Below are 111491 nucleotides of genomic sequence, written 5' to 3'. Positions count from 1 at the left end.
GAAACCCGCAGTCAGTTTCTCCGGCAAGCTTTTCGACGGCACGGCGGTGTCATCGGACAGCTTTGCCGGCAAGGTCACCGTGCTGAACTTTTGGTACGCCGCCTGTGCCCCCTGTCGGGCGGAAGCCCCGGATCTGGAGAGCCTTTACCGGTCGCTCGGGCCGCAAGGTGCGGGCTTCTACGGGGTCAATATCCGCGATGAGGCAGCCACGGCCGATGCGTTCAACCGGAACTTCTCACTGAGCTACCCGAGCTTCAATGACCGCGACGGCGGGGTACTGCTGGCCTTGACCGGATTCGTCCCGCCGGCAGCCGTGCCCACCACGCTCGTGCTGGACAAAAAGGGAAGGGTCTCGTCCCGGATTCTCGGCCTCGCGGACAAGAGCACGCTGAAAACCCTGATTAGCGCAGCGCTGGCTGAGAGCCCGTGAATAACCCCTTTGCCGAAACGGTACTGAGCGGTTCGATGCTGCTCGCCATGCCGGTAGCGCTGCTGGCCGGTCTGGTCTCCTTCTTGTCCCCGTGCGTGCTCCCGCTGGTCCCCGGCTACCTCGGATATGTTACCGGGCTGACCGGCGTTGACCTCCAGAAGCAGCGGCGCGGGCGGATGTTTGCCGGCATCGGGCTTTTTGTGCTCGGTTTTTCCGCCGTCTTTATGCTGATCGGCGCCGTCTTCGGGCAGCTGGGCGCGTGGCTCAAGGGCCCTGACGCGGCGTGGGTGACGCAGCTGTTGGGCGTGCTCGTGATCGTGCTGGGCGTGATTTTCCTTGGCGGCATGAGCTGGTTTCAGCGGGAGGCGAAAATCCACCGCAAAACGCCGGCAGGTCTGTGGGGAGCACCCGTCCTCGGGATCACCTTCGGGCTGGGCTGGGCGCCCTGTACGGGGCCGACCCTCGGCGCGGTGCAGGCTCTTGCATTTTCCGACGGCTCCAGCGCGGTCAGAGGCGCCGTGCTGACGTTCGTCTACTGCATCGGACTGGGCCTGCCGTTCCTGCTGATCGCACTCGGATTGCGGCGGGGCCTGGGCGCGCTTGCCTACTTCCGGGCGCACCGCAGAATCCTGCAGTGGTTCGGCGGCGGGATGTTGATTGTCCTGGGGCTGCTGATGGCAGCCGGCCTGTGGGGAACGTGGATTAACGAGCTGCAGTTCTGGTTTGCCAACGAAGTGAGATTGCCGATCTGATGAACGACTCCGATCCGTTGAAGGACGCCAATTCCTTGAAAGACGCAGATTCCTTGAAAGCGACAGCGCACAAGAGACAGAATCCCGCGACCGGCGCAGCCCCGGACGGCGCAGCCCCGGACGACGCAGCCCCGACCAGAACAGCCCCCGGCGCTGCCCCGGACAATGCTGCCCCGGACAATGCTGCCGTGGTCCCGCCGCAGCTGGGCTTCTTCGGAACCCTGCGCTGGGCGTGGCGGCAGCTGACCAGCATGCGAACGGCGCTTTTCCTGTTGCTGCTGCTCGCCGTGGGCGCGGTTCCCGGCTCGCTCTTCCCGCAGCGTCCGGCAGACCCGGCTGTGGTGACGAAGTACCTGCAGGACCATCCGGATACGGGGCCGGTGCTGGACTGGTTCAAACTCTTTGACGTCTATTCCTCACCCTGGTTCTCCGCCATCTACATTCTGCTGTTCATTTCGCTGATCGGCTGCGTCGTGCCGCGGGCCATCGCGCATTACAAGGCCATGCGGTCGCAGCCGCCGCGGACGCCCCACCGGTTGTCCCGACTCCCCGAGTACGGCACCCTGGAGATTCCGGCGGCCCGCGGCATCCCGGCCGGTGAGGCCATCCGGGATGCCGCTGCGGCGTTGAAGTCCCGCGGCTATCGGCTGGAAATACGCGATGCCGACGGCGATCGGCCGTCAGTAGGAGCGGAGCGCGGCTTCACCAAGGAGGTGGGCAACCTGCTCTTCCATACCGCGCTGATCGGTGTGCTGGTATCCGTCGCGCTCGGGGGACTCTTCGGCTACAGCGGGCAGCGCGTCCTGGTCGAAGGAGACACCTTCGTCAACACGCTGGTCGGCTATGACACATTCACCCCGGGCAGCAATTTCGACGCCGCGCAGTTGGAGCCATATTCCATTCAACTGGATAAATTCGAGGTTAAGTTTGACCGCGAATCGAAGTCCCATTACGGCCAGCCGTTGGATTTCAAGGCAACGCTGACCACTAAGTCCTCGCCGTCGTCGTCCGCTCAACAGCAGGCCCTCAAGGTCAATTCGCCGGTCAACCTTGGCGGCACCAGCATCTATCTGGTCGGCAACGGCTACGCGCCCGTCGTGACCGTGAAGGACGGCGACGGCAAGGTGGCGTTCCAGGGGCCGGTGGTTTCCGTTCCCAGCGACGGCGCGTACACCTCGCTGCTGGTCATCAAGGCACCGGATGCCAAGCCCAGCCAACTCGGATTTGTGGGGTTCTTCCTGCCCACCGCCCTCATCAACGACAAGGGTGTGGCGGTCGCCTCCGATCCGGACCCGTTCAACCCACAGCTGAACCTCAACTCGTACTTCGGGGACCTGGGACTCGACGCCGGGCAGCCAAAGAACGTCTTCACGCTGGACACGTCCAAGCTCACGCAGCTCAACGGCCGGGACTTGAAAGCCGGCGGCATTGTGCTGAGCCCGGGGGCTTCCTATACGCTGCCGGAGGGTAAGGGGAGCGTCAGCTTCGATGGCATCAAGCGGTACGTTGCTTTGGACATCCACCACAACCCGGGACAGGGTTGGGCGCTGATTTTCGGCGTCACCGCCTTGCTGGGGCTGGTGGGATCACTGTTCCTGAACCGCAGGCGGGTGTGGATCCGCACCGGAAACCATGCCGACGGGCGCACGATGGTGGAGTACGGGCTGCTGGCCAGGGGCGAAGACCACCGGCTGGCCGCGGAGGCAACCGCCATCCGGGCCCTGCTGGAGAAACGCTGGTTGGCACCCGGTGCTGAACAGGCGGAAGATAGCAACGGGGCGCAATCATCAACAGGCCGGACCAGTACCGGTTCTGCGACGGTAAGTAAGGACCAGTAATGCCACAAATCAACGAAACTTTCGCCCTGTACAGCGAGCGGTTCATGCTGCTGGCGGCCATTGCTTATGCCATCGCCTTCATCGCTTTTGCCTGGGATCTGGTGCAGAACAGCAAGACCACGAAGGCTGTGCTGGCGCAGAGCGAGCACGCGGCCGCGGCGAAGTCCAGGACCCGCGTCGGCGTTATGGCCGGATCCGTGGTCGCCGGATCCAACGGATCTTTGGACAGTGAGATCGAGGGGCCCGAGGGTCGCGTCCAGCGGCCGACCTTCCATGCGGACGCCTCCGCCCGGGACACTGGCATCACGGCAGATGACTCGATGCGCTACGGGTCCGAACGCCGGGTGCCGGCACGAGTGGCCGTCGCCCTGACCCTGATCGCCGCTGTGATCCACGGGGCGGGTGTTCTCTCCCGAGGTCTTGCCGCCGGCCGGGTTCCCTGGGGCAATATGTACGAGTTCTGCACTACCGGCGGCTTCGTTGTCGCCGCCGTGTTCCTGATCGTCCTGACCCGACGCGATCTGCGGTTCCTGGGCACCTTCGTGATCGGTCTGGTGCTCGTGATGCTGACGGCGGCCTCGGTGGCGTTCTGGACGCCGGCCGGACATCTGGTACCGGCACTGCAGAGCTACTGGCTGGTCATTCACGTCTCCATCGCGGTCATGTCCTCCGCGCTGTTCACCCTGACATTCGCGATGTCCGTCCTGCAGCTGGTGCAGTCCCGACGCGAGGGTGCACTCGAGCAGGGCCGGCCGGACAGAGCCCCGTTCATGCGGCTGGTACCCTCGGCACTGAGCCTGGAAAACATGGCGTACCGGATCAATGCCATCGCCTTTGTGGGGTGGACCTTGACGCTGATGTTCGGCTCCATCTGGGCCGAGGCAGCCTGGGGTCGGTTCTGGGGCTGGGACACCAAGGAAGTCTGGACGTTCGTCATCTGGGTGGTTTACGCAGGATACCTGCACGCCCGGGCCACCCGCGGCTGGACCGGAACCCGCGCAGCATGGCTGTCCATCGTGGGGTATCTCTGCGTGGTCTTCAACTTCACCATCGTCAACGTCTACTTCGCCGGACTGCACTCCTACGCAGGAGTCGGATAAGCACCCAGGTGTTCTCCGCCGGACGAAAACCGGATTCCGGCGTAAGGGTCAATAAGGGTCCGGGTGCCGAGTCAGCTCATCTGGCTGGCGGTCGGCTCCGAGGTCGCTAAACGTGAAGGCATCATCCCGCCCGGCCCGCCGGCGTCACCGTCCGGACGCCCAACGTGGCGGAGCAGGGCAGCAAACGCGCCCTGCTCCGTGCGTACATGGAGACTACTTTGGGAGACGGGGCGCTTTGTCCCGAAACCCCGCCGGAACGAATCGCCGGAAGATCACCCGGTAGCGTTCGTTATCGACGAGCCTCCGTATTCCCTGGCGAAATCGGTGCGGACTTACGACGGGATGGCCGGCGACGGACAGCCACCTAAGCAACATTGTGACAACTTAGGATCATCGGTTGCCCGGTATTCGGCTAACGCGCAAGACCTTTAATCACATTCTTCGGCCGCTGCATTTCACCGTGCTTCGCACCTAGAACAATGACCCAACCAGCGAAAACCGGAATGGCCCACTGCAGAATCTTCAACTGCTTCTGAGCAGATTTCAGCTCACTTGACGCGCCGGCTTTGGGCTCCGTGGCGCCTTCAGCGCCTTCAGCGGCAAGCTCGTCAACCTTCTTCCCCACCAGTCCGGCGTACAAGGTTACTGCCGCACCGGTCAGGGTGACTACAGTTTTATAAACGGAAAGGCGGGTAACGCCGTGCTGCTTGGCAAAGCGGTCCTTGTTTTCCCAGGTCACAGCGAGACCGGCAACAATATGGGCGGCAAATGCCGCTGTCTGTACAGGGGCCCACTTCTTCCACCCCAAGCTGGACAGATGTGTGCGCTCGGTTGGATCTTTTGCTTCCGCGGCTGCCCCGTTGAGGCCGATGGCTCCCATGAGGGAACCTCCAAACCAGGCCGCTGCAGTCAGGTCGTGCACGGATCGGGCGATAAGATTTCCGGCCATGATGTTCTTCTTCCGTGATTAAGTGGAGATGGCGAGGTTGATCATCAATCGGGCTCCGACCAAAAAACGAGTCCAAGTATGCAGTTCTGCCTTCTGACCCAAGTTATGGCTCTCACCTTGCCCTCGAGCCTAACCTGAATTTATCTAACCTAGCTAGCTTTTAGGCGATAATATTGACCCATGACCGCCGAAGAGAACAGCAAGGCGCCGAACAGTTACTGGTACGCCGGTGCCTCGGCCGGCTCGGCTGTGGAGGTGCTCCAGGCCTTGCGCCGCTTCCATGCTGCCGACGCTGGCATGCGGCGGCGACTCAAGGCCGACATGGACATGAATGAAACCGACCTAAGTGCCCTTCGGCACCTGATCGCGGCCGAACCCAGCGGACACGCGATCGGCCCGACGGATTTGACCCGCAAACTTGGAATTTCGTCGGCAGCGACTGCGAAGCTGCTGGGGCGAATGGCCCGGACCGGGCACGTCCGGCGCGAACCTAACCCGCTCGACCGTCGGGCGCAACTGCTGTATGCCACAACGAAGGCACACCACGAAGTACACAAATCTCTGGGTTCCATGCACGAGCGGATGTTCGTGGTTGCTGCTGGTCTGCCGGCCGATCAGCAGCAAGCTGTCATCCGCTTCCTGGATCTGTTGAGCGCCGCCGTCGACGCTCCCGGTGGCAGTGCCTAATGAACGGCCTCTCGGCACGCCAACCGGCGGCGACTCCGGGCACCTTGCTGCCCTCCGCGGCTGAATGGGACGGCTGAAACAATATGCGGCTCTGGTCCCTTCACCCGCGGTATTTCGACCGCCAAGCGCTCACCGCGTGCTGGCGGGAGGCGTTGCTGGCGCAATCAGTGCTCGCGAACCCAGGCCGCGGTTACCGTAACCATCCGCAACTTGAACGATTCATGGCTCAGTCCGACCCGATCGGGGCGATCGGGATCTATCTCAGCGCCATTGCAGAGGAAGCGGATGCGCGCGGCTACCGCTTTAACACCGGAAAAATCAGCGCACGGCCGGAGTTGGATGCGCTGATTCCCGTCACATCCGGCCAGTTGGCCTACGAATGGTTGCACCTGTTGACGAAGCTTGGCACGCGAAGTCCGCAAGTAGCGAGGCGCTGGGCCGACGAGGTCGCCCCGGAGGCGCATCCGCTCTTCAGCGTAACTCAAGGCCCTATAGCTTCCTGGGAACGGGTGCGGGCCTGAATTGCCGCGCAATGATCACTTGACGGTGATGATGGGAGTAGGCCGTGGGCCGCAATTGCTCGCAGGTATTCAAGGGGAGGTGAACGCTCTCGCTGTTTCGTCTAGGACGTCGAGCCCGGCTTGTCCTGACGGTTCGTGCCGTCCTGCGCGGCGTCGTCGTCGCCCGGTTTTTTGTCCGGCAGCTTTGCCTGGCGGGCTTCCAGTTCCTCTTTGAGCTTGCGCAGGCGCTCTGCCTCGGCCCTGTGCCGGCGGGCCGTCTCGAGGTTACGCAGAAAATCCGGGTCGTCGTCCGGGGCCATGGACTGTCTGGGGTAGGCGCTGGGCTGCGGGGTGTAGCTGGGGCGTCCAAAGATAAGCCACATTGCCACCCCGATGAGCGGCAGCAGCACAATCACCAGCACCCAGGCGGCTTTGGGGAGGCTGCGCACATCGGCGGAATCGCTTCGGATACAGTCGATCAGCCCATAGATGAGGAAGGCCAGAGGAAGAATGACCAAAAGTAGCCGGACCATGATTCATTCTAACGTCTGGCGGCGTCCTAAGGCTCCCGGCGAAATGTCCAGCTTGAGCGTCTAAACTCGGAGTGTGGCTTTTTTCAAGTACTTCCTGATTCGTGCGGGCGTTTTTGTGCCGCTGTTCGTGTTGTTCCTGCTGCTGGGCATGGCCCCGATCTTGGCCGGGATATTCGCGGTGCTGATCGCGTTCTGCATCAGCTACCTCTTGTTCCGTCGGCAGCGCGAGGCCGCCGCGGAGCAATTGCGCACGCGTTTTTCCGGCAACGCCAAACCGATCCGCAGCGCCACGGAGCTGATGGATGCCAATGCCGAGGATGCCCTGGTCGATGCCCACCCCGATGTCACGATTGAGTCTGACGACCGCAGGAACGTCGGGGCCGAGGGGCCGACAAGGAAGACCGGCGCCGGGGGTCCGACCAGGAACGAAGGGGCCGGTCCCATCGCGGCGAAGAGCAGCCCGGCGCCAGGTACACCCGGGGAGATCCCGCGCGAGTTTCTGGGGCCCTGAGCAGTCCGGGCGTTACCAGCCCTTGGACAGCACCAGACCGGCGGCGAACAGAATGCTGTAGCCCAGATTGATTAGTCCGGTTTGTTTGAGTACCGGGATCAGGCTCTTGCGTTTCTTGCCCTTGAGCATCAGCCAGCTGGGCATCAGGCAGGCGGGAATCAGCAGCAGCACCAGCAGGATCCAGGGTTTCTGCGGAACGATGACCAGGCCCAGCAGCAGCGCCACGGCCAGCATCAGCACGTAGCTCCACCGGGCGTTACGGTCCCCAAGACGCACGGCCAGGGTCCGTTTACCGACCTGGGCGTCGGTGGGGATGTCCCGGACGTTGTTGGCCATCAGTAGCGCGACGGCGATCAGCCCGGTTCCGACGGCTCCGACGACGGCGGCAGGACTGAGGGCGCCGGCCTGCGTGTACGTGGTGCCCAGAGTCGCGACGAGGCCGAAGAAGACAAACACGAAGACGTCTCCCAGTCCCAGATAGCCGTAGGGATTCTTCCCGCCGGTGTAGCCCCACGCGGCCAGCACGCAGCCCGCGCCGATCAGCAGCAGCCACCAGGTCTGCGACAGGATGACTAGCGCCAGCCCGGCCAGCATGGCCAGCCCGAAGGCAGCAAAGGCTGCCGCTTTTACCTGGGCCGGCGTCGCGGCCCCCGAACCAACCAGCCGCAGCGGCCCCACCCGGACATCGTCCGTCCCGCGGATGCCGTCGGAATAATCGTTGGCAAAGTTCACGCCGATCTGCAGCAGCAGCGCCACGCACGCCGCCAGCACCGCGTTCACCGGGCGCAAGGCGCCCAGATCGTAGGCGGCGGCCGTGCCGATAATCACCGGCGCAATGGCCATCGGCAACGTGCGCAGCCGGGCCCCTTCGATCCATTGACCGGCAGTGGCCACGATGGTACTCCTCATTCTCGGTGAAATGTTTGGTGTTGTTCCCGGTGCGTTGCCCGGCCGGATGACCGGCCCGGTGTTGCTCCCGGTGTCCCTTGGGACGCTACTTATGCGCTGCATCTTCCGTCCGGGCCTATTGTGGCGGAAGCCGCGGGGCCGTCGAACCGTGGCCGGTTCCACCCGCTGCAAGCCGTGTGATCAGCTCCTGCCGGTCGGGTTTTCCGGTGGCCAGCATCGGCAGCTCGGCGATCAACAGTACGGTTTTCGGCACAGCGTAGGGTTCCAGCACGGCGGCGGCGCCGGCCTGCAGTTCCTCCACGGTACAGGTCCCGACGACGGCGGCGCCGACACGCTGCCCCCAGTCGTGATCGGGGAGGCCGGCAACAAAGACGTCCCGGACGCCGGGCAGGAGGCGGAGCCGCTCCGCCACCAAATGCGCGGACACCTTGATGCCGCCGGTGATGATGACGTCGTCGACGCGCCCGCGCACCAGCAGCCTTCCGTCCGCGGTCAATTCACCCTCGTCGTCGGTGCGGTACCACCGAAGGGCCGGCGCATCGCCCGCGGCAGGCGGCGCCTCTGCCCCCGGCTCGCTGCCCGGCCTCCCCGTGTGGAAACTCTGCCCGGTCAGCCCGGGAGCGTCCAGGTAGCCGGAGGCAACGACGTCGCCGCCCAGCCAGATCCGACCGTCCCGGACGGCCACCTGCACGCCCTCCAGCGGGGCGCCGTCGTACACGCAGCCACCGCAGGTTTCACTCATGCCGTACGTCGTGACCACTTTGATGCCGGCGTCGCGCGAGGACTGCAGCAGGTCCGCCGTGACGGGGGAGCCGCCGAGCAGGATCGCATCGAAACGGCGTAGGACCGTCAACGTTTCCGGCGCCGGGTCAGTCAGCAGCCGGTGCAGCTGGGTCGGGACCAGCGAGGTGTAGCGGTTACGGTCCGTCATTTCCTGCGCCGCCGCGGTGAAGGCCTCGGCGCTGAACCCGCCGGAGAGATCCATGACCCAGGGCCGGGTGCCGGCGAAGAGCGAGCGGACCAGCACCTGGATCCCGGCGACGTAGTGGACCGGGAGGGCCAGCAGCCACTGACCCTCCCCTCCCAGCGCAACGGCCGTTCCCATCGAGGACGCGGCCAGTGCATGCACGCCGAGCATCGTACGCTTGGGCCGGCCAGTGGAGCCGGAGGTGGAAACCACGACGGCGATCCCGTCGTCGTCGCCGAAGGCGGACCGCGCGTCCGGCAGGAGATTAATGATCGGAAGCCACTGGGGAAAGGCAGCGGGCTGCAGCTGCACGGCAGGTCCTTCACCGGATAGGGCCGCCGCCAGCGCGCTGAGAACGGGATCGATATCCATGCTGCAGTGCCTTAGAAGTAGTAGGGAAAACGTGACCAGTCCGGCTCGCGCTTCGCCAGGAAGGCTTCCTTGCCTTCCACGGCCTCATCGGTCATATAGGCCAACCGGGTCGCCTCGCCGGCGAAGACCTGCTGCCCGGCCAGCCCGTCGTCGGCCAGATTGAAGGCAAACTTCAGCATCCGGAGGGCCTGCGGCGACTGCCGGGCGATGTCCGCGGCATATTCCAGCGCCACCTGCTCCAGCCGCTCGTGCTCAACAACCTCGTTGACCGCGCCCATCCTGTACATATCTTCTGCGGAATATTCGCGGGCCAGGAAAAAGATCTCCCGGGCGGCTTTCTGGCCGATCTGCCGGGCGAGCAGCGCCGAGCCGTAACCGGCGTCGAAGCTGCCCACGGTCGCATCCGTCTGCTTGAATTTGCCGTGCTCGCGGGAGGCGATGGACAGATCCGCCACCACGTGCAGCGAGTGGCCGCCGCCCGCCGCCCAGCCGTTGACGACGGCCATGATCACCTTGGGCATGGTGCGCATCAGCCGCTGGACCTCCAGAATATGGAGCCGGCCTGCCCGGGCGGGGTCGATGGTTTCCTGGGTCTGGCCCTCCGCATAGCGGTAGCCGTCCCGGCCCCGGATGCGCTGATCGCCGCCGGAACAAAATGAATGGCCGCCGTCCTTGGGGGAGGGGCCGTTGCCGGTCAGCAGCACCGTGGCCACGTCGGGGGTCATCCGCGCGTGGTCGAGCGCACGGTAGAGATCGTCCACGGTTGAAGGCCGGAAGGCATTGCGCACCTCCGGACGGTTGAACGCGATCCGGACGGTGGGTAAGTCACGCGCGGGCGCGCCGGCACCCGCGTCCGGGCCGGCCGCCCGTTTCACCTGTCGGTGGTAGGTCACATCCGCTAGGCCTTCAAAGCCGGCGACCAGGCGCCATTGCTGCGGGTCGAAAATGTCGGAGACTTTTGCGGGCAATTCCAGGGCGGGATCTACTGTACTCACGGATCGAGTTTAGGCCGGATTCTCCCGCACCCCGGTCTTTTCCACGGCCGGCGCCCTGAGACTCGGGCCGCAGCGCGTGCGGCGGGTGCAACCGGCGAGGCAATGATCACGAGATGCAGAACTCGTTGCCCTCCGGATCGGCCATGGTGTGCCAGGCATAGGGACCCTGACTGGCCGTCCAAAGGTGTACGGCGCCGCGGGCCTCAAGCCCCGCGCGGACCTCATCCTTATCCGCCCCAGCCAGATTGATGTCCCAGTGCACCCTGTTTTTGCCGGTTTTATCCTCCGGCCGGGCTGGAACAAAATGCGGCGCCCGCCGGTGAGCCCCAGTTCCCCCCGCCGGGCAGACCGCCGCGCCGGCCCGCCGGACCAGGGCGCCGTGTGGATCATGGTGTCCTCTTCGCATGCGTGTCCCTGGTCGATCATCGAGCGGATGAAGGCTTCGTCCGAGGGCTCCACAGTCCAGCCCAGGGTCTCTGCCCACCAATCTGCCTGCGCGTGCGCGTCGATGGCGTCCCGATCTTGACGCGCAGTGACCCTGTGCCGCACGCTTGAAACATGAAGAAGTAACGCGATTTCATGCCCGTGCCGGTGATGCGCCGTCCCGCGAGTGTTTTAGGCACCCTGCGGCGAGCGGTTTCCAGCGGCAGACATTGGCGAAACCGCAAGGACTTCAGATGACCCACCCCTTTGATCAACAGCCCGGTAACGTCACGCTGTGGGACGTCTCGCACGGTTATGGAGACAAACTCCTGCTGGCCCACGTTGACCTGATCATCGACGACGGCGCGCACATCGGAATTGTCGGCGAGAACGGCGCCGGTAAATCAACGCTGCTGCGGCTGATTGCGGGCCTGGAGAAGCCCGACGGGGGAAACGTCACCGTTGGTGCGGAGGTCGGCTACCTGGCGCAGACCCTACCCGTCGTCGCCGGATCCACGGTGGCCGGCGCCATCGACAAGGCGCTGTCCGGGCTTCGGGCGATGGAGGCACGGCTTCGAGGCCTCGAAAATGCCATGGCGGTGGCCTGCACCGAAGAACTCGACAGTTACGGCGCTTTACTGGGGCAGTTCGAGCTGCGCGGCGGATACCAAGCGGACGCCCGGGTGGACTCCGCCATGAATCACCTCGGCCTGGCTGGAATCGGCAGGGACCGGCTGCTGGAGTCATTGTCCGGCGGCGAGCAGGAACGGCTGGCACTGGCCTGCCTGCTGGCGGACCCGCCGCCTATTCTGCTCCTGGACGAACCCACCAACCATTTGGATACCGAAGCCGTCGAATGGCTGGAGGCGCAGCTGGCGGGGCACCGTGGAACCGTGATCGCGGTGTCCCATGACCGGACGTTCCTGACCCGGGTTGCCGCCACGGTGATCGAGGTGGACGGCGACAGGCGCGAGGTACGCCGCTACGGCAACGGGTACGTGGGCTACGTGGCGGAAAAGGCCGCGGAGCGGCGGCGCTGGGAGCAGGAATACCAGCAGTGGATTGATGCCATGACCGCCGAGCGGCTGCAGGCCGACACGGTTGCACAGAAGATGGGTTACGGCCGGCGCCGCGACGGGGACAAAATGGGGTTCGACTTTAAGGCCGGCACTTGGCAGCAGGCTGCGGCCAGCAAGGTCCGCAATGCCCAGGAACGGCTTCGCCGGCTCGAAGAGAACGCCGTAGCGCGGCCACCGGAGCCGTTAACGCTGGCGGCGGGCCTCGGCGGCGGTCACGATCCTGTGGGTGAGGTCCTGACCGCCGTTGGCATCGCCGTGCCGGGCCGCCTCGATGTGAGCCGGTTCACCGCCCAGGCGGGGGAAAAGCTGCTCATCACCGGTCCCGATGGTGCCGGGAAGACCACATTGCTTGACGTGCTCGCCGGAGTCCAGAAGCCCGAACGCGGTACCGTGGTGCGGCGCGGCGCCCTCGGCTACCTGCCGCAGGAGCTGGCACCTCCGCAGAACCCCCGGCGCCGGCTGCTGCCCGCATTTGCCGCCGGCCTGGCCGGGGACATCGATGTGCACGCCGACCGGCTGCTGCGGCTTGGTCTGTTCCGGAGCCGGGATTTATACGTCCCGGTGGGCTCGCTGTCCGTGGGCCAGTACAGGCGGTTGGCTCTGGCCCGGCTGCTGGTGGGCTGTTACGACGTGATCCTCTTCGATGAACCGACCAACCATCTGGCACCGGTTCTGGTGGGTGAGCTGGAGGAGGTGTTTGCCGCCTACCGAGGCACATTGGTGATGGTCAGCCACGACCGCTCGCTGCGTCGCTGGTTTATGGGGCTCGACGGCGGCACGGTGCTGCATATGGAACGAGGGGCGTTAAGCGCCATGGACAGCAACTGACAGGACCAATGAATACGACGCGTGGAGCACCGGACCTCGGTGGCGATGGACCAGGCTGCCCGGCGCCGGAAGGGACGCCGGTCACAGCGCAGGCCTCAGGACTCTGGACATAGGGCGTGACTGTCGCGATGGCTTCCGTGTGATTCCGGTGTTTTTGTTGAGTGGTCGGCTGTTAATTTTCCCTCAGACGCGATAGAATCTAAGCAAGATAATCGGCGGCTTCGGGAGGGGTGGATGATGGGCGTGATGACATCTCAACTGCCCCTTCCGATGGCCATGGACGCCAGTGCCGTCCCGATTGGTCTGGCGGTGTCGCTGGTCGAGGATGAGACGGGTGGCAGGGCTTTTGTTCATGGGGAACTCTCTTACGCCTGGGATGTCGGGGACACCGCGACGCGCCGGTTCACGGCGGCGAAACTGGCGGACATTAAGGCCGCGTCGGTGGCGGAGATTTCTGCCGCTTTCGGTGTGGATCCGGGCACGTTGTGGCGCTGGCGCCAGGTCCTGGCCATGGATGGGGTGTTGGGTCTGGCCCCGGAAAAGCCGGGCCCGAGGGGGCCCAGCCGGCTGACGGAATCCATGATGTCCGAGATCCGCGCCTTGCGCTCCACCGGCCTGCCACTGCGCGCAGTCGGTGCGAAAGTGGGTGTCTCCGAATTCACCGTCCGGCGGACATTGGCCATGGAAACCGCCGCACAGGAACCGGCCACTGCGCACCCGTCCCGGCAGGACCCGGAAGCCGGTCCCGTCATCACCGAACCGGCGGAAGGGCTGCCGGTTCTGCCGGCTGCGGCGGACCGGTCCGGGGAACGGGCCTGGGCCCGGACCGGGCTGCTGGAATGCGCGGCCCCGGCGTTCGCCCCGGCGGCCCGGGTGCCGTTGGCCGGGCTGTTCCTGGCCCTGCCCGCCCTGGTGAACACCGGATTGCTGGAGTGTGCGAAGGATGTCTTCGGGGCGTTGCCGAACGGGTTTTACGGTCTGGACACCATCCTCACCGGGGCGGTGTTTCAGGCCCTGGCCGGGGAACCCCGGGCCGAGGGGATAACCCGGATCGACCCGGTCGCGATGGGACGGGTGCTGGGTCTGGACCGGGCGCCGGAAGTGAAAACCCTCCGCCGCAAAACCGCGGCCCTGGCCGGGACCGGCAGGGCCGGGGAACTGCTGACCGCGATGGCAACCAGACACCTGAACGGCAGCGGTGACGAGGAGGGCGGGGGTCTGGCCGCGGTGCTCTACGTTGACGGGCATGTCCGCGCCTATCAGGGCACGAGGAAGATCGGGAAGGTCCATTCCACGAGGTTGAAGTTCCCGGTCCCGGCGACCGAGGAGACCTGGGTCGCCGACGGACACGGGTCCCCGGTGCTGGTGGTCATGGCCGAACCCGGGGCCGCGCTGACCGGGGAACTGCGCCGGCTCCTGCCGACCCTGCGATTGATTATCGGCGATGACCGCAGGGTGCTGGTCGGTTTCGACCGGGGCGGCTGGTCCCCGGCCCTGTTCCAACACATGAGTTCAGCAGGTTTTGATGTGCTGACCTGGCGCAAGGGCACCACCGGGGACATCGACGACTCCCTCTTCAGCGAGGTCACGCACACCGATGAACACGGACAAACCCGGTCCTGGGCCGCGGCCGACATCCGGGTCGAGGTGCCTGTCGGAACTACCGGGGAAGTGTTGTCGATGCGCCAGATCAGCCGCAAGGTCAAGGTCCCGGCAGGCGGGTTACGGCAGATCCACATCCTCACCACCGACACAGACCTCGCTACCGGGGAAGCGATTTACCGTATGGGTGCCAGGTGGCGGCAGGAGAACTACTTCCGCTACGCCAGGATCCGCTTCGCCCTGGATTCCCACGACGCCTACACCAGTACCGATGATGATCCGGAACGGTCGGTGCCGAACCCGGCCAAACGCAAGGCCTACCAGAACGTACTTACCGCCAAAACCCGGTACGGGAAGGCCCTCGCCGACACCGATGCCGCGTTGCTGGCGGCCCGGACCCCGGCGCCGGGAACGGCCACGGTCCTGATCACCAATGCCGGGCACAACGCGATCACCGCGGACCTTTTCACCGCCCAAACCGTCTTCGAGGAGGCGCAGGCGGTGCATAAGGAGATCCCGGCCCGGGTACCCCTTGGTGACATCGCCCCGGGCCAGCAGGTCCTGGACACCGAGACGAAACTGCTCACCCACGCGATCCGGATGGCCGCGTTCAACACCGCGTCCACCCTGGCCAGGGAGATCCGCACCAACACCGGCTACGCCCGCGCCGACGACGAAGCCCACGCCCTGATCCGGCAGGCTCTCACGACCAGCGGCGACATCGACCCCGGCCGGGACGGCTACCTCACCATCCGCCTCGACCCCCTCCCCACCAAACGGGCCACGGCCGCGATCGCCGAACTCTGCGACCACCTCACCAGCACCGAAACCCGTTACCCAGGCACGGACCGGATCCTGCGATTCGAGACAAAGAAACGCGAAACGTCGCTCAGCGATTAAAGCGCTAGGTCAGGAGTCCTGGGCCTTCGCTCGGCTAAACTGTTACCTGCTTCGTGCACTGTTCCAGCGGTTGTCAGCCGTTGGTGAGACGTTCGTCCGGTGCGGCCCGCGGAAGCATTGTGATCTGAACTGAAGGAATTTGTGTGTCCAATAAGTTAGCCGAAGAAAATCCGTTAACAGCAGTCAAAGGCGATGGCCCGGGGGGAATAACGTCGGAGGGGTACGCCCGGACCCTGTCCCGGCGGCACGTGACCATGATAGCCATGGGCGGTGCCATTGGGGTCGGGCTGTTTATGGGTGCCGGTGGCCGGCTGGCTTCCACCGGGCCCGCGCTGATATTCTCCTACGCCATCGCCGGTGTCATTGCCTACCTGCTGATGCGCGCGCTGGGTGAACTGATCATGTACCGGCAGACGTCCGGTTCCTTCGTCTCGTACGCGGGGGAGCTTTTCGGTAAGAAGGGTGCCTACCTTTCCGGCTGGATGTACTTCATTAACTGGGCCATGACAGGGATCGCCGAGCTGATTGCGATCGGCCTGTACTTCCAGTTCTTCTTCCCGCACGTTCCGGTGGAGCTCAGCGCCCTGTGCGCTCTGGTGCTGCTGGTGGCCGTCAACCTGCTCAGCGTCAAGGCCTTTGGCGAGTTTGAGTTCTGGGCCTCCTGCCTGAAGGTCGCCGCCATCGTGTTGTTCCTGATCGCCGGCACCCTGATGGTGGTCACCAACGCCCAGGTGGGTGACTCGCACGCGTCGATGAACAACCTGTTCTACGACGACGGCGGCATGTTCCCCAAGGGTGCCATGGTGATGATCCTGGTCCTGAACGCCGTGATTTTTGCCTACAACGCCATCGAGCTCGTGGGTATCACGGCCGGTGAGATGCAGAATCCCGAACGCGAGGTGCCCAAGGCGATCCGAGCCGTCGTCGTTCGTATCGTTGTCTTTTACGTCGGTTCGGTGACGCTGCTTGCCATGCTGATGCCCTCGGATCATTACAAAACCGGGGAGAGCCCCTTCGTGACCGTTTTCAGCACCATGGGTCTCGGCTGGGTGGGCTCCGTGATGAACATCGTGGTGATCACGGCCGCGCTCTCCTCCTGTAACTCCGGGTTGTATTCGATCGGCCGGGTTTTCCGCACTATGGCCAATAATGGGCACGCTCCCCAGTGGCTGACAAAAATGTCCTCGCGGCACGTACCGTACGCTGCCATCCTGAGCATCGCAGGTGTATATCTGGTGGGAATTTTGCTGAACATCTGGCTGGGCGGCTCGCACGCATTTGACTTGGCGCTGAATACGGCGTCCATCGGAGTCATCTTCACTTGGGCGTCCATCTTTGCCTGCCAGATCATGCTGCGGAAAAAGAAGGGGCGGATTTCGAGTCTGCCGATGCCCGGCGCGCCCTGGACCAGCTGGATCGGGCTGCTGGCGCTGCTGGCCATCACTATACTGATCGGGTTTGACACGATGACCAGCAAAGACGGTGACGTTTTCCTGCTCGGGTTGTGGACCTTGGCCACCATTCCGTTCTTCGCGGTGGTGCTGTGGCTCGGCTGGCAGTTTGTGAAAAAGAACGAGCCCCGAAACGCCCTGTTCACCTAACCGACCTCTTGCACCTAAACCTTCGGTGCACCTGCGGTGGAGCGCTGGTTGACCGGGACGCCGCCGTCGTGATTTATTTATAGAACGAGCGGTCGGTAATTTTCCGGCCATGAACGACGGCGTTCCGGCCCCTTGCGTGAAGGAAGTTCTGATGACCCATGCTTTTGACGGACCTCAGGCATTCCTGGTCGATGGAGTGCGCACACCCGTGGGCCGGTACGGTGGAGCCCTCGCCGGCGTCCGGCCGGACGACCTCGCGGCGCTGACTCTCAGCTCCCTCGTTTCCCGGACCGGAATGGATCCGGCGGGTATCGACGAAGTAATTCTCGGGTGCGCCAATCAGGCCGGCGAGGACAACCGCAATGTCGCACGGATGAGCACCCTGCTGGCGGGGCTGCCCGACGACATTCCGGGCATCACCGTGAACCGGCTGTGTGCCTCCGGCATGTCGGCGATCATCATGGCCTCGCAGATGATCAAGTCCGGCGCCGCTGACGTGGTGATAGCCGGCGGGGTGGAATCCATGAGCCGGGCACCGTGGGTCATGGCTAAACCGGAGAAGGCTTTCGCCAAGCCCGGCGAACTGGCGGACACCTCCATCGGGTGGCGCTTCGCCAACCAGGCGTTCACGGCACGCGACAAGGCGACCTACTCGATGCCGCAGACGGCCGAGGAAGTGGCTGAGCTGGACGGCATCAGCCGCGGGGACGCGGACGCGTTCGCGTTGTCTTCGCACCAGAAGGCCCTCGCCGCCATTGACGCCGGCCGTTTCGCGGCGGAGATAGTCCCGGTGCAGACGGCGAAGGCGCCCGTGGATACGGATGAGGGTCCACGCCGGGAAACCACTGCGGATGCGCTGGCCAAGCTGCGCTCCATTGTCAAACCCGACGGCATCGTCACCGCCGGCAATTCCTCTTCGGTCAACGACGGCGCCTCCGCGGTGATGGTGGCCAGTGAAGCGGCGCTGAAGCGCTTCGGCCTGACACCGCGGGCCCGGGTGCTGGACGGCGTTTCCGCGGGGTTGGCTCCGGAGATCATGGGTCTGGGCCCCGTTCCGGCCACCCGGAAGCTGCTGGCGCGCACCGGGATCGCGCTGGAGACTATCGGGGCGGTGGAACTCAACGAGGCGTTCGCCACGCAGTCGCTGGCCTGTATTCGCCGGCTTGGCCTGGACCCGGAGATCGTCAACCGGGACGGCGGCGCCATCGCGCTGGGCCATCCGCTGGGTTCCTCCGGCTCCCGGATCGTCATCACGCTGCTGGGCCGGATGGAACGCGAAGGTGCGGAAACCGGGCTTGCCACCATGTGTGTCGGCGTCGGTCAGGGCACCGCCCTGATGGTGCAGGCGCTCTGATGCCGGATAGCCCCGGGCCGGCGCAGCCTTCCGTAGACGCGTACCGGACGCTGTTGGTTGAGGAGCGCCCGGACCGGCTGCTGGTCCAGCTGAACCGACCGCAGGCGCGAAATGCGATCAACCAGGAAATGGTGGACGAGTTGCACGCCGTCTGCGCGCTTCTGGAGGCCACGCCGAAAATCCTGATCCTTTCCGGCGGCACGGGTTCCGGCGATGCTGGCTCTGGTGCGGCTGGCTCCGGTCCGGCCGTGTTTGCCTCCGGCGCGGACATCGCCGAGCTGCGCGAACGCCGCCGCGCGGATGCGCTGCAGGGCATCAATATCAAGCTGTTCATGCGGATTGCGGCCCTGAAAATGCCCGTGATCGCAGCCCTGGACGGCTACACCCTGGGCGGCGGCGCGGAACTGGCCTATGCCGCCGACTTCAGGATCGGCACCCCCTCGGTGAAGATCGGCAATCCGGAGACCGGGCTGGGTATTCTCGCCGCGGCCGGTGCCAGCTGGCGGCTGCGCGAGCTGATAGGCGAGCCGGTGGCGAAGGAAGTCCTGCTGGCCGGCCGCGTGCTCAACGCCCAGGAGGCGCTGGCTCTGCACCTGATTACCGAGCTGCACGAACCCGAGGCCCTGATGGACGCGGCCAATGCACTGGCGGATCGGATTGCCGCACAGGATCAGCTGGCCGTGCAGTTCACCAAGGCCCTTTTCCATGTTCCGGAGGGGATGCATCCGCAGGCGGATATGGACGCACAGTCCGTACTTTTTGAATCGCCCGCTAAGTTCGAACGGATGCAGGCCTTCCTGGACAGGAACAAGGACAAGAAAAGGAACAAAAAATGAGCGACCCGGCCCGCAAGTTCCCTGACGATCCCTTCCCCGACCGTGTTGGGGTGCTCGGCGGCGGCCGGATGGGGGCCGGCATTGCGCATGCCTTCGCCGTGGCCGGTGCCGCCGTCGTGGTGGTGGAGCGAGACGACGACGCCGCCGCCGCCGCGCACGACCGTGTCACCGAAGCGTTGGCCAAAAGTGTGGCACGCGGGACGACGGCGGAACCGCTGGCCACGCTGACCTCACGGCTCAGCGTCGCTACCGATTATGCCGCCTTCGCCGGCTGTGCCCTCGTGGTGGAGGCGGTGCCGGAGGATTTTGCCCTCAAGAGTGCCGCCCTGACGTCTGTGGAGGAGAAGCTGGACCCGGCCGCGTGGCTTGCCACCAATACGTCGTCCCTGTCCATCGGCGCCCTCGCGGAGCAATTGAAACGTCCCGAGCGTTTCTGCGGACTGCATTTCTTCAATCCGGTTCCGGCGTCGCTGCTGGTGGAAATCGTGCTGGCCGAGCACACCTCGGCCGAGCTGGAATCTGCGGCCCGCGGCTGGGTCGACGCGCTGGGCAAGACGCCCGTCGTCGTCCGGGACGCACCCGGCTTCGCCTCCTCGCGGCTGGGCGTTGCCATTGCGCTGGAAGCCATGCGGATGGTGGAAGAGGGGGTGGCTTCCCCCGAGGACATTGATGCGGCCATGGTGCTGGGCTACAAGCATCCGGTGGGGCCGCTGCGGACCACCGACATCGTCGGGCTCGACGTCAGACTCTCAATTGCAGAGTATCTCCACTCGACTCTGGGGGAGCGGTTTGCGCCTCCGCAGATCCTGCGTGACAAGGTGGCCCGCGGCGAACTGGGGCGCAAGTCCGGCAGCGGCTTCTTTGACTGGAAAGGCTAGCTACCGAAGCGGCTCGTCGGCGGCTCCGGGGCTGGCAACGGATAAGCCGTACAGCCGGGCGGATTCCGTCATGCGTTTGTCGTAGGTCACCAGCAGCGAAGCTTCGGTCAGCAGGGCCGTGGATATGTGAATTGCGTCGAGGGTCCGCAGGCTTGCTGGTTCTGCGGCGGCAGCCCTGGCCAGAACTGACGGTGTCAAGGCCAGGGTACCGAAAGCTTCAGCAACCTCGAAGGCACGCATTTGTGCGGCGGCTCCGATCCGCATGGCGGCACGGTGGATCTCGACGATGCCTAACGCAGAGGTGGCGTGCATTTCATGGCTGTTGTCCAGCAGGAACTGTTGGAAGCTTGAAGTTTCGGCTTCGGTACGTATCAACTTCACAAGCGCTGAGGTGTCGAAATAGATCACAAGCGGTCCGCGGACAGATCGTCCAGTATTTCTTTGCTGGAGGGGGTCCCTGGTGGTGCTTCGATGGGTTGAATCTCCCAGGCCCTGCCCGTGCCAGGTTTCAGCGCACCGCTGTCGATCAGGCGCTGTTCGAAGCGGAGGTCCACAGCCGCGGGAACCAGCGTTGCCTGGAGCTTTCCATGGGACGTGATGCTCACCGGCTCGCCCGTTCGCAGCGCCTCCGCCAGGATGGCTGACGCGTTTTGCCGTAATTCCCTGATACCCACCGACTTACCCATGTAGCTAAAGTAGCACAAATTGTGCTACGTGAAATGGGGTGGCCCGATCAGGGGACTTGGTCAGCTTCCTGCGGTGTCTGCCCGTCTAAACTGGGCCCATGATGGAGATACAACCGCTCACCCTGACCGGACCTCTGGTTACCCTGGAACCCCTGTCCATGGAACACCACGACGGGCTGGTTGCCGCCGCGCAGGACGGCGAATTATGGAAGCTTTGGTACACCTCGGTGCCGCGGCAGGAGGGCATGCGCGCGGAGATTGAGCGGCGGCTGGACCTGCAGGCCAGCGGCCAGATGATCCCGTTTACGGCGCGGCGGACCGCTGATGGCCGGATCATTGGCATGACCACGTATATGAACATTGACCGGGCCAACAGGCGCCTGGAGATCGGCTCCACCTGGAACGCCGCCGGTGCGCAGCGGACGGGCACCAACGCGGCGTCCAAGCTGCTGCTGCTGACCCATGCCTTCGAGGTCCTGGGCTGCATCGCCGTGGAATTCCGCACGCACTGGATGAATCAGCAGTCGCGGGGAGCCATCTCCCGCCTTGGCGCCAAACAGGACGGCGTGCTGCGCAATCATCAGCGGCTTGCGGACGGGTCGCTGCGGGACACTGTCGTGTTTTCCATCCTTGATTCCGAATGGCCCATGGTGAAAAACGGCCTGGAGTTTCGGCTGGCCAGAAAGCGCTAACGGGCGGTGCGCCGTCGTCGTCGGCACTACCAGTCGGGCGCCGTCGTTGTTCGTCCTTCGGCGGCTGTAGGGGAGTTTAGGGCTTCCAGACCATAAGCACAACGACGAGCACCAGCAGCAGCGTCACGAGTCCCGACGATGCCGCAATCTGCGGGTATCCGGCCCGGGCGCCGGCTGGTTCCCCTGCCCCCAAAGCGGTCCCGCCGGCCGAAGCGGCCCCGGCGCCGGAAGTGACGTCAACGCCCGCGGCGGCCTTGCGCATGGCTGGTACGACGATGAACAGGTTCAGTGCCAGTGCCACGACGTACGCGACGATCGAGATCAGGACCCAGCCGGTGGTGATCGAAAGGTGGTATTTGGGATCGCTCATGCCGAGCACGCCGAAGCCGAAGACCACCACCAGCAGTGACAGGAGGCTTAATACATTGGTCGATTTAGCCAGCGCGGCGACGTCGCTGTTTCGGCCCCGGCGGAGCATTCCCATGGCGGTCATCGGCAAAATGGCCATGGGGCCGATCAGGAATACCGCGGCGACCACGTGCAATATGTTCAGAACTGTTTCCATATTTTCGAGTCTAGCCTTCGGATTTTCCTCGTCATCAACCGTTTGGTGGATCACGGGGTCCAATGTTTGGTGCACTGACCTGCCGCTGCTGATTTTTGCCCCTGCATGCCTATCCGGTAGCTCAGCCAGTGTGCGGATTTCGGCTGGTCCTGATTTTCCGAGCACTGCCGGACAGCCGTTGGAGTTTGACCACATTCAGCCACCACGTACGCCCGGCAAGGCCCATCATCGGGTAATCGGCGCTGTTACCCCGCGGGGTTCGGCCGGTCCAGAATCAGGTTGGTGATCCGCAGCGTGCACAATCGGCGTTCCTGCTCGTCGTAGAGGATCACTTCGTGGCTGGTGGTGGTGCGGCCAAGATGGATTGCCGTGGCGATGCCGGTCACCAGTCCGCTGCGGGCAGAACGATGGTGGGTGGCCGAAACGTCCACGCCGACGGCGGTCCGGCCGGTGGTGCTGGCATGGATGACGGCGGCCCAGGAGCCAATTGCCTCGCCGAAGGCCAAGGACGCGCCACCGTGCAGCAACCCGAAGGACTGGCGGTTTCCCTCCACCGGCATCGTGGCCACGACACGTTCGGCGGATTGCTCGGAGATGACCACGCCCATCTTTTGATCCAACTCGCCCAGCACGATCTGCCACGGCACGATCTGCCCTGCCGGCACCGAAACTGCCGGATCCGAGACTGCCGGCACCGAGACTGCCGGATCCGACGCCATCTGTCGCGCCGGTGCCGAGGCAATGGGGTCAGCTTCGGGGGTGTGCTCTTTCATGGGCGGGTCTCCTAGAACGTGTGGCTGGACCGACAATAATGTAGTCTGGGCTTATTACTGAACGCCCGGTCAGTATATCTCCTCCGGGTGGTGGCAGACCCAAACCGGAAGTGCTTCGAAAGGAACCGTCGACGATGACAGCCCCAGCCCTTGGCCTCACGGCAGAAACCGTGGAAACAGTCCCGAGCTACGTCCGCGATGCATGGTGGACACCCGATGTACCCGACGGCGAGGACGCGGCCACGGCAGGGCGGCGCACTCCCATCCGTGACGCCAGCACCGGCGAAGTGATGGCGGCGGTGAGCGCGGACGGGCTGGACCTGGCCGCCGTCGTCGCGCATGGCCGGACCGTGGGCCAGCGGGAACTGGGGAAACTGACCTTTCACCAACGCGCCCTGAAGCTTAAGGAACTGGCGCAGTACCTCAGCGGCCGCCGCGAAGAGCTTTACGCGATCTCCGCCTGCAGCGGCGCCACCTTGAGCGATTCGAAGGTGGACATCGACGGCGGCATCGGCGTTCTCTTCACCTTCGGTTCCAAGGGCAGGCGCGAACTGCCCAACTCCCAGGTGGTCATCGACGGGCCCGCCGAGGCGCTGTCCCGCGACGGCTCGTTCGTCGGTGAGCATATCTACACGCGCATTCCGGGCGTGGCGGTGCAGATCAACGCCTTCAATTTCCCCGTCTGGGGCATGCTGGAGAAGCTGGCTCCGGCGTTCATTGCGGGCGTGCCGAGCATCGTCAAACCCGCCACTCCCACCGGGTACGTGGCCGCCGCTATGGTGCGGCTGATCATCGGCTCCGGGATTCTTCCGGCCGGGTCGCTGCAGCTGATCTCCGGTTCCGCCCGGAACCTGCTCGATGAACTCGATTACCGCGACCTGGTGGCCTTCACCGGATCCGCCGGGACCGCTAAAACGCTCAAGAGCCACCCGAATGTGGTGTCCGGCGGGGTGCGCTTCACCTCTGAGACCGATTCATTGAACGCCGCCATTCTGGGCCCGGATGTCGTTCCTGGCAGTGCAGAGTTCGCGGCTTATATTGCATCCGTGGTGACCGAGATGACGTCCAAAGCCGGACAGAAATGCACCAGCATCCGGCGCGCGATAGTGCCCGAGACGGTGCGCCGGGACGTCGTGGACGCGATCGGCGCCGCGCTCCGAAAGCGTGTCGTCGTTGGCGATCCACGGGCCGACGGCGTCACGATGGGCGCGCTTACATCTTTGGACCAGCTCGCCGAGGTCCGCTCCGCCGTCGAGACCATGATCGCTGCCGGTGGCACGCTGGCCTACGGCAACCTGGCCGCACCCGCGGTCATCCACGCGGATGGCAGCGTCGGTCCATCTGCGGACGGCGCTTTTATGTCCCCGGTGCTGCTGGACTGGGATAACGCGCAGGCACCGGAGGTGCACTCACTGGAGGCCTTTGGTCCGGTCGCCTCGGTGGTCGGATATGAATCGGCGAATGGGGACGTCAGCGAGGCCATCCGGCTGGCCGCGCTGGGCGGCGGCTCCCTGGTCGCAACCGTCTGCACCAATGATCCGGCCGTGGCGCAGGAGTTGGTAACCGGGATCGCGGCCCACCACGGCCGGGTGCTGCTGCTGAACAGGGAGGATGCCCGCAGTTCCACCGGGCATGGCTCCCCGGTGCCACATCTGGTCCACGGCGGACCGGGACGGGCCGGTGGGGGTGAGGAACTGGGCGGCGTCCGCTCGGTCTACCACCACATGCAGCGCACCGCCGTGCAGGGATCGCCCAATATGCTGACCGCCATCACAGGGGTCTGGCACACCGGTGCTGACCGGAACTTCGGAGCAGGTGACGCAGCCGGCGAGCATCCGTTCCGCAAGTCACTCTCCGAACTGCGGATCGGTGATGCCTTCGCCTCCAGGCTCCGTCAGGTCTCCCTCAAGGACATCACAGCGTTCGCCAACACCACCGGGGACACCTTCTACGCCCACACCAATCAGGAAGCGGCCGCGGCCAACCCGTTCTTCCCCGGCATCGTGGCACACGGCTACCTGCTGCTGTCCTGGGCCGCGGGCCTGTTCGTGGATCCCGAACCGGGACCCGTGCTGGCGAACTACGGACTGGAGAACCTGAGGTTCATCACCCCGGTGGCCGCAGGGGACTCCTTCCGCGTCACGCTTACGGCCAAGCAGATCACCCCGCGCGAAACGGACGAGTACGGCGAGGTCCGCTGGGATGCGATCCTGCACAACCAGAACGACGAGATTGTGGCGACCTATGACGTGCTGACCCTAGTGGCGAAGGAATAGCCCGGGAGCCGCAGGCAGACTCGGCGGGTCGAGCTGGGCGCGGACAGCTTCATGGATCGTCGTATGGGCGCCGAGGCCTTTGGCCCGCAATCCTTGGTTGGCGAGGACCGCCGCCATGGACTTGCGCGCTGCGTCGTAGGCCATTTGGAAGGCGCCGGCAGTGTCTCGGCCGGCCACTTGCCGTGCCGATTCAAGGTGGGCCCGCGCAGCGCTCAGCATCTGGTCGGCAAGCTCGCGGCTGGCCGTGATACGCTCCAGCTGGCCCTTGTTCAGCAAATTATCGACGACGTCCCGGCCCTGGTTCCAGCGGATAACCATGACTTTATGCCCCCAGGGAGAGTTTGATCATTGGTCGTGATTTCACAGTACGTTCAAACGGGCCCTGGGCTGCTTCCCAGGCTTCGCGTGTTACGCGGTGGATGTTTACCTCGCGGGCGAGCCGGTTGCCGGCTTCCGCAGCGACATCGCCTAGGGCACTGCGCGAGGCGGAACCGATGACCAGGACATCGACATCATTCGGGGGAGGGCCCGGGGTTCCGGTGCGACGGGCCGCCCAGGAACCGTAGATGTACGCAGCCTCGATGCCGTCCACCTCGGCCAGCAGGTCCTCTAAGACGGGACGGGGCCCATACGTATCGGTGATGATTTCTGCCATCGGTGGGTAGAGCCGGTTCTCCGGATTGGCGCGGATGAGCCGGGTCCGTCCCGCATAGCGCGGTGTTGTAACAGACCGAACTCGGCGAGACGGCCTACTCCCCGGGGCACTGTCGCCGGAAGCGCGCCCGTTCGCCGGGCAAAGGAAAGGCGTCCGACGCCGACACAAGGCCCGGGCTGCCCTTAGGGCGCCCTTGGCGGTCCTGACGAGGTAGAAAAGGCGCTCCGTGGTAGACCGGCACTCACAAGCAATCGCAAGGCGCACGGCTATCGGTAGCGGAGTATTTCGAGCGCCACGCGGGCTGACCGGCGGCCGTGCCGGAGATACTCGGCATGCGGTTGCATCTTGCCGCTGGAGGAACGGGGCGGCCAAGGTTGTGCCGCCCGATAACCGGTGCAAGAATCACCATCAAATGCAGGCGCCCTGGCACCTCTCGTCATGACACTGCGCGGTCAGCTACCGAGGAGGCCATGTGAGTTACGACGCCAGTCGATTCCGGGAGTACTTTGAGCACGCGTTTACCTATGAAGCCGGCTTCCGCCGGAACGTGAGCCGCTACGGCAGCCAGCCGGCCATGCTCGACCCGGAGACGGACCGTTCCTGGACCTACCGGGAGCTCGACGCCGACGTCGCCCGGGCCGCCTCGGCGCTCGCAGAGCTGGGCGTGAAGCGCGGGGACCGGGTGGTCTACCAGCTCACCAACTGCCCGGAATTCGCCATCCTGTACCTGGCCACCCAGCGCCTCGGCGCCATCGGCGTGCCGATCAACTTCCGCTTGGCCCCGGGCGAGACGGCGCACATTCTCGCGGACAGCGAACCGGCAGTGTTCATCTTCGGGGCGCGGGAAGCGGCAGGAGCGCAGCAGGCCGTGGAAATTTCCGGTGTGTCGCCGGTGCTGTTGGCGGTTGGGGTGGCCGACGGCGCCGACACGGGGACCGGTGGCGTCGTCGGCTCGTTCGGGGCCGCGCTGGCCACCGCCCCCGAGCGCACACTGAGCCTCCCGGCGGATTTTTCGGTTTACGAGGAGACTACCCGGCTGTACACCTCCGGTACCACCGGCATGCCCAAGGGTGTGCCGCTGCCCTCGTTGGTGGAGGTGATGAGCGCGCACGACGTGATCATGCATTTCCCGCTGACGCCTCAGGACCGCACCCTGAACATGACGCCCTGGTTCCACCGCGGCGGCCTCTACTCGGGCGGCCCCAATCCGGTGTTTTACGCGGGCGGCTCGGTGGTCCCGCTGCGGTCCTTCAACGCGGCGACGGTGCTGGACTGGGTGGAAAAATATGAGATCACCTTCCTGATCGGAGCACCCGTCACCCTCGGCATGCTGGCGGATGAGCAGGAGCGCAGACCACGGGACCTCTCCCGGCTGCGCGGCATTGTGACCATGGGAGCACCTCTGACCCGGGCGGCCGTGCTGCGTTATCAGCGGGTGCTCACCACACGTATTTTCAACGGCTACGGCACCACGGAGGCGTTCTGGAACACCTTCCTGCGGCCGGAGGATCTGCCGTCCCATGCCGGCACCGCCGGCCGCGCCTGCACCGACGACGACGTCGCCGTCGTCCGGCTTTACGAGGACCGGTCCGCCGATCCCGACGACTTCGCCGCCCGGGACGGAGAAGAGGTGGGCGAAATAATCATGCGGTCGCCGAAATCCGGTTTTTCGTACTTCAACCTGCCGGACAAGGACGAGGAAAAGTTCCACCACGGCTGGCTGTACCCCGGGGATCTGGCCAGCTGGGACGAGGACGGGTTCATCACCATTGTGGGCCGCAAGGACGACATGATCATCTCCGGCGGGGAGAACATCCACCCGGTGCAGGTCGAAGAGGTCCTCGCCGAGCATCCCGGCGTGAGCGACGCCATCGTGGTCGGCCTTTCCGACGCGCACTGGGGACAGACCGTGGCGGCGTATGTCATTGTGCAAGGTGAGGTGTCCGTTGACGAGCTGGACCGACACTGCCGCGAGCACCCGCTGCTGTCCAATTTCAAACGGCCTCGCGCCTACCGCTTTGTGGACGAGCTGCCGCTGACGGCCACGGGAAAAAAGATGCACTACAAGGTCGCCGAAGCTGCTGTCCGGGACGCTGCGGACGGCCTGTTGTTGGTGCCCGACGGCGGTGCTGCCGCCGGCCACATGCCGGAGGCTGCGGTCGCGCGCGACGGAGCCGAAGAGTGAGTCCAATAACGTCCGGCGGGACCGCGGGGAGCCGCGTCGTCATCACCGGCATCGGGGCCCTCACCCCGGTGGGCAATACCGCGGCGCAGACCTGGACCGCGCTGACCGGCGGTGTCAGCGGGGTCGGACCGATAACCCTCTTTGACGCCTCGGAGTTCCCGACCAGGATTGCCGCTGAGGTCAAGAACTTCGAGCCCCCGGACCGGATGTCCTTTAAGGCGCGCAAACGCTCCTCCCGGACCTCGCAGCTGGCCGTGACCGCGGCGCACGAAGCGGTTGCCGATGCGGGTCTGCCCGCCGATCTTTCGGAACTGGAGGCCGCGGTCTTCATCAATTCCGCCGTCTCCGGCTTTGCCGAGATCGAGGACGCGGTCCGGACCAAGGCCGACGAGGGCCTGCGCCGGATCAGTCCGAACTTCGTTGCGGCCTCGCTGACGAATATGGCCGCCTGCGAGGTGGCCATCAGCCTAGGCGTGCACGGCCCGGTCAATGCCAGTGCACTTGCCTGCGCCAGCGGGGCCTACGCGCTGCTGGAAGCCCGGTGCGCGCTGCTGGCCGGGGACGCGGACTATGTCATTGCCGGCGGCGTGGATGCCTCAATCACCCCGGTGATGTTCGGCGGCCTCAGCGCCATGCGGGCCCTGTCAACGCACAACGAGGCTCCCACCGAGGCCTCCCGGCCCTTCGATGCTGACCGGGACGGCTTTGTCTTTGGCGAGGGTGCCGTGGTCTTTGTGCTGGAACGGTTGGAGACGGCACGCGCCCGGGGGGTCCGGGCCTATGCCGAGGTGAAGGGCGGGGCGCTGACCAGCGACGCGTTCCACACGGTGGCGCCGGAGCCCGGCGGCAAATACGCCGCCGAGGCGATCCGCCGCGGCCTGCGCAATGCTCGGCTGGAGCCGGCGGACATTGCCTATATCTGCGCGCACGGAACGTCCACGAAGGCCAATGACCGCACCGAAACGTTCGCCATCCGGCAGGCCCTTGGAGCGGCAGCGGATACCGTGGCCGTTTCCGCCCCGAAATCCATGACGGGTCATCTGATCGGCGCGGCCGGGGCCCTGGCCGGGCTGGTCTGCGCGCGGGCAATATCGGAGGGCGTGATCCCCCCGACGATCAACTACAACACGCCGGATCCCGAGTGCGATCTGGACTATGTGCCTAATGAGGCCAGGTCGGTTCGAGTCGGCAACGCGCTGACGAACGCCTTCGGATTTGGTGGGCAGAACTGCGTGGTGGTGTTCGGCCGCGCGGACTGACGGTTTCGGCCGGGCCGGCGTCACGGTTCAGGCCGTGCAGGAATCAAGGCCGTCCAGGAGTCCGGTCAACCGGTCTTTCGTCTCATGGACCCCGCTCAGCGGTGCAGGCCGCTGAAGACCATGGTGATGACGTCGTCGGCCAGGCGTTCCGCAGACAGCGAACCGCCGGGTTTATACCATTCCACAATGGAATTGATGGTGCCGAAGAGCAACCGCGTGATGGTCCGCGGGTCGATGTCCCGGCGCAGTGATCCGTCGCGCTGGGCGTCCGCGATCAGGCCCGCCACACGGCGGTCAAACTCGCGGCGGCGGCCCACCGCGTCGCGCTCCATGTCCGTGTTGCCGCGCAGCCGCAGCAGCAGGGTGACGAACGGCAGTTTGTCCGTCAGCACGGCCACCGTGCGCCGCAGTACGAATTCCAGCCGCGCATCAGCAGCCCCGGCGGCGGCTCCGGGCTCGGCCAGAATCCCCTCCAGGCCGCCCAGGGCTTCCTCCAGTGCGAGCCTGAGCAGGTCCTCTTTGGACGGGACGTGGTGGTAGATCGCCGACTTTGAAATCCCCAGATAATCCGCCAGCACACCCATCGACGTTGCTTCATAACCGTGCTTGTTGAAGACCTCCACCGAGATGCGCAGTACCGATTGCTGGTCATAGCCAGGGCGCCCGCGTTTGGCGGGGGACTCCGCAGACATAGGTTTCGACTCGATGGTCATGATCCTCAGTTTCTCACGCGGCTACGGCGTCTTGGGGCGCAGATCGTAGATCCTACGGAGCTTGCCGTTTGACCGCTCCAGCTCGCCGGGTTCCACCAGGATGATCCGGGCCGAGGAGCCGACGTGGATCTTGATCTGCTCCTGGAGCGTGGCCGCGGCGGCGGTGCGCACCTCCTGCGTGGTTCCTTCCCGTGGTTCAATCCTGATGGCCATTTCGTCCATCCGGCGCCCCTCCGGACGGGAGAGTTCCAGCTGGAAATGCGGGCTGAGCGCGGGAATGCGCAGGGCGATTTCTTCGATCTGGGACGGGAACATATTCACCCCGCGCAGAATGATCATGTCATCGCTGCGCCCGGTGATCCGGCCCATCCGGCGCATGGACGGACGCGCAGTCCCGGGCAGCAGCCGGGTCAGGTCCTTGGTCCGGTACCGGATGACCGGCAGCGCCTCCTTGGTCAGCGATGTGAAGACGAGCTCCCCATGCTGACCATCGCTCAGAACCGTGGTGTGATCGAACGGGTCGATGATTTCCGGGCGGAAGTGGTCCTCCCAGATATGGCAGCCATCCTTGGTCTCCACCGATTCACCCGCGACGCCCGGACCCATGACCTCGGAGAGGCCGTAAATGTCGCAGGCATCCAGATCCAGTCCCATTTCCAGCTCGTGCCGCATCTCATCCGTCCACGGTTCGGCTCCGCAGACGGCGGTCTTCAGCGAGGATTTGCGCGGATCGATGCCCTGATGGCGCATTGCATCCATAATTGTCAACAGGTACGTCGGCGTGCACATGATGACGTCGGGCGCAAAATCGGTGATGAGCTGGACCTGCTTTTCTGTCTGGCCGCCGGACATCGGAATGACCGTAGTGCCGAGGGCCTCCGCGCCGTAGTGCGCGCCCAGGCCGCCGGTAAAAAGTCCGTAGCCGTAGGCAACGTGAACCTTGTTGCCGGGACGAACGCCGGAGGCACGCATGGACCTTGCCACCAGGGAGGCCCACACGTCCAGATCGTTTTTGGTGTAGCCGACGACCGTGGGCCTGCCGGTGGTTCCGGAGCTGGCATGAATGCGGGCAATCTGGTTCTGCGGTACGGCGAACATGCCAAACGGGTATTCGCCGCGCAGGTCCTCCTTGGTGGTGTACGGGAACTTCGCCAGATCCTCCAGCGCGCGCAGATCGTCGGGGTGGACTCCGACCTCATCGAACTTGCGCTTGTACAGCGGCACCCGTTCGTAGGCATAGGCCAACGTCTGCTGCAAACGGCGCAGTTGCACAGACTCGAGCTCGTCGCGGCTCATGGTTTCCGCGGGATCCAGCGCGGCAGGGTCGTGGCGGGCGGTCGTGGGGATTGCTGTGTCGGTCATCGTTGACGGGCCTCTCCGGTACTTGAACTGGCTGAAATGGTAGTTAGGTCGGGCACGGTTTTGTCGGCACGGTTTTGTCAGGCATGGTTTTGTCCGGGACGGCCCGCTTCGGAACCGTCCGGCTGCGGCCGCGGAATTCGGCGATCACCTCGTCGTTCTCCGGCGCCCCCGCGAAGATCCGGACGTCAAAGATGCCGCTGCGCCCCTGGCTGCTCCGGCGCTCCGCCGTGGCGGTGATCGTCTGGCCCTCGTGGCTTGGCTTGAGGAAATTAACGTCGACGCCGGAGGCCACGGTCATCGTGCTGCCGTCGCCGTCCGCTGGGTTGCAGGCCAGGGCGAAGGCGGTATCGGCGAAGGCGAAGATCATCCCGCCATGCGTCACACCGAAGCCGTTCATCATTTCCCGCCGCAGGGTCATGGTGATCGTGGCATGACCGTCGCCGAGCTTGCGGACCTCGATGCCCAGCCACTCCGACGCATAATCGTTGGTCAGTATGGGGTGACTGATGCTGCTGCCGAGCATGTGATTCCTCTCACCTGACTTACCGAATGTTCATTAGGTAATACCCTAGCGGCGGGTGATGTCAAGCCGGCGCATTCTACGGTTCCCCATTTCCCGATCGGAGCGGGGGCCGCGGGAGCGGGGAGCTGGGAGCCGGGCGGAGCGGGGGAGGGGGCAGCTATCCGAGCAGCTCGGTGGCGCCCACGGCATCCGCCACGAAGGCATAATCCCAGGCGCGCATCTTCCACCCCTCATAGCGGCCCGACGCGCCGCCATGTCCACCGTCCATCTCGATCTTCAGCACGATCGGCTCGCCGCCCGTGGTCGTTTCCCGCAGCGCCTGCACCCATTTGGCCGGCTCCACATACAGCACGCGGGTGTCGTTGAAACTGGTGACGGCGGCGATCCGCGGGTAAGCCACCGGCCGGATATTCTCGTACGGCGTGTAGTCCTTCATGTAGTGGTACACCTCGGCGTCCGTGATCGGGTTGCCCCACTCCTCCCATTCCAGCGCCGAGAGCGGCAGCTCCGGATCGAGGATTGTGGTCAGCGCGTCCACAAAAGGGACCTGGGCAACGACGGCGGCAAACTTTTCCGGGGCCAGGTTGGCTACCGCACCCATCAGCAGGCCGCCGGCGGAGCCGCCGATGGCCGCGATCCGCTCCGGATCGACCCAGCCGGAGCCGGCCAGCCAGTCCGTGCCGGCAATGAAATCCGTAAAGGTGTTCTTCTTATCCGTCTTCTTGCCCTGTTCATACCAGTGGCGCCCCATCTCGCCGCCGCCGCGGATATGCGCCACGACGAACACGATCCCGCGGTCCAGCAGGGACAGCCGTGCAATGGAGAACGCCGGATCCATGCTCACCTCGTAGGAGCCGTAACCGTAGATCACGCCCGCATTGGAGCTGTCGCGGTGCAGATCCGCCCGGCGGATGACGGACAGCGGGACGCGGGTACCGTCAGGGGCCTGCGCCCATTCCCGCTCGGCGACATAGTCGGTGGGGGAGTAACCGCCCAGGACGGGGGATTCCTTGCGGAGCAACAGTTCCCCTCCGGTGACATCTGTCGTACCGGTTCCGCCTGCGCCGGTTCCAGCAGCTGCGCGGGCGCCCTGACCACTCGAGTCGCCCGCGGGATTGTCAGAGCCGGAGGGTAGAACGTAGTCATAGATTCTTGGCGGCGTCAGATAGGAGGTGTAGCCGAGGCGGATCACGGGCGCCTCATAGTCGGATCCGCCCATGCTCGTGGTGTAAAGCTCTTCCTCAAATGCCGGTTCCACCGCGGGGGACTGGGCTGGCGTGCCCAGCCCGGAGAGCTCGATTACCTGGACCCGCTCGATGGTGTCCTGCCGGACGGACAGGACCATGTGCGTTGCGGTGACCGTCGCGCCGTTGACCCGGACGTCGTCGTCGTGCTCCACGACCGTCGCCCACTGCTGTTCGGCTACCGGCCTGCCCAACTCCGCCGCGTCCAGCAGCGAAATCATCGAGTTCACCGCGTCCCGGTTATGCGTGAGCAGGATCTTTTCCGCGCCGTCCAACAGGAAGGGCTCCGCGTCGTAGAGAACGTTTTCCGCCCGGGGGATGACCATCTGCAGGCCGGCCTCGGGGGCGTCGAAACGCAGGTAGCGGGACTCGCTGTATTCGGAGCAGCCGATGCTGACCACCAGGGCACGGCGGTCCGCGGAGAGCTCAAAGCCGGTCCACATGGCCACGTCATCCTCCTGATAAAGGACCTCGTCGGCCGCGACGGGCGTGCCCAAGACATGGGATTTCACCTGGTACGGGCGCCAGGACTCGTCGGCCAGCATGTAGAAGAGCGTGTTGCCGTCGGGAGCGAAGACCAGCCCGTAGAACACATGCTCGATCACGTCGTCGAGCAGCTCACCGCTCCGCAGGTCCTTAATCCGCACCGTGAAAACCTCGTCCCCGGCGTTGTCCTGCGCATAGGCGTACAGATGTCCGTCCCTGGTGACCGCGGCGCCGCCGAGCGAGAAGAAGGGTTTGCCCTCCGCCTCGGCATTGCCGTCCAGCAGGATCTGCTCGCCCGGCATCTCCGCGCCCGCTTCGATCACCGGCGGCGTCCAATCCTGCACCGGGTTGCCGGTGTCCGCCGCCCGCACCCGGCAGTGCACGCCGTAGGCCTTGCCCTCCTCGGTCCGGGTGTAGTACCACCAGCCGTCCTTCCGGCTGGGTACGGAGAGATCGGTCTCTTGGGTGCGGCTCTTAATCTCGTCGAAAATGTCCTGCCGCAGCGGCTCCTGATCGGCCGTGACAGCATCCGTGTAGGCCTGTTCCGCTTCCAGATGGGCCTTGACCTCCGGATTCTCCTTGTCGCGGAGCCATTCGAAGCTGTCGGTGAAGGTGTCCCCATGGTGCGTCCGGGTGACGGGGACTTTCTTGGCGACGGGAGGCAGGGCAGGGTCAGGGGGCGTAGTGAGGGAGGCGTCAGTCATGAATGCCACTCTATCCAGCCGGGGCGGTGTTCTCCCCGGCTTGCCGTCGAACTCTGACCATCTTCCGGGCAGTTGCAGGGGAAAGGGTCGGCGTGTTGCCGGTTTTGCGCGTGTTCTGACGCTGCAGGTGGTCAAAGTTCGACTGCGGCGAAGGTCATGGTCAGTCTCGGCAGCCGAAGTACTCCCGCTCCTTGTTCGGCACAATCCGAACAGCTCTCATGTCCGGGGGTGCGGTCCTGCGGTGCAGACCCTTCCGGCTCGCTCCGGCTCGCTCCGGCCCGCTCCGGCCCGGACCGGCCCGGACGCTTGACGCACCTCACAGCCGTCTTATATCCTGAACGAACGGTCGGTAATTAGTCATCGGCGGTCAGGCAGCAGCAGCTTAGGGTCCCAGCAGGTCAGGGCCGTACCGGAGGAGTAGTAATGGAGCAGCAACTGCAGGCGGTCAGCGGTGCCGCAGCGCAGCAGTCCCCAGAGCAGCAGGCCGATGCCGAGGCCGGGCAGGCGTACTTTGACCGTGCCATGGCGGCGGACTCGCGGATCGAACCGCGCGACTGGATGCCGGACGCGTACCGGCGCACCCTGGTGCGGCAGATCTCCCAGCACGCGCACTCCGAAATCATCGGCATGCAGCCGGAGGCAAACTGGATCACCCGCGCGCCGAGCCTCAAACGCAAGGCCATCCTGATGGCCAAAGTCCAGGACGAAGCGGGCCACGGGCTGTACTTGTACTCGGCGGCGGAAACGCTCGGCACCTCCCGCGACGAGATGATGGGCCAGCTGGTGGCGGGCAAGGCCCGCTACTCCAGTATCTTCAACTACCCCACGGTGACGTGGGCGGATATGGGTGCCATCGGCTGGATGGTCGACGGCGCCGCGATCTGCAATCAGGTGCCGCTGTGCAGGGCCTCCTTTGGCCCCTACGGACGGGCGATGGTCCGGGTCTGCAAGGAAGAGTCCTTCCACCAGCGGCAGGGCTTCGAGATCCTCCTGGAGCTCGCCAACGGGACGCCCGCGCAGAAGCAGATGGCGCAGGATGCGGTCAACCGCTGGTATGCCCCGTCCCTGATGATGTTCGGGCCGCCGGATGATGATTCGCCCAACTCCAAGCAGTCCATGGCGTGGAACATCAAGCGATTCAGCAACGATGAACTGCGATCCCGGTTCGTCGGGATGATGGCCGAGCAGGTCAAGGTGCTCGGACTCTCCCTGCCGGATGCCGAGATCCGTTTCAACGAGGAAACGAAGAAGTGGGAACACGGTGCGCTGGACTGGGACGAGTTCAAGGAAGTCCTGGCCGGCCGTGGTCCCTGCAATGCCCAGCGGATGGAACGACGGCGTGAGGCGCACGAGGGCGGCGCCTGGGTTCGCGAGGCAGCGACGGCGTACGCCGCGAAGATGGCCGCCAAGAATGAGGTTGCAGCGTGAGCGAATCTCTCGGCTGGCCGTTGTGGGAAGTATTTGTCCGCTCCAGCCGCGGCCTCTCGCACGTCCACGCCGGATCCCTGCACGCCCCGGACGCGGCCATGGCGCTTCGGAACGCGCGGGATCTCTACACCCGACGTAACGAAGGTGTCTCCATCTGGGTGGTTCCCGCTGATGCGATTGCGGCCAGCGATCCGGATTCCAAGGGCTCCTTCTTCGAATCCCCGCAGGGCAAGGATTACCGCCATGCGACGTATTACGTCAAGAGCGAGGGTGTGAAGCATCTGTGAGTGAAGCAAGCGCAACGCGCATCACGCCGGGGAATGCCCTGCGGCCTGAGGACATCGCGCTCGCGGTCCAGCATGGGACCGCCAGGCCCAGCGAGGACGTGGGCGAATACGCGCTCCGACTCGGCGACGACGCCCTGATCCTGGCGCAGCGGCTTGGGCATTGGATTTCGCGCGCGCCGGAGCTGGAAGAGGACGTGGCCTTGGGCAATATCGCCCTGGACCAGCTGGGCCACGCCCGTTCGTTCCTGACCTACGCCGGAGCTGCCTGGGGCAAGACCGAAGACGAGCTGGCCTATTTCCGCCGGGAACCGGAATTCCGCTCGGCGCATCTTTTTGAGCAGCCCAACGGCGACTTCGCGGTGACCATCGTGCGGCAGTTCATCGTGTCGTATTACCAGTACGAGCTGTACCGCCGGCTGACCGCCTCGGCCGATGCCACGCTGGCGGCCATTGCCGCGAAGGCCGTCAAAGAGGTGGACTATCATCGGGACCACAGCGCGCAGTGGGTGCTGCGGCTGGCCCTGGGCACTGAGGAGTCCCGCCGCCGCCTGCTCGCCGGTTTTCGGCTGCTGTGGCCCTATGTCGGTGAGCTCTTTGAAGATGATGACCTGACCGCCCGACTCGGGGACGCCGCCGTCGTACCTTCTGCGCTGCGTGCAGATTTTGACCAGCTGACCGGCGAGGTCCTGACGGAAGCGGAGATCGAGATTCCGCAGGTGCCTGCGGCCCTCGGCGGCGGGCGACAGGGACGGCATTCCGAGCACTTGGGCTTCATCCTGGCCGAGATGCAGGTCCTGGCGCGCGAGCATCCGGGCGCGGACTGGTGATGGTTGTGGACCGGTACACGGACACCGCGGTCCCGGGAACGGTACGGACGACGACGGCAGTTCAGAAGGCCTGGGACATTGCCGCAGGCGTCTGCGATCCGGAGATTCCGGTGCTCAGCATTGCGGATCTGGGCATCCTTCGGGACGTGCGCTTGTACGACGACGACGGTTTGGTCCCGGCGGTCGAGGTCACCATTACGCCGACCTACTCAGGCTGCCCGGCCATGGACGCGATACGCGACGATGTGGTCACCGCGTTTCAGCATGCAGGTTACCCGGCCGTGCACGTGAAGCTGGTGCTCTCGCCGGCGTGGACGACGGACTGGATGAGCGATGCCGGCAAATCGAAACTGCAGGAGTACGGCATCGCCGCCCCCACCGGACATTCCACCGCGGGTGGCTTGGGCCACAATGCGGGCGGCCCGGTCCGGCTGACCCTGCAGGTCAAATGTCCGCAGTGTTCCTCGCTGAACACGAAGGAACTGACCCGGTTCGGCTCCACAGCCTGCAAGGCGCTGTATGTCTGCCAGGACTGCAAGGAACCTTTCGACTATTTCAAGGTGCTCTGATGACCGTTTCACCGACCGCACCCTCGTCCGTGCCTCCCAGCTTGCTGGAGGAAGTTGCCCCGGACACCCCGGCGAAGCGCAGGGCCTCCTTCCATCCGCTCACCGTGTCACAGGTGCGCCGGCTGACCGAGGATGCGATTGAGGTGACGTTCGCCGTCCCACCGGAGCTGTCCGGACAGTTCGACTACCTCCCCGGGCAGTACGTGGCCCTGCGCACCACGCTGCCGGACGAGTCAGGAGCGGCGCAGGAAATCCGGCGCAGCTATTCCATCTGCGCCGTCCCGGTCCATTTCCCGGACGGCAGCTCGGAGATCCGGGTGGCCATCAAGCGGGATCTGGGCGGCATGTTTTCCACCTGGGCCAACGCCGAGCTGCAGCCCGGCGCGGTACTGGACGTGATGAGCCCGTCGGGCGCTTTCATTTCCAAACACGGGATGCCGCGCAACGTGATGAACAGCATGAACCATCCGGAGCAGCTGGCGGGGGCCTCCGGGAGCTACGTGGCGATCGCGGCAGGCTCCGGCATCACTCCCGTGATAGCCATTGCCCGGACCCTGCTGGCCGCCGATCCGCAGACCCGGTTTGACCTGGTGTACGCCAACAAGGCGGCCATTGACGTGATGTTCCTGGAGGAACTGGCGGACCTCAAGGACCAGTACCCGGCCCGGCTGGCACTGCACCATGTGCTGTCCCGGGAGCAGCGGATAGCCCCCCTGATGACCGGACGGATCGACGCCGAAAAACTCGATCTGCTGCTCAGCGCGGCCATCCACACCGATGATATTGACGAGTGGTTCCTGTGCGGACCGTTTGAGCTGGTCCAGCTGTGCCGTGACACCCTGGCTGAACGCGGTGTTTCGCCGGAGCGGGTACGGTTCGAACTCTTCAGTACCGGTCGGCCTGACCGGCCCGAGGGGCAGGCCGGCCGCGCGATCGTCGTCGACGAATCGGTGAAAACCTACCGGATCACCTTCAAACTGGACGGTCTGGAGGGCGTGGTGGCCAGCCCCACGCACGCTCGGGAGTCCATTCTGAACGCGGCGCTGCGGGTGCGTCCGGATGTCCCCTTCGCCTGTGCCGGCGGCGTCTGCGGCACCTGCCGCGCCAAACTGGTCAGCGGAACCGTTGAGATGGCGGAGAACTACGCACTGGAACCGGACGAGGTGGCAAAGGGCTACGTCCTCACCTGCCAGGCCCGTCCCACCAGTGACGCAGTCACGGTTGACTACGACGTCTAAAAGGGAACGCCCATGATTGACCTGACCATCGCCGATAACGTCGCCGAAATCGTCCTCAATGCCCCGGCCAAGCTCAATGCGCTGGACGAGGCTGCGCTGACGGAGCTGAGTCAGGCGTACGACGACGCCGCCTCCGCCGCCGCGGACGGTACCGTCCGCGCGCTACTGCTCCGCGGCGAGGGCCGCGCGTTCTGCGCCGGACGGGACATCTCCAACGTCACGCCCGACAACGACGACGCCATGGGCTACCTCGGCGACCTGCTGACTCCGCTGTTGAAGAAAATGAGCGCGTTCCCGGCACCCACCTTCGCGGCGGCCCAGGGTGCCTGCCTGGGCGTGGGCTTGGGTCTGCTGATTGCCACCGACGTCGTCTACATCGCGGACACCGCCAAGATCGGTTCCCCGTTCGCGAATCTCGGCGCAACGCTGGATTCCGGCGGGCACTGGCTCCTCACCGAACGCCTGGGGGCACACCGAACGCTGGATTTGATCTACACGGCGGAGCTCATGAGCGGTGCCGACGCCGTCGCATCGGGCCTTTTCAGCCGTTCCCTTCCCGCTGCCGAATTGCTTGCGTTTACCCGTGCCACCGCGGCCAAGGTCGCATCCGGCCCAACCCAGGCGTTTGCCGCGAGCAAGGACCTGGTGGCCGCCATCCGCGACGAGCGGCTGGGACTGTGGTCCGCCGTCGGGGAAGAAAACACCGCGCAGGCGGGACTGTCCAAGACGGCCGATTACGCCGAAGGTTTTGCCGCCTTCGCCGCCAAGCGCAAACCCGATTTTGGCCGCTGACTGAATGGGTGGACGCGGGCCGCGGGCCAGGAGGTCGATTGCGGCCTGCATCCCGCGACGGACCTGAGGGTCAAACTTGCGCTATTGACGTTCGGCAGCCGGGCGCTCGTGACCGAATAAGTCATACGAGGCCGAGGTCCGCCTTAACTTCCTCCCACGGAATCGGTTCGCTTTCCCTTTTGGCGCATCTCTTCGCGCGATTCCTCGGCCGCGCGAATTTGGACATATCCTCTGCGAGTTCGATCAGACGTTCCAGATCGCCAGCGTCGATAATGGCCGCCACCCGGCGACCGCGTCGAGACAGAAAAACCGGCTCGTGATCAGTGTGAGCGGTTGATGATCGCAGCAAGTTGGCCGCGTGCATCGGAATCGCTCAGTGGAACGGAGGCAGGCATGCCATGAAGCGTACAGGCCCCGGACGCCGTCGGCATCTGGCTGTTGCAGGAGCGAGGTGAGTTCACGGGCGAACGCTACAGGATGGCTCTCCTAGTCGTCTTCGATCATGAGTAGCGCGTCATCCAGTGGCGGCATGTAGCGCGTTCCCTGCAATAGATTGATCGTGCATAAGTTTCCGCCGATGATTCGTCCGGATCCCGTTCCTTGCTGCAGCGCCCGCCAGCCCTCGCCGGACCGGGGGTTTCGGTTGTCCTGATCCACGAACCAATCATCGTCTGTCCACGACTGTGAGGGTTTCAGCTCGATGGGGCAACGGCCGAACAGGGCTTCGGTGAACCATGTCAGCAGCATCGGGCTACGTCGGGCGCGCGACGCCGCAGCAGTCATCGCGGCCAGCCGGACCCGCCGGACCCCAGTGGCAACCTTCCGCTCGGTATCGGGGCTGGTCATCGCGGTCTTCATGGTCTCCATCTTCGCCGGAGCCGCCAGTGAACACCTCAGGGGTGACCGCCATCCCTAACAGCTCTCCCGCGGACCTCTCCACGATGAGCAGCACACGACTGATCCAAGGATTGTCGGCATTTGCCTACATCGGCGTCTTCGTGGCCGTCGTCATCGCCGGAATCTCACTGGCCGTGTCGACCGCGGCTGCGATCCTTGACCCCAAGCGCGTGCTGGGGCTGATCCGGCTGATGCGGCTGATGGGCATGCCCGTCGCAGTCCTGCGTAGGGTCATCGTCCGTGAGGCCGCTGTTCCGCTGCTGGCGGTTCTTCTGCTATCCGTCGGGCTCGGGTTCTTCGTCGCGTGGCTCATGATCACCTCATTCGGCGGTGACAGAACTATTCCCTGGCCGGCCCCCGATTACTATGCGGCTCTGTCATTGAGCCTTCTGTTCGCACTGACTGCGGTCGCGGCCACATTCGGGCTTATCCGTGCCAATGCTGCAATGGCAAACGAGCTCCAGAAATCTCAACTCCGCGGAGAAGCTAAGGAATACGATTGTGACGCTCGCTTCTTCGCTGATTTTCGTGACGGAATCGGCCGGCAGAGGCAGCCCCTGGCCGGTCGTGCCTTGGATTGGGTCATTGTCAGTCGCCATGGGGACTGACAGGATATGACGATGAAATCGATCTACTACACTGCCAGTTCCCTGGATGGCTTCATTGCCGACGCCGATAACTCGCTCTCGTGGTTACTCTCGCGTGACGTCGACGGTAAAGGACCGATGGGCTACGACGGCTTCATCGAGGCTGTTGGAGCCATGGCAATGGGTGCCACCACATACGAGTGGCTCCGCGACAATAGCGATGGCGACTGGCCCTACTCCATCCCTTGCTGGGTTTTCACCCATCGTGACATTGAGGCCTTCGGCGGTGGTGACGTGCGGTTCACCCAGGGTGAAGTGGCCGCGGTGCATGCCGAGATGGTTACGGCTGCGGCTGGTCGGAACCTGTGGCTTGTGGGCGGCGGCGACCTGGTCGGTCAGTTCGACGACAACGGCCTGCTTGACGAGGTATGGATCCAGTATGCACCGGTGACGCTGGGCGCCGGAGCGCCGGTGCTGCCGCGGCGGATCGAGTTCAGGGTGGAAGAATTCGCCCAAAATGGTGAGCTCGTCTGCACGCGGCTCGCGGTGGTCCGGTGAGCCGGGAAACTGTGCCCGCGTGAGGCCGAAAGCACAGCCTGGCCGGGCAGGGCTGGCAGCTGGTCTCGGCCAGAGCTGCGGTCATTTGGCGCCTGCTGACGGGGGAGAAGGCGGACGCGGTGTGGTGCTGACCAATCCATAGGGCGCCAGGTTCTGCATCTGGCAGGCTCGACGACGTCTGGGGGCGCAGGCGGTCAACGAACCAGTGGAACTTCAGTGACGTGCACACGGCTGATTCCACGGCAGCAGTTGTTATTTTCAGTAGCGGACTGCACCGGAGTCGCCTGCATTACCGGCTTTCCCGCAGGTCTTCGCCACCCATGCCCGTCCCAGACGGCTCGGCGAATTCATGTTACCGAGTCCGCGGACACTTGGCCGCGTCAGTTCGGCACTTGTGGTGCTGAGTGGGGCGCCCAGCTCGCGACCTGACGGAACTGGCCCGCTGACCGTTGGCTTTTGGATGCCGAGGCGTTCCCGTGAAGGTTCGACTTGCGGGCATTGTGCGGTCACGTGCGTGGTGAAAAACGTACGCCAGGCGATGCTTGGGGAGGGAGACCATGGTGTCAATTCCAGCCGCTGACGGCGGAGATTCCACCAAGGTTCCCGTTGTGCTTCCGCTTGCAGAAAGCCGTGAACGGTTTTTCTTGCCGTCTCCGACTTAGACAAGATATCTTGTCTGTATGCGGATCGGCGAGCCAGCGCGCATGCACGGGGTGCCGGATGCTGACATGCAGCACACGGAAGATGAGATTGAGCGGGCCGCGCAGCGATTCGAGCACCTCGCCGACGAACTTGACCCCGATGCCGTGGAGGTTGACGTTACGGACGACCTTCGAGAGGTCGCGGTGATTTCCGAAGCCCTACGCGCCGATGAAGTACATCTGCGGGAGACCGTTAACATGGCCCGGGCGCGCGGCAGATCCTGGAACCAGATTGCCCTCGCACTAGGAGTATCCCGCCAAGCAGCCCGGCAACGGTTCGCCTGATGCCTCAGCGGGCTGGGCAGATCGTGGCGCAGGACGATACCGAGTGGACGCGTACTGTCCTGATCCGCGACCCCGCAGGGACGGAATTCACCGCCAGCCAGTTCACGCCGTCGTCGGGCTTAGTCTTACTGCGTGGTCCCGCGACAGTTGCGTGACGTCAGGAGGGATCCACGACCGTGAGCCCCACCGTGCGGGCGGCATCGGCCTGCCGGACATCGTAGTCACGAATTCATCGGCCGCCATCCGTTCCGCCACGGCAAGGTGCAGGGCGTCAAGACTTCGCAGTGAGCCGCCCGGCAGCAGCAGTCCAGCTTCCCGGAATGTGCCGCGCTCGATATCGATAATCGTGAGCCGCCGAAGAACTGCAGCTGCCCCGGACGACGTTCGCGTTGATGCTCGGCAAAGCTGCCGGCGGCTGCTACCCGTATGGGTCTCGTGGTGCTCGGGCAGATGCACACGTCCGAAGACCTGTTCGGCATTGGCCTGGTGACTGCCGGCGTCGCGGTCCACCATGAGAGCGATCCAGATCGGGCGGAGGCAAAACCGAAGGACCGGGCCTGAGGCGGGCAGACCGACAGCTACGGGGCGCCCGCGAAAATTGTTTCTTACTCTGCCGGTCCGCTCGTTGGCGCCTACTCCAATGTGTGGTCCGAATGTGGGCTTAGAACTTGGTGCTGCGGGCGCAGATTTACCTCACGGAGGAAGAACGACGGACCCTCGATGTGGTCGCCGCATGCATCGGACGTTCGATATCCGATCTCATCCGGAATGCGGTGGTGGCTGTCTACGGTGCGGAACGTTCCGTCGAGTATGACCTCGCCGCGATGCACAGGGCATTCGGATCCTGGAGTGGGCGCGACGTGGACGGTGTCGAATGGGTGGACCAGATGCGCTCGGGGACTCATCTGCAGCAAAGTCTGTGAGTGCGGCCCAGGAAGCCATTGACCCGGACCGGCTCGCGGAGGCCGACCCCCCGACATCCGCCGGTCAACGGGTGTCCACGTCCTCGAACACCAGGAACGTCTGGGTGTCCAGCACGCCGGGCATGGACTGCAGCTGATCGAAGATGACCCGGCGCAGGTCCACATTGTCCACCGCCCGCACCAGCAGGATCACGTCGAAGTCCCCGCCGACCAGGGCTATGTGGTGAATCTCCGGGATGGCCCGCAGCTTTTCCTTCAGCTCGCGCCAGGAATGCTGGCGGACCTTCAGCGTGACATACGCGGACGACCGCAGACCGGCCTTGGTCGGATCCACCAGCACGGTGAATTTGGTCAGCACGCCGTCTCCGGTCAGCCGCGCGATGCGGGAGTAGGCGTGGGCCCGGGAGATGTGGACGTTTTCCGCCACCGTTGTCACGGACATCCGGCCGTCCCGGGTCAGTTCGGCAATGATTCTGCGGTCAACGTCGTCCAGCGGTGCGGGGTTGGGATCGGCCACTTGGCTGCTCTCTGCAAACTCTCTGCAAACTCTCTGCAAAAGGGTGGCGGGGGAAGACGCCATGGGAAAAACGGAACGCAATCCGGCTCACATTTACATTCCGTCTGCCAGAATACGTCATATTGATGGTATTTTCCACAGTTTTTGGCACCTCTGGATACGAATTGTCCGCCGATCGCATAATTGAGAACCAGAGCATCTTTAGGTTCAGAGTATCTTGAAGTTCTGGGTCTCCTGCGGCGCCCCGCCGCGGGAACGGATGGAACGCCCGACAGTGAGGACGGTGATGGAGTGAGCCCGCATTCCCGAGGAACGGCGCAGCCCGAAGCGGACATGCTGCCATCCCAGCAGCCGGTGAGACTGATCGACGAAAACGGTTCCGCCGCCGTCGGCCGGACGTTTAAGACGAGCTATGCGCTGCCGACGGAGCAGACCCTGCTGCGCGGGTACGGTCAGCTCGTCATGGGTCGGCGCGTGAATGATCAGGCGTCGGCGCTGGTCCGGCAAGGCAGAATGGCGGTCTACCCGTCGTCGCACGGCCAGGAGGCCTGCCAGGTGGCCGCGGCGATGTGCCTTGCGGACCGTGACTGGCTGTTCCCCACCTACCGGGACACCGTTGCGGTGATGGCCCGCGGCGTCGATCCGGTGCAGGTGATGGAGCTGCTCCGCGGCAGCTGGCACGGTGGCTACGACCCCTACGAACACAATGTCGCCACCCAATCAACGCCGCTGGCCACGCAGCTGCTGCACGCAGTCGGCGTCGCCCACGCTGCCAAGCTCAGGGGCGAGGACACCGTCGTCGTCGCACTGTGCGGCGATGGGGCCAGCAGCGAGGGTGACTTCCATGAGGCGTTGAATTTTGCCGCCGTTTTCCATGTCCCGGTGATCTTTTTTGTGCAGAACAACGAATACGCCATTTCGGTGCCGCTGATCCATCAGAGCGTGGCGCCGTCCCTCGCGCACAAGGCGATCGGCTACGGGATGCCGGGCGAACGCGTGGACGGCAACGATCTGGCCGCGCTGCTCGCCGTGCTGGATGACGCCGTTCGGCGCGCCCGGAGCGGGGGCGGCCCGTCGCTGATCGAGGCCCACACCTACCGGATGCAGTCACATACCAACGCCGACGACGCCAGCCGGTACCGCTCGGACGACGAGGTCCGAGCCTGGGAACCCCGCGATCCGCTGCTGCGCCTGCGGACGTATCTGAGCGCGGCCGGTCTCCTGACGGCCGCCGAAGAAGAACGGATTGGTGCCGAGGCCGAACGCGTCGCCGCAGTGTTGCGCGACGGACTAAACGTCGAGGTTACTGTGGATCCGCAGGACCTTTTCAGGTTCGTCTACAGCGAGCCCACGCCCCAACTGCTCGAGCAGTCGGACATGCTGCGCGAGGAACTCAGCCGCGAAGGAGCCACGTCATGACGACGATTTCAGCCAGCCCGACGGCGGCAGATCCGTCGGTGCAGACACCGCCCGCGGCTGCCCCCGCGGCTGCCCCCGCGAAAGGGCTCCCGGCAGGACCCGCAGCAGCAAAGCCGCAGTCACTGACGTTTGCGAAGGCGCTGAACCTCGCCATGTCGGACGCCATGGAAGCCGACGACGCCGTCGTCGTTTTCGGTGAGGACGTGGGCCTGCTCGGCGGAGTCTTCCGAATCACGGACGGTCTGACCAAGCGCTTCGGCGAGGAGCGCTGCTTTGACACGCCGCTGGCCGAATCGGGCATTGTGGGGATGGCTGTCGGGATGGCCATGAACAAGATGAAGCCGGTGGTGGAGATGCAGTTTGATGCCTTCGCTTACCCGGCCTTCGAGCAGGTCGTCAGCCATGTGGCCAAGATGGCCAACCGAACCAAGGGCAAGGTCCGGCTGCCGATGGTCATCAGGATCCCCTACGCGGGTGGGATCGGCGGGGTGGAGCACCACTGTGATTCCTCCGAGGCTTACTATGTGCACACGCCCGGGCTGACCGTGCTGGCGCCGTCCACCGCGGCGGATGCCTACACGATGTTGCGGGACGCCATTGCCTGCCCGGATCCGGTGGTTTTCCTGGAGCCGAAGAAGCTGTATTTCGCCAAGGAAGAGGTGGATGTCGATGCTCTGCGCCTCCGCTACGCCGACGGCACCGGAGCGGAAGCCACAGCGGTAACATCGATCGGCAAGGCCGTCATCGTCAGGGAAGGATCTGATGCGACCCTGATCGCCTACGGACCCTCCGTGCCGACGGCGCTCGCCGCCGCGGAAACGGCGGCGGAGGAGGGTCGATCACTGCAGGTGATCGATGTGCGCTCGCTGGTGCCGTTCGACGATGAAACGGTCTGTGCCGCCGTGCGGCGCACGGGGCGCGCCGTGGTGATCGCCGAAGCCCCCGGATTTGCCTCCGTTGCCGCGGAGATCGTGGCGCGGGTGCAGGAGCGTTGCTTCCACTCCCTCGCATCACCCGTGCGGCGCGTTACGGGCTTCGACATTCCGTACCCTGCGCCGAAGCTGGAGCAGCATTATCTGCCGGGTGTGGACCGCCTCCTGGATGTCGTGGACGAGCTCCAGTGGGAGGACAAGTGAGTCTGCAGGTGTTTTTGCTGCCGGATCTGGGGGAGGGCCTGACCGAGGCGGAGTTGGTGAACTGGCTGGTCAATGTGGGGGATGAAATCATCGTGGATCAGCCGATCGCGGAGGTGGAAACGGCCAAATCCGTCGTGGAGGTGCCCTCGCCCTTTGCCGGCTTGGTGGCGGTACTTCACGGGGAAGCGGGGCAGACGATGGATGTCGGCAAGCCGCTGATCTCCGTATCCGTCGCCCCATCGACGGTCGAGGCCGGGGAGCGGGTGGAGAGCGTGGCCAAGGCAGAGGGTTCCGGAAACGTGCTGATCGGCTACGGCACCTCCGGACACGGTGCCGGCGGCCGGACCCGTCCGCGGAAGAAGACGCTGAGCGAGCCCGTCGTGCTGGTGATACCCGTCGAAACGGACGGTGATCCGGACGGGTTCGATCCTCGGCCTGGTGGTGATGCGAACGTCCTCAATCAGCGGCCTGGTGGTGATATCGACGGCCTCGGGCAGGGATCTGCCCCGCTGGTGATTTCGCCGTTGGTCCGCAAGCTCGCCCGTGACAACGGCGTCCCGCTGCGACTCATCGCGGGGTCGGGCCCGCAGGGGCTGATCCTGCGCAAAGACGTCGAAGCAACCGTTGCCGGACAATTTCCTGCAAGCAGTGCAAGCAGTGCAAGCAGTGCAAGCAGTGCAAGCAGTGCAGGCAGTGCAGGCAGTGCAAGCAGTGCAAGCAGTGCAAGCAGTGCAAGCAGTGCAAGCAGTGCAGGCAGTGCAGGCAGTGCAGGCACGGAAACGACGTCCGCGGGGACCCGCGGGGTGGACGGCGCTGGCCGAAGTGATCTGCGGATCGATGCCGGCGGGCGTGATGAAAGAACGGGACTGACCATCCGCGGCCGCACGCCGTTGAAAGGCCTGCGGAAAACGGTGGCTGCCAATCTGACGCGAAGCCGCAGCGAAATCCCGGAGGCCACCGTCTGGGTCGACGTTGACGCTACGGCATTGGTGGAACTCCGCCGGAAGCTGAAGCAGACCCATCCGGCCAGCACACCCGGCCTGCTGGCGTTCATCGCCCGTTTTGTTATGGCCGGCCTGACCCGGTATCCGGAGCTCAACACCAGGATCGTAACCACGCCCGACGGCCACGACATCGTCGCCCTGGATGGCGTGAATCTGGGCTTTGCTGCCCAGACAGACCGCGGACTGATGGTCCCGTCCATCGAACACGCCGAGAAGCTCAGCGCCAGGGAACTGGACACCGAGATCCGTCGGCTGACCGCCGTCGTACGTCAGGGAAAGGCGACACCGGCAGAGCTGACGCGCGGTACCTTTACGCTCAATAACTACGGAGTTTTCGGCGTGGACGGCTCGGCGGCCATTATCAATTATCCGGAGTCGGCCATCCTGGGCATTGGTCGGATCATAGATAAGCCGTGGGTAGTGGACGGCGTGCTTGCAGTCCGGAAGCTCACCGAGCTCACCCTGGTCTTCGACCACCGGGTCTGCGACGGCGGCACGGCCGGGGGATTCCTGCGGTATGTGGCGGACGCAATCGAGAACCCGGGCGCAATTCTGGCGGACTTGTGAGGGTCGCGCGTTGAGATGGAACGTCCCGTGGCAGGGCGGGGGAAATGGTCGGGTAGGGCAGGGCAGGGCAGGGCAGGGCAGGGCAGGGCAGGGAAAATGGCCAGGCCGGTGGAAAACAGCTGGCCCGGGCGGAAAACGCTCCGGCGGCGTAGCGTCGGGTCCGGCGGCAGCCGCTCTGGAATATGGTTGACTCAGCGCTACGTGACGGGCGGCACTGGGCCGGACGTAAGCGGGACAGATCCGAGACGAGCGGAAAATAGGGAAATTCATGGCGCATTGGCGTGAAGTCGGAGCCGGGAACTACGTATTGAGCACCCCTGGTGCGCTGCTCAATACGGGATTGGTGGTTGGCAGGGATCGGGGCTTGGTCATCGATACCGGGTGCGGACCGCGGCAGGCGGCGGAAATCCTTACCGCCATCCGCGAGCTGACGGACCTCCCTTTGACGGTGGTTAATACCCACGCGCACTATGATCATTTTTTCGGCAACGCCGTGTTCGCTGCCGCCGGAGCGACCGAATTCTGGGCCCACGAAAACGCGGCCCGTGAAATGGTGGATGAGGCGGAATCCCAGCGGTCGGCGCTGGACGGGGCCGAGGCGGAAATGGCTGCGGGCGAGGGTGAGAACACGCACATAGTGCTGCCGACCGCTTTAGTCAAAGACCAGCCAGTTCTCATCGATCTGGGCGGACGTGCGGCCACACTGTTTTATCTGGGACGCGGACACACCGATGGTGACCTGCTGGTGGGTGCAGAGACCGCGCTTTTCGCCGGGGACTTGGTGGAGCAGGGTGCGCATCCTTCCTTCGAGGATTCCTACCCCGTCGACTGGGCCAATACCTTACGGCAGCTCTCCGCGCTCCGGAACCGCTATGACTTCCTCGTGCCGGGGCATGGTTTGCCCGTCAGCGACGATTTTGTCCGCGTTATGGCCAGGACAATGGCGACTGCGGTCGGACAGGCCCTGCAAGCCAGCCGGGAAATGCCCGACCTGGCAACCAAAGCGATTCCGATTCTGCCCTATGGGCCCGACCAGTCCCGTTGGTTCATTACCCGGCTCAAGGAAACCAGCGCGTAGCGGTTGCCCCCGGCGGACTGCAGGCGGTGAGCCTAAAGTAGGTGGGTGAGAGAAAATGACAGCGCAGGCAGACTCAGCCTGCGCAAAATCGCCATTCCAGCCTTCGGACCTTCGCTCCTCTTCGGCCTCGGCGAAGGCGCCATTCTTCCCGTTGTCGCACTGAGCTCGCGGGGTCTGGGTGCCTCTGTTGCAGCCGCGGCGCTGATCGTCACACTGCTGGGGATTGGTTCGCTGCTGAGCAATGTCCCCGCTTCTTTGCTGACGGCGAAATACGGAGAACGCCCCGCGATCATCGTCGCGGCTACCATGAGTATGTTCGCCATGGTGTGCTGCGGGCTCGCCCCCAACATCTGGGTTTTCGCCGTGGGAATTTTCCTGATCGGTGCGGCGTCTGCCGTTTTCAATCTGGCCCGGCAGAGTTACCTGACCGAGGCCGTTCCCGTGCAGTTCCGGGCCCGGGCGTTGTCCACACTGGGCGGGGTCATGCGCGTGGGTGTGTTCGCCGGCCCGTTTGCGGGTGCGCTGGCTATTCAGCTGATGGGCCTGTCCGGCGCCTACTGGGTCGGAGCCGCCGCGGTGGTGGCCGCCGGCGCGGTCGCTTGGACGCTTCCGGACCTCGTCCATCCGGACAGCAGTCGGTCCGCCGCCCCAGCGCCTCCTCCCAGCGTCCGCTCGCTGTTGGTCAGCCACCGGAGGATATTCCTTACCGTGGGGCTCGGCGTGCTGCTGGTCAGTGCGGTCCGCGCATCCCGGCAGGCAGTCATCCCGCTGTGGGCCGAGAACCTTGGTCTTGATGCCGCCACGACGTCATTGATCTACGGTCTGTCCGGAGCGATTGACATGCTGGTCTTCTACCCTGCGGGGAAGGTGATGGACCGAAACGGGAGAACCTGGGTTGCTGTTCCGTCCATGCTGCTGATGGGACTCGCGCTGATACTGATGCCCTTGAGTACCGGTGCCGGAACGTTGTTGTTGGTCTCGCTGCTGATCGGATTCGGCAACGGGATCGGGTCGGGCATGGTGATGACGCTTGGCGCCGACTATTCGCCGTCGTGCGGCCGGGCGCAGTTCCTCGGGATCTGGCGCTTCCTTTCGGACGTCGGAAGTTCGGGTGGCCCTGCGCTGCTTTCCGGGCTGACGGCGGTCGCGACGCTGTCCATTGGAATCTCCGCCACCGGTGTCCTCGGTCTGGCGGCAGCAGCGGCCCTGTGGTACTGGATTCCGCGCAATGCGCCTGACCGGGGCGCGGCCGTTCTCCGCGGGCCCTCGGAACAGCGCCGCACCACGCCGACGACCCGGCGCACCGGACGGGGTCCAGGACTCCGCCGATAATGCGGCGCACCGCTGGTTCCCGCGGTCCAGTTCGTGCAGCCCAGCTCAGCGCAGCGCGGTCCAGTACAGTCCACACCTCTGCTGTCCGCACCAGCGCAGTTCGCACCTGTGCAGTGCAGTCCGGCTCAGCGCAACTCAGCTCTGCTCCGTGCAGTCCGGCTCAGCGGGGGACGTGCTCTTTGGCGTGCTTCCAGGCCGAAGAGCAGCGTCCCGGCCACTGTCACCAGATAACCGCAGATCACTATCAGGGCCACACCCACCCACAAATAATTCGTGGTGCTCACCTGATTTCCGCCTGCGGGAGTGAGTTCCCGCAGCACCAGTACTGCCAGCACCGCGGCCAGCATGCCCGCGAGCACGGACAGGAACGGCCAGATCCGTGACGCGGCCCAGTGCTCGCCATAACCGTCCCAGACGTTCCAGCTCGATCCTGTGCGCATGATCGCAAGTCCGGCCAGTACGGTCCAGAATGCTACAACCAAAAACGCGGTGATCACGTCGGCGGGCCGGTGCCATTGATTGATCAGCGTAGCCACACCGGCGAAGACGGCGTAGCTGCCGCCGAAAAATCCCACGGCCGGGCGCCAACGCGGCGAAACAACCAAAAAGACGGCCGCGGCCGCGGATGCTGCCAGCGTGCTGTGCCCGGATGGCAGCGAATTCAGATCCAACGTGACAACCCCGCGGTCCGGACGGTCGGGCAGCGATGACTTAATCAGCTGCGTGCACAGGTTTGCTGCCACCATCGCGGTCACCGCGATCCCTGCGGACAGCCAGCGGCGTCGGGCGAACATGACAAAGACCACGACGACGGCGGCGATCACCACGGAGATTGCGGGCAGGGCATCGAGGAAAGTTGCGCTTGGCGTCCCGATCATGGCCTGGGCCCGGGCCGCCTCGTCGAGAGCCGACTCATCAATGTACTGACCCGTGGTGGTGCGGATGTAGAACAGATAGGTGCCGACTACGCCCAGCACAGCGATGACGGCGGCCAGCAGGAAATAACCGGGGTGCGGCGCCGCCAGCGGCGAGGCATGGCGCCGGTTCTGACTGGAGGCCGGGGAACTCGATTTCATCTCTTCTAGGCTCCCATAGATTGGTTGGCGTGTGCTGTGCGCAGCCTATGTCTGCGCCGGTCATCGTCTACCACTGCGCGCGCGGACGGCGCCGCCCTCGGCGGGAGCGGCCGGACAGCGTCATAGTGGGAGCGCCCCGGCGCCGACGATGCCGGCACCGCCCATAGTGGGAACGCCCCGGCGCCGACGATGGTGGGACCACCCCGACACCCTCTGTGGTGGGCTTCGCGGCGCCGGCTATGGCGGGAGCGCCAGTGCTGGTCCGCGGCGTTAGAGTGGAAAGATGCAGCCCTCGAGGGACCAGGATCGCTTGCCCGCACTGGACCAATTGATGGCCGCCTCACATGTGGTGGTCCTGCCCATGCGGGTCAGGTTCCGCGGGGTCCTGCAGCGCGAGATTCTGCTCTTCGATGGTCCCGCCGGCTGGTCGGAGTTTTCCCCCTTTCCCGAGTACGACGACGCTGAATCCGCCCGCTGGCTTGACGGCGCCATTGAGGCAGGCTGGGAAGGGTTCCCCGAACCGCTGCGCAGTTCCATCCCCGTCAACGCGACCGTTCCAGCCGTGGACGCCGCGCGCGTTCCCGGGATTCTTGCGTCCTTTGATACCGCCGTGGCCGTCAAGGTGAAGGTGGCGGAGCGCGGACAGACCCTGGACGACGACGTGGCCCGGGTTGCCGCCGTTCGGGCAGCACTCCCCGACGCTGCACTCCGGGTGGATGCCAACGGCGGCTGGTCCGTCGATGAGGCCGTTCAGGCATTGACCCAACTGGGCGCCTTCCAGCTGGAGTACGCAGAGCAGCCGGTACCGAGCATCGACGGACTGGCAGCGGTCCGCCGCATCGTGGCTGAACGCGGCATCCCAGTGCTGATCGCTGCCGACGAAAGCGTACGAAAAGAAACCGATCCGTTGGCCGTCGCCCGCGCTGGTGCCGCCGATCTGATCATCGTCAAGGCGGCACCGCTGCGGGGAGTGCGGCGTGCCCTGGCTATCGTCGCCGAAGCCGGCCTGCCCGCCGTCGTCAGCTCTGCACTGGACAGCTCCGTGGGGATCAGGGCCGGGGTGGCGCTGGCTGCGGCACTGCCCGACCTTCCCTACGCCTGCGGACTGGGCACGGTGTCGCTGATGGGTGGTGACGTCGTGCGGGAATCGCTGGTCGCGGAGGGTGGGCACATTGCCGTGCGCGACGTCGCCGCGGAGCCCGATCTGCTGGAGAAGTACGCCGCCTCCGGGCCGCGCAGGGACTGGTGGCTGGACCGTCTGCGGCGCAGCTATGCGGTTCTCGCCGCAGGCCGCATCAGCTGAGCCACTGATGTCCCGATGCGGTCCGATATGGCCCTCTTCGGGACATCCAGTGCACAGTCGATGAGGTTAGATGGTGGGTGTGACTTCTCTTAGCTCGATGGATGCGGCTCGGCTTGCCGTACAGGCACTGATCACCGGAGGAGTGCGTCAGGTGGTGCTGGCTCCCGGGTCCCGCAGCGCGCCGATGTCCTACGCGCTGGCCGAGGCGGAAGCGGTGGGTCTGCTGCGTCTGCAGGTACGCATTGATGAGCGGGTAGCCGGATTCACTGCCTTGGGGCTGGCGCTTGGCAGCGGCGGACCGGCCGCGGTGCTGACCACCTCCGGGACCGCGGTGGGGAACCTCCTGCCGGCGGTCATGGAAGCCAACCATGCCGCAGTACCGCTGCTGGTGCTTTCGGCGGACCGCCCGGAGGAACTGCGCGGGACAGGCGCCAACCAAACGACGGTCCAGCTGGATATCTTCGGCGACCATGTACGCTTCGCTACCGACGTGGCCGCAGGGACGGACCCAACGACGGCCATCGGCACGGCGCTGAGCGCGGCCCAGGGAAGACTTCCCGGTACGCCTGCAGGGCCCGTACAGCTCAATCTGGCGTTCCGGGATCCGCTGACGCCGGCGCTGAACGGCAGCGGTTGGGAGCTGCCCGTGTATGAGGACTCTGTGGAGTCCAACACTGCGGACGCCGACACTAGGGAGGCCAACACCGCTGAGACCGATACTGCCGGGGCAGCGCAATCCGCCGAGCGAGTCGCAACAGCGCCGCAAACCGTCGAACCGGCTCCGGTGCGCACGGGGAACTCGCGGCGGAGTGTCGTCGTCGCCGGGCACGGGGCCGGTGCCTCCGCGGAGATCTTTGCCCGTAGCCTGGGACTTCCGCTGTTGGCAGAGCCGTCGTCGAACGCCCGCTATGGCCCGAACGCCATCGGCCCCTACCGGTTGCTGCTGGAGTATTTCGGGGCGGGTTCGCCGCAGCCGATCGAGCGGGTGGTGGTTTTCGGGCGCCCGACTCTGTCCCGGCCGGTGGCCGCGCTGCTGGCCCGGGCAGACCTGGAACGGGCCCTGTATCTGCCCCGCAAGGTTGCCTGGTTTGAGCCGGGACGTCGACCTGAGCTGGTGCTGACGGACTGGGACGAGCTCATCGCCTTTGCCGGCCATGGCCCTGCGGACTGGCTGGAATCCTGGCAGATAGCGGCTCTGGGGGCCGAGGCGGCTCTGGACGAGCTGTTGACGCAGCCGGGGCCGCTGACCGGGCTGCATCTGGCCCGCGCGGTCTGGGCACAGACCCGCGGAAACCTGATGCTGGGATCTTCCAATCCGGTCCGGGATGTGGATCTGGCCGGTCGACCCAAACCGCATCCCGTCCCGGGTCGGGACACGGTGCGGGTCTTCGCCAACCGCGGCCTGGCCGGAATTGACGGAACCGTCTCGACCGGTGGCGGAATTGCGCTGGCAGACGGTGCGTCGACGCGGGTTTTGCTGGGGGATCTGACTCTTTTGCACGATGCCGGCGGCCTGCTGCTGGGCACGGGCGAGCCCGAACCCGATCTGCAATTGGTGGTGCTCAACGACAGCGGGGGCGGGATCTTTACGACTCTGGAACACGGCATTCTGGCCGGTCGCCCGCGGTACGCCGCCGCCGTCGAGCGTCTCTTTGGCACGCCGCACTCGGTGGACCTTGCCGCCCTTGCGGCCGGTTATGGCGTTATGCATCGGAGCGTTGGCACGACGGCGGAGCTCACCGCGGCGCTGGCCGAGCCGTTCCGCGGCCGCTCCGTGCTGGAGGTACCGGCCGGTCGGGAAGGGCTGCGGGCGCTGCACGAAAGGGTCCGGCAGGCCGTGGATCAAAGGGTCACCCGCGTCCTGCCTTAAACCCCGTCGATGTCGCACTCCGAGCCCGTGTTGTTGACCAACATTGGGCGCGAAGTGCGATATCGATCCGGGGGCTGGATGGCCGCGGGGAGGGCGGTCCTGGTCAGCGGACGCGGCTTGGGCTAGCGGATGCGGCTTGGGTTAGCGGATGCGGCTGGGGTTACAGGACGCGGCTAAGGAATTCCCGGGTGCGGGCGTGCAGCGGGTTCGCCATGACCTCGCGTGGATCCCCACTTTCCACCACGACCCCAGCGTCCATGAACGTCAGTGTGTCCCCGACCTCGCGGGCGAAGCCGATTTCATGCGTGACCACGATCATGGTCATCCCCGACTGGGCCAGATCCTTCATCACGTTCAGGACGTCACCGACCAGCTCAGGGTCCAGCGCCGACGTCGGCTCATCAAAGAGCATGAGCTCCGGCTCCATCGCCAGCGCGCGGGCAATGGCGACACGCTGCTGCTGGCCACCGGAAAGCTGTGCGGGGTAGTAGTCGGCCTTTTCCGCCAGTCCCACACGGTCCAGCAGTTCCATGGCCTTGGCCCTGGCAGCCGCTTTGGATTGCCTTTTGACCTGCGTGGGGGCCTCGATGATATTCTGCAGCGCTGTCCGGTGCGGGAACAGGTTGAAACGCTGGAACACCATGCCGATTTCCCGGCGCTGGGCCGCGATGTCCTTGGCCGGCAGATGATGCAGCCTGCCATTGACGTCCCGGAAGCCGATCAGGTCGTCGCGTACGCGGATCCGCCCGGCGCTGATGGTTTCGAGCATATTGACGCAACGCAGCAGGGTTGATTTTCCGGAGCCGGAAGGCCCGATAATGACGGACACCTCCCCCTCCCGGACCGTCATGTCGATTCCGCGCAGGACATGGTGGGTGCCGAAAAACTTGTGGACGTCCTCGATCCGGACCAGCGGTTCGCCGGTCTTCACGGCAGCAACGGTTTCGTTCATTGGCGTGCTCATACGTGGCCACCTTCGTCCGCCGTTGTTGCCGGCGTGGTATGGGCTGCGGTAACGGCCTGGGTGGCCTTGACCGGAGCGGGAATCAGATTGTCCACGCCCTTGCCGTAGTGGCGTTCAATAAAGTACTGGCCCACCATCAGGACGCTGGTGATCACCAAGTACCAGATGGCGGCGACGATCAGCAGCGGGATCGGCAGGTAGCTGCGGTTGGCGATCCCGTTGGTGACGAACGTCAGGTCCAGGGTGAACGGCACAGCGAGCACCAGCGAAGTGGTCTTGAGCATGCCGATGGTTTCGTTGCCCGTGGGAGGCACGATGACGCGCATGGCCTGCGGCAGGATGATGCGCCACATGATCTTGGACTTGCGCATGCCCAGCGCTTCCGCCGCTTCCATCTGGCCCGTGTCCACGGACTTCAGGCCGGCCCGGAAGATTTCCGCCAGGTAGGCGGACTCATTCAGGCCCAGGCCGAGAACGGCGGCGATGAATGCGTTGATGACATCCTGGGTGCTGAAACTGAACAATTCGGGACCGAACGGCACGCCGAGAGCGATCTTGGGATACAGCACGGCGATCAGACCCCAGAACACCAGCTGGGTGTACACCGGGGTGCCGCGGAAAAACCAGACCCAGACCCAGCTGACATAGCGGAACAGCGGGTTATCGGACTGCCGCATGAAGGCCAGTAAAATCGCCAGCACAATCGCGATCACCATGGACAGGACCGTCAGCAGCAGGGTCCAGCCGATGCCCTGGATCACCAGGACATCCAAGAGGTAGGTGCCGACGGTGTCCCAGCGGAAATTCTGATTGGTGACCAGGCTCTGCACCAGCAGTGCCGCAACGATGAAGATGATCACCGCACCGGCCCAGCGGCCCGGATGCCGGACCGGAACCGCGTCAATGAGCTCAGGCCGCGCCGGCGCCGCCTTATCCGACCGGGTGCCGCTGAGGGCAGGGCCGCTCAACTTCCCACCGCCGGGTTCACCTCAGACTTGGTGATGGCCCCCTTGGAGTTGTTCCAGGTATCCAGAATCTTCTTGTAGTCGCCGTCGTCAATCAGCTTGTTCATAACCTTGCCAATCAGATCGGCCAGCGCGGTGTCGCTCTTGAGCGTGATGATTCCCTGCGGCGCGGAATCGTAGACGTCGCCGAGCACCTCCAGCTTGTCTCCGGTCTGCGAGAGTGCGTAGCCGATGATGGGGGAGTCAGCCGACATCGCGTCGATGCTGCCGTTGACCAGGCGGGTGGTGACATCCGTTTGCGCCTTCAGCGTCACAATATTGATGGCGGCCTTGCCGTCGGCAACACATTTTGCGGAACGGCCGGAGACATCCGGGTCTTCCTCCACCGTTCCGGTCTGGACACCGATGGTCTTGCCGCAGACGTCATCGAGGGAGAATTTCTTCGGGTTGCCCTTCTGCACCGCCCAGAGCGTGCCGGCGTTGAAGTAGCTGACCATATTGACCGCCTGTAGTCGTTCTGCGTTGATCGTGAAGGAGGAAATCCCCAGATCGTACTTGGCGCCAAGGGCGGGAATGATACCGGTGAATTCGGCGGTCTGTACCTTGACTGGCATGCCCAGGGTGGCGCCGATGGCCTTGGCAAAATCGATGTCGTAGCCCTGTGGGGTCTGCCCGTCGGAGCCGCCCAGGAACTCGGCCGGGGCGTAGGACGTATCGGATCCGACGGTGATGGTTCCCTTGCTCTTGAGTGCGGCGGGAACGGCCGCGGCCAGCGCATCATCCTTCTGGACCGCGCCGGGGTCAAAGCTGGAGGAGCCGGAAGCCCCGGATTGTGCTCCGGCATTGTTCTGGGAGGCCGTGGTGCAGCCGGTCAGTGCCAAGGCAGCTACAGCGGCAACGGCCGTCATCCGGACCATCAGCTTGGAGGAGAGTGGCATCTTGTTACCCTTTGTGTCAGGAGGAAATACGAGGTCTAGGTATTACAGTGTATAACCGCGATGAGATGTGCATCACAGACAACATCATTTCACTATTCGACAACTTTATCCGGCCGCGCGCAAGGGGCCTCCGTGAAGCAAAGTCTGGAATCCCGGAATCGCCGCCAATGAGGTGGCACAGCAGCACTGCATCAGACACCGTTGGTCAAACACCGCTGGTCAAGCAACACGGAATCAAACAGCCCGGACGGCACAAGGCGGCAGCCCCCGGTGCAGCCGCTCACGTCCGCAGACCGAGTGCCTGCAGCATCGGACGGAACTTTGCCCATGTTTCGGCCAGCTCAGCGGCCGGATCGGAGGCTGCCACGATCCCGGCGCCCGCATACAGCCGGACCGTCGTCGGATCTTCCAGCACCGCACCGCGCAGAGCGATGCCCCATTCACCGTTTCCTGCCCCGTCAAGCCATCCCACCGGGCCCGCGTACGGTCCGCGGTCCAGCTGCTCCAGTTCCAGGATCAACGCCCCGGCCTTGCTGCGCGGCGTGCCGCAGACGGCCGCCGTGGGGTGGAGCGCCTCCACCAGCGCCAGTGACGTGGGCAGATGCCCGTCGGCGTCGGCCAGGACAGCTTCGACGTCGGAGGCCAGATGCCAGACATTGGGCAGTTCCAGGATGAACGGCTCCGGCGGGACGGAAAGGTCGACGGCGAACGGGGCCAGTTGACGGGTCAACGAGTGAACCGCGAAATCGTGTTCCTGACGCTGTTTTACCGAGCCGGCCAACACCTCCCGGGCAAAGCCTTCGCCGTCCTCCGGCGCCCCTTCGCGGTCCAGTGTCCCGGCCAGTACCCGCGCCAGCGCCGTGGTCCCTTCTACCTTGATCAGCATCTCGGGCGTGGACCCCACCACACCCTCGACGCCATAGGTCCAGCATTCGCTGTACTGCTGCGCCAGGGTCTGCAGCAGCCCCGCCCGGGAGACGGGCCCGTCCAGCCGGGCAACGATGTCGCGGGCCAGCACGATTTTTTCCAGGTGCTCGGATTCGATGGCGCGCACTCCTGCCGCCACGGAATCCATCCACTCCTGCTCGGTGAGCGACCCCGGTGCAAGTTCCGCCCTCGGCTGCGCCGGGATGTCCTTCCTCGTGCCGGTCCGAGCCGCACCTGCTGCGTCGCCGCCCGGAGCCCCACCCGCCGCGTCGTCCGCGCCCGGTGCGGCGGCCAGACGGGCAAGTTCCGCGTGCGCGCCCTCCGCCGTGAGGGAGCCGCCGTCCAAGCACAGCTCGGTCAGCCAAGCCCGGCCGCCCCTGAAGCCGACGACGATCCGGGGCACAATGAGCCGCGACTTGTAATCGGACGTTTTGGAAAACGCGAACGTTCCGAAAGCAATCGGGCCGGTACCGGGCAGCCGGACGCCGTCGTCGACCGCCGCGCCCGCCAGCAGCTCTTTCCACCAGGACTCCGCGGCGGAAAAGCGCTCCGGGCCGGTCCCGGTAAACCGGGCAATCTCACCGAAACCCACCAGCCCCTCACAGCGGCGGACCCAGCACAAGGCGGCGTCGGCACGGAGAAAATTCAGCAGTGCGCCCGGGCGTGCCGCTCCATCCTGCCCGGGGGCCGAGTCGGCAGTTGCGGGCGATGGATCAAAAAAAGATGTATCCAGCGCGGATGTGTCCAACGGGACGGTGAGCGTTGTCAGGGGCGCGATCATGATGAATTAACACTACTCCGCGGTAGCAGGTGCGCCGACGGGGTGGAGCGGCATGGCCGGAGTGCACGGATGCAGCCAATCTTTGACAGAATGGACAGGTGAACCGTGCATCGTTGGAGAAGCGTCCGGATGAAGTAGCCGCAATGTTTGATGATGTTGCGCCCAAATACGACGTCGTGAATGATGTCCTGTCCTTGGGGCAGACCCGCCGTTGGCGTCGGATCGTGGTGGACGCGGTGGGGGCAAAGCCTGGTCAGCGGGTCCTGGACGTGGCCGCCGGAACCGGCACCTCCAGTGAGCCGTACGCGGATGCCGGCATCAGCGTGGTGGCTTGTGATTTCTCCGTTGGGATGCTCAAGGTCGGCAAGCGCCGGCGCCCGGACATCGATTTCATCGCCGGGGACGCGACCAATCTGCCGTTTGCGGACAATTCGTTTGACGCCACGACCATCTCCTTCGGGCTGCGCAATGTCACCGCCCCGCACAAGGCACTGGAGGAAATGCTGCGCGTGACCAAGCCCGGCGGGAAGCTGGTGATAGCGGAGTTCTCCGCCCCCACCGTTGCCCTCTGGCGGACCATGTACACCGAATATCTGATGCGCGCGCTCCCGGCGATCGCGACCAAGGTTTCCTCCAACCCCGTCGCCTACGTCTATCTGGCGGAGTCCATCCGGGCCTGGCCGGACCAGGACCATCTCTCGCAGTGGATCCAGGACGCGGGCTGGACCGATCTGGCCTACCGCAACCTCAGCGGCGGTATCGTCGCCGTCCACCGGGCCATCAAACCGGGTCGCGAAGATAACGGACCCGTTGGGCCGGTGTCGCGCACGCACCGGCCGCGAAGGCCAGCCGCCAGATGAAGATCCTCATTGTCGGTGCCGGACCGGCCGGTTCCACCGCTGCTTATTACCTGGCCAGGGCCGGCCTGGACGTCACCGTGCTCGAAAAGACCGCGTTCCCGCGGGAGAAGGTTTGTGGTGACGGTCTGACGCCGCGGGCCGTGCGAGAGGTTGCGCTGCTGGGTCTGCCGCACGACGAGGCGCAGGGGTGGCGCCGGAACAAGGGCCTGCGGCTGATCGCCGGTGGCCGCACGGTGGAGGTTCCGTGGCCGGAACTGAGCGATTTTCCGCAATACGGCCTGATCCGCACCAGGTTGGGATTCGACGAAGCCCTGTCCCGGCACGCTCAGGCTGCGGGCGCCGTCGTCCTTGAACGCCACAGCGTCACCGCCGCCCGCAGGGATGCCGGCGGACGAGTGGTTGGTGTCACCGCTGCGCTGCTCGATGATGCCGGCCGCAAAACCGGCGCAAGCAAGGATTTTGAAGCCGAAGTGGTGCTGGCGGCGGACGGCAATTCCACCCGGACGGCCGTCTCGGCGGGGATGCACAAACGCGACGACCGCCCGCTCGGGGTGGCGGTTCGCACCTATTTCACCAGTCCGCGGCACAACGACGACTGGATGGAGGGCTGGCTGGAATTGCCGGACAAGGCGGGGAATCCGCTTCCCGGCTATGGCTGGGTCTTCGGCGTCGGCGACGGCACATCCAATGTGGGCCTGGGCATTCTGAATTCCTCCCGTGAATTCGGCAAGCTCGACTACAAACAGGTGCTGCGCGACTGGACCGCCGGCATGCCGGATGAATGGGGCTTTAATCCGGACAACCAGGTGGGCGAAATCCGCGGAGCGGCGCTCCCGATGGGCTTTAACCGGACTCCGCATTATTCACCGGGCATGCTGCTGCTTGGTGACGCCGGTGGAATGGTCAGTCCTTTCAACGGCGAAGGAATTTCCTATGCCATGGAGTCCGCGCGCTATGCGGCCGAATTCATTCAACGGGCTGCCGGGGCCAATTCCGTGCTGGCCCGCGACCATGCGCTCGCCGGCTACAGCGGGTATATCCGCGGACAATGGGGAAGCCACTTTACGCTCGGAAGGGCCTTTGCGCAGCTGATCGGCAAACCCCGGATCATGAAGCTCGCGCTGCTCAGCGGCATGCCCATCCCCGTGCTGATGCGCTTTGTGGTGCGGATGCTGGCAAACCTGACAGACAGTGGCGGCAAGGGCTTTGAGGATAGAGTGATTCATTTGCTGGAAATGCTGGTTCCGGCCACCAATAACCAGACAGCATGACCATCAGTATTAAGCCAGGCGGCCGGCTTATTGGCCCGGAAATACAACTCCGCCTCTTTACGAAAGTTAGTGTTAAGCCGTGACTACTTCCGCAGACTCCGGCTGGACCCACGCCGGACATGGCCGTCCCGAATCCGCAGAGCCGGCTCCAACGACCATGGCCATTGCCACTGGCCTTCAATTGCCCAAGGGGTTCGCCGAGATTGCAGCGGATCCGGACCTTGGCCCGGCGATTTCACTGTCGCTGGCCAAGGTGGAGAAGCAGCTTCGCGAAGCCATCGCCAACTCGGATCCGCTGGCGGATGCCACGAGCAGGCACCTGGTGGAAGCCGGCGGGAAACGCATCCGCCCGCTGCTGACGTTGCTGGCGTCCCAGCTCGGGGACCCCAGCCGCCCCGAGGTGATCCAGGCCGCCGTCGTCGTGGAGCTCACGCACTTGGCCACGCTCTATCACGACGACGTCATGGATTCGGCGCCGTTTCGCCGCGGCGCGCCGACCGCCCATGAAGTGTGGGGAAACACCGTTGCCATTCTGACCGGTGACCTGATCTTTGCGCGGGCCTCCATCCTGGTCTCCGAGCTGGGCGCGAAGGCGCTGGGGATCCAAGCCCGGACCTTCGAGCGGCTCTGTCTGGGCCAGCTCCATGAGACCGTCGGCCCGCGTCCGGATCAGGACCCGGTGGATCATTATCTGTCGGTTATTGCGGACAAAACCGGTTCCCTGGTCGCCGCGTCCGGGCAGCTGGGGGCGATCTTTGCCGGCGTCGAGGAACCGATCCAGCGGGTGCTGGTCGAGTACGGCGAGAAGGTGGGCGTTGCCTTCCAGCTGGCCGACGACGTCATAGACGTCACGGGGTTGAAGCAGGTTTCCGGAAAGTCACCCGGGACCGATCTGCGTGAGGGCGTGGCCACGCTGCCGGTCCTGCTGCTGCGCAAGGCCGCTGCTGCCGGCGATGAGTCCGCCGCCGGCGTGCTCGCACTGGTCGAGGGAGATCTGAGCGGCGACGATGCTCTGGCCGAGGCGGTGGCAGCGCTGCGGGAGCACGCCGTCACGGCGGAGTCCTGGGCGATTGCCCGGCAATGGGCGGAGGAGGCAGTGGCGTCGCTGGCTCCGGTTCCCGAGGGTGTGGTGAAATCCGCGCTGAGCGGGTTCGCCCGGGCCGTCGTCGACCGGGCGGTCTAAGCCTGGGCCAAGGCCTGCCCCAGCGCGGACCCACTGATGGTACGGGCACTGCGGTCCAACGGCTACATCACCTGTGTTTCGGCTGCTCCGAACTATCACTTGTGGCGTCTTCACGAGCATCCCGAACTGCACCTCGCATGCTCGAATGGCGCCTCAGGGGAGGGTACTGTTGTGCATCGGGCCGTCGGGTTGCCGCGCAACGAGAAGCTTCCATTGGCGCCCCTGGCCGACGTCCTGCTGCACGCGGCCACCCGTCTCCCCAAATTTGAAGCTCTGTCCATGGCGCAATGTGCCGTTGGCCGAGGCGACATTGATCTGGACTTCCTGAAACAGCGTCTGACCGGCGCGTGCCCATGTTGAGCCTCGGCGACCGCCATGAGACGGCGTGTCGTGGAAGGACATGGACTGTGGGCTGTCCAATGCGGGCAAACTTTGACGCCACGGCGGCCTGAACCTTCGTTAGTCCTCACCCCCGTCAGCCTCGTCGCCGTCAAGGTCGTCCTCATCAGAGAAGACCCACTCGAACATGTCGAAGACGAACTCGCTGAAGGTGCCGTCCTCGCTGGTCCAGGTCCCGTTGGCGTTATTGCGCCGCCAGACAATCGGATCGGGGACGGTCAACTGCTCGGCGCGGAAGCCCCAGGTGAACTCCTCGTCCTCATCCTCGAGAAACAGCAGGTAGCCGTCTTCCACCTCGAGTTCCTCCGGATCCCAGAAATAGTAATAGGCCTCCATCAGGTCCTCGCAGCCGCCCAGCGCATGCAGGAACTCGCGCAGCACCTGTGGGACGGTGACGTTGTGCCCGGCCAGCAGCTGGTCGAGTTCGGCCAGCGGGATGCCGTCCGCTTCCTGCCAGGGCTCCTCCAGATATTTGGGGACCAGGGCGCGGAAATTGTTCAGGAACATGTCGCTCATACTTAGGCTCCGAGTCGGTGGGGGATCTCCTGTCAATCCTAGCCGCGGGCGGCGTCCCTGCGGTGACAGCGTGCCGCCATCGGAGCGCGCCAGCCAAAGTGCCAGGCCAGAATGCGCAGGGCAAAAACGGCGACGGCGGCAGCAGTTCCGGTGACCAGGTTGAGCATTCCCGTGCTGAAGAGCACGGTGGTCAGCCCTGCGCCGACGAAGGCCGGAATCCCGTACAGGTCCTTCGAGTCGAATAGCTGCGGAACCTCGTTGGCAGTGATGTCGCGGAGCAGGCCACCGCCCACGGCTGTTGTCACGCCGAGCAGGATCGCGGCCACCGGATTGAGCCCGGCGTCGAGGGCCTTGAGCGCGCCGGTGACGCAGAACAGGGCCAGGCCGCCGGCGTCGAAAATGATCAGCAGCCTGCCGCCGAGCTCCACACGGCTGAACAACAGATGCACCAGCACGGCCGCCAGCACCGGGGGAACGAGATAGAGCGGCTGGGAGAAGGCGGCTGGCACGCCGGCATTGATGATGACGTCCCGGATCACGCCGCCGCCGAGCCCCACGAGAGACCCGAGCAGCAGCGACCCGACGATGTCGAAGCCCCTGCGCGCGGCCAACAGGCATCCGGAAACAGCGAAAAAGAATACCCCCAGCAGGTCCAGGGTCAATGCGACGTCGAAATTCATGGCTTGCATCTCGGTTCGATCCGGTCCGGGTGGTCGCTTATCAGGTTACGGCGTGAGCGGGTGTTCGCTCGATCCGCTCAGAGCGGTGGAACGTCGGGCCGGGGCGTGCGCCGGGATCAGGACGCCCGGCCCGGAAACTGGCTAGGCTGGGCAGATGACTTCTGCGACAGCCGCTCCGCTGGTCCACAGCACACACTTCCGGATGGGCTTCGGCGAGCAGACGGTGATTCAGGACCTGTCCTTCGACGTGAGGGAGGGCGAAACCTTTGGCTTTCTGGGCAGCAACGGCTCGGGCAAAAGGACGGCGATCCGGGCGCTGCTGGGCATCTACCGGCCCACCGCGGGGACGCTGCACATTGGCGCCGGTGAAGCACGACGGCGGCCGCGCCGGTGAGCGGGCTGGCGGAGGGATGCGGGGACGACCAGGTGGCACGGCGGGCGGAGCCGAACGAGGCCGCGCCGGGCCCGGTTATGATTGCCTGCGCGCACGGAACCCGCGATCCTGCCGGCCAGGCCTGCATTGACGCGGTCCGGGCGGAAATCGGGGCCCTGCGTCCGGAGCTGACGGTGCTGGAGGCGTACGTTGACGTTCAGGAACCGGCGTTGCCCGAAGTCGTCTCCGCGCTGCCCGCGGGGACGCGCGCCGTCGTCGTGCCGTTACTCCTGTCCGTGGGATTCCATGTGCGGGTGGACATCGCGCGAGCCGTTGCAGGAGATCCGGGCCTGACGGCGGCGGAGCCATTGGGGCCTGACCCGCGTCTGGCGCTGCTGCTGCACGAGCGGCTGCAGGAATTGAAGCCCGACGGCGTCCCGCAGGACGGGGGAGTCGCGCAGGGCTTGGGCGTCCCACAGGACTGGGGGGTCGTGCTGGCATCCGCGGGGTCCTCGGAACCGGCTGCGGCCGTTAGCGTGGGCGTCGTTGCCGCCGGGCTGCGGCACCTGCGGGGTAACCGCATCCTGGCCGGTTACGGTGCCGGGGCCCATCCCTCGGTGCCGGACGCGGTTGCGCAGCTACGGGCCAAGGGCCATGAGCGTGTGGCCGTCGCCTCCTACCTGCTGGCGCCGGGGTTCTTCCACGACCAGCTGGCCGAAGCCGGTGCGGATCTGGTGAGTGCTCCGCTGCTGCCGGCGGGTGTCGGCACGATTGCCCGGATCGCGCTGGAAAGATTCGACCGCGCGGTGCGGCAGTAGCCGCAGCGCAGGGGCAGCATTGATCGTCCAACCCGGCATCGTCCTACCCGGCATCGTCCTACCCGGCATCGTCCTACCCGGCATCGTCTGACCGGGCGCCTCAGCCCGTGGGCGCCGTCGTAAGTTGACCGCGCGCCGTCGTCCGCAACATTGCGCCAACATGACGCCATGTTTCCGCGCGTGACCTAGCGTTTCGTTTTCCTTTGAGGCCGCCAGATGCGCCCCTACGCTCGAAACATGACACAGACAGCTCTAGCCGGAACGGCCGCAGAGTCCGCCCCCTCGGAACGCCCCGTCCGTCCGGGCCGGCCAGCGGCCAAGCCGCACGGCCAATGGAAGGTGGACGGCACCGCGCCCCTGAACGCCAACGAGGTGTGGAAGCAGGAGGACGGCGGTTTAAGCTGCCGGGCGCGGATTGAAACCGTTTATGCTGAGCAGGGTTTTGACAGCATCAGCTCCGATGATCTGCATGGCCGGTTCCGCTGGTGGGGCCTGTACACCCAGCGCCGGCAGGGGATCGACGGCGGCAAGACCGCCGCGCTGGAGCCGCACGAGCTCGAGGACCGGTACTTCATGCTGCGGGTACGGATCGACGGCGGGGCGCTGAGCACCGAACAGCTGCGCGTGATCGGCGGCATCTCCACCGATTTTGCCCGGGGCTCGGCCGATTTGACGGACCGGCAGAACATCCAGCTGCACTGGATCGAGATAGAGAACATGCCGGAAATCTGGCGCCGGCTGGAATCCGTGGGACTTTCCACCACCGAGGCCTGCGGTGACGTTCCCCGCGTCATTCTCGGCAGTCCGGTCGCGGGGATCGCCAAGGACGAGATTATAGACCCGTCCGGGCTGATCCGTGAGCTCAGCGCACGCTTCATCGGAGACCCGGATTTTGCGAATCTGCCGCGCAAATACAAGACGGCCATCACCGGGCATCCCTCGCAGGACGTGGTCCACGAGATCAACGACTTTGCCCTGGTGGGCGTAGTGCATCCGGAGCTTGGACCCGGTTATGACCTGTGGGTCGGCGGCGCTCTTTCCACCAATCCGCGGCTGGCCGAGCGGCTGGGTGCCTTTGTTTCCCCGGAAACCGCGGTGGATGCCTGGGTGGGCGTGACCAGCATTTTCCGTGATTATGGTTACCGGCGGATGCGCAACAAGGCGCGTCTGAAATTCCTGCTGGCGGACTGGGGAACGGAAAAATTCCGGCAGATCCTGGAGGACGAATACCTTGGGTACAAGCTTCCCGATGGTCCGGCGGCGCCGAAGCCGACTTCCCCCGGGGATCACATCGGCATCCATGAGCAGAAGGACGGCAATTTCTTCGTCGGCGCCGCGCCTACCGTCGGGCGGCTGTCCGGGGAAACCATGACTGCGCTCGCGGATGTTCTGGAGGCACACGGTTCCTTCCGGCTGCGCACCACTCCGCACCAGAAACTGGTGATCCTCGACGTTCCCGGGGAGCGGGTGGAATCCCTGGTCACGGCGCTCGACTCGCTGGGCCTGAGCGCGCGGCCGTCGCTGTTCCGCCGTTCCACCATCGCGTGCACGGGCATCGAGTTCTGCAAGCTCGCCATCGTCAACACGAAGGACACGGCGGCGACGGCGATCGAAGAGCTGGAGAAGCGGCTGGCGGATCTGACCGACAGCGGCGAGCTGACGCAGCCCATCGCGCTGCACATCAATGGTTGCCCCAACTCCTGCGCGCGGATCCAGACCGCGGACATCGGTTTGAAAGGCATGATGCTGCCAACGCCCGACGGCGATCCCACGCCAGGTTTCCAGGTCCACTTGGGCGGCGGGCTGGCTGACGTGGGCCGGGCCGAGGCCGGGCTGGGCCGTACCATCCGTGGACTCAAGGTCACTGTGGCTCAGCTGCCGGACTACGTGGAACGCGTGGTGCGGGCGTACGTTGCCGGCCGTTCCGGGGAAGAGTCATTCGCGCAGTGGGCGCTGCAGGCCGACGAGGGAGTGCTGCAATGAGCGGGCCGGGTCGTCAAACGGCCCCTGGTCTGGCCCGTCGCGGTCACGCCGAGCTGAAGGCTTTGGCCGTATCGGGTGCTGCCGAGCTCGGCTGGGATGCCGCCGCCGAGGACGTCATCGCTTGGGTCGCGCGGAACTTCGCCGTCGGCGCCGTCGCCGTCGCCTGCTCCATGGCCGATGCGGTGCTGCCGGCTCTGGTCGCGGACCAGTTGCCGGACGTAGACGTGCTTTTCCTGGAAACCGGTTATCACTTCCCCGAGACCCATGCCACCCGCAACGAGGTGGCGGCCGGGCTGCGGGTCAATGTGGTGGATGTGCTGCCGGAACAGACCGTGGCCGAGCAGGACTCGCTGCTGGGCAAGGACCTTTTCGCCAGCGATCCCGGCCGGTGCTGTGCCCTGCGCAAGGTGGCGCCGCTGCGGAAATCGCTGTCCGGATACGAACTCTGGTTCACCGGCGTGCGCCGCGAAGAGGCTCCGACGCGGATCAACACACCACTGGTCAGCTGGGACGAAGCCAACGGACTCCTCAAGGTCAACCCGATCGCGTCCTGGACCTTCGACGCGGTGGTGCAGTATTCCGAGGACAATCTGCTCCCCGTCAACCCGTTGCTGAGCCAGGGCTATCCCTCGATCGGTTGCTTGCCCTGCACCCGGAAAGTCGCCCCCGGCGAAGACCCCCGTGCCGGCCGTTGGGCCGGAACCTCCAAGACAGAATGCGGACTTCACGTATGAGTACACAGACCATCGACAGGACCCAGTCGCCAGTTTCCGCCTATCGGCTGACCTCGCTGGACGTGCTTGAATCCGAGGCGATCCATATCATCCGTGAGGTGGTGGCCGAGTTTGAGCGCCCGGCCCTGCTGTTCAGTGGTGGCAAGGACTCCGTGGTCATGTTGCACCTGGCCACGAAGGCCTTCTGGCCGGGCAGGGTGCCGTTCCCGGTGCTGCACGTGGACACCGGCCACAACTTCCCCGAGGTGATCGAATTCCGCGACCGCACGGTGGCCCGGCTCGGGCTCCGGCTCGTCATTGGGCTGGTGCAGGACCACATCGACAGCGGCGAGCTGGCCGAGCGCGCGGACGGGACACGCAACCCGCTGCAGACCGCGCCGCTGCTGGAAGCCATCAGGGTCAACAGGTTCGACGCCGTCTTCGGCGGCGGGCGCAGGGACGAGGATAAGGCGCGGGCCAAGGAACGCATTCTGAGCCTGCGCGACGAATTCGGCCAGTGGGATCCGCGCAATCAGCGTCCGGAACTGTGGAATCTGTACAACGGCCGGCACACCGCAGGCCAGCATGTCCGGGCGTTCCCGATCAGCAACTGGACCGAACTGGACATTTGGCGCTACGTCGAACGCGAAGGTATTGAGCTGCCCGGCCTGTACTACGCGCATGAACGCGAGGTGTATGCCCGCGACGGCATGTGGCGTGCCGTGGGTGACGTTTCGCTTCCCCGGGCAGACGAACCGGTCCTGATCAAAACGGTGCGTTACCGGACCGTGGGAGACATGTCCTGCACCGGCGCCGTCGAATCCGCCGCTGCGACGGTGGCGGACGTGGTCCGCGAAGTAGCAGCCTCCACCATTACCGAACGTGGTGCCACTCGGGCCGATGACCGCATCTCCGAGGCCGCCATGGAAGACCGCAAGAAGGACGGCTATTTCTAATGACCGCAATCACCGAACTTAGCGACCGATCCGAACTTGCCGAAAGCACCGACGATGCCGGCCGCATTGACAGTTCCGGCGCTGTCCTAACGGATAATACGCTCTTCCGGTTCGCCACCGCCGGGTCCGTTGACGACGGCAAATCAACGCTCGTGGGCCGGCTGCTGCACGACAGCAAAGCCATCCTGGCCGACCAGCTGGAGTCGGTCACCCGGACCTCGGCGGAGCGCGGTTTCGGCGGCGGCGAGCCCGGCTCCGCGCCCGCCGGCCAGCAGATCGACCTGGCGCTGCTCACCGACGGGCTCCGGGCGGAACGCGAACAGGGCATCACCATCGACGTCGCCTACCGCTACTTCGCCACCGATCGGCGCAGCTTCATCCTGGCGGACTGCCCAGGGCACGTGCAGTACACCAAAAACACGGTGACGGGCGCGTCCACGGCGGACGCCGTCGTCGTCCTCATTGACGCGCGCAAGGGCGTGCTGGAGCAGACCCGGCGGCATCTTTGCGTGCTGCGGCTGCTACGGGTGCCGCACGTGGTGGTGGCCGTGAACAAGATTGATCTGGTCGGCTACAGCGCGGACGTCTTCACCGCTATCGCCGACGACGTCCGGAAAGTCAGCGCCGAGCTGGGGCTGGAGGACGTGCTGGTGGTGCCGGTTTCCGCGCTGGAGGGCGGCAATGTGGTGGATCGCTCCGCGCACACCCCTTGGTACACCGGGCCCAGTCTGCTGGAGATCCTGCAAGCGCTTCCGTCCACCGATGAGCTGGAGCGCGGGCAGGAGCCGTTCCGCTTCCCCGTGCAGACGGTGATTCGGCCGCAGGGCGCACTGGCGCCGGAGCTGGCGGCAGAGCTTGCGGAAACGGGCGACGGCGGCCAGAGCGCGTTTCGCGATTACCGCGCCTATGCCGGCCAGCTGGCCTCCGGGTCCGTCGCCGTGGGGGAGCGCGTGACGGTGCTGCCCTCCGGGCGGCAAACGACCGTCGTCGGCATTGATTTCGCCGGTTCGGAGCTGCAGCGCGCGGTGGCGCCACAGTCCGTCTCACTGCGACTGGCCGACGAGATAGACGTTGCCCGGGGCGATCTCATCGCGGCCGCGGGAACGTTCACCGCTCCGGCGCAGGACCTGTACGCGGAGCTCTGCTGGCTCTCGCCCAAGCCGCTGCGCGAAGGCGGCAGAGTCCTCGTCAAGCACGGCAGCCGAACCGTCCAGGCACTGGTCCGCGCCGTCACCGGGAAGCTGGATCTGGCCAACTTCCGCGAACAGCCGGCCTCCGGCCTGGAGCTCAACGACATTGGCAGCGTACAGATCCGGCTGGCTTCACCGCTGCCCACCGAGCCGTACGCCGCGCACCGGCGCACCGGTGCCTTTCTGGTCATCGACCCCGCCGACGGCAATACCCTGGCCGCCGGTCTGATCAAGGGCCATCCCGGCGACTCGGAGGACGAGCGGTAGGCGATCTGAGCCGGAGGGGAAGGTGGCCCTCACAGGAAATACGCTGATAGTTCATTCGAAGGCGGCACGCGGCGAGTGATTGCTGGCAGCGGCCCCAGGGTCAGCGGCCGTCGTCGCGCCCAGCATGATGAACGCTCCGGCCAGCAGCCGTTCCTTGTGGTCCGGGGAGAAGGTCCGCAGCGTCAGGTCGAAGGTCGCATTAGCCGGGATGATGTTGCCCTGCGTTCCGGCCACCAGCTTGCCGACCGTCGTCACGACGGGATCGAAGACGTTGAAGTGGCGGGTCACTAGGGTCGGCATGGCCAGCACCATCTTGATCCACGGGGCCTTTTCCGGGCGGAAGACCGCGGCAAAAAGAGCGCAGCTGCGGCAACGTGAAGGGCGCCATGGCAGCACCATGTCATCGGCGGCCATGGATGCAATCCATTTCGCGCCCCCGGTATAACATTTTGACAAATGTAGCGTGCGCCGCACACCCTGATTCCAGTTATGGCCACGCTTACCCAGCCGAGCCGGAGGGTCCCCATGACCGCGAAGTCGATATTTTCGCTCTCGACAGGCCTGCTCGCCGCGGCAGCCCTGGCGCTGACAGGCTGCACCAACGCGTCCCAGCAGGGCGCAGCAGCGTCCGCGTCGTCGTCGTCGTTTAATGTCTCCGCCATCCCCAAGGACGCCACCCTGGCCGCCGCGGTCCCGCAGGCACTGCGGGACAAGGGCACGCTGGCGATGGGCTCCGACACGTCGTATGCCCCGGCGGAATTCCTGGGCGGCACCGACGGCCAGACTCCCGTCGGCTACGACGTCGACCTGGCCAAGGCCATCGGCGCGCTGCTGGGACTCAAGATCGACGTCCAGAGTGCCGCGTTCACCAGCATCCTGCCCTCGCTGGGGCCCAAGTATGACCTGAGCGCGTCGTCGTTCTTCATCACCAACGAGCGCAAGCAAGCCGCGAACTTTGTCAGCTACCTCAGCGCCGGTACCCAGTGGGCCGTGCAGCAAGGCAACCCGAAGAAGTTCAGCCTGGACGACATCTGCGGCCGCAGCATTGCCGTGCAGACGGGCTCCTTCCAGGAGACCAAAGACCTGGCGGGCCGCAACGACAAGTGCGCCGCAGCCGGCAAGCCGGCCATCAAGATCGTGAGCCTGAAGAACCAGACGGATGTCACCACGCGCCTGGTCAACGGCAGCGTGGACGCCATGCCCGCCGGGTCCATCACCATCGCCTACGCGGTCACGCAGACCAAGGGCCAGCTCGAATCCTTTGGCGACGTCTACGAGGCCTCCCCGGTGGGTATTGCCGTGGCCAAGAACGACCTTCCCTTCACGGACGTGGTGGCCAAGGCGATGAATAAGCTGATCGAAAACGGCGACTACAAGAAGATCCTCGATGAGTGGGGCGTGGGCAGCGTGGCCATTACGAAGGCCGAGGTCAACCCGGACGTCCCGAAATAGGCGGGGCACTAAAAGCGAAGAGTACGACGGCGGCAGGTAACTTTCGTATGGAAGTCACCTGCCGCCGTCGTACTTCGGCAGGGCGGACCGCGCCGTCACTCCTCAGTTCCTGACTGCTATTCAAATTGGGAGTACGCTGGTAGCGTTTTCCCTATGGAAGCAACTCTGGATTCGGTGGGTCGCATCGTCGTTCCCAAGTCCTTACGCGATGCACTGGGGCTCCGTCCGGGATCGGTGGTCGATATATCCCCTTATGGGAGCGGGTTGCAGATGATCCCCGCCGGGCGAACCGCACGACTAGTCGAGGAGTCGGGTGTGCTTGTAGCGGTGAGTACGACGGAGATCGATGACGACATTGTCTTCGGCCTCATTGACTCCGGCCGGCGTTGAACCCCGCGGTCGCGCTGGATACCAGCGTTGCAGTACCGCTGCTGTTGATGAGTCACCGAGCGCATGCTCTGGTCGCCGAGTGGTGGGGCGGGCGCGAACTTGCGCTCAGCGGCCACGCCTTGGTGGAGACTTACGCTGTGCTGACGCGCTTGCCTGGGGACGCCAGGCTCGCCCCTGGCGATGCCGCCAGACTATTAACCGAACGCTTCGCCGCGCCACTGCTTTTGAGTCCGACGGCTTCGAAACGCATACCGCAAACTCTTGCGGGACTTGGCATAGCCGGTGGCGCGGCGTACGACGCGATTGTTGCCCTTGCTGCCGCCGAGCATGAGTACGTACTCGCAACCCGTGATGCACGAGCCAAGTCCACATACGACGCTGTCGGTGTTCAAGTGGAGATAGTCGCTTGAGACGCAGGGCGCCGTTACTCAGCCCACCTTGAACGGACTATCGAAGGACCGCAGGACCCGCTCCAGCTGATCAAAGCGCGTGTCCCCGAACAGATCATCCGGACCGGCCGGCGCCAGCTCGCTGTAGGGCGAGACGTACAGCGCGTCCATCGACACCGAACCGTTCTCGCACAGCTGGACCACCAGCAGGTTCAGGAAGTCCAGCTGCCCGGCGGTCAAAGTGGAATCACCAATAAACTCGGAGCGGGTTTCCTCGACGGCGGCCCGGTCCAGTCCTACCAGTGACCTGACGAAACCGGCCAAACCTTCCTGCCGGGCCCGGGCCAGATCTTCCTCTGACCCGGCGCCGCAATCTGTCAGACTGCGCTCCAGCTCGGCCAGATCCAGCTCGGTCAGCGGTTTATTGCGGCGAAGCCGCTGGATTGCCGCAAGGTCCAGCCGTCCGCGCAGATACGCCTGGACCTTCTCGCGATACCGTTTGAATCCGTGCCACCCATGGAGACGCCCATGAGCGTATCCTCTCGAAGTTCCCCCAGTTCATCTTCAAAGTTGGTGTAGACGATCTTTCGACGCTTCTTTTCGATCAGGTGGACCAGCCCGCGCAAACGCTTGCGCGCAAGCTCCAGCCAGTCAACGCTCACCGCTTCCCATTCGTGATCGTCCAGCAGCTGCTCAATCAGCGGCAGTTGGGCGGCAACGGCAGGAATATTGGGCTGTTCGGCCAAGGCGCCGGCAATCTGCTGAAGGCGCCGCCGCAGGGTCTCCACTGCCCCCGGTTCTTCCAGAGCAGCCAGTTGTGCGCGAAGTATCAGTAGATCGAATCGCTTTGCTTCCTCGGTATCAGGCAGTGAACCGATGCCCGCGACCCGGGCAACTTCGGTTTCCAGCACGGACGCCTCGGTATCGGAGAGCCCGCTCCAGTTCTCCGCTTTGGCATATTTCTCCACGGCCTCGCGATGCGGCTTGACGAGAAAATTGTTGAAGGGCAGGCGGCTTACCTGTGCACTCAGGGTGCGCACCAGATCCGCCACCACCGGTTCGCTCCCGCCCACACCGGACGCCGCTACGGATCGGAGCAGCTGGACCCGCGCCACAAAAGTTGTCTCCGCCAAAGACCGCGCAACGGAGCCTTCATTTCCCACCAACCCGGCATTGAAGAATTCCACGTTCCCGCAGAGGTCGAAGATGAAGAAGTCCTGCTTATTCTCGCCCGGGCCGAACAAGTCCGGGCAAAGGCGGGTCCCGCGGGCCACTATCTGCCAGAATTTGGTCTTCGACCGCACGGGCTTGAAGAAGACCAGATTCACGACTTCCGGCACATCGATCCCGGTGTCCAGCATGTCCACCGAGATCGCGATGTGCGGGTTGTCCTGGGAGCGGGCGAAGGACTTGATCAGGGTCTGCGCGTAGTTCACCTGATAAGTGATCACGTCTGGGTACATCCCAGTCCCGCCTCTCCACCTATTTGAGCGGCAAGACCGTGCCCTCGGCAGCCATCTATATCCGCGCGGAGCATCTGGCGCAGAGATTCGCAGTCGATAGTCGGTGACCGCAACGACGGCGAGCTTCGTGTGACGCCACATGAACGTAGATGACCCCGGGTTTCCGCGCCATTGAGCGGGGCTTCGGGCGACTCTAGGGTGAGTCCATGACCATTCCTAAGAAGCCGGCCACCATTAGAATCGTCGCTGGCGACGCACCCAGGCGCCGGCGTCGAGGGCTTGAAATTTCCCTCCTTGCGGCGCTGGTGCTGCTGATCGGCGCCGGTGCCGCCGTCGCCTCCGTGACACAGAAAAATGCGCCGGCACCCACCGCCGCAGTGACCACGCCGGCGGCCACCCTGAAGCTGGGTTACTTCGGCAACGTGACGCATGCTCCCGCGCTGATCGGGCTGCAGCAGGGATTCTTCCAAAAGGACTTGGGCGCCACGAAGCTGAGCACCCAGGTGTTTAACGCCGGGCCGGCGGCGGTGGAGGCGCTCAATGCCGGGGCCATCGATGCCGCGTATCTGGGCCCGAACCCGGCCATCAATTCCTTTGTCAAGAGCAGGGGCGAGTCGCTTCGCGTCATTGCCGGCGCGGCGTCAGGCGGGGCGCAGCTGGTGGTCCAGCCGTCAATCCGAACCGCCGCAGACCTCAAGGGCAAAGTTCTGGCCACCCCGCAGCTGGGCGGAACCCAGGACGTGGCGCTGCGCTCCTGGCTGGGAAGGCAGGGTCTGAAAACCGGACAGGCTGACGCAGGAGCGCCGGACGCCGTGACCATCAATCCGACGGACAACGCCGCGGCGCTGAAGCTGTTCCAGGATGGAAAGCTCGACGGCGCGTGGTTGCCTGAGCCCTGGGCGTCGCGTCTGGTGCTCCAGGCCGGGGCCACGGTGCTGGTGGATGAGAAGGATCTGTGGGACGGCTCGCTGACGGCGAAGCCGGGCCAGTTCCCCACGACGATTCTTGTCGTGAACAAGAATTTCCTGGATCAGCATCCGGAGACTGTCCGGACGCTGCTGAAGGGGCATGTGGAGTCGGTGCAGTGGCTGCGGCAGAATCCCGCCGCGGCCGCCGAGGTGATCAATACCGGATTGACGACGGCTGCGGGCTCCGCCCTGCCCGCTGACGTGCTGTCCCGGTCCCTGTCCGGTCTCAGCTTTACCGACGATCCGTTGGCCGGAACGTACCGCAAACTGCTGCAGGACGGGGTCGACGCCGGCACGACCAAGAGCGCGGACCTCGGCGGCATAGTGAATCTAGGCCCGCTGAACGCGGTGCTCAGAGATGCCGGTCTGCCGGCCGTCTCCGCCGCGGGTTTGGGCAGCCAGTGACGGCGGCGCCGGTTCAGCCCCTGGTAGGGGGCCGGGACGGGAACCACGACGTACGGATCCCGGTTGATCCGGGAGTGGCGATTGAATTATGCGGGGTGGGGAAACGCTTCGGCGCGGGCGCACCGGTGCTCGACGACGTCAATCTGGTGATCCGGCCCGGGGAATTCGTCGCGCTGCTGGGTGCGTCGGGATGCGGGAAGTCGACGTTGCTGAACCTGGTGGCCGGTCTGCAGCCTCCCACTGCGGGTTCCATGGAGCTCCCGGCTGACGGCGCCGCCTTCATGTTCCAGGATGCGACGCTGTTCCCGTGGCTGAGCGCGCGCGGAAACATTGAACTGGCGCTGCGGCTGCGCGGGGTTCCGAAGGCTGAAGTGGGGAGGCGGGCGGAGGAACTGCTGGAGCTGGTGCATTTGGCCGGCTCCGGGCACAAGCGCCCACATGAGCTTTCCGGTGGCATGCGCCAGCGTGTTGCGCTGGCCCGTTCGCTGGCGCAGGACCGGCATGTGCTGCTGATGGATGAACCATTTGCGGCGCTCGATGCCATCACCCGGGACCTGCTGCACGACGAGTTGGAGCGCATCTGGCGCGGGACCGGCCGGACCATCGTTTTTGTCACCCACAATGTCCGCGAAGCGGTCCGGCTGGGCCAGCGGGTGCTGTTGATGTCCTCGCGCCCGGGCCGAGTGGTTCGGGAATGGACGGTGTCCGCCAAACAGAAGGCGCCGGAAGAGGCCGCCACCCTGGCGGCGGAAATCACCGCCGAACTGCGCAAGGAGATCAGCCGCCATGTCCGCTGAACAAGAGGTCCTGCTCTCCGTCGGTTCCCTGCCCCCGCAGGGGTGGCCGGAAAACCCTGCTGGTGCGGCCCCAGACTCGATCGGCGGAGGGCACTCGGTGAGCGAGGTCGAGGCCGGGCTGGATGCGTTGCAGTCCGAGCTGCCGCCCCGTCCGTCGCTGAACCTGACCAAAATCCTCGCGCCGCTTGGCGCCGTCGTCGTTCTGGTCCTGCTCTGGCAGCTCTACATCATGCTGGGCCACAAACGCGCGGATCTGGTGCCCGGTCCGCTGGATGTGGCCGCGTCGCTGTCGGCGCTGTGGGGCGACGGCAAGCTGCAGGGCGCAGTCTGGACAAGCGTGCAGCGTGGGTTCATCGGCTTCGTGGCCAGCGCGCTGATCGCCACGCCGATCGGGCTGTTGATAGTCCAGGTGCGGCCGCTGCGCACGGCGCTGGGGCCACTGATTTCCGGGCTGCAGGTGCTGCCGTCCGTGGCCTGGGTGCCCGCCGCGATCATCTGGTTTGGACTCTCCGATGCCACCGTCTACTTTGTCTTGCTGATGGGAGCGGTGCCGTCGATCATTAACGGGCTGATCGCGGGGGTGGACCAGATTCCGCCGCAGTACCGCCGGATGGGGCAGGTGCTCGGGGCTGGGCGCTGGGCGATGGCGGTGCAGATTGTACTGCCGGCGGCGCTGCCGGGCTACCTGGCCGGGCTGAAGCAGGGCTGGGCCTTCTCCTGGCGCTCGCTGATGGCCGCGGAGATCATTGCGATGGGCGGATCCATGGGCTTTGGGCTGGGCTCGTTGCTGCAGCAGGGCCGGGACCTGTCCGACATGGCCGTCGTCATGAGCGCCATCTTGCTGATTCTTATTGTCGGGATCGCCGTGGAGCTGCTGTTTTTCGCGCCGTTGGAACGCCGGCTGCTGCGCGGAAGGGGACTACTGGCCGCCACCTGATGTGCCGCCCGCTCGTGTTCTGCCGTTCTGCCGTTCTGCCGGCCCGGTGGCCGGTATGTCCCCGCGTGACGCCGCGTGAACGGGTGTTTCGCACTCTTTGGCTCCGCCGAATTTCTCTCCTTAAGGTGTTTCCATGGCTGTTCAAGACATATACCCCATCTCGCTGCGGCTGCTGGGCCGCCCCGTGTTGGTGGTGGGTGCCGGACCGGTTGCCGCGCGCCGCGCCAAGGGGCTGCTCGACGCCGGCGCGCTGGTCACTGTGGTGGCACCGGAGGCAGAGGGCGGGGTCAGGGCACTGGCCGACGCCGGGCTGGTGCGGTGGCGCGAACGGGGCTATCTTGCCGGTGATCTGGACGGGGTCTGGTTTGTGCAGACCGCCACCGGTGTCGCGGAGGTGGATTCGCTGGTCGCGGCCGACGCCGAGGCGCAGCGGATCTGGTGCGTCAATGCCTCCGATCATGAAGCGTCTGCCGCCTGGACCCCTGCCGTTGCCGAGGTGGACGATGTGAAGATCGCCATCAGCGCCGGCGGAGATCCACGTCGGGCCGCGGTGCTGCGCAGCGCGGTGGCGGTGGCCCTGGAATGTGGTGACCTGCCCCTTCGGCGGCACCGCACATCACCAGGCGCCAGCGGATCTGTGGCCCTGGTCGGCGGTGGTCCGGGCGATCCGGGGCTGATCACCGTGCGCGGACGCCGGTTGCTGGCACAGGCCGATGTGGTGGTGGCGGACCGGCTGGGGCCACGCGACCTGTTGGCGGATCTGGATCCCGAGGTGCGAGTCATCGAGGTAGGCAAGGCTCCGGGCCACCATCTTGTTCCGCAGCAGCAGATCAACGAGATCCTGGTCCGCGAGGCCCAAGCCGGTCATCGGGTGGTCCGGCTTAAGGGTGGGGATCCCTACGTGCTGGGCCGAGGTGGGGAGGAAGCGCTGTTCTGCCGCGCTCAGGGTATTGATGTGGAAGTGGTCTCCGGCGTCACCTCCGCTGTCTCCGTCCCGGCCGCGGCGGGGATCCCGGTGACGCACCGCGGTCTGGCCAAGGCCTTCACCATGATCAGCGGCCACGAGGAACTCTCCAACGTACCCGCGGGCAGCGATCACACCGTGGTGCTGCTGATGGGGGTCGGAACCCTGCGCCGATCCGCGGAGCTCCTGGCCGCCAATGGCCGCGGTCCCGACTGCCCTGTCGGTATTATCGAGAACGGTTACGGAGCCGATCAGCGCGTGACGATCGGGACGCTGGCCGGCATAGCGGACCAGGCGGAAGCGGCCGGCGTCGCGAACCCGGCCGTGATCGTCGTCGGCGACGTGGTCCGCGTCAGCCCGCTCGCCGCCGTCGCCCTGGCAAAGGCAAAGATTTCCATCGATTGAGCAATAGGCGCGCTTGTGGGCGCCCAAACGGACAGCAATTGCCCAGTCGATGACGGGCACCAGGAAGAAAAGGAAACCACCGTGTCAACAAACAGCTGCGAAAAATCCGTCGGAACCGAGGGACGCCCGCTGCGGGTGGCCGTGATCGGCTCCGGCCCGGCCGGCGTCTATGCGGCGGATATCCTGACCAAGAGCGAAGAAGTCCGCAACGGCGGCCTGCATGTCAGCATCGACCTCTTCGACCGCTATCCGGCCCCCTATGGGCTGATCCGTTACGGCGTGGCCCCGGATCATCCCCGGATCAAGGGCATCGTGAACGCCCTGCACAAGGTGCTGGACCGCGGCGACATCCGCTTCTTCGGCAATGTTGATTTCGGTACGGACCTGTCTTTGGCCGACCTGCAGGCCCATTACGACGCCGTCATTTTCGCCACCGGCGCTATCAAGGACGCGGATCTGAATATTCCCGGGGTCGAGCTGGAGGGTTCATTCGGCGGCGCGGACTTCGTCTCCTGGTACGACGGCCACCCCGATGTGCCGCGCGAGTGGCCGCTGACCGCGAAGCACGTTGCCGTGATCGGGAATGGCAATGTGGCCCTGGATGTGGCCCGGATGCTGTCAAAACATGCCGAGGATCTGCTGGTGACGGAGATTCCGGACAATGTCCACCGGGGTCTGCAGGCCTCGCCGGTGACGGATGTGCATATTTTCGGGCGGCGCGGGCCGGCGCAGGTGAAGTTCACGCCGTTGGAGCTGCGTGAGCTGTCGCATTCCAAGGATGTGGACATCGTGCTCTATCCGGAGGATTTCGAGTTCGATGCGGCCTCCGATGAAGCGATCCGGACCAACAACCAGATCAAGACGATGGTCGGTACTCTGACGAACTGGCTGGTCGACCAGGATGACGACGTCTCCGCCGTTACATCAACCGCGTCGCGCCGGTTGCATCTGCATTTCCTGCACAGCCCGGTGGAGATCATCGGCACGGATGGCAAGGTCAGCGGGATCAGGTTCGAACGGACCGAGCTGGATGGCACCGGAAATGCCCGCGGTACCGGGGAAATTATCGAGTATCCGGTCCAGGCCGTGTACCGCTCGGTCGGATACCTCGGGTCTGCGCTGGCAGACGTTGAGTTCGATCACGTACGGGGTGTCGTGGAGAACGACGGCGGCCGGGTGCTGGACGCCGACGGCGCGCCGGTCCCTGGGGTTTACACCACCGGCTGGATCAAGCGGGGACCCGTCGGCCTGATCGGCCACACCAAGGGCGACGCTCTGGAAACGGTGACACACCTGCTTCGGGATCTCGCGCAGCTGCCGGCCGCCGTGCACGCGGAACCGGAAGCCGTCGTCGATCTGCTGGATGAGCGCGGGGTGCAGTACACCAGTTGGGACGGCTGGCTGGAGCTGGATGCCCACGAAAAGGCGCTGGGCGCAGCGGCATCCTCGGACGGGGGCGTGCAGCGCGAGCGGGTGAAGGTGGTGCCGCGCGTGGATATGGTGACTGTTTCCCGCGGCGCCGCCGTCGAAGTGTGACGGCCGAAGTGTGATGGCCCGGTGACCGCTCACGGTTGCGGACGTGGGAAAATCCCGTCAGCAGGCTTACGATAAGCGAAAGCGGCGGCCGGATAAAGGCTGACCCGGTCCGCTGACCACCGTTGGCAAGGGGGCATGTCCTTGAGTCTTCGCCGCAGCAATACCTCCGGACGGGGCTACCGGCGGGTCAGATCCGGCAGCGGTTTCAGCTACCGCGGCCTCGACGGCTCAACGCTGCCGTTCGGCACCGTTCGGGATCGGCTGGAAAGCGTCGGCATCCCGCCGGCCTGGACGAACGTGTGGATTGCCCCCTACGAGAACGGCCATATCCAGGCCACGGGACTCGACTCCGTGGGCCGGCGGCAGTATATTTACCATCCCACGTGGCGGGAACAGAAGGACAGGGTCAAGTTTGACCGCGCGCTGGCGCTGGCAGAGTCCCTGCCGGTGGCGCGTCGCCGCGTCACGATGGACCTGCGCAGCCTGGGTCTGACCCGGGACCGGGTGCTGGCCGGGGCCTTCCGGATGCTGGACAGCGGCTCGCTCCGGGTCGGTTCCGAGCGGTATACGAATGAAAACGGCAGCCGCGGCCTGGCCACCCTTCTCTGTGCACATGTCGCGGTCAACGGAGACAGGCTGCGGCTCAAGTTCCCCGCCAAGAGCGGCAAGGAATGGACCTCCGACATCACCGATCCGGATCTTGCGGTGTTGGTCCGGGAACTGAAACGGCGCGGCGGCAAGGCACGGCTGCTCGCCTACAAAGACGGCCGGCACTGGCACCCGGTGACCAGCGCGGAAATCAACGCTTACGTCAAGGAGCACACCGCTGGGGACTTTACCGCCAAGGATTTCCGGACTCTGCGCGGAACGGCCGCAGCGGCGGCCAGCCTGGCCCGCACCGGCCCGCAGCGTAAGGTCATGGACCGCAAAAAGGCGATCAGCCGGGCCATTGAGGAGGCCGCCGGCGTGCTCGGAAATACGCCTACCATCGCGCGGAAGAGCTACGTTGACCCGAGGATACTGGACCACTTCACCTCCGGCGAGACGATAGACCCGCGCCGGCCGGATTCCACGGAATCGGAACTCCGGTCGCTGCTGTACCGCCAGGGGGATGTGGTGCCGCTGAGTAATCGGCTGCATCCTGATGCGGCAGCTGCTGCAAAAGATGCCTGATCTGGGAACCATCCTTGGGACACCTTGTTGATCATCGCGCTGACGGCCATGCCGAAGTGGGTCGCAACGACGGCCAAAGCCGAACTGCTGTAGGTACTCCCTGGCTGGTTACTCCCGGGCGAGCCGCCGCACGGCCAGCGCCAGCCAGAGCTGAACCCGGTCCGCGGTGACGGCAGGATCGTAGCCGGTCAGCTCGGAGATCTGTGTCAGCCGGTACCGGACGGTGTTGCGGTGCAAGGTCAGCGCCTCCGCAACGGACGCCACCGAGCCGTTGAGCTGCAGGTAGCTTTCCAGCGTGTTAACCAGCTCGGCGCCGTGGGCGGCGTCGAAGGCCAGCAGGGGGGCCAGCGCTTCCGTCGCCATATCCGTCATCGGCACGTCCTCGCTGGCCAGCAGCAGCGAGGTTAGGCTGAGCCGCTCCGGTTCATTCACCGCCAGACCACGGGAGGCGGCTTCCTTCGCCTCAAAATAGCTCCAACGCAGCCCGTTGGCCTGGGCATAGGCCCCGCCGATTCCCACCGGCGCCTTGATGCCGACGTCGGTCATCTGCCGGCTGAGTGCGGTGCCCAGCGTGGCCGGGGCGCCGCTGTGAGTCGGGCAGATGATGAGCAATTCCTGCTGATCCGCGCTGCCGAGCACGGCGGCCACCGCGGATTCGAGCGGCTGCGGCAGGGCCATGCCCGCCAGGGTGTCGGAGCGGCCGGCCGGGACGCGCACCAGCAGCACCATGTTTTTGGCGGCCGGATTCACGTGCACGCTTTGCAGCCGGGCCGTGGCATCGGGCCCGTCGAGGGAGCCGCGGATAATGTCTTGGAACACCTGGCCGGCCAGCTGTCGGGCGGTCTGCCGGCGCTGCACCAGGTTGTTCAGCTCCACACTGATCAGGCCCTTGGCATAGTCAACGATCCCGCCGTCGTCGAATGGTTTGCGCAGCCAGAGCGTGCTGGCGTCGCGCTTGCCCGTCGCGAGCACCACGGGAAGCCAGTTTTCGTCGTCGACGTCGGTACCGGGGCAGGTGCTGAACAGCTCGCTGTTGAACTGGGTCAGCACCGCATCGGTGCGGATCATCCCGGCCAGCTTGGCCAACAGGGCGTTCAGGCCGCCGCCGGCGAGCAGCGACTGGGCCAGAATCTGATGCTGGGTCAGCAGCCGCTCGAGCTTGGCGTAGTGATCGGCCGAGCGCGAGTCAGCCACGAGCTTGCCGATGGCGATAAACGGAGTCCGGTACGGGACCTCGACGACCGGCAGCCCCCATCTGTTCGCTTCGGCGATCAGCGCCGTGGGGACCTGGTCATGGCCGAGTCCGATGCCAAAACCGAGGCCGACGGCGCCGGCCCGCTGTACCTGGCGGACGAAAGAGCGCTGGGCGGCGGCCGTGTTGCTTTTGAGGCCCGTGGTGAGCACGAGTTCACCGCCGCTGAGGAACGGCTGGGGGTTTTCCAGCTCGGTGACCGCGGCCCACTGAATCGGGGTTTTCAGCGTGCCTTGCGCAGCGCCGAGGTTTTTCAAGTGCAGCTGCGGCGTTGCCAGCAGATCGGCGAGGGAGATCGACATAAGTCAATTATACAAATGCACTACAATTTTCCCGGTCCTAGTGCGGCGGCACCATCCGGTGCCCGCATCAGCCCGGCCCTCAACAACTCCGCGGCCACGCCATGCAGGAGCTTTGGTTCCTGTCCACGCTGTCGACGGCCGCCGTCTCGTCGTGCGCTGTGATGGCCTCGAGCAGGCATTCGTGGCCGTCGGCGCTGCACCCGTCTAAGCTGAGGTCCTGCTGCTGCAGAACGTTGCTGAGGAAGATCCTGTCAATGGGCCGGCGCCTTGATCGCTCGCGCAGCGTCGCCGTGACTCCTTCGGTCAGCGGTTGGCGGCGGCTTCGAAAGAGGGTCACGCCGAGGTCCTATTCGTAGCCGGAGTCCTTTTCGCTTCCGGTTTCGTAGCCGGACCGGCGAGCAGATAGCCCAAAACCACCTGCAGTGCCCCCACGGCCGCCAGCAGTATTAAGGGCAGCGTCCAGTCGCCGGTTGCGCCGTGCAGCAGTCCCATGCCGAGCGGGCCGATCGTCGCCACCAGGTAGCCGACGGATTGGGCCAGCGTGGACATCGCGGTCGTTTCTGCCGTTGATGATCCGCTGCGGCTGATGACCACCAGCACCAGCGGGAACACGCCGAGCCCGAAGCCCAACAGCACCGCCGGTAGCGCGGCCAGGCCGACCGGAAGCAGGAGCAGGGCAAACGCCCCCACGAGCAGCGAACCGGTGGACAGCACGAACGCGTGGCGCAGCAGGCGCGGTCGGCCGGCCATGGTCAGCAGCAGCACATTGCCGGGAACCGAGACGACCTGCATGACCGCCAGCAGCATCCCGCTGGCAGCGGCATCCAGGCCCCGGGACGTGAGGATATAGGGCAGCCAGCTGATCAGCGAGTAGGCAATCAGCCCTTGAACGCTAAAGAACGCCGTAATCAGCAGGCCAGCACGGGTCCGCAGCAGTGACCATGGCGAAATAACCTTCCCCGGGCCTGTTTCAGGACTGCGGTGGGCCGCTACAGCCATCGGCAGAAACGCCAGAAGTGTGACCACGCTCAGAATCGCCCAGGCCGCGAGCCCCAGCGAGGGGGAGTGCAGCTGCTGTGCCAGCGGCACACTGACAGCGGCCGCGACGGTGGCGCCCGCGGACATGGTGATCGTGTACACCCCCGTCAGCAGGGCCGTTTTGTGCGCGTAATGATCCCTGATGAACGACGGCATGGCCACGTTGCAGACGGCCAGCCCGGACATGCTGACCAACGTCCCAACCAGCAGTATGCCAACCGAGGGGACGCCGCGGACGGCCAGCCCGGAGGTGAGCATCAGCAGTGCGACCGCGATGGCCTTCTCCACGCCCAGCCGTCTCACCAGCCAGGACGTTCCGGCACCGGCAACGGCGAAGCAGAGCGTGGGAATGGAGGGCAGCACTGCAGCGATCAGGGATCCGTAGCCCATAACCTGCTGCAGGTCATGGAAAAGGGCAGCGGCGCTGGCGATTCCGGCACGCAGGTTCAGGCCAATCAGTACGACGGCGGCGATCCCCAAGGTGGCAGGCAGCCAGCCGTGCGCGGCAGGAGAGGGAAGGTGTTCGGGCAGCTCAGGTGCCAGCGTTTCCTCCAGCGTCTCCCCGAAAGGCTCATCGTCGGGACGGGCGCTCAGCTGTCCACGTTTTGCTCTCAGGACTGTTGCCTTCGGCCCCGATTGGTTCGGCCCCGTTTGGTTCGGTCCGGATGCACTCGGCCCGGTTGCATTCGGCCCGGTTACCGCCAGCGAGGCCGACCCGGCTTGGGTGTTCATCTGTCCGGAAGTCATGCACCAAACATAAAACGTCAGACATCTGATCCCTTTGTTAAGTGGGCGGAGTCACTCCCGTTGCCGTACGAGCCGTCCACAGGTCCTTCGATCTGCCAACAAGAATCTACGCCCCGAAACGACGCGGCCAGGCAATCTGACACTACTCTCCGGGCTGATGGGAGATCAGAATGAAGAACATGACTAAGACACCTCCGGATTACGCCCTGCCGGCCCAGGTCAGCCTGCAGCCGAAGCGACCCGCCTCCTCCAGCCCGTTGGCCCGCTGGCTATTGGCCAACCGGGTGGCACCTGTCGGACCTGAGACGGAGGAGATCCATGCCAAACCCAACGCCTGGTGGAAGGTCATGTGCCTCACCGGCGTCGATTACTTCTCATCACTGGCCTACCTGCCGGGCATCGCGGCTCTGGCGGCCAGCGCACTGTCCCCCTTGGCAACGCTGCTGATCGTGGCGCTGACGTTGCTGGGGATGCTGCCGATGTACCGTCGGGTGGCCAAGGAGAGCCCCCACGGCCAGGGTTCGGTGGCCATGCTGGAAAAGCTGCTGCCGTTCTGGCGGGGCAAATTCTTTGTCCTGATACTGCTCGGTTTCGTGGTTACCTCCTGGATCATCACCATCAAGTTGTCGGGAGCGGATGCCACCGTGCAGATCCTGCAGAATCCTCTGTTGCCCAACGGGTTGCGGGGCGCGGCAGTACCGATCACGGTGGTGCTGCTGCTCATCCTGGGAGGGGTTTTCCTGCTCGGCTTTAACGAGGCCGTCGGGGTTGCCATCCCGTTGGTGGCCGTATATCTGGCGCTCAACGCCGCGATCGTCGTCGTCGGCTTCGTCGAAGTGTTCACCCGGCCAGGGCTCCTGAACGGCTGGACGGATCGGCTGCTCTCGAGCAGCGGCGGACCCGGCGGCGTCCTCGGTCCGGCCATCATTGCGTTCCCGCTGCTGGTCCTGGGCCTGTCCGGCTTCGAAACCGGCGTCAGCATGATGCCGCTGATCACGGCACGCGGAGACACGCCGGAAAAGCGCCTGGCATCGCGGATCCGCAACACGCGCAAGCTGCTCACCACCGCAGCCCTGATCATGAGCGCTTACCTGATGACCACCAGCTTCATCACCACTGTGCTGATCCCGCCTGCCGAATTCAAGGACGGCGGCCAGGCCAGCGGCCGCGCCCTGGCCTACCTGGCCCACGAATACCTGGGCAGCAGCTTCGGCACCGTTTATGACATCAGCAGCGTCCTGATCCTCTGGTTCGCCGGTGCCTCCGCCATGGCAGGACTGATCAACATCGTTCCGCGTTACCTACCTTCCTACGGGATGGCCCCGGAATGGGGACGCGCCGTGCGGCCCGTCGTACTGGTCTACACCGCAATCAGCGTGGGCATCACCATCCTCTTCCGTGCCGATGTCAACGCGCAGGCCGGAGCATACGCCACCGGGATCCTGGCCATGATGGTTTCCGGAGCGGTGGCTGTCACCGTTTCCGCCGTCCGGCGCCACCACCGCCTGGGCATCGTAGGCTTCCTTGCCCTGACCCTGGTCCTGCTCTACGCGCTGGTGGCCAACGTCATCGAGAAACCTGACGGCATTGCCATCTCCGCGGTCTTCATTGCCGCGATCATTGTTGTTTCGCTGATCTCCCGGATCTCACGGACCACGGAACTGCGGGTCGAGCGGATTGATTTCGACCAGCCGGCGCGGCTGTTCGTCACGGAATCGATCCGGCACGACGGCGCGCTGAACCTGATCGCTAACCAGCGCCAGCGCGACGACGCCGCAGAGTATGCCGACAAGGAGTCAGAGCAGCGGGGGCTGAACCCTGTGCCTGGCAAGGCGGACGTGCTGTTCCTGGAAGTTGAGGTTGTTGACCCGTCCGCGTTTAGCGACGTCCTGCGGGTGCGTGGAGTCGATGTCGGCGGCTACCGGGTCCTGCGGGTGGAGAGCCCGGCCGTTCCGAATGCCATCGCGGCCGTCCTGATCGCGCTGCGGGACACGACCGGGGTGCGTCCGCACTGCTACTTCGAATGGGCCGAGGGCAATCCGCTGGGACACCTGTTGCGCTACCTCATCCTCGGCCGAGGGGACACCGCCCCGGTGGTGCGCGAGATTCTGCGCGAAACGGATAAGGATCCGGCCCTGCGACCGCGGGTCCACGTCGGTTGATCCCTTACTTAGGTGGCGGGAGTTACTTCCGTTGCGGAATGTTGATCGCGTTGGCCGGAAGGCCCCGCTGATTGCCCGGCAGACCCATGGCTTCATGAATCTGCAGGGCAAACCACAGCTGGGCCAGGGTGGAGGTTTCGGTCATGTTAAGACCGGTCAGCTCACCGATCTTCCGTATCCGGTAGACGATCGTCTGGCGGTGTGCAAAGAGTGCAGCCGCCGTTTTCTGCCAAGATCGCTGTGTGTCCAGGAACGTCTTCAGGGTGAGGATGAGATCCCCCTGCTCTCCCTTTTCGTACTCGAAAATCGGTCCGAGGAGTCTTTGGACAAGCGCGTTGCCTTCCTCGAAGCTGGTAAGTCCCAGCCACGAGGGACCATCGGCGTAGCGGACCAGCCGACCGTCGGTGTCCAATGCGGTGCCCAGCGCCCAGTTCGATTCCTGCAGGGCCCGCTGAACACCCGCCGGCCGTGCAGGCCGGCTGATTCCGATCCTCACATCCTGGGAGACTGTGTGCCGGAGCAGGTCGTCTGTGCAGTCTGAGGCCACGGCCAGATGCAGGGTGTTGAACCGGCGCAGGCAGGCCGTCTGATACCCATGTCTCCAGAGGTCAACATGGATGTTCGCCAAGCTCTCTCCGTTGTCGCTGGACATTGAGATGATCACGAATTCCGGCGATCCAATGCCGAATTCCGGCAGGCGGTTTTCAATGTCCACAACTCCAAGCCTCCCGTCCAAAGCCTGCAGGAGGAACTCCGCCCCCAGTCGTCGCTGGTTCTCCAGGGAAAGAACCGTTCGGGACATTTCCAGTCCCAGAACGGTCGCTGCGTGGAGCAGCACCACCGCGTCCGGGCGGGGTCCCGAATTCGGAAGCACCACCAGGAGGGCGTTGGCGTGCGTCGGAATGTCCATCATCAGGACTTGGCGGTCCGCGAGCCGATGCCATTGGAACTTCTTGCTGGCCACGGGTGCTTTGCTGGTCAGTGGTTCAAGTTCCTCAAGGAGTGGCCCCGGCGGCGTGTGGCCACCGGACTGCCAGGCGTGGAGGCACCGCCGGTCCACGACGAAGAGGCTGGCGTCGAGCTCCGCCTCCACCCCGTGAACCAGGTTTTGCCAATGGTCGTCGGAGGGACCTGCGAGCCGGAGCAGATCATAGATGCGCGCAGTCTGGCGCAAGCGGCGGGACTCCTCCAGCAGCGAGGACTCAGCAACAGAACGCGCAATGGCAATGAACGGGAGCGGATACGGGACGTTTATCATCGGCAGCGGCAGCCGGTTACAGGCGTCGAGAAAGTCCTGCGTCAGCTCAGGGGCATGCATCTGTTCTCCGATGGCCAGCGCGCTGGCCCCCGCATTGACCAGCGCCTCGGCAAGTTCAACCTGCCCCCCGGCGTCTGCTGGTATCGACAGGCCGTTGGTCATCATCATCTCGCCACCCGTGACCCATTCCCACAGGCGCGGCAGATCGGAGGTATGGGCCCAAGTGACGCGGTTGCCCAGCCCTCCCGGCCCAGCAAGAAGTGTCAACCCCAGTTGGGGTTCGGCCAGCAATTCGGCCACAGCAATAGCCACTCAGAGTTCTCCTGTGCTTGAAGCGGAGGCCGCCCCCATGGCGGCCTTATACGTATGTATAAGTCTCTCTGTCATTTGTAGTCAATCTTCGCATGTACCGAGTGATGCCGGTCACCAACAATTAAGAGACTGAACTTCCCCGCTCGATAAGAGCATTCACGAGAGGGTTTGCCATGAGCGCAACCAGCAATCTCATTGATGACGCCCCGCTGACCAAATTCCACAAGAAGCTGACCTTCTTCGCTTCCGGCGGCCCGTTCATCGATGGCTACGCGCTGTCGATCATCGGAATCGCGTTGATCACTATGACCCCTGGCTTACACCTGAGTACGGTGGAAATCGGCCTGATTGGTGCCGCGAGCCTGGTCGGCATCTTCTTCGGCGGTGCTATCTTCGGGTGGCTGACCGACAAGATCGGCCGCCACCACATGTACATCGCCGACCTAATCGCCCTGGCCGTATTCTCCCTGCTCAGCGGCATCGCCACCGAAGTTTGGCAGGTGTTACTTTGCCGCTTTCTCCTTGGTATGGCCATCGGCGCCGACTACCCGATCGCCACCTCCCTGCTGGCAGAGTTCTTGCCCAAGAAGCACCGCGGACGTCTCCTCGGGGCCACCTTCGTGGTGTGGGCCATCGGCGCAGCGGCGGCGTTCGGAGTGGGTTACCTTCTGCGCGACATGGGACCTGGCACGTGGCGCGTCCTGCTTGCCAGCCCCGCGATCTTCGCCATCATCACGCTGCTGTTCCGCCTCGGGACCCCAGAATCCCCGCGCTGGCTGCTCTCCCGGGGGCGCCGCGACGAGGCGGACGCTGTCATCAAGAAGGTCTATGGTCAGCAGTACGGCCTCGCCGACGTCGCATCGGACAGCGATGGTCCGACCAAGCAGGGTAAGTTCATGGACATCTTCAGGGGCCAGTTCTGGAAGCGCACCCTGTTCGTATCCATCTTCTGGACCGCCCAGGTCATCCCGCTCTTCGCGGTCTACACGTTCGCACCGGACCTACTAGGGTCCATGGGTATGACGGGCGACGCTAATCTCTACGGCGGGTCCTTCCTGATCTCTATGCTGTTCGTCGTCGGCGGCATTCCCGGTCTGTGGCTGGTCGAAAGAATCGGGCGCCGCAGACTGCTCCTGTGGAGTTTCGGCATCATCGTGGTGGCCTTGGCCATCCCCGCCTTCATTCCGAACGTGCAGGCCGCACCCCTCTTCATCGCGCTGGCTATCTTTGCGTTCGCCTCCGGCGCCTCCAGCTTCCTTGAGGTCGTCTACCCCAACGAACTCTTCCCCACAGAGATTCGCGCCACGGCTGTGGGCTTCGGGACGGCAATCAGCCGCGTAGGTTCCGCAGCCAGCACCTATTTGATGCCGGTCGCTATTCTCAGTTTTGGTGCCGCTGGCTCGCTGCTCATCGGTGCCGTTATCTCCCTGATCGGCCTGCTGGCCACCTTCCTGCTCGCGCCGGAAACCGCCAATAAGTCGCTTTCGGAACTCACCACAGAAATGCCAGTTCAGCCGGCTACCAGCAAAGCAACGGAAGGATCCCTGTCATGACCACCCACGATCCCATCGGACCCGTCGACGCAACCAAGGTCCCCCGCTACGCGGGCCTGGGCACCTTCGCCCGACTTCCTCAAATCGACCGAGTTCCGGACTATGACATTGCAATCGTTGGCGTCCCGTTCGACGGCGGAACCTCCTTCCGTCCGGGCGCGCGGTTCGGCCCGGCTGCTGTCCGCGAGGCCTCCCGCCTGCTGCGCCCGGGCTACCACCCGGAACTCGATGTTGAACCCGTCTACGAAGCTCAGGTTGTGGATGCCGGCGACATTGCCTGCACACCATACGACATCACCCGAGCCGTGCGCGAAATAGAAGAACAGGCCCTGCCGCTGCTGGGCAAAGACAAGAAGCTGATCTCCATCGGCGGTGACCACACCATCGCCCTGCCCATGCTGCGGGCGCTGAATACGGTTCACGGCCCGGTGGCACTGCTCCACTTCGACGCACACCTGGACACCTGGGACATCTACTTCGACCAGTCGATCACTCATGGAACTATCTTTCGCCGGGCATTCGAAGAAGGCCTTCTCATCGAGGACAAGTCGATGCACGTGGGTATCCGTGGCCCGGTTTACGATCGTGATGACTTCCTGCGGGACCACGAGTTCGGCTTCCAGATCATCCGCTGCTCGGATCTGGATGTCATCGGTGTTCCGGCCGCAGTCCAGCGTGTGAAGGACCGCTTGGGTAATACCCCCGTCTACGTCTCGATCGACATCGACGTGCTGGACCCGGCCTATGCACCGGGGACGGGTACTCCCGAAATGGGTGGTCTGCACTCCCGGGAACTGCTCGCCTTGCTCCGCGGGCTTAACGGCATCAACATTGTCGGCGCCGACGTCGTCGAAGTCGCCCCGGCCTACGACCACGCCGACATCACCACCCTCGCGGCCGCAACCGTCGTCTTCGACTTGCTGGGCCTGATGGTGAACCGCAGCAAGGGTGCCGCCATCTCCGGTCAGGAAAGCCCGGGGACGGCTGCCGTTTAGGCGCGGTTACACTGTGGGGCCTGCGGAAGATTTGCAGGACCCGCAGTGGCTGACCCGCCGTCGTTTTGAGGGGCTTTCCGCGTCGGGACGCTCCGGACGGCTCCGGCGCGTGGACAAGCTTTGCAATTGCGCCTAAAGGCGCTGCGTGCTTGAAGGTCCGATAGATGTCCGGACCTCACTGCGGCACCGAGGCCCCTGGCCGACGAGCTGTAGGTCGGGATGTCGTTGCCGACCTTCCAAGACGGCCCTGCATAAACGGCCCTGTATAACCGCACTGAACCCGCACCATTGCATAGTGCAGCCGCCCATTCACCTGTGGCGAACCCGTGGCCTAGGCTCGAGACAAGTCTCTGCCGCAGATCCGCCGCTGCAGGGGCATTCGACAGGAGAGGTTGTACACCGTGGTCCACACCCTGCAGAATTTCATCAATGGGGAATTTGTGTCCGTCAAGGGCTCGGATTCGCTGGAGATCGTCAACCCCACGAATGGGGAGACCGTGGCCAGCGCCCCGATCTCGGAACAGGCCGACGTGGCGGCAGCCATGAGTGCCGCGGCCACGGCCTTCCGCAGCTGGCGGCGAACCACGCCGCGGGAGCGTCAGGGGCTGCTGCTTCAACTGGCCGACGCCATGGAGGCCCGTAGCGAGGACCTGGTAGAGGCCCAGCACCGCAACACCGGCCAGGTGCGGCAGATGATTGCCGACGAAGAAGTGGCCACCGGTGCCGACCAGCTGCGCTTCTTTGCCGGTGCGGCCCGGCTGCTGGAGGGCAAATCCGCCGGCGAGTACATGGACGGCTTCACTTCCTTCGTCCGTCGTGAGCCCGTCGGCGTGATTGCGCAGGTGACGCCCTGGAACTACCCGTTGTTGATGGCTATTTGGAAGATCGGTCCAGCGCTCGCTGCCGGGAATACCGTGGTGCTTAAGCCCAGTGACACGACGCCGGAAAGTACGCTGGTGCTGGCCGACATCGCGAAGGACATTCTGCCCCCGGGCGTCTTCAATGTGGTGCTGGGCAACGGTGCCACCGGTGCCGCGATGGTTGAACACAAGATCCCCGCCATGGTGTCGATCACCGGCTCAGTGCGTGCCGGCATTGCCGTCGCCACCGGCGCGGCAGCGGGGTTGAAGCGGGCGCATTTGGAGCTCGGCGGTAAGGCTCCGGCGGTTGTCTTCGCCGAGGCGGACCTGGGTAAAACCGCCCAGTCCATCGCTGAATTCGCGTTCTTTAATGCGGGCCAGGACTGCACCGCCATCACCCGGGTGCTGGTGGAGGAATCCGCCCACGACGAGCTGCTGGCGGCGCTCGCGACGGCGGCCAAGGGCTTGGAAACGGGGAACGAAGACGACGCCCGGAACTATTACGGACCGTTGAACAACATCAACCATTTCAACGCCGTCTGCAAGGTCGTTGAAAACATCCCGGAGCACGCCACCGTCGTAACCGGCGGTAAGCGGGTGGGTGCGAAAGGATTCTTCTTCGAGCCCACCATCGTTGATGGCGTCCGGCAGACGGACGACATTGTCCAGCAGGAAACCTTCGGCCCGGTGCTCACGGTGCAGACCTTCCGGACGGAGGAAGAGGCCGTGGAGTTGGCCAACGACGTGGATTTCGCGTTGGCCTCCAGCGTCTGGACCAGCAATCACGGGACGGCCATGCGGGTCTCACGGGACTTGGATTTCGGCGCCGTCTGGATCAATACCCACATCATGCTCACCGCGGAGATGCCGCACGGCGGGTTTAAGCAGTCGGGCTACGGCAAGGATCTGTCGATGTACGGCGTCGAGGATTACACCCGGATTAAGCATGTGATGAGCGCGCTGGACGCGTAGGACGACGGCGGCGGCAGCTGGGTTCGCCGGCGGACTCGTTTGGCCGCGCTTAGGCACCAGCCGGCGCGCCGTTCCCGTCGCTGGGCGACCGGCGCGGCGCTCTGGTCGGCGATGCGCGCCTACCCAAAACGACGCCGCCGGCTTGTGGTCGGTCACGTTCTCTGGGCTGAGCCTCCCAATTAGCTGAGCCTCCCAATTAACAGACAACTTTAGAAAGGCAGCAAAGATGGCAGACATCCAGTACCGGTTGGCGCAGAAGCGGCAGATCCTCGGGGCGTTCCCCGGACCCAAATCGGCGGCACTGACAGAACGGCGCAAGGCCGTGGTGGCTGGCGGAGTGGCCTCCAGCGTGCCGGTGTACGTGGCGGATGCTGACGGCGGCGTGATCGTGGACGTGGACGGCAACTCGTTCATCGACCTGGGTGCCGGCATCGCGGTGACGAGCGTCGGTGCGTCCGACCCCGCCGTCGTCGGCGCCGTTAAGGAGCAGGCGGAACACTTCACGCACACCTGTTTCATGGTCACCCCCTACGAGGGCTACATTGCCGTGGCGGAGGAGCTGGCCAAACTCACCCCGGGCGACCATGAGAAGCGCTCCGTGCTGTTTAACTCGGGGGCGGAAGCCGTGGAAAACGCCGTCAAGGTGGCACGTCTGGCCACCGGCCGGGACGCGATCGTCGCCTTTGACCACGCCTACCATGGCCGCACCAACCTGACGATGGCGCTCACCGCCAAGGCGATGCCGTACAAGACGAACTTCGGTCCGTTCGCGCCGGAGGTCTACCGGGTGCCGATGAGCTACCCGTACCGCGAAGAGTCGGACATTAAGGGTGAAGAGGCCGCCCAGCGCGCCATCACCATGATTGAGAAGCAGATTGGGTCCGATTCCGTTGCTGCCATCCTGATCGAACCGATCCAGGGCGAGGGCGGTTTCATTGTGCCGGCCGAGGGCTTTCTGCCGGCGCTGGCCGCCTGGGCCAAGGAAAAGGGCATTGTTTTCATCGCCGATGAGGTGCAGTCCGGCTTCTGCCGCACCGGGTCCTGGTTTGCCTCCCAGCACGAGGGTGTTGTCCCGGACATCATCACCATGGCCAAAGGCATTGCCGGCGGCCTGCCGCTGAGCGCCATCACCGGCCGGGCTGACCTGCTGGACGCCGTCCACCCGGGCGGCCTGGGCGGGACCTACGGCGGGAACCCGGTGGCCTGCGCCGCCGCGCTGGCCGCGATCGGAACCATGCGGGAACTCGACCTCAATGCGCGCGCGCAGCGGATCGAAAAGCTCGTGATGGACCGGCTCGGTGCACTGGCGGCGGACATGGGCGACGGCGGCATAATCGGTGACCTGCGCGGCCGGGGCGCCATGCTCGCCGTCGAACTTGTCAGGCCGGGCACGGCACAGACGACGAAGGAACCGAACCCGGAGGCCACCAAGGCCGTCGCCGCGGCGTGCCTGCAGGCCGGCGTCGTCATCCTGACCTGCGGCACCTACGGCAATGTGGTCCGGCTGCTGCCGCCGCTGGTGATCAGCGACGAGCTGCTCAAAGACGGGCTGGATGTGCTGGTGGAGGCGATCCGCGCCAACGTCTGAGACGGCGGGTAGAGTCTGAGCTACACGACCGGAACGCTGCCGGCCGGTCCTGCGCCATCATTAGGAGCGGCCGGCAGCCACAAACCCGATGAGGGGTTGTTTTGATGCGATATGTAGTTGGATATACGCCCAATGAACGCGGGGCCGACGCCATTGCCCTGGCATCCGTCATCGCATGGACCCAGGGTGCGCGCCTGGACCTGGTCTATGTCGTCGGGGACAAGGCCGCCCTGGTGCAGGACGCGGTCGCGGTTAAACGGGACGCACTGGACCTTGTTCCGAAAGGCGTGCAGGCCGAATTCCATGTTCGGGCTGCGGATTCCTTTGCCAGCGGGCTGATTGAGGCCGCCGTTGAGTATTCGGCTCTGCTGATCGTGGTTGGCGCCGCCAGCAACGGGCTGTTCAAGCGTTTCACCGTCGGCAGTGTGGCCAACGCGCTGTTGCATGCCTCGCCGGTGCCCGTGGCGCTGGCACCGCGCGGCTATCAGCGCACGGAACCGCTCACACGGCTGACGGCCATGGTGGGGACCCGCGAGGGCTGGGAATCCGTCACGGACGTCGGGATCAACGCGGCGGGCCGGCGCGATCTGCCGCTTCGTCTGGTGTCTGTGGTGGAGCTCGACGAACTCATGCAACGGCATTACGAGTTGAGCAATGCACTCAGCCCTGCCCGCCAGCATGCCAACACCGTGCTGACCGAGGCCGCGCAACGGCGCTCGGGCGGGTCCACGACGGTGACTCTGGCGCATGGCCGGACCATCGAGGAAGCGGTCGACAGCCTGGGCTGGGAGGACGGCGAACTCGTCATCGTCGGGTCCAGCCGGCTGGCGGAGCGTCGGAAGCTGTTCATGGGCGCAACTGCCAACAAGATTCTGCGCGCCCTGCCGGTGCCGATGGTGGTCGTTCCCCGTGACTACCTGCGAATCGATGGCTAGCGTCTGGGGCATTTAAAGACTGAGGCGGGGGCTCAGTCGCGCGGAAGGGGCTGGGCCGCAGCGTTCTCGCGGGCTTGACCCGGCTTCGCGGCCGGAGCGGCCGGCATTACGGAGCGAGCCCGGCGCAGGCTCCGGTTCCGTCCGTAATTGCGGAGCATATCAACGGTAAGCAGCACCAGTGCCAGCCAGACGATGCAGAAGCCGATCCACCGTTCGAGGCCCATCTGTTCGCCGAGCACTGTGATCGCAAGTATGAATTGAATGACCGGAGTAAAGTACTGCAGCAATCCGATGGTCGTCATCGGGAGCCGTCGGGCAGCAGCTCCGAAAAACAGCAACGGCACCGCAGTAATAATTCCGGACGCGGCCATCAGCCAGAAATGCCCCGCGCCGAGGGTGCCAAGCGTGTCCTGACCGTTGAGCGACAGGACGATCATAACGACGGCGGCGAACGGGGCCAGCACCGCGGTTTCAATGCTCAGGCTCGACGCCGCATCGACCCTGGGCCCGACCCGCTTCTTCATAAACCCGTACAGACCGAAGCTGAAGGCCAGGACCAGGGCGATCCACGGCAGCCGGCCGTAGCCGATTGTCAGGACGACGACGGCGGCAAACCCGACACCGACGGCAGCCCACTGTAGGGGGCGCAGCTTCTCCTTCAGGAAGATGACGCCCAGCAGCACAGAGACCAACGGATTAATGAAATAGCCCAGCGACGCCTCAATGGCCTGGCCGGTGGTAACGCCGAACGTATAGGTCAGCCAGTTCACCGCGATCAGTACGGCGGCAACGGAGAGGTTGCCCAAAATCCGTTTGTTCCGTACGGCCGCGATCAGCTGCGGCCATGCCTTGGTAACAGTCAGCAGAAGGGCACAAAACCCCAGCGACCAGACAACCCGGTTGGCCACAATTTCGACAGCGCCGGCGGGGACGAGCCAGATAAAGTAGACCGGCAGGAGACCCCAGAGGCTGTAGGCGCCCATCCCGAAGAGCACGCCCGCGGTGGAGTCGCTTCGCGGTTCACGCCGGGGTGTTGAAGCGCCGGGTACGGAATTGAGGGCAGGGTTGCTGGCAGACACAAGACCCATAACATCAGCTTTCCCGGCAGTATTCCGCATCACGTCTTTGGTCCCCAGGTGAAACGGCCATTTAGACTGGTAGCTGGCGGCTGCGGCTACGACCCTGCGCCAGAAAAATGGCTTGATCTGCAGATTGATCGTTCGGAAGGACTCTTCAGTGTCTAACTCGGCAACCGCCCGACCACTTCGGGTAGCCATCATCGGTTCCGGCCCGGCCGGCGTGTATGCCGCGGACATTCTCACGAAATCGCAGGAAGTTCGCGGCGGCGATGTTGAGGTCAGTATTGATCTTTTTGAGACATATCCGGCCCCGTACGGTTTGATCCGTTATGGCGTGGCCCCGGATCATCCCCGGATCAAGGGCATTGTGAACGCCCTGCACAAGGTGCTGGACCGGGGCGACATCCGGTTCTTGGGCAATGTGACCTATGGACGGGACCTCACCTTGTCCGATATTCGGTCCTTCTACGACGCGGTGATTTTTTCCACCGGCGCCATCAAAGATTCCGGGCTGAAGATTCCCGGTGTCGAGCTGGAGGGGTCCTTCGGTGGGGCGGATTTTGTCTCCTGGTATGACGGCCATCCGGATGTGCCGCGGGAGTGGCCGCTGGATGCCAAGGAAGTTGCGGTGATCGGGAATGGCAATGTGGCCCTGGATGTGGCCCGGATGCTGTCAAAACATGCCGAGGATCTGCTGGTGACCGAAATTCCGGACAACGTGTACCGGGGGTTGAAGGCGTCTCCCGTGACCGATGTGCATATTTTCGGGCGGCGCGGGCCGGCGCAGGTGAAGTTCACGCCGTTGGAGCTGCGCGAGCTGTCGCATTCGAAAGATGTGGACATTGTTTTGTATCCGGAGGACTTTGTCTTTGATGCAGCCTCGGATGAGGCGATCAGGACGAATAACCAGGTCAAGACCATGGTCAACACGCTGACCAACTGGCTCGTTGAAGAGCCATCCCATGCTGACAAGCCGGCATCCCGGCGTCTGCATCTGCATTTCCTGCACAGCCCCGTCGAAATCGTCGGCACGGACGGCAAAGTCAGTGGCATGAAGTTCGAGCGAAATGAGCTGGACGGAACCGGACGCGCGCGCGGTACCGGCGAAATTGTTGAGTATCCGGTCCAAGCCGTATACCGGGCCATCGGGTACCTCGGTTCAGAGCTGCCCGAAGTGGAATTTGACGCAGCACGGGGCGTCATCCCCAACGAGGCGGGCCGAGTGCTGGATACAGACGGCAAGCCGGTTCCAGGCATCTTCGCCACCGGCTGGATCAAGCGGGGGCCCGTCGGCCTGATCGGGAGTACCAAGGGGGATGCGTTAGAGACCATCGGCTGCCTGCTGGAGGACCGGCTGAGCCTGCCCAAGGCCGAGAAGCCCGAGGAGCAGGCTGTCATCGATCTGCTGGAATCCCGCGGCGTCCAGTACACCAGCTGGGAGGGCTGGTTGAAGCTGGATGCTCATGAGATGGCTCTCGGCGCAGAATACGGCGCCGAATTTGGTGCGGATGGCGACGCTGAGAGGGCGGGATCCGATGAGGGTGGCGCCTTCGTCAAACGCCCGCGCGTGAAGGTGGTGCCGCGCGAGGATATGGTTTCCATTTCCAGGGGCACCTCCGCTGGAATCAGCGAGAACGCGCACAACGGATAACGCCCCGTCTCACTATGTGAGACGGTGACACCGCCAGGGCGGCCGAAGCTACACGCTTTCGATAACGTGGATGGGTCCCTTTAGCTCCCACCACGACGGATTTCTATGTATCTACTGCGCACAAAGTCCATTGAAAGCTCCCTCAACGACGCTCAGGAGCCCGGCCGGACCCTCAAACGCTCCCTTAACACCTGGGACTTGATGATCATGGGCATCGCGGTGGCCGTCGGCGCAGGCATCTTCTCGGTCGGGGCGAAGGCGGCTGCCCATAATGCCGGCCCGGCCGTGACCGTCAGTTTTTTGCTGGCCGCCGTCACCTGCGCGTTGGCCATCATGTGCTACGCGGAATTTGCCACCGCCATTCCCGTGACCGGCAGCGCGTACGTCTTCACCTACGCCACCATGGGAGAGCTGCTGGCCTGGATTATAGGCTGGAACCTGATCCTGGAACTGCTAATGGCCGGCTCCGTGATCGCCAAGTACTGGGGCGTATATCTCAGCGACTTCCTGCAGGCCGTGAATGTCAATATCCCTGCCCAGCTGCATCTGGGCTCCGTGACCCTTTACTGGGGACCGTTGGTCGTCGTCGCCGTCTTTACCACGGTGCTGGTGCTGGGCACGAAGCTGTCCGCGCGGGTCAACAGCGTCTTCACCATTATCAAAATAGCGATCGTCATCTTCGTAATCGTGGTTGGGTTCTTCTTCGTCAAGGCACAGAACTACACACCCTTCGTGCCGGAGTCCCAGCCGGCGCCGGCAACCGGCGGATCCTGGACCGAGCAGCCGTTCCTGTCCTTTTTGAGCGGGGCCAACCCGGCCATGTACGGTTTCACCGGTGTGATCTCTGGCGCCGCGCTGGTCTTCTTCGCTTTCATCGGCTTCGACGTTGTCGCGACCAGCGCCGAGGAGGTCAAGAACCCGAAAAAGACCCTGCCGCGTGGAATCTTTGCCGGGCTCGCCGTGGTCACGGTGCTGTATATCCTGGTCACCCTGGTGGTAACGGGCATGGTGTCCTACCAGGATCTGGCCAAGGCAGCGGATCCGTCCTTGGCAACCGCGTTCCACCTCGTGGGTGCGGACTGGGCCGTCGTAGTCATTTCCCTCGGTTCCCTGATCGGCCTGACCACAGTGATCATGGTGTTGCTGATGGGTCTTGCCCGGGTCACCATGGCGATGAGCCGCGACGGGTTGTTGCCCCGCGCATTGAGCAAGACTTCCGCAAAACGCAGCACTCCCGCGCGGACACAGATCATCTGTGGCGGGTTGGTGGCACTGCTTGCAGGCTTCACTCCGGTTGATCTGCTGGCCGAGATGATCAACATCGGCACGCTGTCCGCCTTTGTCATGGTGAGCCTCGGGATTTTGGTGCTGCGCCGCAAACGCCCGGACCTCAAACCCTCCTTCCGGGTACCGTTTGGCCCTGTCATCCCGGTGGCCTCGGCCCTGCTGTGCATCTACCTGATGTTCAACTTGGCCACTTTGACCTGGGTCTTCTTCGGCATCTGGCTGGTGGCAGGTCTAGTGATCTACTTCTCCTACGGAGCATGGAATTCCCGGCTGGGCAGGCAGTTGAAGAGCAGGCGCTCCGGCGAAGGTGTTAGCAGCGGTTCGGCGGCGGCCGACGACGGCGACAAGGTCTCGATCGACGCCTGAGTACGGTCGCGGGGAAATCGGGCCGCAGCGCGGACGCAGAAAGGGCGGCTTCCCGCTGAGGGAAACCGCCCTTTCTGCTCAGTACCGTGTCGTACTCAGTCCGTGTTAGGCCTAGTACTTGATGGCCGCTTCCGCATCCGATTCGATGCTCTCACCGGAACCCAGGTTGGCGCGAAGCTTGGCGCCGAGGTCCGAATCCACCTTGGTCCAGTAACCGATGGCGCGTTCCTTGATGCCGCCGTCCTGGACGCCGCCCACGGCGCCGGTGATGGTTTCCAGCAGCCGGGCGCGTTCGCCGTCGTCGAACACCTCGCGGTAGAGCGTGCCGGCTTGGCCGAAGTCATCATCGGCCGAGTGCAGGGAATGTGCCGAGAGCGTCAACTCGCCGTCGTTCTCCCAGCCGCCACCCACGTTTGCCGGCTCAACGGCCGCGGCACCGCCCTTGGAGTTCGGTGCGTAAACCGGGGTGCTGGCGTCGTTGAAGGTGTAACGGGCAGCACCGTTCTGGCTGTAGTTGTTCACCTGGTTCTTCGGCGCGTTCACCGGCAGTTGGGCGTGGTTGGTGCCCACCCGGTAGCGGTGTGCGTCCGCGTAGGAGAAGATGCGGGCCTGCAGCATCTTGTCCGGGCTGCCGGCAATGCCGGGCACGAAGTTCGACGGCGCGAAGGCGGCCTGCTCGATCTGCGCGAAGTAGTTCTCCGGGTTCCTGTCCAGTGTCATCGTGCCGACCTTGATCAGCGGATAGTCCTTCTTGGACCAGATCTTGGTCAGGTCAAACGGGTTGAACCGGTAGTCCTTGGCATCCGCGTACGGCATGATCTGCACGTGCAGGTCCCAGGAGGGGAAATTGCCGGTCTCGATGTTGTCGTGCAGGTCGCGGATGTAGTAGTCCGCGTCCGAGCCGGCCAGCTGCTCGGCCTCGTCGCCGCTCATGGCGTTCACACCCTGATTGGAGTGAAAATGGTACTTGACCCAGAACTGCTCGCCGGCTGCGTTGATCCACTGGTAGGTGTGCGAGCCGTAGCCCTGCATCTGACGCCAGGAGGCCGGCAGCCCGCGGTCGCCCATCAGCCAGGTGACCTGGTGCGCGGACTCGGGGGAGAGGGTCCAAAAGTCCCACTGCATGTCGGCGTCGCGCAGGTTGGAGCCGGGAAGGCGCTTTTGGCTGTGGATGAAGTCCGGGAACTTGATGCCGTCGCGGATGAAGAAGACCGGGGTGTTGTTGCCCACCAGGTCGTAGTTGCCCTCGGTGGTGTAGAACTTCGTGGAGAAGCCGCGCGGGTCGCGCCAGGTGTCCGGCGAGCCCGCCTCACCCGCCACAGAGGAGAAACGGGTCAGCGTTTCGGTCTCCACGCCGGGCTGGAACAGCGCAGCCTTGGTGTAGCGCGAGACGTCCTCGGTGGTCTTGAAGGTGCCGAATGCGCCGCCGCCCTTGGCATGCACGACGCGCTCCGGGACCCGCTCACGGTTGAACTGCGCCAGTTTTTCGACCAGGTAGTGGTCGGTCAGCGCGATGGCGCCGTCGGCACCGGTTGACTGGGCGTGCGCGTCGCTGGTGACGGGGGCACCCGACTGCGTTGTGGAATGCGGCACAGCTGAATTTTGCACGATGGAATGGTCAGTCATATCTCTCCTTGGTGGGGGTGGGGGTAGGGGTGGTTAGGTTGGATAGGGAAAGCCCGTGTGATGATCAGCCGGTTTGCCGATCAGCGGGTTCGCCGGCGGCGCAGCCGGCGCAGATGCCCTGGTACAGCACATCCGCGACGGTGATGTGGCCGATGATGGCGCCGGCGCTCATACCCGGCGTCAGGCACGGGGCGTGTCCGACGGCGCAGTCCACGTCTTCGATCCGTCCGCAGCCGGTGCAAATGGCGTGGTGGTGGTTGTCTCCGGTCCGTGTTTCATAACGGGCCGGCGAGTTGGGCGGCTCGATCCGGCGCAGCATGCCCAGCCCGGTGAGGTCTGCCAGCACCACGTAGACGGACTGCACCGTCAACTGGGGCAGTTCCGCCCGTGCCGCCGAGGCAACGGCTTCGGCGGTGGCATGCGGAGAACGGGCGACGGCGGCAAGTACAGCGAGGCGCTGCTTGGTCACCCGGCGGTCGTGGTCATGCAGTTGCTGCGTCCACACTTCCCCGCTGGTGCCCTGCGTCGTCGTCATGCCTCCAGTCAACCACTTATTCCGACAAAGTCGCAATAAGGGCATCTTAAGGTCTGACGGCGGTTCTTGGTTTTGCCGGCCGGCCCCGGAACCATGCGGCCGCCAACGCCCGTTGCACCGCCGTGGCATGCTGTGCCGCTAGGCTTGACCGGTGCAAAAACTCCTGGCGGACATCACGCCTCTGCAGGAAAGCCCTGACTTCCGGCGGCTGTGGCTGGGACTGGGCCTGTCCTCGATCGGGACCCAGTTGACAGTGGTGGCGGTGAGCCTGGAGGTGTACAGCCTCAGCCAGTCCATTCTCGCCGTCGGTGTGCTGGGCATCTTCGCTTTAGTGCCGCTTGTCATTGCGGGCCTGTACGGCGGTTCCGTTGTGGATGCACATGACCGCCGGACGGTGGCGCTGCTGTCCGCCGGCGTCTTGTGGCTGGTTACAATCTGCATCGCGCTGCAGGCCTGGCTCGGAGTGCATGAAGTTCTGGTGCTTTACCTCCTTGTCGCCGTGCAGTCCGCCGCCGCGGGGATCAACCAGCCGGCCCGCAGCGCCATCATCCCCCGGCTGGTGCGGCGCGAACTCCTTCCCGCGGCCAATGCGCTGAGCATGATCGTCTTTGGCCTGGGCACCACCGTCGGGCCACTGGCCGCGGGGGTGCTGGTGGCAAGCGTCGGTTACAGCTGGACCTACACCGTGGACGTGCTGACATTCACGGCCTCCCTCTGGGCTCTGTTCAAACTTCCATCGCTGCCGCCGGAAGGCGCGGTGCGACGGGCTGGTTTCCGCTCCGTGCTGGAGGGTCTGAAATTCCTCGGCAGCCGCCCCAACGTCCGGATGACGTTCCTGGTGGACTTGTGCGCCATGATTTTCGCCATGCCGCGTGCACTGCTGCCGGCCGTCGGCGCCGTCTGGCTGGGCGGAGGAGCGGCGACGGCGGGTCTGCTGCTCGCGGCGATAGCGGCCGGCTCTTTGCTGGCGGCGCTCTTCTCCGGTCCGTTGGGCCACATCCGCCGGCAGGGGCTGGCGGTGGTCTGGAGCATCACCATCTGGGGCGCTTCCATTACCGGCATGGGCACCGTGATTCTGCTGGGCGGCCATTACGCCGGCCAGGGCACCTCACCGTGGATCATCGGCGCCGTCTTCGCCCTGGTGGTGTCCGGCGTCGCAGACTCGGTGAGCGGCGTCTTCCGGTCAACCATCCTGCAGTCCGCCACGCCGGATAATATGCGCGGCAGGCTGCAGGGCGTCTTCATCGTCGTCGTCGCCGGCGGTCCACGGCTGGGCGACCTGTTTGCCGGCGGCACAGGCCAACGCCTGGGCGAGGCAATGGCCGCCATTGTCGGCGGCATTTTGTGCATCCTGGCCGTTTGGCTGATGGTCCGGCTCCAGCCTCGGTTCCTCCACTACGACGCGCTGCACCCCGAGCCGTGACCGCGGCTGCATGGGGTCGGATGGGAGTCCAGCCACGAAACGAGCGAGCAAAATTTCGACTCCTGACCATTTCACAGTTGTGTTCTGCTGCCCGACCCGCGCTGAAGTGCCGGCGGGAACATGCGGGCCCGCTCGGCCGTTTCCATTAGTGTCCGGCAGGCGTCGGCCGTCAAAGGAGAAACGAACGTGCACAGGCATTTCAACGGGTTGAAAACCGCTGCTCTTTTCGGCGTGCTGTGGGTGGTGCTGCTGGCAATTGGAGGGATACTCGCCACCGGGATGCGCAGCTCGGCCCCGATCTGGATCATGGCGTTGATCGGCGTCGGGACAACGGCGTACGGCTACTGGAATTCGGATAAAATCGCCATCCGCTCCATGCAGGCCTATCCGGTGACGGAGGAGCAGGTGCCGGGCATTTATCAGACCGTGCGGGAACTCTCCACCAAGGCCAATCAGCCGATGCCCCGGATCTACGTTTCCCCCACCTTGGCTCCGAATGCCTTTGCCACCGGGCGCAATCCGCGCAATGCCGCGGTATGTTGCACGCAAGGGATCCTGAACATTCTCACCGAGCGCGAGCTGCGCGGCGTGCTCGGCCACGAGCTCATGCACGTCTACAACCGCGACATTTTGACGTCGTCCGTCGCCGCCGCCGTCGCCGGTGTCATCACCTCCGTGGCCCAATTCGCGCTCTTCTTCGGCGGCGGTCGCGATAATCGGAACGCCAATCCGCTGGCCATGATCGCCATGGCACTGCTCGCGCCGCTGGCCGCGTCGGTGATCCAGTTGGCCATCAGCCGGACCCGCGAATATGATGCCGACGAGGACGGTTCAACGCTGACGGATGATCCACTGGCACTGGCATCCGCATTACGCAAACTGGAGCGAGGGGTGGAGCAGGCGCCGCTGCCACGGAAGCAGGACCTGGTCAACACCAGCCACCTGATGATCGCCAATCCATTCCGCGGTGCGGCGGGGCGGATGTTCTCCACGCACCCTCCGATGCCGGAGCGGATTGCCCGGCTGGAACGGATGGCAGGACGTGCGCTGAACTAGTTCCCCACCGTTCGAACACTTCGACCACGCTTTTCAGGGACAATTGAGCATGCGACTGATCCTCATCCGGCACGGCCAAACGCCGTCAAATGTACGCAACCTGCTGGATACGGCGGTGCCTGGCCCCGGTCTGACCGACCTTGGCCGGCGGCAGGCGCTGGCCATCCCGGCCGCGCTGGCCTGGCTCAACGGCACGGATCCGCTGGCGGCGCTCTACGTTTCCAACCAGACGCGGGCCCAGCTGACCGCGGCGCCGCTGGCCGCCGCCTTGGGGCTGGAGCCCAGGATCCGTTCCGGGCTGCGCGAGATCAGTGCCGGGGGGTTGGAGATGCAGGGAGATCTGCAATCCATCGGGGCCTACCTGGAGGTGGTGCGGGACTGGATCCAGGGCAAACCCGAGATCCGGATGCCCGGGGCCGACACCGGCAACGACGTCCTGGCGCGTTTTGACGCCGTCGTCCGGGAGGCCGAGCTGGCGTCCGGAGGTGGCACGGTCGCCATGGTCAGCCACGGCGCCATGATCCGCACCTGGTCCGCCTGCCGCGCCGGCAACCTAGACCCGGAACATCGGGAAAATTATGCGCTCAGCAATACCGGCATCGTGGTGTTGGAAGGCTCGACGACGGCGTTGCCCGGTAAGGCTGGGTCCGGCACCTCTGCGTCCCGGGCCGCCGGCGGGACGGGTGGCGGCGCCGCCAACGGGCGCGGCCGGGACCGGACGTGGGAGGTGGTGAGCTGGCAAAGCCAGCCCGCGGGCGGCCTGGCTCTGGCCGACACCACAGCGGACGGGCCAACCGACGATTCGGATGCAGACGGATTCGCCCACGGCCCGAGCGCCACCACCGCCTCAGGCCCCGCTGCCGGGCCTGCCGCTGGCTCTGCGGCTGGTCCCGCGGTCGGCGTGCGCCTGGAGCAGCCGGGATTGCGGCGCAATGCCAGCGACTAAACGTCTCGATCTGGCTGCACAGATGGCAGCAATGCCGCGGTTGAGACTGAAAAAAATCAGCTGGGCGTGGTTGGGCTTCATCACCGCCTGCGTGGCCCTGATGGCCGTCGGCGCCCCACTGAACGTGAATCTGTACAAGATGCCGCTCCCCTTCGCCCTGGGCATGGCCATTCTCCATACCGGCTCCCTGGCCTTGACGGTGGTCCGTCCCGTGCCCGGCGGGCTCCTGTCCCTGCTGCCGCTGGCGGTGATGCCGCTGGTCTCCACGCCGCCGGGCTCCGCCCCGATGCCGTTCAGCGTGGTCGCAATGCTGACTCAGATTCTAGTGATGTGCGTGGCCGGTCTGCGGAGTTACTGGATGCTGCCGGCGGTGATCTGGCTGCTGAGCATCTTCATCGGCGTCGCGGTGAATTATCGGGGCATGCCTGCCTACGTTCCGCTGGGCGCTGAAATGAACGTGGTCGTGTTCGCCTCGGTGTCCGGTGGCCTGATGGTGGCGGCCGTCATCACCCAGCAGTGGCAGAACATCCGTCGGCAACTCCTGGCGGAACGCAACGTGTCAGCGGAAGAACAGTCCATGCGCCGTCTCGCCGAGGAAAGGGCCCGGATCGCCCGTGAACTGCACGACGTGGTGGCACACGGAATGTCTATTGTGGTGGTCCAAGCCACGACGGCGCAGTACCGTCATCCCGATCTGGACAAGACACTGAAACAGGAATTCGATGACATTGCGGCGAACTCCAGACGGGCCATGACGGAGATGCGCAGCATGCTCGGTGCACTGCGCAGCGACGGCACGGCCCGCGATCTGTCCCCGCAGCCCGGGCTGACGGATATTCCCCAGCTGGTTGCGGCTGCGCGGACGGCCGGCGTTGATGTCGCCGTCGATTCGGACTCGGAGAGCCTGGGCGCGGCCGAGGCCGTCGATGTCAGCGAGGTCATCGGCCTGACGGCATACCGCATCGCCCAGGAGGCTCTGAGCAATGTGATCCGGCATGCGCCGGGGGCCACGGTTACGCTCTCCCTGCGCCCGATAGCACGGACGCTCCAGCTGGAGATCACCAACGGGCCTTCCGGAATCGGCGCGGTGCTGGCGCAGCTTGACCGTACGCATCCCGGACAGGGACTGATCGGGATGCGGGAGCGGGCCAGCATTGTCGGTGGATCCGTGCAGTGCACGCCGCTGAGCAACGGAGGCTTTTTGGTCAGGGCCACACTGCCGCTGGTCACGATGGGAACGGGCGGGACGAAATGACGATTCGCGTGTTGTTGGTGGATGATCAGGCCATGGTGCGGGCCGGATTCGCGGCCCTGCTGGACGCCCAGAATGACATAGACGTCGTCGGTCAGGCGCAGGACGGCGCCGAGGCCGTGAGTCTGGCAGCGGCGCTGATCCCGGACGTGGTCCTGATGGACGTGCGCATGCCGGTCATGAACGGACTCGAGGCCGCCCGGAAAATCCTCGGTTCAAAGGACTCCGCGCACGAGGCGGCCACGACGCACGTGCTCATGCTGACAACCTTTGACGCGGACGACTATGTTTATGACGCCCTGCGGCTCGGTGCCAGCGGCTTCCTGCTCAAGGATGCGATGGCCGACGAGCTGGTGGCGGCGGTCAGGATCGTGGCCGCCGGTGAAGCGCTGCTGGCACCGTCTGTCACGAGGCGTCTGATCGAGCAGTTTGCCAACAGCCAGCCCCGACCCGCGCCCTGCACGGAGCGGCTCGGCGGCCTGACGGAACGCGAGCGCGAGGTGATGGTTCTGGTGGGACGAGGCCTTTCAAATCAGGAAATTGCCGCCGAGCTCTACATCGCGGAGCAGACGGTCAAGACGCATGTCAGCAAAATCCTGTCCAAACTCTCACTCCGGGACAGGGTGCAGGCCGTGGTGCTGTGTTACGACACGGGGCTGGTCAAACCCGCCGGATGACCTCGGTCCCGGCGGGTCCGATCAGCGGCCGGTCAGACGTTTTCCTGATCGATCTTGAACATCGCACCCGTCGGGTCCGCCAGGGTTGCCAGACGTCCAAACGGAGTGTTCTCGGCCGGCTGGATCAGCTGGCCGCCCAATGAGAGCGCCTTCTCGATGGCCGCGTCGGTATTCTCGACGCCGAAATAGACCTGCCAGTTCGCCGGGACACCTTCGGGCAGGAAAGCCGATGCGTCCAAGATGCCGGCCTGGCGCCCTCCGCGGCCCCCAGCGTGGTGTAGCGGAATTCAGGGGTATCACTCATGACGCTGGTTTCCCAGCCGAAGACATTTTCGTAGAATTTCACAGCCGTGGCGTAATCGCGGGTGTGCAGCTCATGCCATACCGCGGCGCCGGGCTCACCATGGGCCTGGAAACCCGTATGGCCACCAAATTGCCATACGCCGACGGCCGCGCCGGAGGCGTCACCGATCATCCCCATGCTGCCCTGCTCCGGTACCACCATCGGCGGCATAAAAATCTGTCCGTCGGCTGCCGTCACGGCTTCCACCGCGGCATTGATATCCTCCACCCGAAGGTAGATTGTCCAGACATCCGGGTAACCGGACTGCCCGTCGTTCTTCATCAGGCCAGCCACGGACCGGCCGTCCTTGAACGCGGTGGTGTAGCCGCCGTAGGTTTCCTGATCGCCGACTTCATAGTCCCAGCCGAAGAGTTGGGCGTAAAATCCTTGGCTTTGTCCGGATCCGAGGTCATGAGGTCGATCCAGCAAGGAGCACCGGGGGTGACGTCAGGGTTGGCCATGGGTGATCCTGTCGTGGGAGGGAAAGGGAGGCAAGTGCGACTCTATTCCGACCCACCGGCAGGATCAAGGGGTTGGCGGAAGCGGGCTCAGCCTCGAAGCCGGGGGCACACCGCGATGAAGGTGCGGGGCAACATCGTCATCGCGGGGACGCCCCGTCGTCGGCAGGCAGCCCTTAGCGGAAGTTGATGAACTGAAGGTCAGCATCCTCGAAGTTCTTCAACAGGGCCATCGTGGCTTGAAGATCGTCGCGGCTCTTGGAGCTCACGCGCAGCTCGTCGCCCTGGATCTGCGATTTCACGCCCTTCGGCGCCTCGTCGCGGATCAGCTTGTTGATCTTCTTGGCGATGTCCTGCTCGATGCCTTCCTTAATGGAGGCCTCCAGCCGGTATTCCTTGCCGGAGGCGAAGGGCTCCCCGGCGTCCAGTGACTTAAGCGAGATTCCGCGCTTGATCAGCTTGCTTTCGAAAACATCCAGCACGGCCTTCACGCGCTCCTCCGAGTTCGCCTTCAGCAGGATCTTTTCACCGCTGAAGTCAATTTCGGCCCCGATGCCTTTGAAATCGTAGCGCTGGGCCACTTCCTTCTGCGCCTGGTTCAGAGCGTTGGCGACTTCCTGTTTATCGACTTTACTGACGACGTCGAATGTTGATTCACTGGCCATGTGGTCCTCCACTTAATCGGAACTGATTGCACAAACGGTCTGGCTACTAGCCTAGCCCGGTGACCGAAGGCATGAGAGAGGGCGACGGCGGCAGCCGGCAGCGCCGTCGTCGAGCCTTAAGCTCGACACACTTCGACGAGCCTGATTGCGGCAGTGTCCGAACGTGAATTGGGACAGTGCCGAGGCAGAGCGGTCGACGGTCACGGTGCAGCCGTTCACAGTCCGTTCCAAGCGGACGGTAAGCGGGAGCACAATCAGGTCAGCGAGTGTTGAACGGTCTAGGAGTTCGTCCCGATGAAGGAGATCAGTATGTCCACCGGAAAACCGCGCAGATACATCGTCAGGGGCGCAAAGGTCGCAGCTGGAACCATGCTTGCCGCGGCCACCCTGGCTGCTTCCACCGCGTTTTCCGGCGTTGGGACCTCAACGCCTTCTCCCGCAGCCGCGTCGTCCCGCATCGACGGCGTGCATGCGGATCTGGCCCACGCCGTTGCCCTGCGGCAGGTGACGCAGGAGCAGGCCGGCCGGTTCGAACAGCAGCTGATCCGGCGCATCCAATCGGATGCATAACCGCGACCGGAAACGGACAGCGGCCCGATTCGATTCTTGGCCGAATTCCTAGTATTGTTTTAGTGCTTCCACTTGTTGGAAGCGATGCCGATCCGGACTCCGGAACGGCAGGCCCGCGGCAGATTACCCGAGCGGCCAAAGGGGGCTGACTGTAAATCAGCTGGCAACGCCTTCACTGGTTCGAATCCAGTATCTGCCACCGCAGTAGCAGCACGGAATGCAGACCCGTTCGGATCTCTTCGGAGATCCGGGCGGGTCTTTTTCATTGCCCCTTGGCCCCGGACATCGGCACTGCCTTGCACGCATGGGCCGGACCATGCCTATCCCGTTCAGCTCAGCCGATGTGAGGATTTTGGGCTCGTCCTCATTTTCCGGGGTCGATGAGGGAGTTGTCGATTGGGGTATCGCTGGTGGATGCCTCAAGGATTGACCATGTTCTGGGGCGGCGCTCGTCATGCGTCTGTGAGGGGGCGGAGAAGGTGTGAGCGGGCGGGAAGGAAGGGGTGACCGGCACGCACTCTACTCTAGGGCTGGGTTTCGGGCTCGTGCTGGGTTTCGGGCTCCGTCGGGCGGACTACATCGATGGGCCCGGTGAGGGCTTCCACCTCCGAGACGGACAGAAATGATGCTTCAGCCACCGCCTCAACGGAACCGCCGTGTGCTACAGCCTCGGATACGGCGTCCTGCAAAGTCATCGTCGCGGCGTCCCGCTCAAACTCAAGGGTTTCCAGATCCGCGGCTGCTATGCGGACTTGTTTTAGACTGTCATCACTCATGGAAACCGACCTTCATGACTATGGCCGCCGTTACCCGTTGCTGAGGACTGGGCCTCGCTGCCGACGGCGAATGTTTACCCTAATCATAGGGTCTGATTTCCCCGATATACCGCCGCCGGCCGCGGTATATCGGCGCAGGCACCCAGCCAGCCTCCGCAGGCCTGCTACTCGATCTGGTAGCCGTCCTGCTGATGAACCAGCCGCCGTCCGCGTCCGCCGTCGAGCTGTATCCAGACCGTGCTGCGGTCCTCCGTCATGGCGTCCACTCGGCCGGTCAGCCGCCAGCCGTGCGGATCGATCAGGCAGATCGGCTCGTCCCGTTCGAGCGCCGGCCACGGACCTGTGGTCGCAGTGGGCTGCGCAGGGTTGCTATGCCGTCTCATTTCTGCCTCTTCCATTTCTGCCCTTTCAAAGCCATCGCACCTTGCTGTCTAACCGAGCCAACGTCTTCAGTGTGAGGACCCGCAGTGAACCGCCGGTTAATACCCTGTGGACGGCAGCTGTCGCCTTCGGCAGCTGTCGCCTTCGGCGGGCGGCAGTCGTCTGCGGCTGGGGAGCAGTCGCTCTCGGCCGGCGGCCGTCGTCTGCGGCGGGCGGGCGCGCGGGGACTGTCCGCGCCGCGAACCGCAGGGTAGTCTCTGGTGAATGACAAGTAGTATCGGCGAGGACTTCTGCTCCGCCGGGACGGAGCACCTCCTTCTGCGCCGACCGCGGACGTCCGATCTGCAGGCGGTGCACCTGATCCATGCAGATCCCGCCACGAACGTGTATAACCCCGCTGGGCCGGACCTGGACATGGCAGCGAGCGCGCGCCGTTTGCAGGAGTGGATCGGACATTGGGATCGACATTCCTTCGGCTATTGGGCAGTGGAGAGCCTGGATTCCATGAAACCCGAGGGCGCCGCCGGCGTCATAGGATTTGCAGGCCTTCGCCTGACCCGGTGGCTGGATCAGAACGTGCTGAATCTGTATTACAGGTTGGCCCCGGATGTGTGGGGGAGGGGGTTTGCGGTCGAAGCGGCGCGGCACGCGTTGCTGCTCGGGGCACGGCATTTTCCCGATATCCCGGTGATCGCCAGGACGAAGCCGGAAAATATTCCGTCCCAACGGACCGCCTTGGCCGCGGGCCTGCTCCGCCGAAAGGATCTGGACCGGGATGACGGATCCGGACAATCTGTCATCTTTTCAACCCACACGCCGGAACGCACCGACAGGACCGCGCAGTAGTTGCAGCGGATGGCTGTTTTCACAACGGACCGGCTGATGCTGGATGAGATGACCAACGCCGACCTGGACGAAGTGGCGGCCCTGCTCGGCGATCCGTTTGTCATGCGCTACTACGCCGCCCCGCGTGACCGCGCCGGAGCGCAGCGCTGGATCGACTGGAACAGTGACAATTACCGCGCGCACGGCTTCGGTCTGTGGAAAATCACGACGCACGACGGCGGGTTCGTGGGGGATTGCGGCCTCACCGTGCAGACCGTCGATGGGGTCCAGGAAGTGGAGATCGGGTACCACGTTCGGGCGGAAATGCAGCGGCGCGGCTATGCGACGGAGGCCGCGCGGCGCTGCGTCGACTTCGC

Annotated in this window: 110 protein-coding genes, 1 tRNA gene and 1 pseudogene (2 of these 112 only partly in view); 69 read left to right on the top strand and 43 right to left on the bottom strand. The window is 64.8% G+C overall.

Going from position 1 to position 111491, the window contains the following annotated elements:
* The 4 genes in view from ACLLJI_RS18635 to ccsB are tightly spaced (each overlapping or abutting the next) and all read left to right on the top strand, a layout consistent with a single transcriptional unit that may run on beyond the window.
* Positions 1–430: the 3' portion of a TlpA family protein disulfide reductase gene (locus ACLLJI_RS18635; RefSeq protein ID WP_434621661.1), read on the top strand. It extends 161 nt beyond the left edge of the window; only the last 430 of its 591 coding nucleotides appear in the window; its start codon lies off the left edge, out of view; the stop codon is at positions 428–430.
* Positions 427–1182, top strand: coding sequence for a cytochrome c biogenesis CcdA family protein (locus ACLLJI_RS18630; protein WP_434615458.1), 756 nt, complete (start codon positions 427–429; stop codon positions 1180–1182). The genes ACLLJI_RS18635 and ACLLJI_RS18630 overlap by 4 nt, the downstream gene beginning before the upstream one ends.
* Entirely contained in the window at positions 1182–3020 is a 1839-nt protein-coding gene (gene resB / locus ACLLJI_RS18625) for a cytochrome c biogenesis protein ResB (RefSeq protein ID WP_434615455.1), read from the top strand. The genes ACLLJI_RS18630 and resB overlap by 1 nt, the downstream gene beginning before the upstream one ends.
* Positions 3020–4120, top strand: coding sequence for a c-type cytochrome biogenesis protein CcsB (ccsB, locus tag ACLLJI_RS18620; protein WP_434615452.1), 1101 nt, complete (start codon positions 3020–3022; stop codon positions 4118–4120). The genes resB and ccsB overlap by 1 nt, the downstream gene beginning before the upstream one ends.
* A 412-nt stretch (positions 4121–4532) precedes the next feature.
* On the opposite strand, the gene ACLLJI_RS18615 is transcribed toward ccsB, so the two are convergent.
* Positions 4533–5069: a hypothetical protein gene (locus tag ACLLJI_RS18615; protein WP_434615449.1), complete on the bottom strand. Its 537-nt coding sequence runs from the start codon at positions 5067–5069 to the stop codon at positions 4533–4535.
* A 180-nt stretch (positions 5070–5249) separates the two neighbouring features.
* On the opposite strand from ACLLJI_RS18615, the gene ACLLJI_RS18610 reads away from it, so the two are divergent.
* Together ACLLJI_RS18610 and ACLLJI_RS18605 are read left to right on the top strand one after the other, a co-directional pair.
* On the top strand, positions 5250–5756 hold the full coding sequence (locus ACLLJI_RS18610; RefSeq protein ID WP_434615446.1) for a MarR family winged helix-turn-helix transcriptional regulator: 507 nt from the start codon (positions 5250–5252) through the stop codon (positions 5754–5756).
* A gap of 83 nt (positions 5757–5839) precedes the next feature.
* Positions 5840–6277, top strand: coding sequence for a pyrimidine dimer DNA glycosylase/endonuclease V (locus tag ACLLJI_RS18605; RefSeq protein ID WP_434615443.1), 438 nt, complete (start codon positions 5840–5842; stop codon positions 6275–6277).
* A 101-nt stretch (positions 6278–6378) separates the two neighbouring features.
* Here the strand turns inward: ACLLJI_RS18605 and ACLLJI_RS18600 are convergent, their stop codons facing one another.
* Complete coding sequence (locus ACLLJI_RS18600) at positions 6379–6789, bottom strand: PLD nuclease N-terminal domain-containing protein (RefSeq protein WP_283558979.1); 411 nt, start codon at positions 6787–6789, stop codon at positions 6379–6381.
* A gap of 73 nt (positions 6790–6862) precedes the next feature.
* Here ACLLJI_RS18600 and ACLLJI_RS18595 point away from each other — a divergent pair, with 73 nt between their 5' ends.
* Positions 6863–7300 carry a DUF4229 domain-containing protein gene (locus ACLLJI_RS18595; RefSeq protein ID WP_434615440.1) on the top strand — a complete coding sequence of 146 codons (438 nt, stop codon included), beginning with the start codon at positions 6863–6865 and terminating at the stop codon, positions 7298–7300.
* 12 nt (positions 7301–7312) lie between these two features.
* On the opposite strand, the gene ACLLJI_RS18590 is transcribed toward ACLLJI_RS18595, so the two are convergent.
* The 4 genes from ACLLJI_RS18590 to ACLLJI_RS18575 form a co-directional block, all read right to left on the bottom strand.
* The gene (locus ACLLJI_RS18590; protein WP_283558978.1) at positions 7313–8194 is read right to left on the bottom strand and encodes a 1,4-dihydroxy-2-naphthoate polyprenyltransferase; all 882 of its coding nucleotides are present in this window, start codon (positions 8192–8194) and stop codon (positions 7313–7315) included.
* 130 nt (positions 8195–8324) lie between these two features.
* Positions 8325–9548 carry an o-succinylbenzoate--CoA ligase gene (menE, locus tag ACLLJI_RS18585; RefSeq protein WP_434615436.1) on the bottom strand — a complete coding sequence of 408 codons (1224 nt, stop codon included), beginning with the start codon at positions 9546–9548 and terminating at the stop codon, positions 8325–8327.
* Between the two features lie 11 nt (positions 9549–9559).
* A complete protein-coding gene (locus tag ACLLJI_RS18580) occupies positions 9560–10543 on the bottom strand; it encodes a 1,4-dihydroxy-2-naphthoyl-CoA synthase (RefSeq protein ID WP_434615433.1) in 984 nt (327 codons plus the stop codon).
* Positions 10544–10649: 106 nt separating this feature from the next.
* Positions 10650–10949, bottom strand: a complete 300-nt coding sequence (locus ACLLJI_RS18575) for a VOC family protein (RefSeq protein ID WP_434615430.1) — start codon at positions 10947–10949, stop codon at positions 10650–10652.
* A gap of 271 nt (positions 10950–11220) precedes the next feature.
* Here ACLLJI_RS18575 and ACLLJI_RS18570 point away from each other — a divergent pair, with 271 nt between their 5' ends.
* The 6 genes from ACLLJI_RS18570 (at position 11221) to ACLLJI_RS18545 (ending at position 20044) form a co-directional block, all read left to right on the top strand.
* The gene (locus ACLLJI_RS18570) at positions 11221–12873 is read left to right on the top strand and encodes an ABC-F family ATP-binding cassette domain-containing protein (protein ID WP_434615427.1); all 1653 of its coding nucleotides are present in this window, start codon (positions 11221–11223) and stop codon (positions 12871–12873) included.
* Between the two features lie 234 nt (positions 12874–13107).
* Complete coding sequence (locus ACLLJI_RS18565) at positions 13108–15375, top strand: putative transposase (RefSeq protein ID WP_434615424.1); 2268 nt, start codon at positions 13108–13110, stop codon at positions 15373–15375.
* 206 nt (positions 15376–15581) lie between these two features.
* Positions 15582–16976, top strand: a complete 1395-nt coding sequence (locus tag ACLLJI_RS18560; protein WP_434621658.1) for an amino acid permease — start codon at positions 15582–15584, stop codon at positions 16974–16976.
* A 151-nt stretch (positions 16977–17127) separates the two neighbouring features.
* The gene (locus ACLLJI_RS18555; protein WP_283558974.1) at positions 17128–18330 is read left to right on the top strand and encodes an acetyl-CoA C-acyltransferase; all 1203 of its coding nucleotides are present in this window, start codon (positions 17128–17130) and stop codon (positions 18328–18330) included.
* Positions 18330–19166, top strand: coding sequence for an enoyl-CoA hydratase/isomerase family protein (locus tag ACLLJI_RS18550; protein ID WP_434615420.1), 837 nt, complete (start codon positions 18330–18332; stop codon positions 19164–19166). Before ACLLJI_RS18555 ends, ACLLJI_RS18550 begins: the two co-directional genes overlap by 1 nt.
* Positions 19163–20044, top strand: a complete 882-nt coding sequence (locus ACLLJI_RS18545; RefSeq protein ID WP_434615417.1) for a 3-hydroxyacyl-CoA dehydrogenase family protein — start codon at positions 19163–19165, stop codon at positions 20042–20044. The genes ACLLJI_RS18550 and ACLLJI_RS18545 overlap by 4 nt, the downstream gene beginning before the upstream one ends.
* Here ACLLJI_RS18545 and ACLLJI_RS18540 read toward each other — a convergent pair whose 3' ends face one another.
* Positions 20045–20452 (bottom strand): type II toxin-antitoxin system VapC family toxin, encoded by a 408-nt coding sequence (locus ACLLJI_RS18540; RefSeq protein ID WP_434615414.1) that lies wholly within the window; start codon positions 20450–20452, stop codon positions 20045–20047.
* Entirely contained in the window at positions 20449–20730 is a 282-nt protein-coding gene (locus ACLLJI_RS18535) for a type II toxin-antitoxin system Phd/YefM family antitoxin (RefSeq protein WP_434615411.1), read from the bottom strand. Before ACLLJI_RS18535 ends, ACLLJI_RS18540 begins: the two co-directional genes overlap by 4 nt.
* A gap of 98 nt (positions 20731–20828) precedes the next feature.
* Between ACLLJI_RS18535 and ACLLJI_RS18530 the strand changes: the two genes are divergently transcribed.
* Positions 20829–21422, top strand: a complete 594-nt coding sequence (locus ACLLJI_RS18530; protein WP_283558969.1) for a GNAT family N-acetyltransferase — start codon at positions 20829–20831, stop codon at positions 21420–21422.
* Positions 21423–21498: 76 nt separating this feature from the next.
* Here ACLLJI_RS18530 and ACLLJI_RS18525 read toward each other — a convergent pair whose 3' ends face one another.
* Together ACLLJI_RS18525 and ACLLJI_RS18520 are read right to left on the bottom strand one after the other, a co-directional pair.
* Entirely contained in the window at positions 21499–21987 is a 489-nt protein-coding gene (locus tag ACLLJI_RS18525; protein WP_434615407.1) for a DUF2269 family protein, read from the bottom strand.
* 245 nt (positions 21988–22232) lie between these two features.
* Positions 22233–22595, bottom strand: a complete 363-nt coding sequence (locus ACLLJI_RS18520; protein WP_283559071.1) for a hotdog fold thioesterase — start codon at positions 22593–22595, stop codon at positions 22233–22235.
* A 299-nt stretch (positions 22596–22894) separates the two neighbouring features.
* Here ACLLJI_RS18520 and paaZ point away from each other — a divergent pair, with 299 nt between their 5' ends.
* Positions 22895–25036 carry a phenylacetic acid degradation bifunctional protein PaaZ gene (paaZ, locus tag ACLLJI_RS18515; protein ID WP_434615404.1) on the top strand — a complete coding sequence of 714 codons (2142 nt, stop codon included), beginning with the start codon at positions 22895–22897 and terminating at the stop codon, positions 25034–25036.
* On the opposite strand, the gene ACLLJI_RS18510 is transcribed toward paaZ, so the two are convergent.
* Positions 25019–25354 (bottom strand): hypothetical protein, encoded by a 336-nt coding sequence (locus ACLLJI_RS18510; RefSeq protein WP_434615401.1) that lies wholly within the window; start codon positions 25352–25354, stop codon positions 25019–25021. The genes paaZ and ACLLJI_RS18510 overlap by 18 nt on opposite strands.
* A gap of 4 nt (positions 25355–25358) precedes the next feature.
* Positions 25359–25691: a nucleotidyltransferase domain-containing protein gene (locus ACLLJI_RS18505; protein ID WP_434615398.1), complete on the bottom strand. Its 333-nt coding sequence runs from the start codon at positions 25689–25691 to the stop codon at positions 25359–25361.
* 472 nt (positions 25692–26163) lie between these two features.
* On the opposite strand from ACLLJI_RS18505, the gene ACLLJI_RS18500 reads away from it, so the two are divergent.
* On the top strand, positions 26164–27876 hold the full coding sequence (locus ACLLJI_RS18500) for a class I adenylate-forming enzyme family protein (protein ID WP_283558965.1): 1713 nt from the start codon (positions 26164–26166) through the stop codon (positions 27874–27876).
* Entirely contained in the window at positions 27873–29135 is a 1263-nt protein-coding gene (locus tag ACLLJI_RS18495; protein ID WP_434615394.1) for a beta-ketoacyl-[acyl-carrier-protein] synthase family protein, read from the top strand. The genes ACLLJI_RS18500 and ACLLJI_RS18495 overlap by 4 nt, the downstream gene beginning before the upstream one ends.
* A 95-nt stretch (positions 29136–29230) precedes the next feature.
* Here ACLLJI_RS18495 and ACLLJI_RS18490 read toward each other — a convergent pair whose 3' ends face one another.
* The 4 genes from ACLLJI_RS18490 to ACLLJI_RS18475 all read right to left on the bottom strand — a co-directional run bounded on the left by ACLLJI_RS18490 (position 29231) and on the right by ACLLJI_RS18475 (position 34167).
* The gene (locus ACLLJI_RS18490; protein ID WP_283558963.1) at positions 29231–29848 is read right to left on the bottom strand and encodes a TetR/AcrR family transcriptional regulator; all 618 of its coding nucleotides are present in this window, start codon (positions 29846–29848) and stop codon (positions 29231–29233) included.
* A gap of 21 nt (positions 29849–29869) precedes the next feature.
* Positions 29870–31210 carry a phenylacetate--CoA ligase PaaK gene (paaK, locus tag ACLLJI_RS18485; protein WP_434615390.1) on the bottom strand — a complete coding sequence of 447 codons (1341 nt, stop codon included), beginning with the start codon at positions 31208–31210 and terminating at the stop codon, positions 29870–29872.
* A gap of 43 nt (positions 31211–31253) precedes the next feature.
* Positions 31254–31733 carry a hydroxyphenylacetyl-CoA thioesterase PaaI gene (paaI, locus tag ACLLJI_RS18480; protein ID WP_434615387.1) on the bottom strand — a complete coding sequence of 160 codons (480 nt, stop codon included), beginning with the start codon at positions 31731–31733 and terminating at the stop codon, positions 31254–31256.
* A gap of 157 nt (positions 31734–31890) precedes the next feature.
* On the bottom strand, positions 31891–34167 hold the full coding sequence (locus tag ACLLJI_RS18475; RefSeq protein WP_434615384.1) for a S9 family peptidase: 2277 nt from the start codon (positions 34165–34167) through the stop codon (positions 31891–31893).
* Positions 34168–34590: 423 nt separating this feature from the next.
* On the opposite strand from ACLLJI_RS18475, the gene paaA reads away from it, so the two are divergent.
* The 6 genes from paaA to ACLLJI_RS18445 are packed head-to-tail and all read left to right on the top strand — an operon-like array spanning position 34591 to position 39308.
* Entirely contained in the window at positions 34591–35595 is a 1005-nt protein-coding gene (paaA, locus tag ACLLJI_RS18470; protein WP_283558960.1) for a 1,2-phenylacetyl-CoA epoxidase subunit PaaA, read from the top strand.
* Positions 35592–35882 carry a 1,2-phenylacetyl-CoA epoxidase subunit PaaB gene (gene paaB, locus ACLLJI_RS18465; RefSeq protein ID WP_283558959.1) on the top strand — a complete coding sequence of 97 codons (291 nt, stop codon included), beginning with the start codon at positions 35592–35594 and terminating at the stop codon, positions 35880–35882. Before paaA ends, paaB begins: the two co-directional genes overlap by 4 nt.
* On the top strand, positions 35879–36709 hold the full coding sequence (gene paaC / locus ACLLJI_RS18460) for a 1,2-phenylacetyl-CoA epoxidase subunit PaaC (protein ID WP_434615379.1): 831 nt from the start codon (positions 35879–35881) through the stop codon (positions 36707–36709). The genes paaB and paaC overlap by 4 nt, the downstream gene beginning before the upstream one ends.
* Positions 36709–37278 carry a 1,2-phenylacetyl-CoA epoxidase subunit PaaD gene (gene paaD, locus ACLLJI_RS18455; RefSeq protein ID WP_434615376.1) on the top strand — a complete coding sequence of 190 codons (570 nt, stop codon included), beginning with the start codon at positions 36709–36711 and terminating at the stop codon, positions 37276–37278. The genes paaC and paaD overlap by 1 nt, the downstream gene beginning before the upstream one ends.
* Entirely contained in the window at positions 37278–38516 is a 1239-nt protein-coding gene (gene paaE, locus ACLLJI_RS18450) for a 1,2-phenylacetyl-CoA epoxidase subunit PaaE (protein ID WP_283558956.1), read from the top strand. Before paaD ends, paaE begins: the two co-directional genes overlap by 1 nt.
* 12 nt (positions 38517–38528) lie before the next feature.
* Positions 38529–39308: an enoyl-CoA hydratase/isomerase family protein gene (locus tag ACLLJI_RS18445; RefSeq protein ID WP_434615372.1), complete on the top strand. Its 780-nt coding sequence runs from the start codon at positions 38529–38531 to the stop codon at positions 39306–39308.
* 121 nt (positions 39309–39429) lie between these two features.
* Here ACLLJI_RS18445 and ACLLJI_RS18440 read toward each other — a convergent pair whose 3' ends face one another.
* Positions 39430–39672 carry a type II toxin-antitoxin system prevent-host-death family antitoxin gene (locus ACLLJI_RS18440; protein WP_434615369.1) on the bottom strand — a complete coding sequence of 81 codons (243 nt, stop codon included), beginning with the start codon at positions 39670–39672 and terminating at the stop codon, positions 39430–39432.
* 122 nt (positions 39673–39794) lie between these two features.
* Positions 39795–40166, bottom strand: coding sequence for a hypothetical protein (locus ACLLJI_RS18435; RefSeq protein ID WP_434615366.1), 372 nt, complete (start codon positions 40164–40166; stop codon positions 39795–39797).
* Positions 40167–40192: 26 nt separating this feature from the next.
* Between ACLLJI_RS18435 and ACLLJI_RS18430 the strand changes: the two genes are divergently transcribed.
* From ACLLJI_RS18430 to ACLLJI_RS18420, 3 genes are all read left to right on the top strand, one after another.
* Positions 40193–40813, top strand: coding sequence for an FtsX-like permease family protein (locus ACLLJI_RS18430; protein WP_434615363.1), 621 nt, complete (start codon positions 40193–40195; stop codon positions 40811–40813).
* Between the two features lie 12 nt (positions 40814–40825).
* Positions 40826–41350 carry a dihydrofolate reductase family protein gene (locus ACLLJI_RS18425; protein WP_283558952.1) on the top strand — a complete coding sequence of 175 codons (525 nt, stop codon included), beginning with the start codon at positions 40826–40828 and terminating at the stop codon, positions 41348–41350.
* A 728-nt stretch (positions 41351–42078) separates the two neighbouring features.
* Positions 42079–42336, top strand: a complete 258-nt coding sequence (locus ACLLJI_RS18420) for a hypothetical protein (RefSeq protein ID WP_434615359.1) — start codon at positions 42079–42081, stop codon at positions 42334–42336.
* A 102-nt stretch (positions 42337–42438) separates the two neighbouring features.
* On the opposite strand, the gene ACLLJI_RS18415 is transcribed toward ACLLJI_RS18420, so the two are convergent.
* Positions 42439–42849 (bottom strand): hypothetical protein, encoded by a 411-nt coding sequence (locus tag ACLLJI_RS18415; protein ID WP_434615357.1) that lies wholly within the window; start codon positions 42847–42849, stop codon positions 42439–42441.
* Positions 42850–43007: 158 nt separating this feature from the next.
* Here ACLLJI_RS18415 and ACLLJI_RS18410 point away from each other — a divergent pair, with 158 nt between their 5' ends.
* Entirely contained in the window at positions 43008–43259 is a 252-nt protein-coding gene (locus ACLLJI_RS18410) for a CopG family transcriptional regulator (RefSeq protein ID WP_434615354.1), read from the top strand.
* Positions 43260–43323: 64 nt separating this feature from the next.
* On the opposite strand, the gene ACLLJI_RS18405 is transcribed toward ACLLJI_RS18410, so the two are convergent.
* Entirely contained in the window at positions 43324–43839 is a 516-nt protein-coding gene (locus ACLLJI_RS18405; protein ID WP_434615351.1) for an Lrp/AsnC family transcriptional regulator, read from the bottom strand.
* Positions 43840–44109: 270 nt separating this feature from the next.
* Here ACLLJI_RS18405 and pdhA point away from each other — a divergent pair, with 270 nt between their 5' ends.
* From pdhA to ACLLJI_RS18380, 5 genes are all read left to right on the top strand, one after another.
* Entirely contained in the window at positions 44110–45195 is a 1086-nt protein-coding gene (gene pdhA, locus ACLLJI_RS18400; protein WP_434621655.1) for a pyruvate dehydrogenase (acetyl-transferring) E1 component subunit alpha, read from the top strand.
* Positions 45192–46331 carry an alpha-ketoacid dehydrogenase subunit beta gene (locus ACLLJI_RS18395; protein ID WP_434615348.1) on the top strand — a complete coding sequence of 380 codons (1140 nt, stop codon included), beginning with the start codon at positions 45192–45194 and terminating at the stop codon, positions 46329–46331. The genes pdhA and ACLLJI_RS18395 overlap by 4 nt, the downstream gene beginning before the upstream one ends.
* Positions 46328–47902, top strand: coding sequence for a dihydrolipoamide acetyltransferase family protein (locus ACLLJI_RS18390; protein ID WP_434615345.1), 1575 nt, complete (start codon positions 46328–46330; stop codon positions 47900–47902). The genes ACLLJI_RS18395 and ACLLJI_RS18390 overlap by 4 nt, the downstream gene beginning before the upstream one ends.
* A 268-nt stretch (positions 47903–48170) precedes the next feature.
* Complete coding sequence (locus ACLLJI_RS18385; protein WP_434615342.1) at positions 48171–48980, top strand: MBL fold metallo-hydrolase; 810 nt, start codon at positions 48171–48173, stop codon at positions 48978–48980.
* Between the two features lie 45 nt (positions 48981–49025).
* Positions 49026–50312 (top strand): MFS transporter, encoded by a 1287-nt coding sequence (locus ACLLJI_RS18380; RefSeq protein WP_434615339.1) that lies wholly within the window; start codon positions 49026–49028, stop codon positions 50310–50312.
* A 125-nt stretch (positions 50313–50437) separates the two neighbouring features.
* Here ACLLJI_RS18380 and ACLLJI_RS18375 read toward each other — a convergent pair whose 3' ends face one another.
* The gene (locus ACLLJI_RS18375; protein WP_434615336.1) at positions 50438–51388 is read right to left on the bottom strand and encodes a phosphatase PAP2 family protein; all 951 of its coding nucleotides are present in this window, start codon (positions 51386–51388) and stop codon (positions 50438–50440) included.
* A gap of 283 nt (positions 51389–51671) precedes the next feature.
* Between ACLLJI_RS18375 and ACLLJI_RS18370 the strand changes: the two genes are divergently transcribed.
* Together ACLLJI_RS18370 and menD are read left to right on the top strand one after the other, a co-directional pair.
* Positions 51672–52691 carry an o-succinylbenzoate synthase gene (locus tag ACLLJI_RS18370; RefSeq protein WP_434615333.1) on the top strand — a complete coding sequence of 340 codons (1020 nt, stop codon included), beginning with the start codon at positions 51672–51674 and terminating at the stop codon, positions 52689–52691.
* 70 nt (positions 52692–52761) lie between these two features.
* Complete coding sequence (gene menD / locus ACLLJI_RS18365; RefSeq protein WP_434615330.1) at positions 52762–54561, top strand: 2-succinyl-5-enolpyruvyl-6-hydroxy-3-cyclohexene-1-carboxylic-acid synthase; 1800 nt, start codon at positions 52762–52764, stop codon at positions 54559–54561.
* Positions 54562–54721: 160 nt separating this feature from the next.
* Here menD and ACLLJI_RS18360 read toward each other — a convergent pair whose 3' ends face one another.
* The 4 genes from ACLLJI_RS18360 to ACLLJI_RS18345 form a co-directional block, all read right to left on the bottom strand.
* Positions 54722–55525 carry an amino acid ABC transporter ATP-binding protein gene (locus ACLLJI_RS18360; RefSeq protein WP_434615327.1) on the bottom strand — a complete coding sequence of 268 codons (804 nt, stop codon included), beginning with the start codon at positions 55523–55525 and terminating at the stop codon, positions 54722–54724.
* Positions 55522–56493, bottom strand: a complete 972-nt coding sequence (locus tag ACLLJI_RS18355; protein WP_434615324.1) for an amino acid ABC transporter permease — start codon at positions 56491–56493, stop codon at positions 55522–55524. Before ACLLJI_RS18355 ends, ACLLJI_RS18360 begins: the two co-directional genes overlap by 4 nt.
* The gene (locus ACLLJI_RS18350; protein ID WP_434615321.1) at positions 56490–57428 is read right to left on the bottom strand and encodes an ABC transporter substrate-binding protein; all 939 of its coding nucleotides are present in this window, start codon (positions 57426–57428) and stop codon (positions 56490–56492) included. Before ACLLJI_RS18350 ends, ACLLJI_RS18355 begins: the two co-directional genes overlap by 4 nt.
* A 280-nt stretch (positions 57429–57708) precedes the next feature.
* Positions 57709–59136, bottom strand: coding sequence for an isochorismate synthase (locus ACLLJI_RS18345; protein WP_434615319.1), 1428 nt, complete (start codon positions 59134–59136; stop codon positions 57709–57711).
* 98 nt (positions 59137–59234) lie between these two features.
* Between ACLLJI_RS18345 and ACLLJI_RS18340 the strand changes: the two genes are divergently transcribed.
* From ACLLJI_RS18340 to ACLLJI_RS18330, 3 genes are all read left to right on the top strand, one after another.
* Complete coding sequence (locus ACLLJI_RS18340; RefSeq protein ID WP_283558938.1) at positions 59235–59996, top strand: demethylmenaquinone methyltransferase; 762 nt, start codon at positions 59235–59237, stop codon at positions 59994–59996.
* Positions 59993–61267, top strand: a complete 1275-nt coding sequence (locus ACLLJI_RS18335; RefSeq protein WP_434615315.1) for a geranylgeranyl reductase family protein — start codon at positions 59993–59995, stop codon at positions 61265–61267. The genes ACLLJI_RS18340 and ACLLJI_RS18335 overlap by 4 nt, the downstream gene beginning before the upstream one ends.
* A 79-nt stretch (positions 61268–61346) precedes the next feature.
* Positions 61347–62450, top strand: a complete 1104-nt coding sequence (locus tag ACLLJI_RS18330) for a polyprenyl synthetase family protein (RefSeq protein ID WP_283558936.1) — start codon at positions 61347–61349, stop codon at positions 62448–62450.
* Between the two features lie 153 nt (positions 62451–62603).
* On the opposite strand, the gene ACLLJI_RS18325 is transcribed toward ACLLJI_RS18330, so the two are convergent.
* Genes ACLLJI_RS18325 through ACLLJI_RS18315 form a run of 3 tightly spaced genes read right to left on the bottom strand, consistent with a single transcriptional unit; the run spans position 62604 to position 64054 of the window.
* On the bottom strand, positions 62604–62852 hold the full coding sequence (locus ACLLJI_RS18325) for a hypothetical protein (protein ID WP_434615311.1): 249 nt from the start codon (positions 62850–62852) through the stop codon (positions 62604–62606).
* Positions 62853–62909: 57 nt separating this feature from the next.
* A complete protein-coding gene (locus ACLLJI_RS18320) occupies positions 62910–63365 on the bottom strand; it encodes a hypothetical protein (RefSeq protein ID WP_434615308.1) in 456 nt (151 codons plus the stop codon).
* Positions 63366–63403: 38 nt separating this feature from the next.
* Positions 63404–64054, bottom strand: a complete 651-nt coding sequence (locus tag ACLLJI_RS18315) for a trimeric intracellular cation channel family protein (RefSeq protein ID WP_434615305.1) — start codon at positions 64052–64054, stop codon at positions 63404–63406.
* 193 nt (positions 64055–64247) lie between these two features.
* Here ACLLJI_RS18315 and ACLLJI_RS18310 point away from each other — a divergent pair.
* The 6 genes and pseudogenes from ACLLJI_RS18310 to ACLLJI_RS18285 form a co-directional block, all read left to right on the top strand.
* A pseudogene (locus ACLLJI_RS18310) lies at positions 64248–64403 on the top strand (ATP-binding cassette domain-containing protein); the annotation flags it as partial.
* Positions 64404–64516: 113 nt separating this feature from the next.
* Positions 64517–65236, top strand: coding sequence for a sirohydrochlorin chelatase (locus tag ACLLJI_RS18305; protein ID WP_434621653.1), 720 nt, complete (start codon positions 64517–64519; stop codon positions 65234–65236).
* Positions 65237–65473: 237 nt separating this feature from the next.
* Positions 65474–67219 (top strand): nitrite/sulfite reductase, encoded by a 1746-nt coding sequence (locus ACLLJI_RS18300; protein WP_434615302.1) that lies wholly within the window; start codon positions 65474–65476, stop codon positions 67217–67219.
* Positions 67216–67953, top strand: coding sequence for a phosphoadenylyl-sulfate reductase (locus ACLLJI_RS18295; protein ID WP_434615300.1), 738 nt, complete (start codon positions 67216–67218; stop codon positions 67951–67953). The genes ACLLJI_RS18300 and ACLLJI_RS18295 overlap by 4 nt, the downstream gene beginning before the upstream one ends.
* Positions 67950–68888 (top strand): sulfate adenylyltransferase subunit CysD, encoded by a 939-nt coding sequence (gene cysD, locus ACLLJI_RS18290; RefSeq protein ID WP_434615297.1) that lies wholly within the window; start codon positions 67950–67952, stop codon positions 68886–68888. The genes ACLLJI_RS18295 and cysD overlap by 4 nt, the downstream gene beginning before the upstream one ends.
* Positions 68888–70345, top strand: a complete 1458-nt coding sequence (locus tag ACLLJI_RS18285) for a sulfate adenylyltransferase subunit 1 (RefSeq protein WP_434615294.1) — start codon at positions 68888–68890, stop codon at positions 70343–70345. Before cysD ends, ACLLJI_RS18285 begins: the two co-directional genes overlap by 1 nt.
* A 51-nt stretch (positions 70346–70396) precedes the next feature.
* Here ACLLJI_RS18285 and ACLLJI_RS18280 read toward each other — a convergent pair whose 3' ends face one another.
* Entirely contained in the window at positions 70397–70759 is a 363-nt protein-coding gene (locus ACLLJI_RS18280) for a hypothetical protein (protein ID WP_434615291.1), read from the bottom strand.
* Between the two features lie 111 nt (positions 70760–70870).
* Here ACLLJI_RS18280 and ACLLJI_RS18275 point away from each other — a divergent pair, with 111 nt between their 5' ends.
* The 3 genes from ACLLJI_RS18275 to ACLLJI_RS18265 all read left to right on the top strand — a co-directional run bounded on the left by ACLLJI_RS18275 (position 70871) and on the right by ACLLJI_RS18265 (position 72597).
* A complete protein-coding gene (locus tag ACLLJI_RS18275) occupies positions 70871–71797 on the top strand; it encodes an ABC transporter substrate-binding protein (protein ID WP_434615288.1) in 927 nt (308 codons plus the stop codon).
* Between the two features lie 153 nt (positions 71798–71950).
* Positions 71951–72187, top strand: coding sequence for an AbrB/MazE/SpoVT family DNA-binding domain-containing protein (locus ACLLJI_RS18270; protein WP_283558925.1), 237 nt, complete (start codon positions 71951–71953; stop codon positions 72185–72187).
* Positions 72184–72597: a PIN domain-containing protein gene (locus tag ACLLJI_RS18265; protein WP_434615283.1), complete on the top strand. Its 414-nt coding sequence runs from the start codon at positions 72184–72186 to the stop codon at positions 72595–72597. The genes ACLLJI_RS18270 and ACLLJI_RS18265 overlap by 4 nt, the downstream gene beginning before the upstream one ends.
* An 18-nt stretch (positions 72598–72615) precedes the next feature.
* Here ACLLJI_RS18265 and ACLLJI_RS18260 read toward each other — a convergent pair whose 3' ends face one another.
* Positions 72616–73020, bottom strand: coding sequence for a type I restriction-modification enzyme R subunit C-terminal domain-containing protein (locus ACLLJI_RS18260; RefSeq protein WP_434621651.1), 405 nt, complete (start codon positions 73018–73020; stop codon positions 72616–72618).
* On the bottom strand, positions 72990–74039 hold the full coding sequence (locus ACLLJI_RS18255) for a hypothetical protein (protein ID WP_434615280.1): 1050 nt from the start codon (positions 74037–74039) through the stop codon (positions 72990–72992). Before ACLLJI_RS18255 ends, ACLLJI_RS18260 begins: the two co-directional genes overlap by 31 nt.
* Before the next feature lie 206 nt (positions 74040–74245).
* Between ACLLJI_RS18255 and ACLLJI_RS18250 the strand changes: the two genes are divergently transcribed.
* The 6 genes from ACLLJI_RS18250 to ACLLJI_RS18225 all read left to right on the top strand — a co-directional run bounded on the left by ACLLJI_RS18250 (position 74246) and on the right by ACLLJI_RS18225 (position 81224).
* Entirely contained in the window at positions 74246–75412 is a 1167-nt protein-coding gene (locus tag ACLLJI_RS18250; RefSeq protein ID WP_434615277.1) for an ABC transporter substrate-binding protein, read from the top strand.
* Positions 75413–75486: 74 nt separating this feature from the next.
* On the top strand, positions 75487–76209 hold the full coding sequence (locus ACLLJI_RS18245; RefSeq protein WP_434615274.1) for an ABC transporter ATP-binding protein: 723 nt from the start codon (positions 75487–75489) through the stop codon (positions 76207–76209).
* A complete protein-coding gene (locus ACLLJI_RS18240) occupies positions 76199–77146 on the top strand; it encodes an ABC transporter permease (protein ID WP_434615271.1) in 948 nt (315 codons plus the stop codon). Before ACLLJI_RS18245 ends, ACLLJI_RS18240 begins: the two co-directional genes overlap by 11 nt.
* Before the next feature lie 133 nt (positions 77147–77279).
* Complete coding sequence (gene cobA / locus ACLLJI_RS18235; RefSeq protein WP_434615268.1) at positions 77280–78515, top strand: uroporphyrinogen-III C-methyltransferase; 1236 nt, start codon at positions 77280–77282, stop codon at positions 78513–78515.
* Between the two features lie 81 nt (positions 78516–78596).
* Positions 78597–80051, top strand: coding sequence for an FAD-dependent oxidoreductase (locus ACLLJI_RS18230; protein ID WP_434615265.1), 1455 nt, complete (start codon positions 78597–78599; stop codon positions 80049–80051).
* Positions 80052–80192: 141 nt separating this feature from the next.
* Positions 80193–81224 carry a DNA topoisomerase IB gene (locus ACLLJI_RS18225; protein WP_434621648.1) on the top strand — a complete coding sequence of 344 codons (1032 nt, stop codon included), beginning with the start codon at positions 80193–80195 and terminating at the stop codon, positions 81222–81224.
* 108 nt (positions 81225–81332) lie between these two features.
* On the opposite strand, the gene ACLLJI_RS18220 is transcribed toward ACLLJI_RS18225, so the two are convergent.
* The 3 genes from ACLLJI_RS18220 to ACLLJI_RS18210 all read right to left on the bottom strand — a co-directional run bounded on the left by ACLLJI_RS18220 (position 81333) and on the right by ACLLJI_RS18210 (position 84548).
* Entirely contained in the window at positions 81333–82778 is a 1446-nt protein-coding gene (locus ACLLJI_RS18220; protein WP_434615262.1) for a PucR family transcriptional regulator, read from the bottom strand.
* Between the two features lie 79 nt (positions 82779–82857).
* Positions 82858–83115 (bottom strand): hypothetical protein, encoded by a 258-nt coding sequence (locus ACLLJI_RS18215; protein ID WP_434615259.1) that lies wholly within the window; start codon positions 83113–83115, stop codon positions 82858–82860.
* On the bottom strand, positions 83112–84548 hold the full coding sequence (locus ACLLJI_RS18210) for an MFS transporter (protein ID WP_434615256.1): 1437 nt from the start codon (positions 84546–84548) through the stop codon (positions 83112–83114). The genes ACLLJI_RS18215 and ACLLJI_RS18210 overlap by 4 nt, the downstream gene beginning before the upstream one ends.
* 185 nt (positions 84549–84733) lie before the next feature.
* Here ACLLJI_RS18210 and ACLLJI_RS18205 point away from each other — a divergent pair, with 185 nt between their 5' ends.
* Positions 84734–86725, top strand: a complete 1992-nt coding sequence (locus ACLLJI_RS18205; RefSeq protein ID WP_434615253.1) for an amino acid transporter — start codon at positions 84734–84736, stop codon at positions 86723–86725.
* Positions 86726–86747: 22 nt separating this feature from the next.
* Here ACLLJI_RS18205 and ACLLJI_RS18200 read toward each other — a convergent pair whose 3' ends face one another.
* Positions 86748–88295 (bottom strand): PucR family transcriptional regulator, encoded by a 1548-nt coding sequence (locus ACLLJI_RS18200; protein WP_434615250.1) that lies wholly within the window; start codon positions 88293–88295, stop codon positions 86748–86750.
* Positions 88296–88468: 173 nt separating this feature from the next.
* Here ACLLJI_RS18200 and ACLLJI_RS18195 point away from each other — a divergent pair, with 173 nt between their 5' ends.
* The 5 genes from ACLLJI_RS18195 to ACLLJI_RS18175 all read left to right on the top strand — a co-directional run bounded on the left by ACLLJI_RS18195 (position 88469) and on the right by ACLLJI_RS18175 (position 95198).
* The gene (locus ACLLJI_RS18195) at positions 88469–89848 is read left to right on the top strand and encodes an MFS transporter (RefSeq protein ID WP_434615247.1); all 1380 of its coding nucleotides are present in this window, start codon (positions 88469–88471) and stop codon (positions 89846–89848) included.
* On the top strand, positions 89845–90843 hold the full coding sequence (gene speB / locus ACLLJI_RS18190) for an agmatinase (RefSeq protein WP_434615244.1): 999 nt from the start codon (positions 89845–89847) through the stop codon (positions 90841–90843). The genes ACLLJI_RS18195 and speB overlap by 4 nt, the downstream gene beginning before the upstream one ends.
* 401 nt (positions 90844–91244) lie before the next feature.
* On the top strand, positions 91245–92675 hold the full coding sequence (locus ACLLJI_RS18185) for a gamma-aminobutyraldehyde dehydrogenase (protein WP_434615241.1): 1431 nt from the start codon (positions 91245–91247) through the stop codon (positions 92673–92675).
* 226 nt (positions 92676–92901) lie between these two features.
* Complete coding sequence (gabT, locus tag ACLLJI_RS18180; protein ID WP_434615238.1) at positions 92902–94263, top strand: 4-aminobutyrate--2-oxoglutarate transaminase; 1362 nt, start codon at positions 92902–92904, stop codon at positions 94261–94263.
* Positions 94264–94367: 104 nt separating this feature from the next.
* Positions 94368–95198, top strand: a complete 831-nt coding sequence (locus tag ACLLJI_RS18175) for a universal stress protein (protein WP_434615235.1) — start codon at positions 94368–94370, stop codon at positions 95196–95198.
* 32 nt (positions 95199–95230) lie between these two features.
* Here ACLLJI_RS18175 and rarD read toward each other — a convergent pair whose 3' ends face one another.
* The gene (gene rarD / locus ACLLJI_RS18170) at positions 95231–96286 is read right to left on the bottom strand and encodes an EamA family transporter RarD (protein ID WP_434615232.1); all 1056 of its coding nucleotides are present in this window, start codon (positions 96284–96286) and stop codon (positions 95231–95233) included.
* 148 nt (positions 96287–96434) lie between these two features.
* Between rarD and ACLLJI_RS18165 the strand changes: the two genes are divergently transcribed.
* Both ACLLJI_RS18165 and ACLLJI_RS18160 read left to right on the top strand, forming a co-directional pair.
* Positions 96435–97928 carry an FAD-dependent oxidoreductase gene (locus ACLLJI_RS18165; RefSeq protein ID WP_434615229.1) on the top strand — a complete coding sequence of 498 codons (1494 nt, stop codon included), beginning with the start codon at positions 96435–96437 and terminating at the stop codon, positions 97926–97928.
* A 105-nt stretch (positions 97929–98033) separates the two neighbouring features.
* The gene (locus tag ACLLJI_RS18160) at positions 98034–99581 is read left to right on the top strand and encodes an APC family permease (protein ID WP_434615226.1); all 1548 of its coding nucleotides are present in this window, start codon (positions 98034–98036) and stop codon (positions 99579–99581) included.
* A gap of 111 nt (positions 99582–99692) precedes the next feature.
* Here the strand turns inward: ACLLJI_RS18160 and ACLLJI_RS18155 are convergent, their stop codons facing one another.
* On the bottom strand, positions 99693–101207 hold the full coding sequence (locus ACLLJI_RS18155; RefSeq protein WP_434615223.1) for a catalase: 1515 nt from the start codon (positions 101205–101207) through the stop codon (positions 99693–99695).
* 64 nt (positions 101208–101271) lie between these two features.
* Positions 101272–101742, bottom strand: a complete 471-nt coding sequence (locus tag ACLLJI_RS18150) for a Fur family transcriptional regulator (protein ID WP_434615221.1) — start codon at positions 101740–101742, stop codon at positions 101272–101274.
* Positions 101743–101893: 151 nt separating this feature from the next.
* On the opposite strand from ACLLJI_RS18150, the gene ACLLJI_RS18145 reads away from it, so the two are divergent.
* From ACLLJI_RS18145 to ACLLJI_RS18125, 5 genes are all read left to right on the top strand, one after another.
* On the top strand, positions 101894–103165 hold the full coding sequence (locus ACLLJI_RS18145) for an MFS transporter (RefSeq protein ID WP_434615218.1): 1272 nt from the start codon (positions 101894–101896) through the stop codon (positions 103163–103165).
* A 186-nt stretch (positions 103166–103351) separates the two neighbouring features.
* Positions 103352–104221 (top strand): zinc metalloprotease HtpX, encoded by an 870-nt coding sequence (htpX, locus tag ACLLJI_RS18140; protein ID WP_434615215.1) that lies wholly within the window; start codon positions 103352–103354, stop codon positions 104219–104221.
* A 49-nt stretch (positions 104222–104270) separates the two neighbouring features.
* On the top strand, positions 104271–105167 hold the full coding sequence (locus tag ACLLJI_RS18135) for a histidine phosphatase family protein (RefSeq protein WP_434615212.1): 897 nt from the start codon (positions 104271–104273) through the stop codon (positions 105165–105167).
* Positions 105154–106422, top strand: coding sequence for a sensor histidine kinase (locus ACLLJI_RS18130; RefSeq protein WP_434615209.1), 1269 nt, complete (start codon positions 105154–105156; stop codon positions 106420–106422). The genes ACLLJI_RS18135 and ACLLJI_RS18130 overlap by 14 nt, the downstream gene beginning before the upstream one ends.
* Positions 106419–107096 carry a response regulator gene (locus ACLLJI_RS18125; RefSeq protein WP_434615206.1) on the top strand — a complete coding sequence of 226 codons (678 nt, stop codon included), beginning with the start codon at positions 106419–106421 and terminating at the stop codon, positions 107094–107096. Before ACLLJI_RS18130 ends, ACLLJI_RS18125 begins: the two co-directional genes overlap by 4 nt.
* 32 nt (positions 107097–107128) lie before the next feature.
* On the opposite strand, the gene ACLLJI_RS18120 is transcribed toward ACLLJI_RS18125, so the two are convergent.
* The 3 genes from ACLLJI_RS18120 to ACLLJI_RS18110 form a co-directional block, all read right to left on the bottom strand.
* Entirely contained in the window at positions 107129–107236 is a 108-nt protein-coding gene (locus tag ACLLJI_RS18120; RefSeq protein ID WP_434615203.1) for a hypothetical protein, read from the bottom strand.
* A complete protein-coding gene (locus tag ACLLJI_RS18115; protein ID WP_434615200.1) occupies positions 107221–107868 on the bottom strand; it encodes a VOC family protein in 648 nt (215 codons plus the stop codon). The genes ACLLJI_RS18120 and ACLLJI_RS18115 overlap by 16 nt, the downstream gene beginning before the upstream one ends.
* A 205-nt stretch (positions 107869–108073) precedes the next feature.
* Positions 108074–108562 carry a YajQ family cyclic di-GMP-binding protein gene (locus ACLLJI_RS18110; protein ID WP_283558892.1) on the bottom strand — a complete coding sequence of 163 codons (489 nt, stop codon included), beginning with the start codon at positions 108560–108562 and terminating at the stop codon, positions 108074–108076.
* Between the two features lie 294 nt (positions 108563–108856).
* Here ACLLJI_RS18110 and ACLLJI_RS18105 point away from each other — a divergent pair, with 294 nt between their 5' ends.
* Both ACLLJI_RS18105 and ACLLJI_RS18100 read left to right on the top strand, forming a co-directional pair.
* The gene (locus ACLLJI_RS18105; protein ID WP_434615197.1) at positions 108857–109132 is read left to right on the top strand and encodes a hypothetical protein; all 276 of its coding nucleotides are present in this window, start codon (positions 108857–108859) and stop codon (positions 109130–109132) included.
* Positions 109133–109249: 117 nt separating this feature from the next.
* Positions 109250–109331 (top strand) — tRNA-Tyr (locus ACLLJI_RS18100).
* A gap of 325 nt (positions 109332–109656) precedes the next feature.
* On the opposite strand, the gene ACLLJI_RS18095 is transcribed toward ACLLJI_RS18100, so the two are convergent.
* A complete protein-coding gene (locus ACLLJI_RS18095; RefSeq protein ID WP_434615194.1) occupies positions 109657–109908 on the bottom strand; it encodes a hypothetical protein in 252 nt (83 codons plus the stop codon).
* Between the two features lie 164 nt (positions 109909–110072).
* Positions 110073–110291 (bottom strand): hypothetical protein, encoded by a 219-nt coding sequence (locus ACLLJI_RS18090; protein WP_434615191.1) that lies wholly within the window; start codon positions 110289–110291, stop codon positions 110073–110075.
* A 262-nt stretch (positions 110292–110553) separates the two neighbouring features.
* On the opposite strand from ACLLJI_RS18090, the gene ACLLJI_RS18085 reads away from it, so the two are divergent.
* Both ACLLJI_RS18085 and ACLLJI_RS18080 read left to right on the top strand, forming a co-directional pair.
* Entirely contained in the window at positions 110554–111135 is a 582-nt protein-coding gene (locus tag ACLLJI_RS18085) for a GNAT family N-acetyltransferase (protein ID WP_434615188.1), read from the top strand.
* A gap of 9 nt (positions 111136–111144) precedes the next feature.
* Positions 111145–111491 carry the 5' portion of a GNAT family N-acetyltransferase gene (locus ACLLJI_RS18080; protein WP_283558887.1) on the top strand. 151 nt of this gene lie beyond the right edge of the window, so only the first 347 of its 498 coding nucleotides appear in the window; it begins with the start codon at positions 111145–111147; its stop codon lies beyond the right edge, outside the window.

The sequence above is a fragment of the Arthrobacter sp. A5 genome, assembly GCF_051131705.1.
GTDB lineage: Bacteria > Actinomycetota > Actinomycetes > Actinomycetales > Micrococcaceae > Arthrobacter_M.
The sequence above is the reverse complement of the archived record's forward strand: the minus strand, read 5'-3'. Positions and strand labels throughout refer to the sequence as shown.

Excerpts from the sequence above, each read along its gene's own strand:
- ACLLJI_RS18275 (WP_434615288.1), top strand. The coding sequence starts at position 70,871 with ATGACCGCGAAGTCGATATTTTCGCTCTCGACAGGCCTGCTCGCCGCG.
- ACLLJI_RS18220 (WP_434615262.1), bottom strand. The coding sequence starts at position 82,778 with ATGTCGATCTCCCTCGCCGATCTGCTGGCAACGCCGCAGCTGCACTTG.
- pdhA (WP_434621655.1), top strand. The coding sequence starts at position 44,110 with ATGCTGCCATCCCAGCAGCCGGTGAGACTGATCGACGAAAACGGTTCC.
- ACLLJI_RS18360 (WP_434615327.1), bottom strand. The coding sequence starts at position 55,525 with ATGAGCACGCCAATGAACGAAACCGTTGCTGCCGTGAAGACCGGCGAA.
- speB (WP_434615244.1), top strand. The coding sequence starts at position 89,845 with ATGACCACCCACGATCCCATCGGACCCGTCGACGCAACCAAGGTCCCC.
- ACLLJI_RS18490 (WP_283558963.1), bottom strand. The coding sequence starts at position 29,848 with ATGACCATCGAGTCGAAACCTATGTCTGCGGAGTCCCCCGCCAAACGC.
- ACLLJI_RS18240 (WP_434615271.1), top strand. The coding sequence starts at position 76,199 with ATGTCCGCTGAACAAGAGGTCCTGCTCTCCGTCGGTTCCCTGCCCCCG.
- ACLLJI_RS18085 (WP_434615188.1), top strand. The coding sequence starts at position 110,554 with ATGACAAGTAGTATCGGCGAGGACTTCTGCTCCGCCGGGACGGAGCAC.
- ACLLJI_RS18600 (WP_283558979.1), bottom strand. The coding sequence starts at position 6,789 with ATGGTCCGGCTACTTTTGGTCATTCTTCCTCTGGCCTTCCTCATCTAT.
- ACLLJI_RS18335 (WP_434615315.1), top strand. The coding sequence starts at position 59,993 with ATGAAGATCCTCATTGTCGGTGCCGGACCGGCCGGTTCCACCGCTGCT.
- ACLLJI_RS18425 (WP_283558952.1), top strand. The coding sequence starts at position 40,826 with ATGAAATCGATCTACTACACTGCCAGTTCCCTGGATGGCTTCATTGCC.
- ACLLJI_RS18415 (WP_434615357.1), bottom strand. The coding sequence starts at position 42,849 with ATGGTGGACCGCGACGCCGGCAGTCACCAGGCCAATGCCGAACAGGTC.
- cysD (WP_434615297.1), top strand. The coding sequence starts at position 67,950 with ATGAGTACACAGACCATCGACAGGACCCAGTCGCCAGTTTCCGCCTAT.
- ACLLJI_RS18420 (WP_434615359.1), top strand. The coding sequence starts at position 42,079 with ATGCAGCACACGGAAGATGAGATTGAGCGGGCCGCGCAGCGATTCGAG.
- ACLLJI_RS18575 (WP_434615430.1), bottom strand. The coding sequence starts at position 10,949 with ATGCGAAGAGGACACCATGATCCACACGGCGCCCTGGTCCGGCGGGCC.
- rarD (WP_434615232.1), bottom strand. The coding sequence starts at position 96,286 with ATGGGTCTTGTGTCTGCCAGCAACCCTGCCCTCAATTCCGTACCCGGC.
- ACLLJI_RS18160 (WP_434615226.1), top strand. The coding sequence starts at position 98,034 with ATGTATCTACTGCGCACAAAGTCCATTGAAAGCTCCCTCAACGACGCT.
- ACLLJI_RS18255 (WP_434615280.1), bottom strand. The coding sequence starts at position 74,039 with ATGTACCCAGACGTGATCACTTATCAGGTGAACTACGCGCAGACCCTG.
- ACLLJI_RS18110 (WP_283558892.1), bottom strand. The coding sequence starts at position 108,562 with ATGGCCAGTGAATCAACATTCGACGTCGTCAGTAAAGTCGATAAACAG.
- ACLLJI_RS18605 (WP_434615443.1), top strand. The coding sequence starts at position 5,840 with ATGCGGCTCTGGTCCCTTCACCCGCGGTATTTCGACCGCCAAGCGCTC.
- ACLLJI_RS18510 (WP_434615401.1), bottom strand. The coding sequence starts at position 25,354 with ATGGTTATCCGCTGGAACCAGGGCCGGGACGTCGTCGATAATTTGCTG.
- ACLLJI_RS18505 (WP_434615398.1), bottom strand. The coding sequence starts at position 25,691 with ATGGCAGAAATCATCACCGATACGTATGGGCCCCGTCCCGTCTTAGAG.
- ACLLJI_RS18325 (WP_434615311.1), bottom strand. The coding sequence starts at position 62,852 with ATGTCCTTCCACGACACGCCGTCTCATGGCGGTCGCCGAGGCTCAACA.
- ACLLJI_RS18565 (WP_434615424.1), top strand. The coding sequence starts at position 13,108 with ATGATGGGCGTGATGACATCTCAACTGCCCCTTCCGATGGCCATGGAC.
- paaE (WP_283558956.1), top strand. The coding sequence starts at position 37,278 with ATGACCGTTTCACCGACCGCACCCTCGTCCGTGCCTCCCAGCTTGCTG.
- ACLLJI_RS18535 (WP_434615411.1), bottom strand. The coding sequence starts at position 20,730 with ATGGGTAAGTCGGTGGGTATCAGGGAATTACGGCAAAACGCGTCAGCC.
- menE (WP_434615436.1), bottom strand. The coding sequence starts at position 9,548 with ATGGATATCGATCCCGTTCTCAGCGCGCTGGCGGCGGCCCTATCCGGT.
- paaK (WP_434615390.1), bottom strand. The coding sequence starts at position 31,210 with ATGACCGACACAGCAATCCCCACGACCGCCCGCCACGACCCTGCCGCG.
- ACLLJI_RS18250 (WP_434615277.1), top strand. The coding sequence starts at position 74,246 with ATGACCATTCCTAAGAAGCCGGCCACCATTAGAATCGTCGCTGGCGAC.
- ACLLJI_RS18525 (WP_434615407.1), bottom strand. The coding sequence starts at position 21,987 with ATGGAAACAGTTCTGAACATATTGCACGTGGTCGCCGCGGTATTCCTG.
- ACLLJI_RS18520 (WP_283559071.1), bottom strand. The coding sequence starts at position 22,595 with ATGGGCGTGGTCATCTCCGAGCAATCCGCCGAACGTGTCGTGGCCACG.
- ACLLJI_RS18435 (WP_434615366.1), bottom strand. The coding sequence starts at position 40,166 with ATGAAGACCGCGATGACCAGCCCCGATACCGAGCGGAAGGTTGCCACT.
- ACLLJI_RS18285 (WP_434615294.1), top strand. The coding sequence starts at position 68,888 with ATGACCGCAATCACCGAACTTAGCGACCGATCCGAACTTGCCGAAAGC.
- ACLLJI_RS18445 (WP_434615372.1), top strand. The coding sequence starts at position 38,529 with ATGATTGACCTGACCATCGCCGATAACGTCGCCGAAATCGTCCTCAAT.
- ACLLJI_RS18405 (WP_434615351.1), bottom strand. The coding sequence starts at position 43,839 with ATGGCGTCTTCCCCCGCCACCCTTTTGCAGAGAGTTTGCAGAGAGTTT.
- ACLLJI_RS18280 (WP_434615291.1), bottom strand. The coding sequence starts at position 70,759 with ATGGCCGCCGATGACATGGTGCTGCCATGGCGCCCTTCACGTTGCCGC.
- ACLLJI_RS18395 (WP_434615348.1), top strand. The coding sequence starts at position 45,192 with ATGACGACGATTTCAGCCAGCCCGACGGCGGCAGATCCGTCGGTGCAG.
- ACLLJI_RS18370 (WP_434615333.1), top strand. The coding sequence starts at position 51,672 with ATGCAGCCCTCGAGGGACCAGGATCGCTTGCCCGCACTGGACCAATTG.
- ACLLJI_RS18205 (WP_434615253.1), top strand. The coding sequence starts at position 84,734 with ATGAAGAACATGACTAAGACACCTCCGGATTACGCCCTGCCGGCCCAG.
- ACLLJI_RS18475 (WP_434615384.1), bottom strand. The coding sequence starts at position 34,167 with ATGACTGACGCCTCCCTCACTACGCCCCCTGACCCTGCCCTGCCTCCC.
- paaI (WP_434615387.1), bottom strand. The coding sequence starts at position 31,733 with ATGCTCGGCAGCAGCATCAGTCACCCCATACTGACCAACGATTATGCG.
- ACLLJI_RS18195 (WP_434615247.1), top strand. The coding sequence starts at position 88,469 with ATGAGCGCAACCAGCAATCTCATTGATGACGCCCCGCTGACCAAATTC.
- ACLLJI_RS18130 (WP_434615209.1), top strand. The coding sequence starts at position 105,154 with ATGCCAGCGACTAAACGTCTCGATCTGGCTGCACAGATGGCAGCAATG.
- ACLLJI_RS18175 (WP_434615235.1), top strand. The coding sequence starts at position 94,368 with ATGCGATATGTAGTTGGATATACGCCCAATGAACGCGGGGCCGACGCC.
- ACLLJI_RS18615 (WP_434615449.1), bottom strand. The coding sequence starts at position 5,069 with ATGGCCGGAAATCTTATCGCCCGATCCGTGCACGACCTGACTGCAGCG.
- ACLLJI_RS18150 (WP_434615221.1), bottom strand. The coding sequence starts at position 101,742 with ATGACGACGACGCAGGGCACCAGCGGGGAAGTGTGGACGCAGCAACTG.
- ccsB (WP_434615452.1), top strand. The coding sequence starts at position 3,020 with ATGCCACAAATCAACGAAACTTTCGCCCTGTACAGCGAGCGGTTCATG.
- menD (WP_434615330.1), top strand. The coding sequence starts at position 52,762 with ATGGTGGGTGTGACTTCTCTTAGCTCGATGGATGCGGCTCGGCTTGCC.
- ACLLJI_RS18135 (WP_434615212.1), top strand. The coding sequence starts at position 104,271 with ATGCGACTGATCCTCATCCGGCACGGCCAAACGCCGTCAAATGTACGC.
- ACLLJI_RS18270 (WP_283558925.1), top strand. The coding sequence starts at position 71,951 with ATGGAAGCAACTCTGGATTCGGTGGGTCGCATCGTCGTTCCCAAGTCC.
- ACLLJI_RS18345 (WP_434615319.1), bottom strand. The coding sequence starts at position 59,136 with ATGATCGCGCCCCTGACAACGCTCACCGTCCCGTTGGACACATCCGCG.
- ACLLJI_RS18530 (WP_283558969.1), top strand. The coding sequence starts at position 20,829 with ATGATGGAGATACAACCGCTCACCCTGACCGGACCTCTGGTTACCCTG.
- paaA (WP_283558960.1), top strand. The coding sequence starts at position 34,591 with ATGGAGCAGCAACTGCAGGCGGTCAGCGGTGCCGCAGCGCAGCAGTCC.
- ACLLJI_RS18300 (WP_434615302.1), top strand. The coding sequence starts at position 65,474 with ATGACACAGACAGCTCTAGCCGGAACGGCCGCAGAGTCCGCCCCCTCG.
- ACLLJI_RS18385 (WP_434615342.1), top strand. The coding sequence starts at position 48,171 with ATGGCGCATTGGCGTGAAGTCGGAGCCGGGAACTACGTATTGAGCACC.
- gabT (WP_434615238.1), top strand. The coding sequence starts at position 92,902 with ATGGCAGACATCCAGTACCGGTTGGCGCAGAAGCGGCAGATCCTCGGG.
- ACLLJI_RS18570 (WP_434615427.1), top strand. The coding sequence starts at position 11,221 with ATGACCCACCCCTTTGATCAACAGCCCGGTAACGTCACGCTGTGGGAC.
- ACLLJI_RS18555 (WP_283558974.1), top strand. The coding sequence starts at position 17,128 with ATGACCCATGCTTTTGACGGACCTCAGGCATTCCTGGTCGATGGAGTG.
- ACLLJI_RS18090 (WP_434615191.1), bottom strand. The coding sequence starts at position 110,291 with ATGAGACGGCATAGCAACCCTGCGCAGCCCACTGCGACCACAGGTCCG.
- ACLLJI_RS18545 (WP_434615417.1), top strand. The coding sequence starts at position 19,163 with ATGAGCGACCCGGCCCGCAAGTTCCCTGACGATCCCTTCCCCGACCGT.
- ACLLJI_RS18295 (WP_434615300.1), top strand. The coding sequence starts at position 67,216 with ATGAGCGGGCCGGGTCGTCAAACGGCCCCTGGTCTGGCCCGTCGCGGT.
- cobA (WP_434615268.1), top strand. The coding sequence starts at position 77,280 with ATGGCTGTTCAAGACATATACCCCATCTCGCTGCGGCTGCTGGGCCGC.
- resB (WP_434615455.1), top strand. The coding sequence starts at position 1,182 with ATGAACGACTCCGATCCGTTGAAGGACGCCAATTCCTTGAAAGACGCA.
- paaZ (WP_434615404.1), top strand. The coding sequence starts at position 22,895 with ATGACAGCCCCAGCCCTTGGCCTCACGGCAGAAACCGTGGAAACAGTC.
- ACLLJI_RS18125 (WP_434615206.1), top strand. The coding sequence starts at position 106,419 with ATGACGATTCGCGTGTTGTTGGTGGATGATCAGGCCATGGTGCGGGCC.
- ACLLJI_RS18105 (WP_434615197.1), top strand. The coding sequence starts at position 108,857 with ATGAAGGAGATCAGTATGTCCACCGGAAAACCGCGCAGATACATCGTC.
- ACLLJI_RS18375 (WP_434615336.1), bottom strand. The coding sequence starts at position 51,388 with ATGAAATCGAGTTCCCCGGCCTCCAGTCAGAACCGGCGCCATGCCTCG.
- ACLLJI_RS18305 (WP_434621653.1), top strand. The coding sequence starts at position 64,517 with ATGATTGCCTGCGCGCACGGAACCCGCGATCCTGCCGGCCAGGCCTGC.
- ACLLJI_RS18440 (WP_434615369.1), bottom strand. The coding sequence starts at position 39,672 with ATGCACGCGGCCAACTTGCTGCGATCATCAACCGCTCACACTGATCAC.
- ACLLJI_RS18320 (WP_434615308.1), bottom strand. The coding sequence starts at position 63,365 with ATGAGCGACATGTTCCTGAACAATTTCCGCGCCCTGGTCCCCAAATAT.
- ACLLJI_RS18315 (WP_434615305.1), bottom strand. The coding sequence starts at position 64,054 with ATGCAAGCCATGAATTTCGACGTCGCATTGACCCTGGACCTGCTGGGG.
- ACLLJI_RS18350 (WP_434615321.1), bottom strand. The coding sequence starts at position 57,428 with ATGCCACTCTCCTCCAAGCTGATGGTCCGGATGACGGCCGTTGCCGCT.
- paaD (WP_434615376.1), top strand. The coding sequence starts at position 36,709 with ATGGTTGTGGACCGGTACACGGACACCGCGGTCCCGGGAACGGTACGG.
- ACLLJI_RS18610 (WP_434615446.1), top strand. The coding sequence starts at position 5,250 with ATGACCGCCGAAGAGAACAGCAAGGCGCCGAACAGTTACTGGTACGCC.
- ACLLJI_RS18155 (WP_434615223.1), bottom strand. The coding sequence starts at position 101,207 with ATGACTGACCATTCCATCGTGCAAAATTCAGCTGTGCCGCATTCCACA.
- ACLLJI_RS18210 (WP_434615256.1), bottom strand. The coding sequence starts at position 84,548 with ATGAACACCCAAGCCGGGTCGGCCTCGCTGGCGGTAACCGGGCCGAAT.
- ACLLJI_RS18550 (WP_434615420.1), top strand. The coding sequence starts at position 18,330 with ATGCCGGATAGCCCCGGGCCGGCGCAGCCTTCCGTAGACGCGTACCGG.
- ACLLJI_RS18095 (WP_434615194.1), bottom strand. The coding sequence starts at position 109,908 with ATGAGTGATGACAGTCTAAAACAAGTCCGCATAGCAGCCGCGGATCTG.